This window comes from Paenibacillus pedocola (genome assembly GCF_031599675.1).
Classification (GTDB): Bacteria; Bacillota; Bacilli; order Paenibacillales; family Paenibacillaceae; genus Paenibacillus_AQ; species Paenibacillus_AQ pedocola.
Map to the genome: position 1 here is coordinate 5,849,117 of NZ_CP134223.1, position 115,343 is coordinate 5,964,459.

87 protein-coding genes and 1 riboswitch (2 of these 88 running past the window's edge) are annotated in these 115,343 nt (G+C 48.5%); of the genes, 26 read left to right on the plus strand and 61 right to left on the minus strand.

Going from position 1 to position 115,343, the window contains the following annotated elements; all coding sequences use genetic code 11:
• The 18 genes from QU597_RS26080 to QU597_RS26165 all read right to left on the minus strand — a co-directional run.
• On the minus strand, positions 1-84 hold the 5' end (the start) of the coding sequence (locus QU597_RS26080) for an ABC transporter ATP-binding protein (protein WP_310830410.1). The gene continues 636 nt to the left of window position 1, outside the view; 84 of the gene's 720 nt are visible here — the first part of the coding sequence; its start codon is at positions 82-84; its stop codon lies off the left edge, out of view.
• Positions 85-95: 11 nt separating this feature from the next.
• Positions 96-1,817 (minus strand): alkaline phosphatase, encoded by a 1,722-nt coding sequence (locus tag QU597_RS26085; RefSeq protein ID WP_310830411.1) that lies wholly within the window; start codon positions 1,815-1,817, stop codon positions 96-98.
• 229 nt (positions 1,818-2,046) lie between these two features.
• The gene (gene ligA, locus QU597_RS26090; RefSeq protein ID WP_310830412.1) at positions 2,047-4,059 is read right to left on the minus strand and encodes an NAD-dependent DNA ligase LigA; all 2,013 of its coding nucleotides are present in this window, start codon (positions 4,057-4,059) and stop codon (positions 2,047-2,049) included.
• Between the two features lie 160 nt (positions 4,060-4,219).
• On the minus strand, positions 4,220-6,580 hold the full coding sequence (pcrA, locus tag QU597_RS26095) for a DNA helicase PcrA (RefSeq protein ID WP_310830413.1): 2,361 nt from the start codon (positions 6,578-6,580) through the stop codon (positions 4,220-4,222).
• A gap of 293 nt (positions 6,581-6,873) precedes the next feature.
• On the minus strand, positions 6,874-7,584 hold the full coding sequence (pcrB, locus tag QU597_RS26100) for a heptaprenylglyceryl phosphate synthase (protein WP_310833414.1): 711 nt from the start codon (positions 7,582-7,584) through the stop codon (positions 6,874-6,876).
• Between the two features lie 202 nt (positions 7,585-7,786).
• Positions 7,787-8,653, minus strand: a complete 867-nt coding sequence (locus QU597_RS26105) for a phosphatidylinositol-specific phospholipase C/glycerophosphodiester phosphodiesterase family protein (protein ID WP_310830414.1) — start codon at positions 8,651-8,653, stop codon at positions 7,787-7,789.
• A 96-nt stretch (positions 8,654-8,749) separates the two neighbouring features.
• On the minus strand, positions 8,750-10,150 hold the full coding sequence (locus tag QU597_RS26110; RefSeq protein ID WP_310830415.1) for an undecaprenyl-phosphate glucose phosphotransferase: 1,401 nt from the start codon (positions 10,148-10,150) through the stop codon (positions 8,750-8,752).
• On the minus strand, positions 10,147-11,100 hold the full coding sequence (locus QU597_RS26115) for a glycosyltransferase family 2 protein (protein ID WP_310830416.1): 954 nt from the start codon (positions 11,098-11,100) through the stop codon (positions 10,147-10,149). The genes QU597_RS26110 and QU597_RS26115 overlap by 4 nt, the downstream gene beginning before the upstream one ends.
• A gap of 153 nt (positions 11,101-11,253) precedes the next feature.
• Positions 11,254-12,117 carry a dTDP-4-dehydrorhamnose reductase gene (gene rfbD / locus QU597_RS26120; RefSeq protein WP_310833415.1) on the minus strand — a complete coding sequence of 288 codons (864 nt, stop codon included), beginning with the start codon at positions 12,115-12,117 and terminating at the stop codon, positions 11,254-11,256.
• A gap of 8 nt (positions 12,118-12,125) precedes the next feature.
• Complete coding sequence (gene rfbB / locus QU597_RS26125) at positions 12,126-13,148, minus strand: dTDP-glucose 4,6-dehydratase (protein WP_310830417.1); 1,023 nt, start codon at positions 13,146-13,148, stop codon at positions 12,126-12,128.
• Positions 13,149-13,294: 146 nt separating this feature from the next.
• Positions 13,295-14,275, minus strand: a complete 981-nt coding sequence (locus QU597_RS26130) for a glycosyltransferase family 2 protein (protein WP_310830418.1) — start codon at positions 14,273-14,275, stop codon at positions 13,295-13,297.
• Between the two features lie 186 nt (positions 14,276-14,461).
• Entirely contained in the window at positions 14,462-15,379 is a 918-nt protein-coding gene (locus QU597_RS26135) for a glycosyltransferase family 2 protein (RefSeq protein ID WP_310830419.1), read from the minus strand.
• Positions 15,380-15,547: 168 nt separating this feature from the next.
• On the minus strand, positions 15,548-18,940 hold the full coding sequence (locus QU597_RS26140; RefSeq protein ID WP_310830420.1) for an acyltransferase family protein: 3,393 nt from the start codon (positions 18,938-18,940) through the stop codon (positions 15,548-15,550).
• Positions 18,941-18,952: 12 nt separating this feature from the next.
• Complete coding sequence (locus tag QU597_RS26145; RefSeq protein WP_310830421.1) at positions 18,953-19,999, minus strand: glycosyltransferase family 2 protein; 1,047 nt, start codon at positions 19,997-19,999, stop codon at positions 18,953-18,955.
• Positions 19,989-21,002: a glycosyltransferase family 2 protein gene (locus tag QU597_RS26150; protein WP_310830422.1), complete on the minus strand. Its 1,014-nt coding sequence runs from the start codon at positions 21,000-21,002 to the stop codon at positions 19,989-19,991. Before QU597_RS26150 ends, QU597_RS26145 begins: the two co-directional genes overlap by 11 nt.
• A 17-nt stretch (positions 21,003-21,019) precedes the next feature.
• Entirely contained in the window at positions 21,020-23,092 is a 2,073-nt protein-coding gene (locus QU597_RS26155) for a methyltransferase (protein WP_310830423.1), read from the minus strand.
• A 51-nt stretch (positions 23,093-23,143) separates the two neighbouring features.
• Positions 23,144-24,487: an ABC transporter ATP-binding protein gene (locus QU597_RS26160; RefSeq protein WP_310830424.1), complete on the minus strand. Its 1,344-nt coding sequence runs from the start codon at positions 24,485-24,487 to the stop codon at positions 23,144-23,146.
• A complete protein-coding gene (locus QU597_RS26165; RefSeq protein WP_310830425.1) occupies positions 24,477-25,274 on the minus strand; it encodes an ABC transporter permease in 798 nt (265 codons plus the stop codon). Before QU597_RS26165 ends, QU597_RS26160 begins: the two co-directional genes overlap by 11 nt.
• 331 nt (positions 25,275-25,605) lie before the next feature.
• Between QU597_RS26165 and QU597_RS26170 the strand changes: the two genes are divergently transcribed.
• Both QU597_RS26170 and QU597_RS26175 read left to right on the plus strand, forming a co-directional pair.
• Positions 25,606-28,062: an O-antigen ligase family protein gene (locus tag QU597_RS26170; protein ID WP_310830426.1), complete on the plus strand. Its 2,457-nt coding sequence runs from the start codon at positions 25,606-25,608 to the stop codon at positions 28,060-28,062.
• Between the two features lie 132 nt (positions 28,063-28,194).
• Positions 28,195-30,003, plus strand: coding sequence for an LTA synthase family protein (locus QU597_RS26175; protein WP_310830427.1), 1,809 nt, complete (start codon positions 28,195-28,197; stop codon positions 30,001-30,003).
• A gap of 112 nt (positions 30,004-30,115) precedes the next feature.
• Here QU597_RS26175 and galU read toward each other — a convergent pair whose 3' ends face one another.
• Positions 30,116-31,006, minus strand: coding sequence for a UTP--glucose-1-phosphate uridylyltransferase GalU (gene galU, locus QU597_RS26180; RefSeq protein ID WP_310830428.1), 891 nt, complete (start codon positions 31,004-31,006; stop codon positions 30,116-30,118).
• A gap of 453 nt (positions 31,007-31,459) precedes the next feature.
• Positions 31,460-33,979 (minus strand): U32 family peptidase, encoded by a 2,520-nt coding sequence (locus QU597_RS26185; protein WP_310830429.1) that lies wholly within the window; start codon positions 33,977-33,979, stop codon positions 31,460-31,462.
• Between the two features lie 264 nt (positions 33,980-34,243).
• Between QU597_RS26185 and rfbA the strand changes: the two genes are divergently transcribed.
• Both rfbA and rfbC read left to right on the plus strand, forming a co-directional pair.
• Positions 34,244-35,122 carry a glucose-1-phosphate thymidylyltransferase RfbA gene (gene rfbA / locus QU597_RS26190; protein ID WP_310830430.1) on the plus strand — a complete coding sequence of 293 codons (879 nt, stop codon included), beginning with the start codon at positions 34,244-34,246 and terminating at the stop codon, positions 35,120-35,122.
• A gap of 20 nt (positions 35,123-35,142) precedes the next feature.
• Positions 35,143-35,697: a dTDP-4-dehydrorhamnose 3,5-epimerase gene (gene rfbC / locus QU597_RS26195; RefSeq protein WP_310833416.1), complete on the plus strand. Its 555-nt coding sequence runs from the start codon at positions 35,143-35,145 to the stop codon at positions 35,695-35,697.
• A 455-nt stretch (positions 35,698-36,152) separates the two neighbouring features.
• On the opposite strand, the gene QU597_RS26200 is transcribed toward rfbC, so the two are convergent.
• Complete coding sequence (locus tag QU597_RS26200; RefSeq protein ID WP_310830431.1) at positions 36,153-36,362, minus strand: hypothetical protein; 210 nt, start codon at positions 36,360-36,362, stop codon at positions 36,153-36,155.
• 398 nt (positions 36,363-36,760) lie between these two features.
• On the opposite strand from QU597_RS26200, the gene QU597_RS26205 reads away from it, so the two are divergent.
• Positions 36,761-38,392, plus strand: coding sequence for a nitrite/sulfite reductase (locus tag QU597_RS26205; RefSeq protein ID WP_310830432.1), 1,632 nt, complete (start codon positions 36,761-36,763; stop codon positions 38,390-38,392).
• Between the two features lie 475 nt (positions 38,393-38,867).
• On the opposite strand, the gene uvrA is transcribed toward QU597_RS26205, so the two are convergent.
• Together uvrA and uvrB are read right to left on the minus strand one after the other, a co-directional pair.
• Positions 38,868-41,741, minus strand: a complete 2,874-nt coding sequence (gene uvrA / locus QU597_RS26210; protein ID WP_310830433.1) for an excinuclease ABC subunit UvrA — start codon at positions 41,739-41,741, stop codon at positions 38,868-38,870.
• A gap of 365 nt (positions 41,742-42,106) precedes the next feature.
• Complete coding sequence (gene uvrB, locus QU597_RS26215; RefSeq protein ID WP_310830434.1) at positions 42,107-44,098, minus strand: excinuclease ABC subunit UvrB; 1,992 nt, start codon at positions 44,096-44,098, stop codon at positions 42,107-42,109.
• A 180-nt stretch (positions 44,099-44,278) separates the two neighbouring features.
• On the opposite strand from uvrB, the gene QU597_RS26220 reads away from it, so the two are divergent.
• On the plus strand, positions 44,279-45,061 hold the full coding sequence (locus tag QU597_RS26220) for a flagellar motor protein (RefSeq protein ID WP_310830435.1): 783 nt from the start codon (positions 44,279-44,281) through the stop codon (positions 45,059-45,061).
• Positions 45,058-45,942, plus strand: a complete 885-nt coding sequence (locus QU597_RS26225) for a flagellar motor protein MotB (protein WP_310830436.1) — start codon at positions 45,058-45,060, stop codon at positions 45,940-45,942. Before QU597_RS26220 ends, QU597_RS26225 begins: the two co-directional genes overlap by 4 nt.
• Before the next feature lie 153 nt (positions 45,943-46,095).
• On the opposite strand, the gene gcvH is transcribed toward QU597_RS26225, so the two are convergent.
• Complete coding sequence (gene gcvH / locus QU597_RS26230) at positions 46,096-46,488, minus strand: glycine cleavage system protein GcvH (protein WP_310830437.1); 393 nt, start codon at positions 46,486-46,488, stop codon at positions 46,096-46,098.
• 234 nt (positions 46,489-46,722) lie between these two features.
• Positions 46,723-46,819, plus strand: a riboswitch (glycine riboswitch).
• A gap of 249 nt (positions 46,820-47,068) precedes the next feature.
• Here gcvH and gcvT point away from each other — a divergent pair.
• The 3 genes from gcvT to gcvPB are packed head-to-tail and all read left to right on the plus strand — an operon-like array spanning position 47,069 to position 50,999.
• Entirely contained in the window at positions 47,069-48,193 is a 1,125-nt protein-coding gene (gene gcvT, locus QU597_RS26235; RefSeq protein WP_310830438.1) for a glycine cleavage system aminomethyltransferase GcvT, read from the plus strand.
• Positions 48,190-49,542, plus strand: a complete 1,353-nt coding sequence (gene gcvPA, locus QU597_RS26240) for an aminomethyl-transferring glycine dehydrogenase subunit GcvPA (protein WP_310830439.1) — start codon at positions 48,190-48,192, stop codon at positions 49,540-49,542. The genes gcvT and gcvPA overlap by 4 nt, the downstream gene beginning before the upstream one ends.
• The gene (gene gcvPB, locus QU597_RS26245) at positions 49,539-50,999 is read left to right on the plus strand and encodes an aminomethyl-transferring glycine dehydrogenase subunit GcvPB (RefSeq protein ID WP_310830440.1); all 1,461 of its coding nucleotides are present in this window, start codon (positions 49,539-49,541) and stop codon (positions 50,997-50,999) included. The genes gcvPA and gcvPB overlap by 4 nt, the downstream gene beginning before the upstream one ends.
• Positions 51,000-51,124: 125 nt before the next feature.
• On the opposite strand, the gene QU597_RS26250 is transcribed toward gcvPB, so the two are convergent.
• Positions 51,125-51,427, minus strand: a complete 303-nt coding sequence (locus tag QU597_RS26250; protein WP_310830441.1) for a helix-turn-helix transcriptional regulator — start codon at positions 51,425-51,427, stop codon at positions 51,125-51,127.
• A complete protein-coding gene (locus QU597_RS26255) occupies positions 51,382-51,930 on the minus strand; it encodes a hypothetical protein (RefSeq protein ID WP_310830442.1) in 549 nt (182 codons plus the stop codon). The genes QU597_RS26250 and QU597_RS26255 overlap by 46 nt, the downstream gene beginning before the upstream one ends.
• Before the next feature lie 305 nt (positions 51,931-52,235).
• Here QU597_RS26255 and QU597_RS26260 point away from each other — a divergent pair, with 305 nt between their 5' ends.
• From QU597_RS26260 to QU597_RS26305, 10 genes are all read left to right on the plus strand, one after another.
• Complete coding sequence (locus tag QU597_RS26260) at positions 52,236-52,712, plus strand: DUF5085 family protein (protein WP_310830443.1); 477 nt, start codon at positions 52,236-52,238, stop codon at positions 52,710-52,712.
• A gap of 39 nt (positions 52,713-52,751) precedes the next feature.
• Positions 52,752-52,973: a hypothetical protein gene (locus QU597_RS26265; protein ID WP_310830444.1), complete on the plus strand. Its 222-nt coding sequence runs from the start codon at positions 52,752-52,754 to the stop codon at positions 52,971-52,973.
• 25 nt (positions 52,974-52,998) lie between these two features.
• Positions 52,999-53,217: a hypothetical protein gene (locus QU597_RS26270; protein ID WP_310830445.1), complete on the plus strand. Its 219-nt coding sequence runs from the start codon at positions 52,999-53,001 to the stop codon at positions 53,215-53,217.
• A gap of 92 nt (positions 53,218-53,309) precedes the next feature.
• A complete protein-coding gene (locus QU597_RS26275) occupies positions 53,310-53,675 on the plus strand; it encodes a hypothetical protein (RefSeq protein ID WP_310830446.1) in 366 nt (121 codons plus the stop codon).
• A 59-nt stretch (positions 53,676-53,734) separates the two neighbouring features.
• Entirely contained in the window at positions 53,735-55,948 is a 2,214-nt protein-coding gene (locus tag QU597_RS26280) for a peptidase domain-containing ABC transporter (RefSeq protein WP_370656284.1), read from the plus strand.
• A gap of 4 nt (positions 55,949-55,952) precedes the next feature.
• A complete protein-coding gene (locus QU597_RS26285) occupies positions 55,953-57,611 on the plus strand; it encodes a beta-barrel domain-containing protein (RefSeq protein WP_310830448.1) in 1,659 nt (552 codons plus the stop codon).
• 16 nt (positions 57,612-57,627) lie between these two features.
• Positions 57,628-58,911, plus strand: coding sequence for a TolC family protein (locus tag QU597_RS26290; RefSeq protein WP_310830449.1), 1,284 nt, complete (start codon positions 57,628-57,630; stop codon positions 58,909-58,911).
• Between the two features lie 430 nt (positions 58,912-59,341).
• A complete protein-coding gene (locus QU597_RS26295) occupies positions 59,342-60,358 on the plus strand; it encodes an ABC transporter ATP-binding protein (RefSeq protein ID WP_310830451.1) in 1,017 nt (338 codons plus the stop codon).
• A gap of 18 nt (positions 60,359-60,376) precedes the next feature.
• On the plus strand, positions 60,377-61,183 hold the full coding sequence (locus tag QU597_RS26300) for an ABC transporter permease (RefSeq protein ID WP_310830453.1): 807 nt from the start codon (positions 60,377-60,379) through the stop codon (positions 61,181-61,183).
• Positions 61,184-61,203: 20 nt separating this feature from the next.
• The gene (locus QU597_RS26305; protein ID WP_310830455.1) at positions 61,204-62,001 is read left to right on the plus strand and encodes an ABC transporter permease; all 798 of its coding nucleotides are present in this window, start codon (positions 61,204-61,206) and stop codon (positions 61,999-62,001) included.
• Between the two features lie 136 nt (positions 62,002-62,137).
• Here the strand turns inward: QU597_RS26305 and QU597_RS26310 are convergent, their stop codons facing one another.
• From QU597_RS26310 to QU597_RS26330, 5 genes are all read right to left on the minus strand, one after another.
• Entirely contained in the window at positions 62,138-65,143 is a 3,006-nt protein-coding gene (locus tag QU597_RS26310) for an efflux RND transporter permease subunit (RefSeq protein WP_310830456.1), read from the minus strand.
• 286 nt (positions 65,144-65,429) lie between these two features.
• Entirely contained in the window at positions 65,430-65,756 is a 327-nt protein-coding gene (locus tag QU597_RS26315; RefSeq protein ID WP_236334840.1) for an L-rhamnose mutarotase, read from the minus strand.
• 310 nt (positions 65,757-66,066) lie between these two features.
• Entirely contained in the window at positions 66,067-67,227 is a 1,161-nt protein-coding gene (locus QU597_RS26320) for an ABC transporter permease (protein WP_310830457.1), read from the minus strand.
• A complete protein-coding gene (locus tag QU597_RS26325) occupies positions 67,220-68,389 on the minus strand; it encodes an ABC transporter permease (RefSeq protein WP_310830458.1) in 1,170 nt (389 codons plus the stop codon). Before QU597_RS26325 ends, QU597_RS26320 begins: the two co-directional genes overlap by 8 nt.
• Before the next feature lie 18 nt (positions 68,390-68,407).
• Entirely contained in the window at positions 68,408-69,343 is a 936-nt protein-coding gene (locus QU597_RS26330; protein ID WP_310830459.1) for an ABC transporter ATP-binding protein, read from the minus strand.
• Positions 69,344-69,525: 182 nt separating this feature from the next.
• Here QU597_RS26330 and QU597_RS26335 point away from each other — a divergent pair, with 182 nt between their 5' ends.
• Both QU597_RS26335 and QU597_RS26340 read left to right on the plus strand, forming a co-directional pair.
• Entirely contained in the window at positions 69,526-70,701 is a 1,176-nt protein-coding gene (locus tag QU597_RS26335; protein WP_310830460.1) for a sensor histidine kinase, read from the plus strand.
• Positions 70,702-70,729: 28 nt separating this feature from the next.
• Complete coding sequence (locus QU597_RS26340) at positions 70,730-71,386, plus strand: response regulator transcription factor (RefSeq protein WP_310830461.1); 657 nt, start codon at positions 70,730-70,732, stop codon at positions 71,384-71,386.
• An 81-nt stretch (positions 71,387-71,467) separates the two neighbouring features.
• On the opposite strand, the gene QU597_RS26345 is transcribed toward QU597_RS26340, so the two are convergent.
• The 5 genes from QU597_RS26345 to ftsE form a co-directional block, all read right to left on the minus strand.
• Entirely contained in the window at positions 71,468-72,811 is a 1,344-nt protein-coding gene (locus QU597_RS26345) for a PDZ domain-containing protein (RefSeq protein WP_370656215.1), read from the minus strand.
• A gap of 179 nt (positions 72,812-72,990) precedes the next feature.
• The gene (locus tag QU597_RS26350) at positions 72,991-74,457 is read right to left on the minus strand and encodes a S41 family peptidase (RefSeq protein ID WP_310830462.1); all 1,467 of its coding nucleotides are present in this window, start codon (positions 74,455-74,457) and stop codon (positions 72,991-72,993) included.
• 114 nt (positions 74,458-74,571) lie between these two features.
• Positions 74,572-75,861 (minus strand): murein hydrolase activator EnvC family protein, encoded by a 1,290-nt coding sequence (locus tag QU597_RS26355; RefSeq protein WP_310830463.1) that lies wholly within the window; start codon positions 75,859-75,861, stop codon positions 74,572-74,574.
• Between the two features lie 57 nt (positions 75,862-75,918).
• Positions 75,919-76,833, minus strand: coding sequence for a permease-like cell division protein FtsX (ftsX, locus tag QU597_RS26360; protein WP_310830465.1), 915 nt, complete (start codon positions 76,831-76,833; stop codon positions 75,919-75,921).
• Entirely contained in the window at positions 76,823-77,509 is a 687-nt protein-coding gene (gene ftsE, locus QU597_RS26365; protein WP_054942228.1) for a cell division ATP-binding protein FtsE, read from the minus strand. Before ftsE ends, ftsX begins: the two co-directional genes overlap by 11 nt.
• A 345-nt stretch (positions 77,510-77,854) precedes the next feature.
• Here ftsE and QU597_RS26370 point away from each other — a divergent pair, with 345 nt between their 5' ends.
• The gene (locus QU597_RS26370) at positions 77,855-79,285 is read left to right on the plus strand and encodes a VanW family protein (protein WP_310830466.1); all 1,431 of its coding nucleotides are present in this window, start codon (positions 77,855-77,857) and stop codon (positions 79,283-79,285) included.
• Between the two features lie 209 nt (positions 79,286-79,494).
• On the plus strand, positions 79,495-79,902 hold the full coding sequence (locus tag QU597_RS26375) for a CBS domain-containing protein (protein ID WP_310830467.1): 408 nt from the start codon (positions 79,495-79,497) through the stop codon (positions 79,900-79,902).
• A gap of 60 nt (positions 79,903-79,962) precedes the next feature.
• On the opposite strand, the gene QU597_RS26380 is transcribed toward QU597_RS26375, so the two are convergent.
• The 8 genes from QU597_RS26380 to QU597_RS26415 all read right to left on the minus strand — a co-directional run bounded on the left by QU597_RS26380 (position 79,963) and on the right by QU597_RS26415 (position 88,488).
• Complete coding sequence (locus tag QU597_RS26380; RefSeq protein WP_310830469.1) at positions 79,963-80,565, minus strand: DL-endopeptidase inhibitor IseA family protein; 603 nt, start codon at positions 80,563-80,565, stop codon at positions 79,963-79,965.
• Positions 80,566-80,793: 228 nt separating this feature from the next.
• Positions 80,794-81,420: a type 4a pilus biogenesis protein PilO gene (locus QU597_RS26385; protein ID WP_310830471.1), complete on the minus strand. Its 627-nt coding sequence runs from the start codon at positions 81,418-81,420 to the stop codon at positions 80,794-80,796.
• The gene (gene pilM / locus QU597_RS26390) at positions 81,404-83,014 is read right to left on the minus strand and encodes a pilus assembly protein PilM (RefSeq protein WP_310830472.1); all 1,611 of its coding nucleotides are present in this window, start codon (positions 83,012-83,014) and stop codon (positions 81,404-81,406) included. Before pilM ends, QU597_RS26385 begins: the two co-directional genes overlap by 17 nt.
• Before the next feature lie 15 nt (positions 83,015-83,029).
• Positions 83,030-83,779 (minus strand): prepilin peptidase, encoded by a 750-nt coding sequence (locus QU597_RS26395; RefSeq protein WP_310830473.1) that lies wholly within the window; start codon positions 83,777-83,779, stop codon positions 83,030-83,032.
• Between the two features lie 76 nt (positions 83,780-83,855).
• Positions 83,856-84,329, minus strand: a complete 474-nt coding sequence (locus QU597_RS26400) for a prepilin-type N-terminal cleavage/methylation domain-containing protein (RefSeq protein ID WP_310830474.1) — start codon at positions 84,327-84,329, stop codon at positions 83,856-83,858.
• Positions 84,330-84,522: 193 nt separating this feature from the next.
• Positions 84,523-85,728, minus strand: a complete 1,206-nt coding sequence (locus QU597_RS26405; protein WP_310830475.1) for a type II secretion system F family protein — start codon at positions 85,726-85,728, stop codon at positions 84,523-84,525.
• Complete coding sequence (locus QU597_RS26410) at positions 85,728-86,777, minus strand: type IV pilus twitching motility protein PilT (protein ID WP_310830476.1); 1,050 nt, start codon at positions 86,775-86,777, stop codon at positions 85,728-85,730. Before QU597_RS26410 ends, QU597_RS26405 begins: the two co-directional genes overlap by 1 nt.
• Positions 86,778-86,823: 46 nt before the next feature.
• Positions 86,824-88,488 (minus strand): GspE/PulE family protein, encoded by a 1,665-nt coding sequence (locus QU597_RS26415; RefSeq protein WP_310830477.1) that lies wholly within the window; start codon positions 88,486-88,488, stop codon positions 86,824-86,826.
• A 352-nt stretch (positions 88,489-88,840) separates the two neighbouring features.
• On the opposite strand from QU597_RS26415, the gene QU597_RS26420 reads away from it, so the two are divergent.
• The gene (locus tag QU597_RS26420) at positions 88,841-93,379 is read left to right on the plus strand and encodes a collagen-binding domain-containing protein (RefSeq protein WP_310830478.1); all 4,539 of its coding nucleotides are present in this window, start codon (positions 88,841-88,843) and stop codon (positions 93,377-93,379) included.
• A gap of 122 nt (positions 93,380-93,501) precedes the next feature.
• On the opposite strand, the gene QU597_RS26425 is transcribed toward QU597_RS26420, so the two are convergent.
• From QU597_RS26425 to QU597_RS26435, 3 genes are read right to left on the minus strand one after another with little or no spacing between them, the layout of a single operon-like run.
• The gene (locus QU597_RS26425) at positions 93,502-95,280 is read right to left on the minus strand and encodes a hypothetical protein (RefSeq protein ID WP_310830479.1); all 1,779 of its coding nucleotides are present in this window, start codon (positions 95,278-95,280) and stop codon (positions 93,502-93,504) included.
• 14 nt (positions 95,281-95,294) lie between these two features.
• Positions 95,295-95,828, minus strand: coding sequence for a prepilin-type N-terminal cleavage/methylation domain-containing protein (locus QU597_RS26430; protein WP_310830480.1), 534 nt, complete (start codon positions 95,826-95,828; stop codon positions 95,295-95,297).
• On the minus strand, positions 95,812-96,438 hold the full coding sequence (locus QU597_RS26435; protein ID WP_310830481.1) for a prepilin-type N-terminal cleavage/methylation domain-containing protein: 627 nt from the start codon (positions 96,436-96,438) through the stop codon (positions 95,812-95,814). The genes QU597_RS26430 and QU597_RS26435 overlap by 17 nt, the downstream gene beginning before the upstream one ends.
• A gap of 196 nt (positions 96,439-96,634) precedes the next feature.
• Here QU597_RS26435 and QU597_RS26440 point away from each other — a divergent pair, with 196 nt between their 5' ends.
• On the plus strand, positions 96,635-97,420 hold the full coding sequence (locus tag QU597_RS26440) for an alpha/beta hydrolase (protein WP_310830482.1): 786 nt from the start codon (positions 96,635-96,637) through the stop codon (positions 97,418-97,420).
• 100 nt (positions 97,421-97,520) lie between these two features.
• Here QU597_RS26440 and argH read toward each other — a convergent pair whose 3' ends face one another.
• The 14 genes from argH to fliT all read right to left on the minus strand — a co-directional run.
• A complete protein-coding gene (gene argH, locus QU597_RS26445; protein WP_310830483.1) occupies positions 97,521-98,936 on the minus strand; it encodes an argininosuccinate lyase in 1,416 nt (471 codons plus the stop codon).
• 119 nt (positions 98,937-99,055) lie between these two features.
• Positions 99,056-100,291 (minus strand): argininosuccinate synthase, encoded by a 1,236-nt coding sequence (locus QU597_RS26450; RefSeq protein ID WP_054942246.1) that lies wholly within the window; start codon positions 100,289-100,291, stop codon positions 99,056-99,058.
• A gap of 716 nt (positions 100,292-101,007) precedes the next feature.
• Complete coding sequence (gene argF / locus QU597_RS26455) at positions 101,008-101,976, minus strand: ornithine carbamoyltransferase (protein ID WP_310830484.1); 969 nt, start codon at positions 101,974-101,976, stop codon at positions 101,008-101,010.
• Positions 101,973-103,259: an aspartate aminotransferase family protein gene (locus tag QU597_RS26460; protein WP_310830485.1), complete on the minus strand. Its 1,287-nt coding sequence runs from the start codon at positions 103,257-103,259 to the stop codon at positions 101,973-101,975. Before QU597_RS26460 ends, argF begins: the two co-directional genes overlap by 4 nt.
• A gap of 99 nt (positions 103,260-103,358) precedes the next feature.
• Positions 103,359-104,162 carry an acetylglutamate kinase gene (argB, locus tag QU597_RS26465; RefSeq protein ID WP_310830486.1) on the minus strand — a complete coding sequence of 268 codons (804 nt, stop codon included), beginning with the start codon at positions 104,160-104,162 and terminating at the stop codon, positions 103,359-103,361.
• A gap of 40 nt (positions 104,163-104,202) precedes the next feature.
• Positions 104,203-105,435: a bifunctional ornithine acetyltransferase/N-acetylglutamate synthase gene (argJ, locus tag QU597_RS26470; RefSeq protein ID WP_310830487.1), complete on the minus strand. Its 1,233-nt coding sequence runs from the start codon at positions 105,433-105,435 to the stop codon at positions 104,203-104,205.
• Between the two features lie 21 nt (positions 105,436-105,456).
• Positions 105,457-106,506, minus strand: coding sequence for an N-acetyl-gamma-glutamyl-phosphate reductase (gene argC / locus QU597_RS26475; RefSeq protein ID WP_310830488.1), 1,050 nt, complete (start codon positions 106,504-106,506; stop codon positions 105,457-105,459).
• A 158-nt stretch (positions 106,507-106,664) separates the two neighbouring features.
• A complete protein-coding gene (locus QU597_RS26480) occupies positions 106,665-107,549 on the minus strand; it encodes a YitT family protein (protein WP_310830490.1) in 885 nt (294 codons plus the stop codon).
• A gap of 98 nt (positions 107,550-107,647) precedes the next feature.
• Positions 107,648-108,782, minus strand: a protein-coding gene (prfB, locus tag QU597_RS26485; RefSeq protein ID WP_370656216.1) for a peptide chain release factor 2 whose coding sequence is annotated in 2 segments (ribosomal slippage) — positions 107,648-108,688 and positions 108,690-108,782 — 1,134 coding nt in all. Because the reading frame shifts where the segments join, the coding sequence is not laid out codon by codon here.
• A gap of 402 nt (positions 108,783-109,184) precedes the next feature.
• A complete protein-coding gene (secA, locus tag QU597_RS26490) occupies positions 109,185-111,692 on the minus strand; it encodes a preprotein translocase subunit SecA (RefSeq protein WP_310830492.1) in 2,508 nt (835 codons plus the stop codon).
• Positions 111,693-111,987: 295 nt separating this feature from the next.
• On the minus strand, positions 111,988-112,539 hold the full coding sequence (gene hpf / locus QU597_RS26495; RefSeq protein WP_236334898.1) for a ribosome hibernation-promoting factor, HPF/YfiA family: 552 nt from the start codon (positions 112,537-112,539) through the stop codon (positions 111,988-111,990).
• Positions 112,540-112,794: 255 nt separating this feature from the next.
• A complete protein-coding gene (locus QU597_RS26500) occupies positions 112,795-114,219 on the minus strand; it encodes an S-layer homology domain-containing protein (RefSeq protein WP_310830493.1) in 1,425 nt (474 codons plus the stop codon).
• 497 nt (positions 114,220-114,716) lie between these two features.
• Positions 114,717-114,914, minus strand: a complete 198-nt coding sequence (locus QU597_RS26505; RefSeq protein ID WP_019915069.1) for a cold shock domain-containing protein — start codon at positions 114,912-114,914, stop codon at positions 114,717-114,719.
• Positions 114,915-115,140: 226 nt separating this feature from the next.
• Positions 115,141-115,343 carry the 3' portion of a flagellar protein FliT gene (gene fliT, locus QU597_RS26510; RefSeq protein ID WP_310830494.1) on the minus strand. The gene runs 133 nt beyond the window's last position, so only the last 203 of its 336 coding nucleotides appear in the window; its start codon lies beyond the right edge, outside the window; it ends in the stop codon at positions 115,141-115,143.

Below are 115,343 nucleotides of genomic sequence, written 5' to 3' on the forward strand. Positions count from 1 at the left end.
AACTGTCCACTCTGGTATATCCAGGATCCGTACAACTCTTCCGTCGACCTTAAATTGTTTCTTCAAATCTCGAATTTGGAGCAACCAGGCCACTCCTATCTCAGTATGATCCGTTCGGACAAAGCATCCCAGGTTAAGGTTGTGCCCTTCAGCTGACTGAATGCGTTAAGCGGGAGATACAGCACGCCATTATCAACATCAACTGTATAAGCTGCTGTTTTGCCGTTGAATTTGGCTGTTTTGTCCGTCAGGTTAACCTCAATGGTATTCTTCGCAAGACTCAGCTTCGCAGTAGCTGTATCCCCTTTATAAGTTCCTCCAAGCGCTTTGGCCAGTGCCCCGGCCGGATAGAGCACCTCGTTGTCGCGGCTGATTTTAAACTTCGGATACAAATATTTGGACTGCAGCTCTGCTGAGCTCTTCTCCAAATTCAGACCCAGGATGCCTGCGCCCGCTTTTGCAATTTGCGTGTTGTCCACCTGGCCCTTCACCTTGTCTGCGATTGGACCATACGCCCAGATTCCGACATCCACTGCGGAGTGCCCATGACCGGACCAGCCTACCAGGAGTCGCTTGGAAATCACCGCATTATATGCGCCTTCACGTTTATAAGAGGAACCGTCGCCATTCATGATCTGGGTAACTTCCTCATCGGAAAGATCCGTAATCCATGTATTCGCCGTTACGATACTGCGGATCTCTTCCGGTGTCTGGGCTGCCTCAAGACTTGCTGCCAGGCTTTCGGAGGAGTGCTTTTGCTTGTTCCACAAATCGATGTTGATTTCGTAGATATTGTCGCGGGAAAGGGACAGGCCACCTGTTTCATGGTCTGCTGTAACTACCACGGAGGTGTTACCGTTTTTCTTCGCGAATTCAATCGCCGTCTTAAATGCGGCATCAAAGTCTAGTGTCTCTTGAACAAGTGTAGGAAGATCATTAGCATGACCGGCATGGTCAATACGTCCGCCTTCAATCATCATGACAAAGCCGTCTTTATCCGTAGACAAAATATTCAGCGCTTTGGAGGTCATTGCCGCCAGACTCGGAATTTCCGCCGTACGATCCGGAACATAGGCAACATGCGAGTTGCCGAACAGGCCCAGAACCTTGGAGTTTTTGGAGGTGAGCGCATTTAGAGCCGAAGTATTCTCTACCACAGTGTATCCTTTGGCTTTAAAGTCAGGGAGGATGTTCTTGTCTGTACGTTTGCCCTTCTCATCCTTGGTTACAAAAAACTGCTTGCCGCCGCCCATTAAGACATCTACGCCGCTCTCCAGATACTGCGAGGCAATCGCTGATTCATTATCGCGGCTGCGGACATGGGAAGCGTAAACGGCTGGTGTGGCATGGGTAATACGAGCGGTGGTCACAAGCCCGGTTGCCTTGCCGCTGCTCTCGGCAGCTTCAATAATGGAGGCAAACGGTTTGGATACATCCTCGTTGGACACACTGATCCCCGCATTATATGTTTTATGACCTGTAGCAAATGCAGTACCAGCTGAAGCGGAGTCCGTGACGATACCCGAAACGACTTTCCCGCCATCCTCTCCACGGTCTGCATATGTAGTTGCTTGTCCTACATAATATGGATCGATGTTTAGATGATTGACACCCTTAGTGTATTGCTGAAAATATCTTGCCGCAGAAACTTGTGCCGGACCCATACCGTCGCCAATCAGAACGATGAGGTTTTGAGACTGGGCTTTGGCCGTTACCCCTGCTTTAGTTGTACTTTGTGCTGCTCCCGCAAGGGTTGCCCCCGAAACTACAGCTACAGCCAATCCTCCAAAAACGATGCCCTTCATAAGCTTCTTCATTGTGTACCCCTTCCTGATTATATTGATTCTTACCCAGCTTACCTTGGAAAGGTTAACGAACTGTCAAAATAAGTAATGAGTTGTATTAAATTATCAGTTGTTCATATATTACTGCTAGAACTAGAAGGAAAATTCATCACGTAAAAAAAGCCCTGTAATCTTTCGCCTTAAAGCGAATAGATCACAGGACTCTGTTCTTGCATTTGTATGTTCCCTGATACCAGCGTGCTTACATCTCAAGCAGCCTGATCAGTTCTTCTTCATCTTCAATAACTTGAATACCGAGCTGCTGTGCCTTGGCCAGCTTGCTGCCCGCCTTTTCCCCGGCAATGACCAGGTCCGTCTTTTTGGAGACACTTCCGGATACCTTGGCCCCCAGGGCCTCCAGACGCTCCGCTGCTTCCTCCCGGGTCAGCTTCTGCAGCGAACCGGTTAAGACGACCGTTTTGCCGCTGAAGAAGGAATTGGTATTGACCTGACGCGGGGCTTCAGGAGCCTTGGCCTCTACGCCCAGGTTGAGCATACGGTTGATGCTGGTGGCAACAAACGGATCCGCGAAGAAGCTTACGATGCTCTCCGCCACAATTCCGCCGATATCTGGCAGACCCGCCAGCTCCTCTGCTGTTGCGTTCATTACCGCTTCCAGACTGCGGTAGTGCTCAGCCAGCATTCTTGTAGTCGCTTTGCCGGTATTCGGGATGCCCAGAGCAAACAGGAATGAAGCGAGATCACGGCCCTTGCTCTCCTCCAGCGCTTTGATCAGATTATCCGCCTTCTTCTCCCCAAAGCGGTCCAGCTTCACCAGCTGCTCAAAGGTCAATTCATATAAATCCGCCGGCTCACGCACACCCAGTTCTTCATGCAGCTGGCCGGCAGTTTTCTCGCTGAATGTCTCAATATCCATCGCATCGCGGGAAGCAAAATGGGTAATCCGGCTGATAATCTGCGGTTTACAGTCAAGCTTGTTATTGCAGAACAGATGCGCTCCGCGCATTTCCAGCGGGAACCCGCAGGCAGGACAGTTATCCGGGAAGATGATCTCCCCGCCGTCGCTTTCTTCAGTTACCTTGCCGAGAATTTCCGGAATGACATCATTGGAGCGGCGGATGAAGACCCGTGTCCCCAGCGCAAACTTAAGGTTCTTGCGTTCAATATCTCCTACATTGTTAAGTGTACAGTTCTGGACGGTAACACCAGCCAGCTCGACTGCCTCTACACGGGCAAGCGGAGTGACTTTGCCGGTACGGCCTACATTCCAGCTGACCGATTCCAAAATGGTTGTCGTTTCTTCCGCCTCGAACTTGTAAGCCACTGCCCAGCGCGGGAACTTATCCGTGTAACCCAGCGCTTCCCGAATCCGGAAGTCGGTCACCTTGATGACCGCACCGTCGATCAGATAATCAAGACCGGAACGGCTCGCTTCAATCTCGGCCAGCTGCTCGGTAACCTCATCGAAATTATCGAAATAGGTAAGATAAGGATTAACCTTAAAACGGTTGTTCCGCAGAAAAGCCATCATCTCCTGATGATCAGCAAACTGCACACCCTCGGCATACCCCACATTATAAAAGAAAGCATTCAGCCTGCGGTCTGCGGTGGTCTTCGGGTTCAGGTTGCGCAGTGCACCTGCTGCTCCGTTGCGGGCATTCTTCAGCGGCTCGGCTGCCCGTGTGTTGTAATCAGCCAGTACGGACAGATTCATGATTCCTTCACCTTGGACTTCAATCAGGCCCTCCTTGAAGGGAATCGTGAGCGGAACCGATTTGATGGTCTTCACTTGGGCGAGAATCCCTTCACCCGTCACCCCGTTGCCTCTAGTCGCAGCCTGTACAAGCGCACCGTCACGATAGGTCAGGTTGAGGGTCAAACCATCGAATTTGAGTTCCACCGCATAACAAGGCTCCGGCAGCGGCGTTTCAGGATTCTTTGTATTATAATCATTCACCAGCTTCAGCACCCGGGTATTCCAGCTCCGCAGCTGCTCGATATTCTGCGCTTTATCCAGGCTCCATAAAGGCGCAAGATGCCGGTGGGGAGTAAATCCCTTCAGCAGCTCGCCTCCAACACGCTGGGTCGGAGAATCAGGGAGCACAATGCCACTCTCCGCTTCAAGCTGAACCAGCTTATCATAGAGCACATCATATTCCTTGTCGCTAATCTGCGGCGCATCCAAGGTGTAATAGTGGTAATTGTACTGATTCAGCTCTGCTACGAGCTCTTCCATGGTATGCATAACGTCCATCCGGGCGCATCCCTCCGTCATAAGGATAATATCTACAAGATGAACTTAAGAATGAATTAGCGGAGTTAGCTCACATTCTTAAGTTCACATTCTATAGCATGTGAATGACACATCTACTACTCTTTATATTCTAAAAATGCATTCGCTATCCCTGGCCGGATTATTCGACTTTGGTAATCGGGGCAAACCCCGCCAGCAGCCGCTTGACGCCGACCGGTGCCGGAAAGGCGATCTGCAGCTCCGTATCGTTGCCGCTGCCCTTGACGGACACAATGGTGCCAGTGCCCCATTTGCCGTGGGCAACCTTGTCTCCCGCCTTGTAGTCACCGGGCGCCGCGGCCGCCCCGCCCGTAGCGCGCTGCGCGCCTGCTCCGGTCGTCACCGTCACGCGTCCTGCGCCAGGCACTGCGGACGCGGTACTGCCGCCTAGGCTGGTGCTCTGCCCGCCAGCCGGCGCTGTGCCGGCACCGCCTGTAGCGCGGCTGCCGAAGTTCCCCCGGCCGCCGCCGCCGAAGCCGCGGCCGCCATAGGCACCGCCAACCTCCGCGCCGCCGCGCCGGAAGCGGTCCGATTCCTTAACCGTATCTTCCTTCAGCTCCTCCGGAATCTCTTCCAGGAAGCGGGACGGCGCATTGGCGGTCGTCCGTCCGAACAGCGTGCGCATTCTTGCACAGCTGAGGAACAGCTGCTTCTCCGCACGTGTAATCCCTACATAGGCCAGCCGCCGTTCCTCTTCCAATTCATCATTGTCCTGGAAAGCACGGCTGTGCGGGAACACCCCTTCTTCCATCCCGATGATGAAGACTGTCGGGAACTCCAGACCCTTCGCGCTGTGCATCGTCATCAGCACCACGGCATCGCTGCGTTCCTCATCATCATTCACACTATCGATATCTGCAATCAGCGCCAGATCAGTAAGGAAGGAGACCAGCGACTTGTCTTCATTATTTTTCTCAAATTCCATCGTTACCGACAGGAACTCATCGATGTTCTCCAGGCGGGAACGGGATTCGAGCGTATTCTCATTTTGCAGCTCCAGCCGGTATTGCGACAGTTCCAGAATCTTCTCGGTCAGCTCGGTCACCGACAGGAATTCCACCATCCGGTGCAGCGCTTCGATCATATCATAAAACTCCACCAGTGCATTCCGCGTCCGGCCGGCAAAGCCGAGATCGTCCACCGTCTGCAGTACCCGGAATATCGAAACACCGCGTTCTGCCGCCGCTACAGCAAGCTTGCCGATTGTCGTATCTCCCAGACCGCGCTTAGGCACATTGATAATCCGTGCTAAGCTGATATCATCATCAGGATTGGACAAGAGACGCAGATAAGCCAGGAGGTCTTTGATTTCTTTACGGTCATAGAACTTAATCCCGCCGACAATCTGATACGGTATATCTGATTTAATCAGAATTTCTTCTATTACACGGGACTGGGCATTGGTACGGTACAGAATTGCATGATTCTGATAGGCCTGCCCCTGCTTAACATTCTTGCTGATTTCACCCGTAACAAAATATCCCTCATCATGCTCGGAATCCCCGCGGAATACCTTGATCTTCGCGCCTTCGTCCGAATCTGTCCACAGTTTCTTCGGCTTGCGGCCGGTGTTCAGCGCTATAACGCCATTGGCAGCGTTCAGAATATTAGAGGTCGAGCGGTAGTTCTGCTCCAACAGAATGGTTTTGGCTTCCGGATAATCCTCTTCAAAGTTTAGAATGTTGGTAATATCCGCTCCGCGCCAGCGGTAGATGGACTGGTCGCTGTCGCCGACCACACAAATCCGGTGATGGCTGTCCGCAAGCATGCGGCAGAGCATGTACTGCGCCCGGTTCGTATCCTGATACTCATCGACATGAATGTACTTGAATTTCTTCTGGTAGAAATCAAGCACCTCAGGCACTTCCTTGAATAATTGAATGGTCTTCATAATCAAGTCGTCGAAATCCAGCGAGTTGTTGCTTCTCAGCCGCTGCTGGTACTTGGTATACACCTTAGCGACAAGTCCTTCAAAATAATCGCCGATCTTCTGCTCATACTGGGCCGGAGTGATCAGTTCGTTCTTGTTCGTACTGATTACCGCCTGCACGGCTTTGGGTTCAAACTTCTTGGTGTCGATATTCAGATCCTTCATGCAGTTGCGGATAACCGACAATTGGTCCGTAGAATCGAGAATGGAAAAATTGGAGGTGAACCCGATCCGTTCAATATCCTTGCGCAGAATACGCACACACATCGAGTGGAAGGTGGATACCCAGATATCCCGCCCCTCCGGGCCGACCAGCTTGGAGACACGCTCCTGCATTTCACGGGCTGCTTTATTCGTAAAGGTTATTGCCAGGATCGCCCAAGGCGGCGCTTTGCGGTTCGCAATCAGCCAGGCGATACGGTGGGTAAGCACGCGTGTCTTGCCGCTGCCCGCTCCGGCCATAATCAAGAGAGGTCCTTCAGTGGTTTCTACAGCCTGGCGCTGTGGAGGATTCAGCCGGCTTACGGCGTCCTGTATGTTAATAAGTTGCATGTGTAACATGCTCCTTTCCAATATAAGCTTGATATAAACTGAACTATATAGATTGAACTTATGATTTTTCTATTTGAGGGATTAGCCGTGACTACAGAGAATGTTTGGGCTTCCGGCCGCTGTTAGGGTTGGATTTCCTTGAATTTAACTGCTTATAGCAGTAGAAATCCAAACCTAAAGGCGGACGCTACCGCTCCTCCAGCTCCAAAATTCCCCTCCGCCACTTTCCCCTTAATGTATATTTTCAAGTTCAATCTATTTAGTAACTTTCTATTTAACACTGATTATACGGGCTACTCCAATTGAATCTTCGGTGTCTGCTTAACTGCCTGCACGGTGAGCAGCGCCCGCTGCACATCCCGGTAGATAATATTGCCTACAACAACGGTATCGCAAAGGGCAGCCGCCTGCTTCGCCTCAGCCTCGCTGGTAATTCCGCCTCCGTAAAAGAGCTGACTGTTCTCCACCGTCTCCCTAACTTCCCGCACCGTCTCCATATTGCCGAACCTCCCGCTGTATTCGAGGTAAACGACCGGCAACTGCATCAGCTTGTCCGCGATCTGCGCATACGCCGCAGCCCCACGCGCACTTAAGCGGCTGTCTGCGCCCGTAAGACGGGCTACAGATGAGTCCTCATTCAAGACAATGTACCCTTCTGTCAGCAGCAACTCCCACGGGATCAGGCTGCCAAAACGCTCTATCGCTTTGCGGTGGTGACCGAGAATCCAGTCCGTTTCAGAAGTATTCAGTACCATAGGAATCATATATAAATCAAATCCCGGCACGGCCGCTTCCAGATCTGAAACCTCCAGTGCACAAGGAAGCTCATACTGCCGCACTCTGGCGAGCAGCCGGGTGGTATTCTCATAAGTAACGCCCGTGGATCCGCCTATGAGAATGGCATCGGTACCGGAACGGCAAACCGCGTCCAGCTCCTGATCACCGAGCTCACGGTCCGGGTCCAGCTTGAATACATGCCGCCACGGCTGTATTAATTGCCGCATTTCATTCATCCATCGTCCATCCTCACCAATTTATCTAGACATCCCCTGCGTTACACAGAGCATCGCCACAGGTTATTCATGCCAAGCCAAAAAACACTCCCGCCAACGCAAAAACCGTAACTCTAGTCTATGCCAGCATAAAGGGGAGTGTCAATTTAAAGCAGGGAAAAATACGAACATTTTTTCGCGTTTTTAGGATCGTTTAGCGTAATCCCCGAATCCCGACCAAGTCATCCTCCGAGATAAAATCGGTATAAAATCCGTCCACACCCATCCGGGACAGCTTCGTAATCTCCTGCTCATCGTTGAGCGTATGCACATATACGCGGGCTCCGGCCCGTTTCAGCTTCCGAACAAAGCTCTTGGAGGCTCTGGTAACCGGCATCGTAATCTCCACCCCCGTATCCTTAACGAAAGCAAGCACCTGCTCATCACTATCCTGGGATTGATACAGAGTATAAATCACCTCTGGAAAAGCATATACCTTATTTACTACGTCCAGCATGTCACGGCTGTAAATTTGCGGAACAATCCGCTCCAGCAGCGAAGGATCTTTGCGCTCAGCAGCTTCAACAATAAGTCTAAACTGTCTGGTTACCAGCTCGGGGTCATGCTCCTTCGTATCCGTCACAATATAAGCATCCGGGTAAGCAATCATCAGATCCATAATCTTGTCAATGTCGAGTGGAGAATACAGTTCAAGGATAGGAGTATCCATAACCTCATTGTAACTAAGTACCGTTCCTTGTTTGGCTGCAGGAAGCACATCAAGCTGACCCAGCAGCTTACTCATATTGCCTGTCCACTCATGACGGGCAATCAGCTTATTGTCTGTTGTAAGCAGTAAATCCGTTTCAAACAGCCGGCTTCCCTGCTCATAGTTGGCAACAAAAGCATCGAGAGTATTCGTATACGTATGACCGTTAATCCCGCCCATCGCATGGGCAATGATCCGGTATGCTATAAATCCGGTTGCCGGTTCTTCTTCCTTGGGCCATAGGGTAATCACGAGTAAAAGTATAAGTGCAGCAACCATGATGACTGACGCTGTTAGCTTTCTTTTATCCATAATAGAGGGTTTCCTTTGCCGGGTTTAGTATGGAAAAAGCAAAAACGGCTGTAGCCTTATAGAAGGATGGCAACCGTTTCTATGGAAGATATAAAATTAATAGGCATTTTTGAAGCCGTTGCGGATCGTTCTGACAATAATCCGGATATCAAACAGCAGCGACCAGTTTTCGATATAGAAAATATCATGCTTGATCCGCTCTTCAATCGAGGTATCGCCGCGCAGGCCGTTGCTCTGTGCCCAGCCGGTAATCCCCGGGCGTACATGATGCTTCACCATATATTTCGGGATCTCACCGCGGAACTGTTCTACATAAAACGGACGCTCGGGCCGCGGACCAACCACACTCATCTGCCCCAGCAGCACATTAATGAACTGCGGCAGCTCATCCAGACTGGTCCGGCGGATAAAGGTGCCAAACCGGGTACGGCGGGGATCTTCCTTCGTACTCCAGCCTGTATCCTCTTCACCATCCGTCTGCATCTTCATCGAACGAAATTTGTACATCATAAAGTTGCGCCGGTTGAGTCCTACCCGCTCCTGCTTGAAGATAACCGGCCCAGGCGAAGTAATCCGTACACCCAGTGCTACAATAAGCATTACAGGAGACATCATAACTATGGCAAACAGTGAGAACACAATATCAAATGCCCGCTTGGCCAGCTTATTACCAGTCATATCCAGCGGAATATCCCGCACATTGATCATCGGCATTCCGGCAAAATTGTCAAAGTACGGACGGGCCGGCAGGTAGTCGAAGAAATCGGGAATAATCAGCGTCCGCACACCCGCTTTCTCGCAGGCGGCAATAATTGCCGGATATTTGGAGTGGGCATCCAGCGGAAGTGCCAGAATCACCTCGTCCACAGGCAGCATCTCAAGCATTCCGGGAAGCTCATCGACCGTACCCAGAATCGGCTTAAAGCGCTGTTCTTCGATCCCGTCCCATTTTTGGTAGTCATCCAGGAATCCGATCGTCTCATATCCCAGCTCCGGGTATTGCACGAGATTATTATAGAATCTTTTACCCAAAGTGCCGGCCCCGATAATCAGGACAAACTGGCGGTTGTAGCCTTTTTCCCGCAGCGATTTCAGCATTGACTTCAGCACATAACGGTACAGCATAATGGATAAAATATTGAAGCCCATATAAATGGCCAAATATTGACGGGAAACGTCGATTTCCTTCAGGAAGAACATTACGCCAAGCAGGATGAAGATAGCCATCACATGCACTTGAAAAATTTTGAGGAATTCGTCGACAAAACGCTTCTTGCGCTTCGGCAGATATAGAGACAGCACAATCCCGATCAACACAGCAATCACGGCGTACATTATGCTCCAATAAGCATACGATTCTACCGGGAGCGTATTGTAGGACTCCAGCAAACCGCTCTTAAACTTCAGCCACCACGCTGCCAGAAAAGACAGCTGAATCACCAGAAAGTCGGTAACCATATACAGCTGGGTTAAAAACTTCTGATTACGGCGGATCATAATCTCACCTCAGCCTTCGATTCAATCTGTGGTCCGGCTTCTCCGGAAACCGTTAAGCTCTGTGCCGGAGAAGGGACCCCACGCGGGATAATCAGCGCATTACGCAGCAGCGACAACATAAATTTCACACCTACTCCGGCATATACCGTTCCATTAATTATACTGTTGTATTGCCTGCTATAATGCTTGCGGTGAAATAATATCATCGCTCTATGAAACTCATACACGATCTTAAACGGCCTGCGCCGCGCACTGCCGCCCTTCAGATGAATGATCGATGTCTGCGGATAGTAGTAGATTCCCCAGCCGGCTTCTTTAATCCGGTAGCACCAGTCCAAATCTTCACCATACATAAAAAACTCTTCATCCAGCCCGCCCACCTGGTCAATCGTCTTCCGCCGGAGCAGCATGAACGCCCCGACTAAACAATCAACGGGGTATGCCTGATCGGGATCTAAGTAGCCTAACTGATACCCATTGAATTTGGGGTTGTCAGGAAACAGCTTGCTGAAGCCAAAAGCATAATAGAACGATGCGGAAGGCGTGGGGAATCCTCTCTTGCAGGCCTTATCCAGCGAACCATCCGGCAAAATTACCTTACAGCCCGAAGCCCCGAGATCCGGACGGCTATCCATGAAGGAAACCATAGTCTCCAGCGTATCCCGGCGGATCACCGTATCGGAATTAAGCAGCAGCACATAACGTCCGGAGGCAGCCTCCATCCCCTGGTTATTGCCGCGGGCGAATCCGACATTCTCTGAATTGGCGATCAGCAGCACATCGGGAAATTCTGCGCTGATTTTCTCTACCGAATCATCATGCGAATGATTGTCTATCAAAATGATCTCATAGGAATAGTTCGTATCCGATTCATAAACCGACCTTATGCAGTCAAGCGTCAGGCGGCATGTGTTGTAATTGAGGATTAATATACTAACATCTACATTCACTGCACTACGCTCCTGACAAATATAGTAATCTATCGACAATTATTATAGCACAAAAACCTCCCTGATAGGCAGAGGCTGTTAGGGAGGTTTTTACAGTTATGATTTTGTAATTCCAAAAGAATGAGGGGAAGTATTGGGGGTAGGATGACAGTTCTACTCCTTAAGCTCCAGCAAAAAGTCTCTAAGCCCTTCCCGCCATGGCCGGATATCCTGGAACCCGTTCGTACGGATGGATAAATGCTCCATCACAGAGTAACGGGGACGCGGCGCCGGACGCGGAAATTGTTCTGTAGCACAAGGTTCAAGCTTCGCCGTAAACTTAAGTCCAAGAAGCTCTTCAGCTTCCGCGAAGATTGCTTGTGTAAACTCATACCATGTGCAGAACTCACTGTTAGAGGCGTGGTACACACCATACTTTTCAGTCTGGATCAGTTCCAGCAGGAAGTTAGCCAAATCTACTGTATAGGTTGGAGAGCCTGTTTGGTCATTCACCACTTGCAGCAGCGGCTTTTCCTGCCCCAGCTTCAGCATTGTTTTCACGAAGTTGTTACCATACTTACCATATACCCAAGAGGTGCGGACAATGAAAAACTTAGAAGAAAGGGACTGCACCAGAATTTCTCCAGCCCGTTTCGACTTGCCGTAAATGCTCTTAGGATCGGTATTATCATATTCATGATAAGGCTGGGTGCCCATGCCATCAAAAACATAATCCGTACTAATGTACACCAGCTTAGCTCCTGCTCTTTCCGCAGCAAGGGCCACATTCCGGCTTCCGGTAGCATTGATCACATAAGCTGCATCAATATCAGTCTCCGCCGCGTCCACAGCAGTATGGGCAGCGCAATGAATGACTGCATCCGGACGGAAGCCGGAGATGATCTCTATGCACTGATCCAAATCCGTAATGTCCATTTCCTGACGGTCGCAGCCAAGCACCTCATGTCCCTGCTTTTGCAACAGCAGCACCAGGTCCTGCCCCAGCTGACCGGCTGAACCTGTAACAAGTACTCTCATGTTAGACATTACAGCGAATCCCCCAAGCGGCTGCCGTATTGAAGCGCGGCATACTTCTGGTATTCTCCGGACTGGATACGGGTCCACCATTCCTTGTTATTCAGGTACCACTGAATCGTTTCTTTAATCCCTGTTTCAAACGTATGCTTCGGCTTCCAGCCCAGTTCGTTCGTGATCTTGGTTGGATCAATGCCGTAGCGGCGGTCATGACCAGGACGGTCCTGCACATAGGTAATCAGTGAATCTGGTTTACCCAGCTCCTGGAGCACTGTGTTCACAATATGCACGTTGGTGCGCTCGTTATTGCCGCCAATGTTATAGACTTCGCCGTTTACCCCTTCATGAATAACCAGATCAATTGCACTGCAGTGGTCTTCAACATACAGCCAGTCACGAATATTCATTCCATCGCCATACACCGGCAGCGCCTGATCCGCCAGCGCACGCGAGATCATCAGCGGAATCAGCTTCTCCGGGAATTGATACGGGCCATAGTTATTGGAGCAGCGCGTAATATTAACCGGCAAGCCAAAGGTTTCATGGTAAGCACGTACCAGCAAATCCCCGCCCGCTTTGCTCGCAGAATAAGGGCTGTTCGGAGTTAACGGCGTTTCTTCAGTAAAGAGACCTGTCGCACCCAGCGTTCCGTATACTTCATCCGTAGAAACCTGGACGAACTTCGTCACGCTGTATTTTTTCGCTGCATCCAAAAGCACCTGCGTACCCAGCACATTCGTCTTCACAAACACATCCGGCTCCAAAATACTCCGGTCCACATGCGATTCCGCCGCGAAATTGACCACTACGTTAACGCCCTGGCTGAACAGCGCATCCATCGCCTGCACATCCGTAATGTCTGCTTTGGCAAATGTATAATTCGGGTTACCTTCTACAGACTTCAAGTTCTCCAGGTTCCCCGCATACGTCAGCGCGTCCACGTTGACGATCTTGTACTCCGGATGCTGCTGCAGCATGTATATTACGAAGTTGCTGCCGATAAAGCCGGCCCCGCCGGTAACGAGCAGTTTCATTTGTTTAGCCCACCTTTTGTTTTAAATTCAAACCCATATCTGATTCCTCTATACTATGCCGAGTTCTTTGGTTGGGGAATAGTATTCGTCTACCTTAGCTAAACCATATCTTGATAGAGTATCTTTATATATAATAACTTATTGTCTTAAAGCAATATCAGTTCACTTTCTACTGTACTATCTGATACCACTTCCTCAATAGTATATAGAGGCCGATGCTTTACCTCATTATATATTTTACCTACATATTCACCTATCACACCTAAAGCTAACAACTGAACACTTCCGATAAACCACAATGAAGCCATAATAGAGGTCCAACCAGATACCGTAGCATTAAAGAGTTTGGAAAAGACTACATACAAGCCGACTATAACACTAAAGAGGACACCAACAATTCCGATAATTGTAACTAAACGAATAGGCCTAGTACTAAAAGATGTAATTCCATCCCATGCAAAAGCTAGCATTTTTTTTAAAGGGTACTTTGATTCTCCGGCAATCCGCTCTTTACGATCATATTCAACAGAAGTTGACTGGAATCCAATCAATGGAACTATCCCTCTTAAAAAAAGATTAGTTTCTTTATATTGGTTGAGCAAATCAAGCACTTTTTTACTTAATAATCTATAATCTGCGTGATTAAAAACAACAGGGACTCCCATTTTATTCATAAGTTTATAGAACGATTCTGCGCTCCAACGCTTAAACCATGTGTCTGTTGCCCGACTCTTACGGACGCCATAAACCACTTCATACCCTTCATGATACTTTATTATAAAGTCACGCACTGCCCAAATATCATCCTGCAGATCTGCATCCATAGAAATCACACAATCTGCATGATCTTTTGCATACATTAATCCTGATAAAAGTGCTTTTTGATGTCCGGCATTTTTTGCAAGCTTCAATCCAAAAATCATATGGTTATTATTATGGCTACTTTTTATAACATCCCATGTTTTATCTTTACTTCCATCATCAATAAATAAAATCCGACTACTGACTGAAATTAATTTCTCCTCAACTAAGCTATTCAATACTATACTCAACTGTTCGATAGTATATGGTAGAGCCTCTTCCTCGTTGTAGCAAGGTACCGTAATATATAAAGTTGGTAATGACATTTAAAATTCCCTCCGGATTACAATTATATCCCAATTTACACAATCAGCCCCAAAACAAATGTGTGTTTTCTCCTCTTGATTGCATGAATGTTTAGGGACAAGAATTAAAATAGTCTTGAAATTGACTGGTTTTAACTTGAAACCCCTCCTGAGATTGATCATTAATACTTGTAAATTCCTCAAATCTTAAACATAGTCAATTAATATGAGGAATTTAAATAATTGATTTTCCAAAAACGAATGACGATAAAGCTTTGATCTTTGAAGAAAGTGAAATTTATCTTTCATCGACTTTCGATCCTGGATAAACAGTTCCAATTGGTCGAATTTTTCAGCATCTAATAGATCCGCATAATGCCTATAAAACTCCATTGCTTGTTTTTTCAAAAGTTTATGACCTGAATGCTTTCGAAAGCTCCTCCATTTATCTCGCAACTTATGCAGAATAGTTCGATGACCACCAATAACGTTATTGTTATGCTGTCTATAGTATATCGTTGGCCGCTCGTCATAATATACTTTTCCAAATGCAGCTACACATAGATAGACCCACCAATCATGCATTTGAAGATTTTTAGGATTAGGCGTTTTTGATATAACTAAGTCTCTCGCTGTCTTATTAATAACCATGGTTGCACCTACAGCTATATTTTGAATTAAGGCATTATAGAAGTGTGGAGGCTTTTGCAGAGGAGCTGGCCATACTTTAATCGGGTTAAGATGTTCATCCGCTAACATTGTGGGTGAGAAACACATCCCTGCCGTATCACATAATTGCAAAACACGTACTGCTCTTTCAATCTTATCATGCATCCAAACATCATCTTGGTCACAGAAGCAAAAATATGACGCATCTAAGTCAACTAAATGTAGCAACTCAATAAAGCTTTGTACAACCCCTATATTACTACCTTTAATGAAGCGAATCTTGTCAGAATACATTTCCGCATATTTTTGAATAATAGGTACTGTGTTATCGCTTGAACCATCATCACGAATAAGGATGACTATATTATAGTAGGTTTGATGTAATATACTTTGTAGTTGTTCTTCAATGTATCTCTCACCATTAAATGTTGACATAAGAACTTGAACTTTATCCATTTGTCACCTACTTTTAAAGAATAGTAGAAGACTACCACTATCAGTTTGAAGAAATCTGCTGTGATGGTTTCTCAATAACATAACCAATGGTTTCCTCAAAAAAACGCCCATTCCATCTCCTTGAAATGGGCGTTGCCTACAGCAAAGTACAAACAACATTACTTCTGGTTAATTACTTTCAATTGAATTGATTAAAACAGAAAGTTCCCTAGTATCGCTGTTAATATTCAAATCAGCCGGAATCATCGTTTTAGCTGCCTTAAGAGTAACTTTAACCAATTTATCGACAGGAACTGTAATAGTAAATTTAAAATTCCCTTCTCTTACTAATTGTCTTTCCATTTCCACTCCATCAATCAGAACCGCAATTTCGTTTGACTCTACATAATTTGTCATGTAGCCATTAATGATAAGTGTACCTGATTGTCCCGTTAATAAATCCACACTCGCTTCTTTTCCCATCCATGTGCCAGTTCCATTTCTCTCTGGAGCATACCACCCCGTTTGATTAGCTCCTGTAGCCAATGTGTTTCCAAGCGTTTTATTAGTTAACTCGTAACTTTCATATTGGCCTGTGATTAATTTGATACTGTTCAGATCAATTGACTCTCCCTTGAGATCAAATATCAGTGTCCCAGGAAGTTTATCATTAGTAAATGCTTCTTCGCTTTTGACGTTAAATTGAAAAATATCGTTCGTAGATAAAGTATGCTGATCATTTAAAGTGATATTTCTCTCTTCACTTCCATTCATTCTCCCCTCAATGATATGTTGTTTCTGTTTACCACTGTAGATCACTAGGGCTTCATTACTTGTAATATCATTAGATTGAGCATTTTCATTTACTTTTCCAAATACGATATATCGTTCAACTCTGGAGTCAAGTTCGATTTCCTTTAAGTAGTATAAAGGAGGAGCATCAATAGTTGAAAAAGGCAACTCTTTTGTGAAGTGAACATTTTTTCCTAATTGTATCTTTGTATATTCATCCCAAAATGAATCGTGGATAGCCAAACTCATCTCCCATTGGAATATTGAAGGAGCATAAATCACCGCACCATCTTCAATATTATGGAATGCATCACTTTTAATAAATGAGTTTATATAGACTAATCTTTGTTCCAAATAATTTTGATGTTTAGTTATTATATTACTTTGAAAATTACTAAAAACGCATGCCAGAGCAATAATACTAGAACCTATAACTAATACAACTCTCTTATTCTTCTGAGAGGGTATTCTATGCAACAACCAAGTAAAAAACAAACAAAACAACAAAATACATGCAAATAATGAGAAGTATGAAGCGTTGACAGTAAGAAACGTACTTGTTTTTACTGCATTTTGATACAAAGGAGTCACTGCCAACAACGTACTCGGTAAAAATACATAAGCGGCAATTATACACATTAATGCAATCATTTTTTTAGAGGATAAACTTTCCTTGGAATCCTTCAACAACTTATAGAACACATAGAAAGATAATAGCCCCAAGATAATATTCTCAAGTGTAAATACCTGAGCAATCATATTTATTAATTTGTTATCGAAATGCTGATTACCATATAAACTAAATAATATATACCGATATTTAGCACTAAGGAATAATGTACCTGGTATAGCACTGAGACTTAAAACTAGGATAGCATATATACAGTCACGTATAGAAAAGCTAGCAATGTCAACAGTTGCACCTTGGTATCCTGCACCAAAAAGACTTCGCCAAATCAGATAAAATATTAAGTAAGCTAAAGTAGAGATGGCAATTGGTAGTACTTTGAAGAAGACCTTTTTCAATTTTTTCTCTTTACTGAGTGCTATTAACAAATATAAAGGAAAGAATATAATAAAGAGTTCGTAAGTAAAGAGACATAAAATGTATCCAATTGTACTAAAAATCACATGCTTAGCTTGTTTTTCCTCAATGTATATATAAAAGCTTCTCAATGATAAGAATAAAATGGTAATACTTAACCCATAAAATGTTGTATATGCATTCGGCATGGTTGGTTCCCAGGAAAAAGTTAAACTTACAAAATAAACAAAGCAAACCAACCCGCTCAGGATATTAGATTTTCTTATTTTGTTACACAGTAATACAAAAGACCAGACATTCGAGAGTAGTATCAATAAACTTAGTACACGAAAAACAAACACATTTTTAATCGAAAACATTATCAAAGCTACTACGTTCCCCAAAAAGTAAGCCCTACCTTGGCCTAGTGCAACATTCGAAATATACTCATAGATCGATCCTATACCTTTCTGGGAACTTATAAGTATTAAAAGCTCATCATTAACATTTATCCATGGTCTCATAAAGTAGCTCATCTTATATCCAATAATCACTAATATAAAAATATATAGTAGTGGTTTTTGCTTTAAATAAGGTATAACGACTGATATTTTATTATTTAGTGCTGTCTTCATCTTTCCCCCCTGAGCGGTAAGTGGTTTAAAGCAGAAGTCTAATAACAAGGAAATTTGCGCTTGAAATACCGTCTTTCTCCCAAGGATTAATGTGGATGATATTTTGTTTTTTTGTAATATAGCATCAGCAACCAAGCAGAATATAATGGTAAACACAAGAAGAAACAGTTCGTAATTGGGGTTTTTTCCAGGGATAAGTTGTTGGACTTGGGAGCGGTCAACGATATTAAGCATATAAAGAAGCCCAAAACAGATTCTAAAAGCCAAAAAGTGAAAGAGAGCAATCGTTAACGTTGTTTCACCCAATTTTGTGAATATTCTTTTTACTATATTTATGTTTATAAGTAGATAACTTATTATAATTGTAACTGCGATTCCATTAAAAGCCGAAATCAGATTAATTATAGGATTCCCAAAACTTCTACTAGGATAGTCTGTACCTCCCCAATTTATATTAGCAAAGTAATATAAGGGGTAAAGAAGTATTACTAATGCAGCTATTAGAATATCACTATTAATTCTCAAGTTTGTCTTGAATTTAGTTTCATTTAAAAGAAACCCGCACATAAAATAAAACTGAGCTATCAACACTAGATCGAACAATGTTCTTTGGAAAACAATACCATGTCTTACATACCAGTATCCAATAATAAAAAGTAGTATTGATGCAACAAATACTGCACTCTTTCTTTTATGAAAAACATCATATAAAGCTTTATGGAGTACTGAGCTCAAGAATAAAACAATAAAAAACCAGGATACTCCCGCTAAATCCGAAGTTATATTTAGAGCAAACAAGTTATAAATACTTCGTGTAAATTCCTCCGTACTCATCGGTTCGCTATAAAGCACCAACCCTAGTCCTAACAAATTCATTACCCATCTAAATAAGAAGAAAAGAATATTAATACAATATATCGGAATAATCAGTCTCAAAAACCTGTCTCTCGTAAAAGAGTAAAAGCCTTGGTTATTTAAATTAGTCGTTAATCCGGAGATAAAAAAAAAGGCAGGCATGTGGAATAAATATACGTATTTAACTAGAAATCCATTCTCATGCCCAATAACTACAAAGAGTATAATCAATCCCTTGAAAATATCTATCCAATCAATTCTTTTATTTACTTCCAAATGAGTACCCACCTATTTAAGCCCCTTCTTAACAATTTGCGCATTTACTTTTTCCGCTAAATTTACAAACTCAAAAAAAATAGAAGTGACTAAATAAAGCTTTCTTTTGAGCAACATTACACTTAACCGCTTAAATATTCTGTGCTTGCGATTATCCATTAACCCATTATCCACAACATATCTGTTTTGAAAAAAATCGCTAAAGCTACTATTAACTTTCCCCATAAATTCTTTCATCATAAAATATCTTCTAAAGAAGCTTTGATTCCTGATTGGATAAAGAGCAACCCCCAGAATTTGATGAATATATAAAGAACCTTTAATCTGTCTTTGGATATGAATCGGCAGTTCAGCAGCACGCTCTATTGCAATATTTGTTGTATCGATAATAACAAAACGTTTATTACTAAATTTCGAGTTTTGTATAGAGCCAGGACGCTGTACGTATTTATACATAGGTTTTTTCACTATTACATAACGATTAGCACGAGCCAGAATTAAAGGAGTAACTGCTACATCTTCATTGTTAAGACCTGTGGGATAGTCCAACCCCTCAAACAAACTTCTATGAATAATCTTATTCCAAGATGCAGCCACCAAAGGAGTGTCCATAATCTGAAAGAAGGCACTCCCTCTATTAGGGTTATAACAACAACTTATTACACTCGATCCGTCTACTTCATACTCGCAATTAATATCACAAACTCCTAACTGTGCACCAGTTTGTTTCATTTCATTTAGGATTTCGTTATACATATCCGGTTCTACGTAGTCATCTGAATCTAAGAATATTATGTATTCTCCTTCAGCATGATTGAGACCATAGTTTTTCGCATCAGACAATCCGCCATTGGTCTTATAAAAATATCGAACTTTATCTGGAAAATCCTCACAATATTTCAGAGCAATTTCTTCAGACTGATCTGGAGAACCATCATTTACAATAAGTATCTCCGAATTTCCAGGGAGTGCAGCCAGTGCGGAATCTAAACATCGTTTAAGATATCTCTCAGTATTATAAACAGGTATAATGACTGAAAGTGTTTTATTATAATCCAAATCTGATTCGCTCCCTTTCTCTTCTTTCAAGCACCTTTTGTTTAACTTCTTCTTTTAATGTGTAATGATTTAATGCATAATCCTGCACTCTGCATATTTCAGCAAACTCCAAATCTTTATGAATACTTAGAGTTACACTTTTCTCTTGCATTCTATGGTAATTTAACGATTCATCCAGATAGGCTACTTTACCCAATTCGAAAATCCTCATATAGGCATACCAATCTCCAGCTAATTTATAACCTTTAGATTCTTCTAGTATCTCATGGTAATCTCCATTTCTAAATACAACACTTGAGGCGTTGGCTATGGTGTTATTAATACATAGGGTAGTGGAAATCTCATCCGTTCCACTCAGAATATAACTTTTATCCCATTTACCGGTCTTATAAATATCTATCCAAGGTCGTAGATCTTTCATTAAGACTTGGTTATGCTCGTTCATTGTCAAAGACTCACAATAAGAAATTACTACATCCTCATCTTCAAACCCTTCCATCACGCTTTCCAGAAATCTGGGATGACAACTATCATCGGCCTCTGCAATCCATACATAATCCCCTGTAACATTTTTAAAACCGTACTGCCATTGAGCGAATACATTGCCGCTATTTTTTTCATTTATAACAAATTTGATATTTTGGGGATAACCCAATTTTTTCAAGTGGGTTTCTATTACTTCCACACTATTATCTCGAGAACAATCATCGATTATGATTAACTCATGAATTGGATAGGTTTGAAGCAACACCGAATCAATTCGTTCAACTATATATTCAGCATAATTATAGTTAGGAATTACCACTGAAACTTTTTTTGCATTTTCTTTTAGAACGTTTGATTTGTACGAATTTCCATAAATATCGATTAACCCTTCGCCAGTATACTCACGAAAAAAGTTACGTTTAACAAAATAACTCATACTTTTTTTCCTTTTATAAGGCACAGGCAACCAAATATAGATTCGCTTTGCTATCTTTCTAACCCCTTGTTTAATGTTCAAAATCATTACTCCTCAAATTAACTATTTTTTTTAAAATAGCTTTTCCAAGCTTTTCGTACTAACATATAGTTTTGCTGGATACCATTTTTATATAACTCTAGTTCGTCATTTCTATCTTGCAACAAGAACGTCTTATTACTGTATTCACTGATTATTGTATTCAGTCGAGCTATTTCACTTTCATAATCACTACATATCTGTTGCAAACGAGAATCCTCCTCGTTTTTACGTCTACCCATTTCCTTCTCGTAGTCTTCAACAATTGATTTGATTTGAACGTCCTTATTGATTAACTCATTTGAGTGTTCTTTATGAATTGTTTCTATTGCCTTTTCATAGTCTTCAACAATTGATTTAATTTGATCGTTTTTATTATTCAACTCATTCGAATGTTCCTTATGAATTCTTTCTATTTCTTTTTCATAATCATTACTAATTTTATCTATTTGGTCAGCATATGAATCTTCAATGCTTCTAGTATCATTAAAATGACTTCGTTTCTCCAGATATTCAACAATATGCATATCAAGAATTTGTTGCATTTTCATTTCATTAAATCCATTAAAATAATTGATTTTTTTCTCATCTATACTATATCTTGAGAAAAGCTCTTTCATGGGGATTATCGTTTCAATAAAACTGTTAAAACGATATAAACTAGTTATTGCCCTAAATAAAATAAACTCTGTTGGTACAACTTCAAACTTCCATTCCTGATCAAAAAAATAAAAGGCCTCTTCTTTTATAAAGCAATTCGAAAAAATTAAATCGATATAGCCTTCCATGAAAAAACTAAAAGAACTATTATCATCGACTTTGTTTGTTGAACATGTCAAAAGCATTTCCCAAAATTGATCAATTACTTCAATAGCTTCTTCCTTTTTTCTACTTTTAAACAATTCAAGAATTCTATCTTCAACAGTTTCATAGGGCATAAAATCACTCACTAATCGGTTATGAAGCAAGACTTCTTTGACCATGGGCATTCCTAATTTATTTAGCTGAAGATTATTATGCTCAATCCCCTCTAAATGCTTTAACGCCTTTTCATCACAAAATTTCTCTACTGTTTTATTATCAACTATTCTTGTATGAACTCTCAAATGTTCATACCTGTCATTGTTGAAAGTAACAAAAGAAACCTTTGAATCTTTGTCATCGTTAAAAGTCGCTTCAACAAAAAAAGAATTCGCCATTATAGGGAACGAATTGTTATCAACAATAGCATCAATCGCACTATGTTCACTTAAATAAAGATTTTCATTTCCAGCATAAAATGGTCTGTATCTCTTCGAGTTTTTGATAGTGGGCAAATAATCATCCGAAAATATAACCTGTGGAAGTTTATAATCTGGTAACGGATAATAAAACTGATTGCTCTTAAACCCCGAAGAAACTAGTAGCGTTTCAAGTTCATTTCGCCCAAAGGTTCTTACACCCATTGATGAAGGATATCCATTGATCCCATCATATCGTATATTAGTGTGATCCTCTTTAGCACCACACCAATATTTAAGCCCTAATCTATTCTCTATAGCTATTAAAAGTTTGCCATTTGGAGCAAGAAACTTACTGATTTTCTTCAAAAATTCGGTATACGGTTGTTCTCCGTGAGTAAATGACTCAGCATATTCCAACACACCAATTAAAGTAATATAATCATATTTATGTGGCAGCTCAATATCGTTTAAATTCCCCACGATTATCTCTAAATTATCTCTATTATAATTTCTAATCGCAATTGCTTCTGCTCTTCGTTTAGATAATTCTATCGCTGTCACATGACTTGCGCTATCACAGAGTGTACCCGTAATAGCCCCCATCCCTGCACCAATCTCCAATATCCTTGATCCTTGTTTAAAGGGATACCAATTGACAATATTTTTTCTAATATGAGATAAATGATAAATAATTGGCCAGCGTGTATCCTTTTGGAAAATGTTTTCTAGTATTGTTTCGTCACCTTGTGACTCTTTTAGATAATTAATAATTTCGTCTTCAATTTCTCCATCACTATAATTGTCTTTTCCATTATAGAACTCTAAATTCAATAATTTAGAATATGTTTGAAACTCGTCTCCAGCACTCATAATACTCACCCCATTACAAATTAAACTTAGTTATCTAATATCTAAAGCAGCTTAAATCAATTGTTCAATTTTCATTCCAAGATCTACAATACCAAACCCTAAAGAATCATGATGAAACTTCAAGTGTATAAGATCATATCTTCTATCCAACGGTGGGGCCTCTAATCCCGGAACATCTTCAGCTATTCCTAATGAAATAAAATAATCCCCTTCTACAAGTTGAGGAATAAAGGCAAACTGAACACAGCAAAAATTAGCCTCGTTTTGTGAAGAGACGTCAATCGAATCATCTCTAGAGTTATTTCCATAAACAGTAACCCCATCTACCGTCTTAATAGTTAACCCGTATATTGGAGAAGTCACATTATCATTGAACTTTACTTTCATGATTATTTGAAGTAATTCCGTCGAACTACAATCGACTGGATCTACCATGTCATTTGATAATACTAAATAATCTATAATTTCAGCTCTTTTATCTCCCCATCTAAATTCATTTTGGTTATAACTCCTTCTGTTTTCACAGTTTGGATCTAGATTCTCACTCGTAATAAATTCAATTGTTTCTTGAGAATATTTGTTTTGTATTTCCGCATCTAATTCTCTACTTTGAATTCTCGCATCTGGAGTTTCAACCGTATCATTCAGCTTTTTTTGTTTACCATAGATTAAATCTAAGTAAGTATTAACAACCTCTTTTGGAAGTCCCTCTTGAATTAATTCTCCTTGATTAATCAAATACGCATAGTCACAATGTCTTATTAGCAACTCGGTTGCATGTGTAACAAAGAGGATAGTTTTCCCTCGTTCCTGAAACTCCTTAAACTTACGAAAACACTTACTTTGAAAACGCACATCCCCTACAGCCAAAGCTTCATCAACAATAAGTATATCAGGATCTGTATGAACTGCAGTAGCGAATGCTAATCTAAGGAACATGCCACTTGAGTAGGTCTTAACCGGTTGATCAATAAAGTGACCTATTTCTGCAAACTGTTCTATATCACTAAATCTATCATTAATCTCTTCTTTAGTTAAACCTAATATTGTCGCATTCATATACACATTCTCTCTTCCGGTGAATTCCGGATTAAAACCAGAACCTAATTCCAATAACGCTGCAATTCTACCATTAACTTCAATTTTACCGCTAGTAGCCTTTAAAATACCTGTAATTATTTGTAGCAAAGTGCTTTTCCCGGAACCATTTTGCCCTATTAATCCAATAGTCTTCCCTTTTGGAATATTTATACTAATATTATTCAAGGCATTAACTTCATTAACTTTCTTCCAGTTTTTAAATAACGAAGAAACCATTCTATCAGCAGGACTATTGTATAAATAATACTTTTTACTTATATTTTTTATTTCTATTGCATTATTCTCAGATAACATCTGCAAAGGCTCCTTTCAACTTTGTAAAAAAGTAATACCCGCCAACAAAAACCACAAGTGATATAGAGGTCATATTGGCCCATTGCATCCAGTTTGGTATTTCGCCCCATAATACAACTTCTCTCATCTGCTGTATCACTATTCCAAGAGGATTAAAATTATAGATACCTTTCAAATATTCCGGAACATTTTCTACTGAATAAAAAACAGGCGATAGGAAAAGTACAATTTGAAGAATTAGAGTAACAATATAATTTGTGTCCTTAAAAAAGACGCCTAACGCAGCTAAAAACCAAGCCAGTCCCATTGACAATAAAATGATTGGGAATAAAACAACTGGAATTAGAAGAATAGTCCAAGATAAGGCTTGTCCCAAAAAAATGTTCATTATCATCAGTACAATTAAACTTATAAGCCCATTAAATAAAGCTGTTAACATTAAAACAACAACCAGTATTTCAAGCGGAAAAATTATTTTTTTCACATAATTAACATTCGATTGGATAATCGTAGCTGACCGACTCAAAACTTCTGAAAATAAGTTATATACAATCATCCCGGTAAAAAGTGTTAATCCAAAAATAAACGTACTTTCATTTTCTGTGTTTCCCCATTTAGACTTAAATATCTCACCGAATACAATAGTATAGATAATCAGCATAATTAAGGGATTAAGAACTGCCCAAATCTTTCCCAAGAAAGAACCTCTATATTTAACCAATATATCCCTTTTTGTCAGTTGCATTATTAAATTTTTATTTTTTAAAATTGATGAAAAAACAGACATTACTTTCTCTCTCCTTAATTTATAGATGAAATAGACTTTAGATAGATTCTATGTATTGACATAGCATTCTTAATATGTTGTAACTTAACTTCTCATCCTGCATCCTTCAGCATCCTTAACTTTATCATTAATAAATCGATATGTAGTACATGTATGATTATATATTAGAATAATTACCTCCAAACATCGACTTCCATCTTTACACACAAGTTCCTCTTTCTGGATTTATTATAATTTTGTGCACTTTTTATAAAAAGTGAATTAATACTGCCTCTTAGTATAGTCTTTATGCTAAAATATTGTCGTACCTACAGGAAAAGGAGATTAGAACGTGTCGAAACCAGTATACGGTAAAAATGCAGCTCAGTCGAGAAATGTTGAAAAAATATCCAGCCCGGTGTGGGCATTGGTTGCTGTTTTTATCCTGTTTTTGATCTGGACACCGTTCCAGGTGGGATTGTTTAACGGACAGCAGCTGGACTTTGAAAAGCCAATTTATGTATCCTCCCTGCTTAGCGGCCTCATGCTGCTGGTCTGGATGGGCTTGTACTTCACAAAGTTCAAGCTGGAGGAGCAGCGTGACCTGGTTGTTGTTGCATCACTACTGCTCCCTATCACTTATGCCTTGTCGCTCTTTGGTGCGGCTTCGCACTATATGGCGATGAATCTGCTGTTGATTCAGAGCATGTATATAGCAATATTCATTATAGCGTTATATCTGCTCAAGCAAAAGCAACTAAATGTTGTCATTCAAAATGCAATTCTTGCGGTTTCTTATTTTATTGTCGCTTTTGGGCTGATTAACTGGCTTGGCGGGGCGAAATTTGCTGGTGCTCTGGTTGGCTGGTTCTCTAACACCGTGCGTAACAGCAAATATTTAGATGCCGTAATGACAGACTCTAATGGTCTGCGTCTGACTTCTGTTTTCCAATATGCGAATACATATGCCGCCTTCCTGATGGCATTTCTGTTTGTAGCCGTCTTCGCTCTGATCCGCTCCAAAAAGTGGTACGGAACGTTGACGCACGGTTTTATGCTGGTGCCGATTATCGTATCGCTGCTGCTGACCTTGTCCCGTGGCGGACTTGTCATGCTGCCAGTGGTATTTATTCTATTGCTGATTCTGCTTAAGCCCGCTCAGCAGATTCTCTGGATAATTCATCTGGCACTTGCCGGCATTGCCGCTCTGGCGGTCACTAACCCGCTGACTACTCTCGGTACAGAGCTCAATACGGCCTTCACCTCTGGTGCTGCTGTTAAAGGCTGGGCTTACCTGATTGTCGCTTCTATTGTAGTAGCAGGACTTGGATGGGCGGTACAGCGGTTTGTAGCCCCCTGGCTGGAGCAGAAGCTCGGCGTTTGGAGCTCCCGCAAGCTTGCCGGACTGTGGCTTCCGCTCGGTTCACTAGTCCTTGTAGGTATTGTTGCCTTCCTGCTGATTGGGACAAGCGTGCGCAGTATCCTGCCAGCCAACATCGAAACCCGACTGGAGAACATCAACTTTAAGCAGCATAGTGTACTGGAACGCTTCACTTTTTATAAAGATGCCTTAAAGGTTGTTAAGGATTATCCGATTCTCGGCGCCGGCGGCGGCGGCTGGGCATCACTATATGAGCACTATCAGAATAACCCTTACACAAGCCGCCAGGCGCATAACTTCTTCCTGCAGTATTTGATTGAGGTTGGGATTGTCGGTTTTATCGTGTTTATTGGCTTTATCGGATATATTTTCTATAAGTACATCCGCGGTTACCTGAAACGTGATAAGGATGACTTTGCGAATGGTTACTTCTTCTATATTATTGCGTTATCCATTCTGGTACACAGCTTGCTGGATTTCAACCTAAGTTATGCTTTTATGGGCATTCTGGTCTTCCTCAGCCTTGCCGGTATGGGTGTAGCGATGGACAGCAGACCCTTGCGCCGGAACTGGAATAAATCAAGCCTGCGGATTGGCTACTTCGCCATCCTTGCAGCAGGCACTCTGTTCCTTCTGTTCCTGACCATCGGCTACCTCGGATCGAGCAACGCCGCAATGAAGGCTAAGAACCTCATCGGGGTGAGCCAGTCCTATGAAGAAATCAAAACTCCTCTGATAGAAGCGTTGAAAGACCGTCCTTTCCATCCGGAATCGGCGCTTTACCTTTCCTCTATAGACCAGCAGGTATTTAATCAGACGAAGGATGAGCAATACCTTGAGGAAGCCTATAGTGTTGTATCCCGCGCGCTTGAGGACGAACCGTATAATAAAGAGCTGTTGAAGCAATTGGTAGGTTACTATGATCTAAAGGGTCAAGGTGATCTCAGCTATACCGTTTACCGCGATAATGCAGATAAGTTCAATTGGGATATCGAATGGTATGACGCTCTGATCAGCCGTTCCTTTACCCTTGCATACGCCGCCTATGATCAGAAGGATGATACCAAGAAGCAGGAATATCTCGCAGAAGGCCTTCAGGCTTACAAGCATGTAGTTGATGGTGTTGAACATCTGAAGACTCTGCCTCCAGAACAGCTGCAGGGACGTCCGTTCTCCGTTACACCTAGCATCGCACTGAATGCAGGCAAACTCCAGCTGATGTCAGGTGATAACGAAGTTGCGGCAGCTACCCTGAAAACCGGCCTAAGCGAAGATTATAAAGACGCCACTAACCGCGAGATTGCCCGGTGGTATCTAGCTGCACTGAAACGTAGCGGAGGCCAGGATCAAGCTGTATACGATCTGCTAATTGCAGCTGATGCTGCGGAAGCTACACAGATTGATGCGATTGCCGCACAGCAGTTCTAAGGATCATATTAGCCTTGCCCTTTCGGCTCTATTAAAGAGTCGAAAGGGCTTTTTTACCGGCAGGAGCTTTAAGGCTACTTTCAGATAACTATCGTATGCTGTGGTCTCAACTTACGATCGGAGTGAATTTATTTGAGACCTTTATTCTCTTCAAAACGATTTTTATCTACAATTCTCATCTTATTTATAAGCGGATTTGTATTGAATTTTTTCATGCAGCTATCCACAGTTAACTTAAATATCTTACAGAGCATTTGCTGGGTTATCCATTTCCCTTGGATTTATTTAATCGGAAGTGTTTTTTTCTTTTTATTATTACTGATTTCTTTAGCACTCATGCCAATTACATATTTCGGTCCGGCAATATTTTTTTTATTTTCCATAGTTTGTGGCTTTATAAATTATAAAAAATTAAACATAGTCGGAGAACCATTGTATCCATGGGATTTCTTGTTAATAAAGAATGCAAATGAAATGCTGCAAATTTCTGAGGGGATTGTTTCTCCAATTGAACTAATAACTGTTGTAACAATAGCATTGGGGTTAATATGGGGAGTTAGCAAGATACCAAAAGTCAGGACTTCACTTCCTATCCGACTCTTATTAATCTTAATACCAGGCTCACTAATTACTGGGTTTATTATTGTCGTTGTAGGAAATCAACATTTATTAGCGTCGATCAAATACCAAAACGTGTACTGGAATCAAAAATCTAATTACACTCAGAATGGTTTTGTTTTTGCATTCACAGCTAACCTAAAACAGAACATGATAGACAAACCTGCCGGATACAGTCTAGAAGCAATTGAGAAAATAGCCGCAAAATATAGTGCTGACCCAGAGGATACAGCTTTGGATGTACCGGTTGAACAGCCTAACATTTTGTATGTTATGAGCGAATCTTTTTTTGATCCTACGCGACTATCTAACTACTCCTTCAGTTCTGATCCGCTAAAATTTATACATGATGAACAAAATTCAACGCCATCCGGGTATATACTTACTCCTGAGTTTGGCGGAAATACAGTTAATGTAGAATTTGAAGCACTTACGGGAATGTCTATGTATTTTCTTAAAGATGGATCTATTCCATATCAACAAAAACTGGTTAAGATGAGCTCAGTTCCTTCTATAGCCAGTATACTTAAGGAGAGAGGTTATCGGACATTAGCAATTCATCCGTTTGATGAAACCTTCTATAATCGTAATAGTGTTTACCCAATCCTCGGATTTGATCAGTTCATCAGTGATGACGATATGAAAAATACTGAAAGAATTACTTCGAGTGCATATATTTCAGATCTTTCCGCCGTAAAAGAAGCTGTAAGTGAACTCCAAGCTTCCACCGCTCCAACCTTCTTACATCTGGTCACAATGCAGAATCATCTCCCTGTTGTTAACGGAAGGAACGGAACCAGCAGCATTACAGTCACCGGTCCTGACTCTTCAGAAGATGCACAATTGGGAGCATATACACAAGATGTTAAAATGAGCGACGAAGCCCTAGCTTATCTACAGGAAGAATTAAGGACTATTAAAAACCCGACAATTGTTATTTTTTGGGGTGATCATCTTCCAGGTTTAGCCTCAGCTATTTATGCAAACTCAGGCTGGGATGAAAACTACAGACTGGAGCATGAGACAACCTTATTAATATTAGCCAATTATGATATCGGTAAAGAAGCATTAGGCACTTTAAGTCCTGTCTATCTCGGCCCGACAGTCTTTAAGTTGGCAAATCAGCCCCTTCCTCCTTACTACAAAATGCTGAGCGAAATACAGTCTCTACTACCTGGATTAAGTAAAGGGGTTCTATTAGATTCGACTGGGATTGTTACTAGTCTGACTGCTGCTCAACAGGAACTTTTGGATGATTACCTACTAGTTGAGTATGACATTCTTGAAGGTGATAACTATTCACAGGACCTATTATTTTATTGAATCTAACTTTATGTAACCAAAAAAAGCAGAGTAGTAATTCTCATAATGGAGAAGTCGCTACTCTGCTTTCTTCTTATAATTTCGTATTATTTTTTCATTTCAGATACTAACTCTACAGCCTGGCCGTCTTCCCGGCCTCACTGTTAATTATCTCTTTAAGATAATCCAGCAGACCTTCCTTAAGCTCCTCATGCTGCAGTGCATAATGAATGGTTGTCTGGATAAAGCCCATTTTCTCGCCGACATCATGGCGTTTGCCTTCGAAATCATAAGCGATAATCCGTTCCACTTCGCTAAGCCGTGCGATTGCATCTGTGAGCTGGATTTCTCCGCCTACCCCTACCTGTTGCTCGCCGAGCATATCAAATATACGCGGGGTTAAGATATATCGTCCCAGTATGGCTAGGTTGGACGGTGCATCCTCACGTTTTGGCTTTTCTACCAGCCGGTTGGCTTTGTAGACACGGTCCGCCAGGGCAGTGCCATCCACCAGACCGTACCTGGATACCTCTTCCCAAGGCACTGGCTGAACACCCACGATGGAGGATTTATATTGGTCATAGACCTCAATCATCTGTTTGAGGCACGGCTTGTCTGATTCGACGATATCGTCACCCAGCAGAACCGCAAAGGGTTCATTGCCGATAAATTTGCGGGCACACCAGATAGCATGTCCCAGGCCGCGTGGTTCCTTTTGCCGGATGTAGTGAATGTCGGCCATCTCAGAGGATTTGCGTACAGACTCGAGCAGCTCCCACTTCTGTTTCTCCGCAAGGTTGAACTCCAGCTCAAATGAGTTATCAAAATGATCTTCAATCGCGCGTTTACCTTTCCCGGTTACGATGATAATATCCTCGATTCCCGAGGCAACGGCTTCTTCGACAATATATTGAATCGTCGGTTTGTCTACAATTGGCAGCATTTCTTTGGGCATCGCCTTAGTTGCGGGCAGAAAGCGGGTACCCAACCCAGCCGCGGGGATAATAGCCTTACGTATCTTCATGATATAGCTCCTTCTGTCTGCTTTTGTTCTTTGCACCCTAGCTTCCGTAGAAACTTGGCATAATTACATTTATTATAGCAGTTCAGGAAGTCTTTTGGCAGTAATATTGTTATATATTAGGATCTGTTACTCTTTATACAAAAAGAGCCAGGGTGCCTTCAGGCGCAGCTAATATGCCCCTGAGTCACCCTGACTCTATATAATAATTAGTACTTTATAGATTAAACTTGTGATTTTCTATTTTGGATTGGCTGTGGCTACAGAGAATGTTTGGACTTCCAGCCGCTGTTGTCTGCAGATTTCTTGATATATACCGTTTCACGGTGGAAATCCGCAGACAAAGGCGGACGCTTCCGCTCTTCCAGTTCCAAAATCCCCCTCCACCACTTCTCCTTATTTATTATTTTCAAGTTCAATCTATAGAAGTTAAATATTCCGCCATGCTGCCGGACTTTACTTGGCATTCACCAGTTGTCCGCGTGTGACCCCAAGCTGGTTAGTGGCCTTGAGGCTCTTCCAGACTTGAGTGCCGGAGATTTCACCGCGCAGCGCACGGGTGTAGAGGCTGATGACCTCGGCCACCTGCTCCGGTGTTTCTTCCAGAAACTCTACCCGGAAAGAATTTACGCCCAGCTCACGGAAATTGTTCAGGTATTCCGCACCGGACTGTTCCACGGCATTATAAACAGTGTTGCGGCAGCCTTCGTCTACACGGACAGGATGGGACATACCAATCCGGTCCTGCAGGGAAGCACGGTGCTCTTCACAAGGGCGTCCGCAGTTCGTGTAGTCGGTGCCTTCGCTCATGAAGGTGCAGTACACACAATGCTCGGTATGGAACATTGGAAGATGCTGATGAATCACAACCTCCATGCGTGAGGTATCGCTGTGTTCGAGCAGATCAACCATTTGCTGAATATTCAGATCATAGGACGGCGTCACTGTATCTAAGCCGGCGTTCAGGAATAGCTCCACCGCCTTATGGTTGGCGATATTCAGCGAGAAGTCGCCGATCAGGCGCGGATGCACGGCATCCGGCTGCTCCATACGGCGCTTGAGATAGTAATACAGCGCGCCTGTATTACGTACCAGCACCGCATCCGGCTCCAGGCGCAGGATGTTGGCGTGGTAGCCGTTCTCGCCCGGCATATGGATGCGCGGCGTGGCCAACGCAATACTGGCCCCCGCAGCCCGCACAGCGTCCACCGCTGCCGGGAACTGCTTGATGAACTCGAAGTCGGCGTAAATGCTTCTTACGCCGGCTTCGAGCGCAGCCTGCACCTGCGGCAGGCTGCGGCACAGCGCGGTGAGCTCCGCCTCACCGCGCGGGCCTGCGGCGCCCCTGCGAAAGGCGTCGCCGTAAACCTCTACCGCCCGTTTCACGTAGACGGGCGGTTTCGGGCGCTCGCCGGCAAGCAGCTCCACCGCCTGGCGGCGGATGCTGTTCAGCTCGCGCATAGGCACGATCACGTCGCCTTCCAGCTGCGACTCCAATGCCTCAAGCTGGAACACGGTCCCGCCCAGGCGGCCGAATTGTTCTTCCAGCAGGGCGGCATCCATCGGACGCTTCTGCGCGGTTTCCAGCAGCAGCTCCGAATCCACGCGGACCGTAACGTTCTTCTGAACGTCGGTCCACCAGGTGGCCAGCGGTTCGCCGACGCGGCCCTCTACCTTTACCTGAACCGGGAAGACGCGGTACGGCTTCTCGGTTTCGTAAGACTGGCGCAGCGCCTTATCGAGCGCCGGGTCATTGGTCTTCCAGATGCGGTCGCCGACATGCAGGCGGCGCAGATCAACGTCATTACGCCCCGGCACGATGTCGATGATCCAGCCTTCACCGGCTTCGCCTTCTAGCTTCACGCCTTTGCGGCGCAGATCATAGACACGGCCGCCTTCTTCCTTCTTCGTCGGATCACCGGCATCGAACACAATACCGTCTCCGCGCTTGAGCGGAGCATGAATGCGGCAGACTACACCGTCACGCAGAATTTGCTCGACCGTCCCCATGTACACACCACGGCTTTTTGGAAAAGTTCCATCTACCAGCTTCTTATTATTCGTCCCTTCCAGGAAGCCATGCGTGAAGCCGCGGGAGAAGCTCTGCTGCAGCTCACGGATATCTTCCTTGGAGGTAGGAGACCAGTTCCCGTCAAAATAACGGTCAATCGCTTTACGGTATTTGCTCACTACGTTAGCCACATACTCCGGGCTTTTGAGCCGGCCTTCAATTTTGAAGGAGGTTACGCCCGCTTCGATCAGCTCCGGCATCAGGTCAATTGCGGCCAGATCCTTAGGAGACAGCAGGTAAGTCACATCCCCCATCGGTTTCACTTCTCCGTCCACCATCAGGTCATACGGCAACCGGCAGGCTTGGGCACATTCGCCGCGGTTCGCAGAACGTCCGCCCCACATTTCAGAAGTCAGGCATTGCCCTGAATAAGATACACACAGCGCACCGTGCACGAACACCTCCATCGGCAGGCGGGCCTGATCCCCGATGGTACGGATTTGCTTCAGATTATTTTCCCGGCCGAGCACTACGCGCTCCATTCCCCAGGGCTTCGTAAACTCCACCGCTTCCGGCGAAGTAATTGTCATTTGCGTTGAGCCGTGGATCGGGAAATCCGGAGAAATCTCGCGGATCATTTTGACCAGACCCAAGTCCTGCACAATCACCGCATCCACACCCGCATCCACACAGGCATCGATCAGCTCCTTGGCATCTGCCAACTCATTTTCAAACACCAGTATATTAAACGTCAGAAAGCCCTTCACTCCATAACTGTGGAGAAATGCCATAATTTCCGGCAGCTCGTCCATACGGAAGTTGTTGGCTCTCGCCCGCGCATTAAACTTCTCTACGCCAAAAAAGACAGCATCTGCCCCGTTCGCCACTGCTGCACGCATACAATCCCAGTCACCGGCCGGAGCCAGCAGCTCCACGTCTTCTCTGCGTATTCCTTGCTCGTTCATTTATATCCTCCCAAACCGCTATTTAGCGGGTCTTTTCCAAATCTTTAACTTATTAATTGTATCAAATATCACACTTATCCGCCACCAAAATAGAAACACCTGGATTTATTTTTTACTCCGAGACATCTTAGCGTATACATGTATTCTTGCCCTGATAGACAAATCAAGAACATAAAGCGTAAAATATAATTTGAAAAGAATGAATACGAAAAAGATTACACTAGTCCCAAAATTTACATGCAGCAAGGAGAGTCGAAAACGGTTATGAAAGGCATAATTCTTGCGGGAGGAAGCGGCACCCGCCTTTATCCTCTCACAATGGTGACCAGCAAACAGTTATTGCCGGTCTATGACAAGCCCATGATTTACTATCCTCTGTCCACGCTGATGCTGGCAGGCATCAAAGAAATTCTAATAATCTCTACTGCTGAGGATACACCCCGTTTTGAAAATTTGCTCGGCGATGGCTCCCAATTCGGAATTTCGCTGCAATACATTATTCAACCAAGTCCAGACGGACTTGCGCAAGCTTTTATTTTGGGTGAATCGTTTATTGGGGAAGATTCTGTAGCTATGATTCTTGGAGACAACATTTACTACGGCAACGGCATGACCAAGATCCTTAAACAAGCTGCCGGAAAAGAACACGGCGCAACAGTTTTTGGTTACCATGTGCCCGATCCCGAACGCTTCGGTGTGGTGGAATTTGACGAAGACGGCAAAGTTCTCAGTGTCGAAGAAAAGCCGGAGAACCCTAAATCCAATTATGCGGTTACTGGCCTGTATTTCTATGACAATCGCGTGGTTTCTTTAGCTAAGGAAGTGAAGCCGTCACAGCGTGGGGAATTAGAAATCACGTCAATTAATGAAGCCTATTTGAAATTGGGAGAACTGGATGTCGCCCTGCTCGGACGCGGTTTCACATGGTTGGATACTGGAACACACCAAAGTCTGGTCGACGCAACTAATTTCGTCAGAACAATTGAAGACCATCAAGGCATTAAAATTTCAGCCCCTGAAGAAATTGCTTATATCAATGGCTGGATTACAAAAGAACACCTGCTGGAATGCGGACATAAACTGAGTAAGACCGGATACGGTCAATATTTGATTAAGGTAGCTTACGGCAAAATCCAATTTTAATAACTGAAAGAGTGAATATGATGAATTTTACCAAAACTAATCTGGAAGGCGTCCTCGTTGTTGAACCGGCAGTCTTCGGAGATCACCGAGGCTGGTTTATGGAAACCTACAACGAAGCAAAGTTTCAGGACCAAAGTCTTGGCTATAAGTTCGTTCAGGACAATCAGTCCTATTCGGCCGTTAAGGGAACTTTGCGCGGACTGCATTTCCAATTAAATCCAAAAGCTCAAACCAAGCTCGTCCGCTGCACACGTGGATCCATTTATGATGTGGCGGTAGATATCCGTCAAGGCAGCCCATCTTACGGCAAGTGGTTCGGTATTGAACTAACCGCTGAGAATAAAAAGCAACTACTCATTCCTAAAGGCTTCGCCCACGGTTTCATAACGCTGACTGAGGACGTGGAAGTTCAATACAAATGCGATGAGCTGTACTCACCAGAATGCGATGGCGGTATTTTGTGGAATGATCCTGACATCGGTATTGAATGGCCTATTAATGTTACTCCCGTGCTGTCTGCCAAAGATGAGAAAGCCCCTCTACTTAAAGATGTCTCACATAATTTCTTTTATTAAAAGGTAATATGTTATATTGACCGCGGCGGATTATTCAAGACGACCCCCATCTTCTCAACAGACAGTTTCAGCACAAATAACGACCAAGGTCGCAAGCGGCCATGGTCGTTATTTGCAATATGTTACTTTTCTTACACGCCCATCAAAACGATTGAAGCACCTTTGCAGCAGCGCCTGTTGAACTCGTGTTAGATTGGCATCGTTCAGAGTCAGAAGGAGCTTGTAAATCAAGGAATTACAAAAAAAAAAAACGAATATTGCAGAAATGAAGTTTTTGCTCATTTTCGGTAATTAATTCATCCACCGAATTATCTGGAAGCATTCCCTAAGTTTTTAAGACCCTTCAACACTTTCCTCTTCTAGTCAGATTTTCAAGATCTTTTTATCTTGGTATAGTGGGCCTCAAATCGTTCAGTTGTTCTCAGCTTAGGTCAAAGGTAAATGTTCATTCCCGGTCAGCTTAACCAGTTCATGATCATCGCATAGTCGGAAACGGCAAATACCAGCAGGCTCACTACACCGAAGGCAATGGCAAATTTGTTCTTCTGGGGAGCACGGAGCAGCCGAAAGACGCCGATCAAGATCAGGATGGTGAACATAATCATAAAAAGATCGAAGGTATGAAATTTAGACGGTTCTTGCACAGCAGCTTCTGCAAGCAGCATGGCATTACCTCCTCAAAAGTGTTGTCAAGCAAGTTCCTCTAATCCATATCTCCCTCTATGTTATCGCTACCATTTGCCTGGCGCAATAGGAAATCCACAAAAAATCGGTAAATGTCACAAGAAATATTTTTCACAGCTGGTTTCTGCCCTCAAAATATGATTAACCTCGTTGACGAATGAAAAAAACAAAGCACACTCGATTTGAAGTCTCGTTGTAGTGTAATTGAACTATCAGCAGGATCTAAGCAAGCTATAAAGAATCGTTATATCGTTTGCTACAACTCTCACAGCCTGTTCTTAGCGTGTTATGTTACCATCGAGCATAATATCTCAGGAATACTACCGGAATTCATGCAATATCACTGAAGGGGATATCCTGGCAGAGAGGAAGTTATACGATGGCTTACGAACCGGTTTGGAGTGCTGATCCAGAAAAGCTGAGCAAATTTGAATTTGTTAAATTGCAGAAAGACGGGCTGGACATCATCCGCACTATTATTGAAAAGTATGCCCTGGAGGGGTTTGATTCTATCCCGGCCGAAGAGCTTGATCTTTTTAAGTGGGCAGGGGTTTATCAGCAAAAGCCGCGAGACGGCCATTTCATGATGCGTGTCCGCATCAATACCGGCATTATGACCTCGGATCAGGCGAGAGCCATTGCCGAAATCGCCCGATTGTACGGGCGGGGGCTGATTGATGTAACCACCCGGCAGGCCGTCCAGTTTCACTGGCTGACGGTTGAGAACTTCCCGGACATTTTCCGGAGGCTGGAAGCTGCTTCGCTCTATTCCTATGAAGCCTGCGGGGATTGTCCGCGGACCATCGTGGGTAATCCGCTGGCGGGAATCGACAAGGACGAGCTGTTCGATACGACCGCGATCGTGGAGCAGCTGAATGATTTCTTCATGCTGAACCGGGATTTCTCCAACCTGCCGCGTAAATTCAAGTTGTCCGTCTCCGCCAATTACTATAACAATGGACAAGCTGAGATCAACGATCTGTCATATACCCCGGCTGTCAAAATCATAGACGGAAAAGAAACCGCCGGTTTCCATGTGATGGTGGGCGGAGGGCTCTCCGCAAAGCCGCATCTTGCGCAAAAGCTCGATGTATTCGTCAAACCGGAAGAAGCGCTTAAGGTCGCAGCCGGTGTTGTGACGCTGTTCCGTGATTACGGCTACCGTGAAAAACGCCATCATTCCCGGCTGAAGTTTCTCGTCGCTGATTGGGGTGCTGAGAAATTCAAGGAAAAGCTGTTTGAGATTATTGGCGAGTTGCCTTCACGCGGCGAAGACAAAACGCTCGGCTGGCAGGCCGCTTATTTCGACGGTGTACATCCGCAGCGCCAGACAGGACTGAGCTATGTCGGGCTGAACGTTCCGGTTGGACGGCTGAACAGCGATGAGCTTATTCAACTAGCAGATTTGGCTGACTCCTATGGTGAAAGTAAAATCCGTACAACCATGTCACAAAACATCATTCTCAGCGGCATCCCGGATGACAAGCTCCCCGAGCTTCTACAGGCACCCGTGCTACAGAGATTGTCCCCGGAGGCCAAAAATTTCATCAGCCGCACCGTATCCTGCACCGGCAATGAATTTTGCAATCTGGCACTCGTGGAAACGAAAGAGCGCGCTGTGAGTGTAGCTGAATATCTTGATGAGCGGCTGCAGCTGAAAGAGAAGCTGCGGATTCATTTCATCGGCTGTCCGAACGGCTGCGGTCAAAAGCATGTTGCCGATATCGGCCTGCAGGGCTCACTGATCAAAACACCGGAAGGTATGGTGGATGCCTTCGACATCGCGATCGGAGGAACCCTAGGCACTGGCGATCAAGGGCCGGCTGCCCAGTTTACCCGCCCGTTAAAAGGCCGGGTAAAGGGGGAACGGGTGGGTCCCGTCCTGGAGCAGCTGATAACTTATTACAGCGAGCAGCGGAGTGAGACGGAGAACTTCCATTCCTTTGTTGAACGTGTTGGCATTCCCGTAATTCAGGAGCAGTTCACTGCGATTTTGGCCGCTGAGGGTTGAAGTAAGCTGAGTTAAGTTAGAACACTTTAAATAACTCTTATTGGTTCCTGCAAGTTCGACCGTGCATATTAGGACTTGCATGTAGGACCGTAATTGTTGGACTAAACATATTGAAATGTACACAAATACAAGCATAAAAAGCACGCCGCATGCGGGATGACCGCGTGCGGCGTGCTTTTTTGGGATGGCTGGTTTCTATTAAAGGGAATTTCTCCACCTATTTTGGCCTAATCTGGTTCTAGACCGAAGTAGCGGGAAAAAGTCCAACTAGATCTTCTTATACACAGATATCTAAGGAAGTTTGAGTGATTTAGATGGAGCTTTTCCACCTAAACCCTCTAAAACCGCGGAAATGAGCAATTTAGTTTGCTTTATTCCAACTACTCACCCTTCGGCTGGTCAAGATACCTTCACCGTAGAACTTATAATGTTGAGTTGTACTTAACCATTGGCCATACAGTAACAGTATCAGTTACTATACAGTTTCCGTCGTTTGCAGCTCCATGGCCTCTGTCCGCTCTGTATCGCGGATCAGGATGGGCTTCAAATATCTGCCGGTGTAGGACTCTTCGACGGTAATCAGCTTCTCCGGGGTTCCGGTTGCCAGTACAGTTCCGCCGCCGCTGCCGCCTTCAGGTCCCATATCAATGATGTAATCTGCGGTTTTGATCACGTCGAGATTATGTTCAATGACCAGGACCGATTCACCGGAGTCCACGAGACGATGCAGTACCTCCAGCAGACGGCCGATGTCGTCGACATGCAGCCCTGTGGTCGGTTCATCGAGGATATAAAGCGTCTTACCCGTGCTGCGGCGGTATAGCTCGGAAGCCAGCTTCACGCGCTGGGCTTCACCGCCGGATAATGTCGTTCCAGGCTGGCCGATATTGATATACCCAAGACCCACATCCAGCAGTGTCTGCATTTTGCGGTGGATACGCGGAATGTTCTTGAAGAACTCGGTGGCATCCTCTACGGTCATCTCAAGCACATCAGCGATGCTCTTACCTTTATATTTAACTTCCAGGGTCTCCCGGTTATAGCGTTTGCCTTTGCACACTTCACAAGGAACATAGACATCCGGCAGGAAATGCATTTCAATCTTAATGATTCCGTCTCCACGGCAAGCCTCACAGCGCCCGCCCTTCACGTTGAAGCTGAACCGGCCCTTTTGGAAACCGCGTACCTTGGCCTCATTGGTTTTGGAGAATAGATCACGGATATCGTCGAACACGCCGGTATAGGTTGCCGGGTTCGAGCGCGGAGTACGGCCAATCGGTGACTGGTCAATCTCAATGACCTTATCCAGGTTTTCCAGGCCGCGGATTTCCTTGTGCAGACCGGGACGGACCTTTACCGCTCTATTCAACTGCCGGGCTAGACTCTTATAGAGAATCTCGTTGACCAGGGAGGATTTGCCTGAACCGGATACGCCGGTCACGGCCGTAAAGACACCCAGCGGGATCTTCACATTGACATTCTTCAGGTTGTTCTCCTTGGCTCCGCGGATCTCGATCCAGCGGTCATCGGTCGGCCGCCGCTTGGAGGTAACCGGAATGAACTTGCGTCCGCTCAAATATTCCCCGGTCAAGGAGTTCGGATCATTCATAATCTCCTGCGGTGTGCCTTGGGCAATCACGTTCCCGCCATGAATCCCTGCACCCGGGCCTATATCAATAATATAGTCAGCAGCCATCATCGTATCCTCATCATGTTCAACCACGATCAGGGTATTGCCGAGATCGCGCATATGCGCCAGTGTGGAGATCAGCCGGTCATTGTCCCGTTGATGCAAGCCGATACTGGGCTCGTCCAAGATGTACAGAACGCCCATTAGACTGGACCCAATCTGGGTAGCAAGCCTAATCCGCTGGGCTTCTCCGCCTGACAGTGATCCCGCCGCACGGCTGAGCGTCAGATAATTCAGACCCACATTGACCAGGAAGCCAAGCCGGCTGCTGATCTCTTTGAGGATGAGATGGGCAATTGCCGTCTCTTTCTCATTCAGTACAAGACCCTCAAAAAATTCTTGGCAGTCGCCAATAGAAAGATCCGTCACATCGGCCACATTGCGCTCATTGATCGTAACAGCGAGAATTTCCTTCTTCAGGCGTTTGCCCTTGCAGACATGACAAGGCTTGGCACTCATGAAGCCTTCGATAAATTCACGGATTCCCTCAGAAGCCGTGTCCCGGTAGCGCCGTTCCAGATTAGGAATAATTCCTTCAAAGGCAACCAGCGCATCCTTCTTCTGGCCAAAGTCGTTCTCATACCGGAAGCGGATCTTCTCGCTGCCCGTTCCGTGCAGCAGCTTATTCATCTGTTCAGGTGTCAGCGTGCTTACCGGAACATTCTGCGGAATCTTAAAATGCTCGCAGACCGACTTGAGAAACTGCGGATAATAATTAGAGGTGCTGCCGGTCCAGGCCAGAAAAGCACCTTCTTCGATCGATTTCTCCGGGTCAGGAATCAGCAGGTCCGGATCGACAACCATATTCATCCCCAGACCATCACATTCCGGGCAGGCCCCGAAAGGACTGTTGAAGGAGAACATCCGCGGGGCCAGCTCCTCAATACTGAAGCCGCACACCGGGCAGGCAAAATTCGAACTGAACAGCAGCTCCTCCTGGCCGATAATATCCACCAGAATTTGACCGCCGGACAGCTTGAGTGCGGTTTCGAGGGAGTCGGTCAACCGGGTCTGTACATCGTCCTTAATGACGATACGGTCTACTACAACTTCTATGGTGTGCTTTTTATTTTTCTCGAGCTCAATCTCTTCCGTAACTTCACGCAGCTCTCCATCGACACGCACACGAACGAAGCCCTGCTTCGAGATGTCGCTGAACAGGCCTTTATGCTCGCCTTTGCGTCCGGAAATGACCGGTGCCAGAATCTGCAGCCGGGTCTTCTCGGGAAACTGCATAATCCGGTCAACCATCTGTTCCACGGTCTGCGATGTAATTTCAATCCCGTGATCCGGGCAATGAGGATGTCCGATCCGGGCAAACAACAGGCGCAGATAATCGTAAATCTCCGTTACCGTTCCTACCGTCGAGCGCGGGTTACGGCTGGTAGTCTTCTGGTCAATCGAAATGGCCGGGGACAAGCCATCGATGGAATCAACATCGGGCTTCTCCATCTGACCCAGGAACTGGCGGGCATAAGCCGAGAGGGATTCTACATATCGACGCTGTCCCTCGGCATAGATCGTATCGAACGCAAGCGATGATTTGCCGGAGCCGCTAAGTCCCGTCAGCACAACGAAGCGGTCCCGCGGAATCGTTACGTCAATGTTCTTGAGATTGTGCGCCCTCGCGCCTTTGATTACTATGTTTTCGTTCGCCAACGGTAAAACCTCCTAATTGAAATACTTAAAGAAATTTTTATAAAAAATTTTCGATCCCTCCCAAACCCTCCCTTCCAAGGGAGGGCCTGGGGGGCTGCGCCCTCTGGACACCCGCAAGGGTTGGGGAAAGAGTGTGGTGGGATGGACTTAGTTACCTTGGTGCCAGGAGCGCTTATCCCTACGGGACCGCTGGTATGCAGACGCTCCGGAGGGCTGTCCCTACGGGAGGCGCTAACTGACCACTGCGGCTATCCCTTCGGGATGCGCTAACCGACAACAGCCTATCCCTTTGGGAGGTGTAGACACTTTATCTAAAAAGAACGGCCTGGGAAGCGCCGTTCCGGTTCGTACTTGGAAGTATTGCTTTATTCGGCCCGCAGCTCCAGCAACGCGTCACGCAGCTCGGCGGCGCGTTCGAATTGCAGGTTCTTGGCGGCGTCCTTCATCTCAGCTTCCAGACGCTGCATCAGGCTTTGTTTGTCTTTCTTGTTCATCTTGCCGCCCACGCCGGTGAGATATTCTGCTTTGGACTCGGCCACCTTGGTGGCTTCGATGATTTCGCGTATCTTCTTATTAATGGTCGTCGGAGTGATGCCATGCTTCTCATTATAGGCAATTTGAATCGCCCGGCGGCGTTCGGTCTCGCTGATCGCCTTCTCCATGGAGTCCGTGATGCGGTCGCCGTACATAATAACACGGCCTTCCGAGTTACGGGCTGCACGGCCGATGGTCTGGATCAGTGAACGCTCTGAACGGAGGAAGCCCTCCTTATCGGCATCCAGAATCGCAACTAAGGATACCTCCGGCAAATCCAACCCTTCTCTTAACAAGTTAATACCCACCAGGACGTGGAACGTACCGAGGCGGAGATCGCGCAGAATCGCCATCCGCTCAAGCGTCTTAATGTCGGAGTGCATGTAGCGGACCTTGATGCCGATTTCCTTGAAGTAATCAGTCAGATCCTCTGACATTTTCTTCGTCAGTGTAGTCACCAGCACCCGTTCGTCCCGCTCTACGCGTTCACGGATCTCGCTGATCAGATCATCGATCTGCCCTTCTGTCGGGCGCACCTCGATAATCGGATCCAGCAGACCGGTAGGCCGGATGATCTGCTGCACCATCGTGTCGCAGTGTTCCATTTCGTAAGGGCCCGGTGTTGCTGAGACATAGACGATCTGCTTTACTTTGTCTTCGAATTCCTCGAACTGCAGCGGCCGGTTGTCCAGCGCGGACGGCAGGCGGAAGCCATGCTCCACCAGCACAGTCTTGCGCGCCCGGTCACCGTTGTACATGGCCCGGATCTGCGGCAGTGTGACATGGGATTCATCAATGACAATCAGCATGTCATCCGGGAAATAGTCCATCAGGGTGTACGGGGTCGCTCCCGGTTCCCGGAAGGTCAGCGGTCCGGAATAGTTCTCAATCCCGGAGCAGAAGCCGACCTCCTTCATCATTTCGATATCATAGCGGGTCCGCTGCTCCAGACGCTGGGCTTCCAGCAGCTTGCCTGCTTCGCGGAGCACCGCCAGCCGTTCCTCCAGCTCGCGTTCAATATTGACCAGCGCAACCCGCATTGTCTCCTCTTGGGTAACAAAGTGAGAGGCTGGAAATATCGCTATATGATCGCGTTCCCCGATAAGCTCTCCGGTCAAGACATCAATCTCGGTAATCCGCTCAATCTCATCACCGAACAGCTCGACCCGGATGGCATGTTCTCCCTGTGATGCAGGGAAAATCTCAATAACATCTCCGCGCACACGGAACGTGCCGCGTACGAAATTGATGTCATTGCGCTGATACTGGATATCCACGAGCCGGCTGAGAATCTGATTGCGCGGCTTCTCCATGCCTACACGCAATGAGAGCAGAAGACTTCCATATTCCTGCGGCGAACCGAGACCGTAAATACAGGATACGCTCGCCACAATAATAACGTCGCGCCGTTCAAACAAGGAGCTGGTTGCGGAGTGCCGCAGCTTATCTATCTCTTCATTAATGCTGGAATCTTTCTCGATGTAGGTGTCGGAGGAGGGAATGTAGGCTTCCGGCTGGTAGTAATCGTAGTAGCTGACGAAGTAGTCGACGGAATTGCTCGGAAAAAACTCCTTAAACTCGCTTGCCAGCTGTGCAGCCAGCGTCTTGTTGTGTGCGATAACCAATGTGGGCCGGTTTAGCTTAGATATCACTTGTGCAATGGTAAAGGTCTTCCCTGTACCGGTTGCTCCCAGCAGCGTCTGGTGCTTCTTGCCCTGCCGGATGCCGTTCAATAATTCCTCTATGGCATGAGGCTGATCGCCCTGGGGTGTATACTCGGACTCCAGTTTAAAAGTCTTCGTACTGACGACAATGTCGCTCATTTGCCCGTCTCCCCTCTATCGTCTAAAATATAGTAATATATTATAATTGTGGTCTGATTGTCCTGATCCCATACGATACAAAAAAATATGGAAGATAAGAATACCTGTTCCCGTTTATTATACAGTGTTGCCTACCTTGATGCAAACCATAATATATTGAAAACTAAGGAGACTGATCCTATGGATATCACCTCAATCATCGGCCTCCTGGCTGGACTGGCCGCACTCGTCGGCGGTTTCTTCTGGGAAGGGGGCAACCTGTCCGGTCTGCTGCAGCTCAACGCCGCCGTCATTGTATTCGGAGGAACGCTTGCCGCTGTTCTCATCAGCTTTCCCGCCTCCAAACTGCGCTCCATACCGTCTGCGCTGCGTATCGCTTTTGGCAGACAGCCGGATACCAACTATGTCAAAGCGGAAGAGTTAGTATCTATGGCTGCCATTACACGGCGGGGCGGAGTGCTCGCACTGGAGGAGCAGGCTGAGGAGCATCCCGATCCCTTTACCCGTGAAGGGCTGCTGCTCATTGTCGACGGAACAGATCCGGATCAGGTCCGCCAGATTCTGGAGCTGGATATGGATGCCAAAGAGCTGAAATACGAAAGCTATGCCAAAATCTTCGAGGCGGCTGGAGGCTATGCTCCGACGATGGGCATCATCGGCACAGTCATGGGACTTATTCACGTACTCAGCAATCTTTCCGACCCGTCCAATCTGGGTTCATCCATAGCCGTCGCATTTACAGCAACCTTATATGGTGTAGCGAGTGCTAATTTAATATTTTTACCCATCGCCTCCAAAATCAAATCCCGCAGCCAAACGGAGCTGAACAGCATGGAAATGCTTCTCGTCGGTATCCTTGCCCTGCAGAACGGGGATCATCCTCAGCTCGTGCGCAAGAAGCTGAGCTCTTTTGTGGCGGATTCAGCAGCGGATAAAGACAGCCCTTCAAGAGGCCTGCTATGAGGCAGAGAAACCGGCGCAGCCGCAGGGGAAGCGCGCATGAACCCAGGGACCGCTGGATGATTACCTATGCGGATCTGATTACGCTGCTGCTTATTTTTTTCGTCATCATGTACGCTATGAGCAGCCTGGATACGGAAAAATATAAAATCGTCACCGGGTCGCTCTCCGAGACCTTTAAGACCGGGAACCCTGTACTTGAAGGCGGTAGCGGACTGCTGGACGGCGAAAACGGAAGTCAGAACAGCAGCCCCGCGAACGGGCAGGAAGAAGATAGCGGCAGCGGAAATGGCGAGAGCGCCAGAAACAGCGAAGGATCGGAATCAGGAGGCACAGGTGCTGGCACCGGAGCCTCCGGGGAGAGCCAGAATGTGCAGCCGTCGGCGCGGGAGCTGGCTTTTCGCGAGCAGGAAGCTAAGCTGGCTGCCCTGATGGGGGTTATCACTAAATATGTCGATGACAATAATCTTGACGGCCAGATCTTTGTCGCGGACAAGCCGCAGGGCATAGCCATTACGCTGAGCGACCGCTTTCTGTTCGATGTCGGCAGAGCTGAACTGAAGCCGCCTGCGCTTCCGGCCTTACGCCAGCTCTCCGGATTATTCCGCGGCATCGGGGCTTCCATCAGTATCGAAGGGCATACGGATAATACTCCGGTATCTGCCGGATCGCGGTACAGTGACAACTGGGAGCTGTCGGGTGCCCGCGCCCTTTCGGTGCTGCGCTTTTTCCTGGACAGTGAGCGGCTGAGTCCCGCTACCTTCCAGTATGCAGGATATGCCGACACCAGACCTGCTTACGATAATTCGACTACAGAGGGCCGCCAGAAGAACCGCCGGGTAGAGCTGATTGTCCTGCGCCAGCTGCAAGAGGAGGAGCAGTAACATTTTTCAGCCCGCAGAAACGCAAAAAGACAGACCCCGCACATAGTATTTAATCATGTGTGAAATCCGTCCTGTAGATAACGGGTGCCTGCCCCCTTCCGGAAAAGGAGCGGGCAGCCTTTTTTTGTCTGAAAAATTTTATAAATCCAAGTGTTATTCCCCGACCAGTTCGCGGTAAGCAGCCGCATCCAGCAGTCCGGAAACAGCCTCATCATACTCACCGTCAAGCTCCAGTTCAAAAATCCACCCGCCGCTGTATGGCTCGTCATTAATCAGTTCCGGGCTGGCCTCCAGCGCATCGTTGATTTTGGTCACCTTTCCCGAGACCGGTGAATATAATTCGGAAACCGTCTTCACAGACTCAATGCTGCCTACACTGTCGCCGGCAGAAATAGCTGAACCCACTTCCGGAAACTCCACAAATACGATATCACCGAGCAAATGCTGGGCATGATCCGTAATCCCGACCCGTACTACGCGTCCTTCACCCTGCTGCGCCCATTCGTGCTCTTCGCTGTATCGCAGGTTGTCTAACACTTCACTCATTTCAAGCCGCCTCATTTCCGAATTTGGTGTTGTAAATTTAGTTATAGACTAAGTTATCGTCCTCCGCAATGTCAATATTACTGACAGGAAATTTAAATTTGTCATCTTTTTGACGTTTTTTTGTTGACAGCGCGCCTTGATACCCGGTTTAATGGAGACAGCAGACATTCATGGCGCTTGTTCGCGCCACTTCAGATGTTGAAATTTCAGGATAGAAAAACATATGGTTTGCGAATGATGGCATAGGGAGAGACTGTCTCACGAAGACAGCGCCGAAGGAGTAAGCCCCGAAGCGGGTGAATCTCTCAGGCAAAAGGACCTTTGCCGGACGCATCTCTGGAGAGCATCAGGCCCTGCACCTGCAGCGTACTGATCACCAACGGGGAAACCTGCCGGATGAAATGCTGTGCAGGGTAACTCTCAGGTACAAAGGACAGAGCGGAAGGCTATTTATGCGCGCAGCGCGTATTTGGCCTCCGCTCTGTCCTTTTTTTATTGTCTACAGAACCGGGCACCGCAACCTTCCGGGAGCGGAATGGCCGCTTTTGCTTGCATGTAATTAGACCAAGGGAGTGAGCACATGGATGATTTGAAAAGAACGCCTTTTTACGACCTTTATTCTGCTTATGCAGAGGCAAGATGTATTGATTTCGGCGGCTGGGAGCTGCCGGTGCAGTTCACCGGAATCGTCAAGGAGCACGAAGCCGTCCGCCAGCAGGCCGGATTGTTCGATGTATCGCACATGGGGGAATTCTTGGTCTCCGGCAGCGGCTCGGAAGCTTTCCTGCAGCAAATGACGACCAATGATGTCAGCCGCCTCACGGACGGCGCGGCGCAGTATACCCTGCTGCTCTACCCTAACGGCGGAGTTGTGGATGATCTCCTGGTCTACCGCCTCGGCGAAGAACGCTACATGCTCGTCGTCAATGCCTCCAACATCGACAAAGACTTCCAGTGGCTGCAGGAGCATCTCACTGCTGAATTCAGCGGAGTCAGCCTGAAGAATGTCTCGGACGAAACTCTGCTGCTGGCATTGCAGGGCCCGCTGGCTGAGATCATCCTCAGCGAAGTTACTTCGGCACCGGTCACTGAGCTGAAGCCATTTCACTTCATCGAGCACGCCATGGTCTGCGGTGTAGAGGTGCTCCTCTCCCGTACCGGTTACACCGGCGAGGACGGCTTCGAGCTGTATGCCCCGCAGGATACAGCAGCCGCCTTATGGAACGGCCTGCTGGCAGCCGGAAGCAAACACGGACTTACGCCCGCCGGCCTCGGCGCGCGCGACACACTCCGCTTCGAAGCGAAGCTGCCGCTGTACGGCCAGGAGCTATCGGCGGACATCACCCCGCTGGAAGCGGGCGTGCAGTTCTTCGTCAAGCTGGATAAAGCCGGCTTTATCGGCAAGGAAGCGCTGGTGAAGCAGAAGGAAGCCGGCCTGCCCCGCCGCCTCGTGGGACTGGAAATGATCGACCGGGGTATCCCCCGCTCCCATTACCCCGTCTACGCGGATGGCGTGAAGATCGGCGAAGTGACCACCGGAACCCAGTCCCCGACACTCAAACGCAATCTCGGACTTGCGCTGCTGGATGCAGCCTACAGTGAAATCGGCACAGAAGTTTACGTGGAGATCCGCGGCAAGCAGCTGAAGGCTGCTGTCGTCAAAGCGCCGTTCTACAAAAAGAGCCAAGGAGTGAAGCCGCAATGAAACACCGTTATCTGCCCATGACTGAACAAGACCGCCAAGAGATGATGGAAGCGGTCGGAATTCAGTCCATGGAGGAATTGTTCTCCGATATTCCGCAGGCTGTCCGTTATCAGGGCACGATGCCGATGTCGGAAGCTCTGGATGAATACGCTCTGCTCCGCCATATGAAAGAATTGGCCGACAAAAATGCCAATTTCGATACCCATGCCAGCTTCCTCGGCGCCGGGCTCTATGACCACCATATCCCGGTTGTCATCAATCATGTTATTTCCCGTTCGGAATTCTATACAGCTTATACCCCATATCAGCCGGAGATCAGCCAGGGCGAGCTACAGGCGATCTTCGAATTTCAATCCTACATCTGTGAGCTGACAGGCATGAAAGTAGCCAATGCCAGTATGTATGACGGCGCTACTGCTTTCTCGGAAGCGGCTGTCCTGGCTGCCGGTGCTACGAAACGCAAGAAACTGATTGTTTCCCGCACGGTTCACCCGGAGGCACGCCAAGTGCTGCACACTTCGGCCGGCGCCTGGGGTCTGGAAGTCGTGGAAATTGACTATAAAGACGGCGTAACCGATCAGGCGAAGCTGGCTGAAGCCATCGACGCTGATACTGCAGCAGTATTGGTGCAGTCCCCGAACTTCTTCGGGGCGATCGAGGACCTCGGGGCCATCGAACCGCTGATCCATGCGGTAAAAGGCCTGTTCGTGGTTAGTGCCAACCCGCTGGCGCTGGGCGTTCTGGAAACGCCGGGTAAGCTCGGGGCCGACATCGTGGTCGGTGACGCGCAGCCGCTCGGCATTCCCGCTTCACTCGGCGGTCCAACCTGCGGCTTCTTCGCTGTAGCGGAGCCGCTGATGCGCCGCATGCCGGGCCGGATCGTCGGCCAGACGGTGGACCGTAACGGTAAGCGCGGCTTCGTCCTGACCCTTCAGGCCCGCGAGCAGCATATCCGCCGCGAAAAAGCGACCTCGAACATCTGCTCCAACCAGGCACTGCTGGCGTTGTGCGCTTCCGTATACTTGTCCGTAATGGGCAAAGAAGGCATGCGCGAGGTTGGCGGCCTGAATATCCGCAAAAGCCATTATGCTGCAGGCAAGCTAGGAGAATTGAATGGTGCAGCCCCTGCGTTCACCGCGCCGTTCTTCAATGAATTCGTCCTGAAGCTTCCGGAAGGAAGCAGCGTCAGTGAGATTAACTCGAAGCTGATTCAAGCAGGCTTTATCGGCGGTTATGATCTGGGCCGTGATTATCCGGAGCTTGCCGGACATATGCTGATTGCCGTCACCGAGAAACGAAGCAAGTCTGAAATCGACCAATTCGCTAAGCTATTGGAGGGCTGTATATGAAACCGGAACAAAGTCTGATCTTTGAGCTTAGCCGTCCCGGCCGCTCAGCCTATTCCCTGCCGGTATGCGATGTTCCCGAGGATGAAGCGATTGAGTCGCTTATCCCGGCCGGATTGCTGCGCAGCCAGCCAGTTGTACTGCCGGAAGTATCCGAAGTGGATGTCATCCGCCACTACACTGCCCTTTCCCGCCGCAACTTCGGCGTCGACAACGGCTTCTACCCGCTCGGCTCCTGTACGATGAAATATAATCCGAAGATCAATGAAGATGTCGCCCGCTTCCCAGGTCTGGCCAAGATTCACCCTTACCAGCCGGAAGAAAGCATTCAAGGCGCACTTGAACTGATGTATACCCTGCAAAAGGATCTGGCCGCACTCACAGGTATGGATGCTGTGTCCCTCCAGCCCGCCGCCGGAGCCCATGGAGAATGGACCGGCCTAATGATGATCCGCGCTTACCATGAGAGCCGCGGCGAGAAGCGCACCAAAGTCATCGTGCCGGACTCCTCGCACGGCACTAACCCGGCCAGTGCTGCAGCTGCCGGATTGGAAACCGTAACTATTCCTTCAAATAGCAAAGGAATGGTTGATCTTGAAGCCCTGAAAGCAGCCGTCGGCAGCGATACCGCTGCGCTGATGCTGACCAACCCGAGTACGCTCGGGCTGTTCGAGACGCAGATTGTCGAGATCGCCGAGATTGTTCACGAAGCAGGCGGCCTGCTGTATTACGATGGTGCAAACTCCAATGCGATCATGGGCATCACCCGCCCGGGCGATATGGGCTTCGACGTCGTGCATTTGAATCTGCACAAGACCATGAGCACCCCGCACGGCGGCGGCGGCCCGGGAGCAGGACCTGTCGGCGTAAAAGCGAAGCTGATTCCGTTCCTGCCGCAGCCAACTGTAGTCCAGAACGAAGACAGCAGCTTCTCGCTGAACTACGGCGGACCGGAATCGATTGGCCGGGTCAAAGCTTTTTACGGCAACTTTGGTATCCTCGTCCGTGCTTATGCCTATATCCGCACCTACGGACCGGACGGCCTGCGTGTGGTTTCCGAGAACGCTGTGCTGAACGCCAACTATATGATGCACCGGCTGGCGCCGTATTTTGAAATCCCGTACCCGGGTGTCTGCAAGCATGAATTTGTCATGTCCGGCCGGAATCTCAAGCAATACGGCGTGCGTACACTTGATGTAGCGAAACGCCTGCTCGACTTCGGCTACCACCCGCCGACCGTCTACTTCCCGCTGACCGTTGAAGAATGTATGATGATCGAACCAACCGAAACGGAGAGCAAAGAAACGCTCGACGGCTTCATTGAAACGATGATTAGAATCGTCAAGGAAGCCCAGGAAACGCCGGAGATCGTGATCAACGCCCCGCACACTACGGAGATCAGCCGTCTGGATGAGACCCAGGCTGCGCGGAAGCCGGTATTGAACTGTTCCTGCGGCTAATTTATAAATAAGCCATACACAAAGAAGCGGCTAATCCTGAAGTCCTGATAGACTTCGCGGATAGCCGCTTTTTGCAATCTATATGATTTCGAGCGGAAGCTCTTTCCCTTAACTCTAACCATTCATTAATGTATTAGTTTTTTGGTAAATTGCCAGCGGTCATTTACATTCATTTTGAAATAAATACTCTTAACCACATTGCGTACAGAACCTTCGCTAATGCCAAGTTCACTGGAGATATGCAGCGCGCTTTTTTCCGACAGCCACAGTGAAGCAACGTCTTTCTCCCTCGCAGTCAGCTTGTATTCGCCAAAAATCATATCCAATCTGTATTTCTGCAAGTCTATATTTTGGTTCATCCATTTATCCGTAACATTCTCCGCTAATTGCTGTACGAACGGGATGGCAAACTCGATCTGCTGCTCCACGCCAAAGGAGATATCCACATAGCCCTGTATGCTACCATCCACGAATAAAGGCGCGCATACACAATTCCATTTTTCAAAGGCTGGATCGGTATGTTCTTCCCCCTAACTATACTCATACAGTTCATTTCCATGGAGAGTGAGACTGCATTAAGCCCAGACACAGACTTACCGAGGTTCACGCCCGGGCATAATCCGGCTTGCAGCATCTCTGCCTCCAGTTTATCCGAGGAGCATATTAAATCCAGCACGCAGCCTTCTGCGTTCGCCAGAAATACAATATAGGGGATGGGGATGTATTCGCTGATTTTCTTCATCTCCGCCCGGATGGACTGAATCATCGCTTCGTTGTAAATTGCTTTACGGTCTTCTACTTCAATGCTGCTAAAAGTATCCTGTGGCTGGGTACCCGGCAAGTAGAGGGTTTTGCGAAAAAGAGCGGCATGTGCCTCATGCAGATCGACCGGTGAGCACCAAATTTTTGTTTTAGGAATGGTTGTTGTCAAAAAAAGCACGCCTCCTGAAAAAAACCATCGTAAATGACATTACTTCACATTAATTCCTAACCATACATGTAAAGATAATAGAATTTCGACAAAAAGTTTGTGATAAAATTCACTAAATTACAATTTGCGTGATACACACTCTTGAAGCTAATTATCTTTGTCTCTTTCAAAGGCCATAATATAACATATTTCCTCTTTTGAGTAAATATACAATAAAGGATATTTATGTAATATCTCAAGCCAGTTATGCTCATCATGTTGCTTTTAGAAAGAATACCATAACCGGCACTTGAGGGGAGAATCCTATGGGGAATATCGCAGTAGGCCAAGAATTACGGCTGGACAATGTACTTTCAATGAGAACGAAAATAAAGCAAGAAGATATACAGCAGGCATTAATACAGATCGGGCAGTATCTAGAAAGAATGAATATTCAAAAACAAGGTCCAATTGTTACAGCAACTTTTGGAGTAGAACAAATATCTATAGGAACTATAGTTGATATAGAAATATTGGTTCCTACTAATAAACGTTTTCAACCTGAAAAACCGTATATCTTTAAAGATAAATTTCATCTTGTAAATGCTGTCTGTGCAAGACATACTGGCAATCCTGCATTATTAGAAAATACATATCGTGACGTATTGTCTTTTATCGCTTCCAATGACTTACAACAGATTACTGCAGGCTACAGCGTGAATGTAAATGAGTTGGATCCGTCTCAATCCCCAGAAGATTTAATTATAGATGTATTTATAGGAATTAACCCTTCAGTTCTTTAGTCAGGCTTAACATTCATGCTCATGAAGGGAGGTGAAGAAATGGAACTCGGAATGAATACTAGATTTGAACTTTTATCCTATGATGAAATGCTGGATATTGTAGGCGGAAAAAGCTGGGATAATGTTTGTTATGGAATCCTAGGAATGGTAACTATCGTCGCAGCAGTAACTACTGCACCTGTATCCTTGCCTTTAGCAGCAATGGCAGTTGGCGGCTCAATAGTATCAGGATACCTAACGGGTACAGGATTGCGCCCGTAATTAAATCTAAAGGAGTGAACGATTAATGCTTGCATACTCTTCTGGCTTTACTGAACTAACCTATGAAAACAGTTTAGATATAAATGGCGGATCTAAAGTGAATTGGGGCAATATTGGTGCTGGAATCTTTGGTATGGTCACCATTATGTCTGCAGTAGCTGCCGCACCTGTTGCTGTACCGGCTGCAATTGTTTACATTGCCGGCACTGTGGCTTCCGGATATCTTGTAGGATCCTCTTTCTAAAATTTATAAGAGACATTCATCCATTTATGTAAAATGGAGAATGTCTCTTATATTCGTACTTTTCACATGAAGAAAGGCGGCGGGGAATTACATTGAAGCAAAAATTCGAGAAAATGATTCCTTTCATAATTAAAACGGATATTTTTTTAGGCATCCTCATTTTAGTTCTTACCTTTATGGGGAAATCCGAAATTTTGAACCCGCAATGGTTTGCGGTTAATTTCTTTATTTTTATAGGTGGTCTTTATATTTATTCGAAAACCAAAAATAAAATTTTCTATTGCGTATTTATCTACGCTTTGATTTTTTCTTTAATGATTTTAATCGATATGATGCTCCCCGGAGGAATCATCTCCGAAAACAATACTGCAGGAGATCACGCCATAAGTGGAGGACTTATTGTATTAGGCATTGGGGGGTTTTTCGCAACTTATTATTACCTGAATAAAAAAAAGTAGCTTCAGTTAACTTCAAAACAATCAAACTATCAAAAAAAGTAAATTAGGTGGGATTCATCCTGTTTAAAAAATTCTACTGTTATAAACAACTGGACGCTACAGACTGCGGTGCAGCATGTCTTGCCACTATTTCCAAACAATATGGGCTCAAATACCCAAGTACGAAAATACGCGAAGTTGCTGGAACCGACAAGATGGGTACCAATGCTTATGGGATTGTAAAAGCTGCCGAGAAATTAGGATTTACAGCAAAAGCCGTAAAAGGAAATCAAGAGGCCTTCTTCGATAACTTCCCTCTCCCTGCCGTAGCCCATGTCATAATAGATCAATCATTCCTTCATTATGTTGTCATTCATAAAATTTCAAAAAAAGAAGTCATCATCGCCGATCCTAGTAAAGGTATTGTGAAATTTACACCGGAGCAATTTTTTCAAATATGGACCGGTATACTGATCCTGATGGTGCCCACACCCCAATTTAAAAAAGGTGACCTGACCAAGGGCCTGTTTGCCCGGTTTTTCGGGCTGTTGATTCCGCAAAAGCGCATGCTGCTCGGAATTTTTTTGACATCCATATTGTATACTGTGCTGGGTATTCTTTCAGCATTCTACTTTCAATTCTTAATCGATGAGATCCTTCCCTTTGGCCTAAAAAAGACTCTTAATATCATCTCAGCCGGGGTGATAATTCTATATATCTTTAAAATTCTGCTTAATTCGTTCCGTAGTCACATCCTTCTTACCCTGAGCCAGAAGCTGGATATCTCACTGATTCTCGGCTATTACCATCATGTCTTGAAGCTGCCGATGAATTTCTTCGGTACCCGTAAGACTGGCGAAATTATCTCCAGGCTGATGGATGCTTCCAAAGTGCGTGATGCAATCTCCAGTGCCACCTTAACCTTAATGATCGACATTATTATGGTTATCGCCGGCGGGTTCATCCTCTATTCGCAAAGTTCCCTGCTCTTTGGGGTAACCCTGCTGATGATTCCTTTTTATTTGGCCCTGGTGTGGGGCTTCCACAAACCGTTCGACCGGTTAAACCGAGAGCAGATGGAGAAAAACGCCCAACTCACTTCCTATCTGGTGGAATCCATTGATGGGATAGAAACAGTCAAAGCATACAATGCGGAAAGAAATGTCGGGTTCGAAACGGAACAGAAATTCATTTCCTTCTTAAAATCGGTATTCAGCTTTGGAATTTTCAATAATGTCCAAGGCTCCCTTAAGGGATTTGTCCAATTAATCGGCGGTGTCGTCATTCTCTGGGTTGGCGCAAGCCAAGTCATAGCAGGCCACATGTCCATGGGACAGCTTATTACATATAATTCCCTATTGGCATACTTTCTGGACCCTATACAAAATCTCATTAACCTGCAGCCTACTCTGCAAACAGCCGTGGTGGCTGCTGACAGACTGGGAGAGATTCTAGATCTGGAAGCGGAAAAACACGAAGACGAGGATCAAAAGCTTCAACCTGCTTCCTTAAAGGGTGATATTGAATTCAGCAATGTCAGCTTCCGCTACGGCACACGTTCCATGGTCCTTCAAGATATCAATCTTCATCTTCAAGAAGGCGAAAAAATCGCTTTTGTCGGCGAAAGCGGATCCGGTAAAACGACTCTGATTAAGCTAATCATGCAGTTTTATCAACATGAAGCTGGTGAAATTTTAATTAATAACATCAATATCAAGGATATTCATCTTGACAGCCTGAGACAGAGGATTTCTTATATCTCTCAGGATACTTTTTTCTTCAGCGGGACGATCCGTGACAACCTCTGCCTTGGAATGGAACATGACACCGGGCTGGAACAGATTATCCAGGCCTGCCAGACTGCCCAGGCGCATGATTTCATCAATCAGCTGCCGCTCCGCTACAACACAATGCTTGAGGAGAATGCGGCTAATATATCCGGAGGACAGAAGCAGCGGCTGGCTATTGCCAGAGCAATTTTAAAACACCCTGATATCCTCATCATGGATGAAGCTACAAGTAATCTGGACTCCACCACGGAAAAAGCGGTATCTGAGACGATTAATGCCTTTGAAAATATGACGACCATTATCATTGCCCACCGGTTGAGCACGATTATGCGCTGTGACCGAATTTATGTAATGGAGCATGGACGGATCACCGAACACGGAACGCATGGGGATTTGTTGAATAATCGTGGAAAATACTACGGGTTGTGGAAAGATCAGCTGCCTGGAATCGATAGCAAACAAGAACAGCAGATCCATTATGCAGTAGGAATAGGTGAGGTATAAGCAGATGAGCGGAATCATTCACGATCTCTCGGAAATGTCAGACAGCAGGGAAATCATGGAGTCCAAGACCAACCCTGTGATTTCCATCTTTATATTCATTGTACTTATCCTACTGGCAGCCGCTTTCACCTGGTCCTTCTTCGGACAGATGGATGTAGTTGCCAAAGCATCAGCCATTGTCAGACCCAACGAAAAGGTCAGCACGATTCAACCCGCGCAAACCGGCAAAGTCGAACATATCTATATCCGTGAAGGCATGACGGTTCAGCGCGGTGAGAAGCTCCTGAGCTTTGAACATAAGGACTTAGATGTGGAATTGGCCCAGCAGCATGATCAGCTGAGCAAGCTAACCCGTAAAATCGAGTATCTGCAGCGTTATAAGCAAAGCATACATGATCTGCACAATCTATTCTCTGCGGGCAAGACCGAAGAGGCGTATTACCGTGATATGGTGGAGCAGTTTCTTCTGGACTATAACGTTCAGCAACAGAGCTTTGAAGCGACAAATGATCAGCTTGCAGCGGCTGTTCATGAGAACAGCGGCTCCCGGGAAACACTATCCGCCACCCTTCATGCCAGCGAGACAAAATCACTGCTGGATAAACAGGAGCTGGAAAGAAAAGAGAACCTGCTTAATACCGAGTTGACTAATGAAAAGTTGCTTGAGCAGTCTATCCGGACCGGACGCAATCTGCTGCCCGTCTCCGACTCTAAGCGGACAGAACAATATAATACATATTTAATCAAATATAAGCAGTTGTCAAACCTTGCCGCAGAAAAAAAAGTCGACTATGACCGCTCCGCAAGTCTGGGTGAACGTCTGATGTCTAAATCACAAATAGATACAGCGCAACAGCAGTATCAGGCAGCTCAGCTGCAGACCAGCCAATACCAGCAGGAGTCCTTGCTAGGGACGCAAAGTAACATTACCAGTTACGCTCAAGAGTTAAAAGAATTACAGGTTAGCCTGGATTTGTTGAATGAAGGCAAGGATACGCCTTCATCCGAACGGGAGGCGATTAAATTGCAGGAACAGCAGTTATCCGGCAAGCAGGAGGATTTGAACAAACAGCAGGCACTTAATCTGGCGACTGAAAAAACGGCTTTGGAGAAACTTAAGCTGGACCGGATCGTGCAGATCCATGCCTCGATTGAAGCAGAGCAGAAGAATCTGACTGCCCTGCAGGAGAATGTGAAGCAGCTTGAACTCGGTCAGGAGAAGACAGTTCTCACTGCTCCGATAGCAGGTATCGTCAATATTTTGAAAGATACCACCATTGGAGATATGGTACAAGCCGGGGAATCCCTACTTACAATTATCCCTACCAATGAATCGAAATACAAGATGAGCCTTGCCGTCCCCAACGCCGAAGCCGGAAAGATATCTGTAGGCGACAAGGTGGACTTAAGCTTTACAGCCTTCCCGAAACAAAGCTTCGGCTCCCTTCGGGGAACAATTACTTCTATTAGTACAGATTCAATTGTTCAGCAGGACGGTCTAAGCTATTACCTGGCAGAAGCCACTATTCCCAATAGCCCGCTCACTAACCGCCGGGGAGAACGCGGAGAGCTGCGTATCGGGATGACGGCCAACGCTTCTGTGATTACCGATTCTAAAAAAATCATTGATTTCATTCTTGAGAAGATTAATCTTAAGGATTAGAGGAGAACTGCTGCGTATGATTAAGAAGACACTGCTATTTATATTGGTTTGCTTAATTGTGATTGCATCGGGTCCCCGGGCAGTCTTTGCCGAATCTGCCGGGGCTGCCACCGTCAAGACTCTTTCTTTAGACGAAGCCATTAAGCTTGCGCTGGATCATTATTCCGATCTCAAACTTTCCAATTGGAAAGCGGCCGAGAACGACGCCCAGCTGTCTTATATTACCGCCGTGAAGAAAAAGCTGGAGGATAAGAACGTCACTGCAGCAAGCAGCCTACTTTCTGTCTCTTTTAATGATTTTTTGAAGAGTATTCCAAATTATGATCAACTAAGCGATGAGGATAAGGCTGGCGTTCAACAATCGATCACCCTGCAAATCATGATTAACACTTCCATTAATCAATGGATACAGGCACAAACCGTCAGCCAGAACAGCTACAACCAGGAGCTAAAGAACAGCCAGCTTATAGAATACAGCGATCAGCTGCGCTCCCTTGAGAGTAACCAGACACTCAGCAGGTTAGAAATACAGAAATCAGAGGCGTTAGTCCGTTATGACACCATCCAGAAGTATTACCAGCTCTGCTCTTCACAAATGAATATTGAGTATCAGCAAAAGGACAAGCAATATTGGGACACGCAGGCGGATGATGCGCTTGCCCTATATAATGCCGGACTTCTCCCTAAAAAGGATTTGGAGGCCGCCCAAGTTAAGGCGCAGCAGCAGGAAACAGCAATTGAACGTGACTCGGGCAGTCTGAAGGCACAAAAGGAGCTTTTTAAGCAGGAGCTCGGGTTGTCTGCGTTCAGCGAGATTATTTTCTCCCCTCCTTCTCTGCCTGCAATTCCAAAGCCGGGAAGCTTCAGTACCGTTATCGGGATTGAGAATAATCTGGAGCTAAAAGAACAGGATGCCAAAGTGAAGCTGGCCGAGGATAATTATGATGCCGTTCTACCCTCTGATACTGAGCTCAAAAATTACTATCACGTTCTCTGGTCCAGCCAGCTGGCACAGAGAACTATCCTCCAGCAGCAGCTGGAATTGAAACTCGCGGACTACAAAAAAGAAGCCAATGACCTCTGCCAGAGGAGCATCCAATTAATCGAAGACTATAGCCGGTATGAGCAGGCTCTGCAGGATATCCGTACCTTAAACAGCAAGGGTCTGGCTTCACTCGCTGAAGTGGACAAGACTGTTCAGCAGCTCAATCAATCCAACCAGCAAATGGACAGCCTGAAGTACGAATACCTGATTTTTCTGGAGAAGATGAATTTGGCGGTAAAAGGTGTGGTTATATGAAGCATCTCTCTTTAGCAAACAACTTTTATCAGGAGTTTATACGATGAAAATCCAGTTATACGAAAAAATTCTAGGTTTGCTGTTAGCTCTTCAGATCATCCAGCTCAGCTATATAGCTGTTACAGAGCACAAATTGAACCGCCCCGCCTTGTATTCAGGTCTTTTTATTATTATCTTCTTCATCTACATGTATTTCATTAAAAAAAAGCAGCGCTAGACCGAACTATTGCGTCTCTCCAATACACTCGGCGGCTATCCCGGTCTGGATTAAGGACCGCTGGAGAGCCGTTTTTTTTCGCAGCATCCGCTAGGGTCCAATATTATTTTTCAGTTATCGATTTAATCTGATAGTTTTCGACATTAGCCTAATGCTATATTTATTGAACATGTCTTTTGAGAGATGACAATCCAGGATGAAGGAGGATTATCCTTGAGTATTATTGAAGCCAGAGGACTGTCGAAGTCCTTTCTGCAGGCGGTGAAGGAACCGGGGCTAAAAGGTGCGCTCAAGCATCTGCTTGTGCCTAGGAACATTACCAAGGTCGCGGTGCAGCCGCTGGACCTGAGCATTGAAGCCGGCGAGACGGTCGCCTATGTGGGGCCGAACGGTGCCGGCAAGTCCACCACGATCAAGATGCTGAGCGGAATACTGATGCCCTCTGCAGGCAGTATTACTGTAAACGGTATCAATCCGTATAAAAAAAGAATGGAGAACGCCGCCCAGATCGGTGCCGTCTTCGGCCAGCGCACCCAGCTGTGGTGGGATATCCCGATTGTGGAGTCATTTTCGCTGCTGAAGGATATCTACCAGATCCCCGATCACGTGTACCGGGCAAATCTCGACCAGTTTATTGAACTGCTGGGTATGAGTGAATTTATTCACTTATCCGCCCGCAAGCTCTCCCTGGGGCAACGTATGCGTGCGGATCTGGCCGCCGCCCTCTTACATAACCCGCCCATTGTCTATCTGGATGAACCGACGATCGGCCTGGATGTCTCCGTGAAGCAGAAGATCCGCGAATTCATCAAAAAGATCAATCAGGAACAGCAGACTACCGTGATGCTGACCACCCATGATCTAGGCGACATCGAAGACCTGTGCAAACGGCTCATTATCATCGATCACGGCTCGATCATTTATGACGGCAGCCTGAGTGAGGTGAAATCGCGTTTTGCCAAAAGCCGGGTGATTTTCTTTCAGGTGGGCTCCCCGATGCCGGAGCTTTACGAACAGCTGGCACAGACCGAGGGAATGAAGCTGGAGCTGCAAAGTGAGCAGGAGTTCTCCGTCTCTTTTGACCGGTATGAATATACTGCCAGCGATGTGGTCAGCCGGGTAATGCGGCATGGGGAGGTCATTGACTTCCGGATGGAGGATGCCAACATCGAACAGGTCATCAAAGCCGTGTATGACGGAAATCTGGACCTGAATCAAAGCGGCCAATAAGGAGGTATAGCCACAGTCATGTCTGCCATCCATTTGAAGAAGTATAGAAGCATTGCCAACCGTTCCCTGCAAAATGTACTGGCGTACCGCACCTCTTACGTCATCGGTTTCCTGGCGAATACCGTGAATCTGCTGGCGATCTACTTTTTATGGCAGGGGATTTACAGCGGCCGGGCAGAGGTCGGAGGCTATAGCTGGGATCAGATGAAAACCTATCTGCTGGTCACTTTTCTGGCCAATTCCGTGCTCTCCTGGTACTCCGAAACGGCCATCTCCGGTAAAATCCTCGACGGGAGCGTTGCCGTGGACCTGCTGAAGCCGATTGATTTCCAGACCGCCCGCTTCTCAGAAACACTTGGGGCCAGCCTGCTCGAAGGCGGAATGAGCGCCATCCTGCTGATTCTGTTTGCTTCCTTTCTGTCCGGGATCACTCTTCCGCATTCGCTGCTCGTATATGTGCTGTTTGCCTTAAGCCTGCTTGGGGCGATTCTGGTGAAATTCGGCGTTGTGTATCTGGCAGCATTGCTGTGCTTCTGGTCTACCGGCTCGATGGGCATCGTCTGGACCCGGATTGCGGTCACTAATCTTTTGTCGGGGGCGCTTGTGCCGCTGGCCTTTTTTCCGGACTGGCTGGAGCGGCTGGCATTATGGCTGCCGTTTCAGAGTATCATTCATACGCCAACGATGATTTTTCTGCAGCAGGCCGGTACCATGGAAAGTCTGAAGCTGATCGCACTGCAGGCCTTCTGGGGGATTGCGCTCTGGATCGCCGGCAAATGCATGTGGAACTGGGCGGTCCGCCAGGTGACGATTCATGGAGGCTAAGACGAAAGGAGTGAAGGCCGGTGCGGGTGTCACGGATGTTCTATCTGTACAGAAGGCTGTACGTGCAGCAGCTCAAAGCCATTCTCGAATATAATAAAGATTTCTACATCTTAATGTGCTCAGCGGCGCTAACACAGGTGCTGGGTTTTGTCTTCCTCTGGGTGATCTATGACCGGATTCCCGACATCAACGGCTGGCAGTTCTGGGAAGTAACGTTTATGTATGCAATGATTTTTGTGACCGAGGGAGTGGGCTCGTTATTTTTTGAAGGCACCTGGCGGATGGGCAGACTGGTAAATATGGGTGAGCTGGACCGCTATCTGCTGCGGCCGGTACCTGTAGTGCTGCAGGTCTTTTGTACAGGTATCGGAATCAACGGCCTTGGGAACCTGCTCATCGGCGGAGTGATTATCTGGCAATCGCTGGTTCACGGGCATATCCACTGGACCCTGGGCAAAATCATCATCACCCTCCTGCTCCTCCTTACAGCGGTGATTATCCGGGTATCGATCAATCTGGCTGCCAACTCGGCCGCCTTCTGGATCAGGAACGCCGGCAATGCCTTTCCGCTGATGGTGCATAATCTGGCTGATCTGGCCAAATATCCGCTCACGCTGTTCCCGCAGGCCATTCGCGTGTTCGTCTCGACTGTACTCCCCTATGCCTTCATTAGCTTCTACCCGGCAACCTATATTTTCGGCAAAAGCGAATGGTCCGGCTGGTGGATGCTCGCTCCTGTCGCGGCACTGGGCAGCGCAGCGGCTGCGTATGGCATCTTCCGCTTCGGACTTTCCCGTTATGAGAGTACAGGAAACTAGACGGCTAGTGGCAATCACTGAACGTAACAGAACTTATACAGGGAGGAATAGCAAGCAAACAACCAAGAGCAGTGCGGACATTCCGCACTGCTCTTCGAGTTATTGCGATATTTAGGAGTTACTGCACAGGCCTTGCCTAAGCGGCAGCTCCGGATTTGACAGCCTGCTTGCGTTCCTTGGCAGATTTGCGGAAATACAGCAGCTCATAAATGGCTGGTACAACCAGCAGCGTGAGCAAGGTTGCTGCGGTTAATCCGCCGATGACTACAATCGCCAGACTCTGCGAGACGATGCTTCCCTGCTCGGACTGACCGAACAGGAGCGGCAGCATGGCGCAGACCGTGGCAATGGCCGTCATCAGAATAGGACGCATCCGTGTGCCGGTTGCTTCCAGAATAGCTGCGCGGATCGGCATATGCTCCTCGTTCTGCTTAATCCGGTCAATCAGTACCACCGCATTCGTGACTACGATCCCTATGAGCATCAGCGCACCGAACAAGGCGGTGAAGTCAGGAGTAACGCCTGAAATAATCAGCGCTATGATGGCACCGATGGCCGCAAGCGGCAGTGAGAACATGATAGCCAGCGGTGCACGCAGTGTCTTAAAGGTCAGCACCATAATCAGATACACCAAACCGATGGAGATCAGCGCGGTCATTCCAAGATCGCTGAAGTCTCCGGCCTGATCGGCTGAAGCGCCTCCGGCAAACAAGCTTACCCCATCCGGCAGCGTAATGCTGTCCGTCTGTTTTTTGATATCGGCTCCGATCGCCGACACTTTCTTCGGATCAACCTCTGCAGTAATGCGCACATAAGGCTTGCCGTCCTTATGATAGAGCATGGCCGGCTGATCTGTGACTTCCAGAGAAGCTACATCAGAGAGCTGCTTCGGACCGCCGGAGGTCATAATGGTGATCTTTTGGAGATCCTCCTGCGACTGTGGTTTCAATACCGGCTCCAATAAGACGGCCGCCGGAGAACCATCGAGCTCCATCTGACCCAGCGGAACCGGGTTAAGCATTGCGCTCAGCTGCATGGAGATTTCCTGGGCGTTGGCTACTGCGGGATCAACCTTGAAGGCAAATACCGGTTTGGTATCCTCCATATTACTGCTGACCTTTTCCACGCCTTCTATACTTTCTATTTTGGACGCCGCCTCTTTCGCAACCTTATTAATTACGGCGAGATCATCACCGACGATATCCACATATTCACTCGTTGAAGTAGAGCCCATCATGCTGGCCTCATTCGCCGTCAGTGTTGCCCCGGCATAGCTGTCCTGCAGACCACGGATATGGTCAAGGAAAGCTTGAGCATCAGCATCTTCCTTCATCATTACAGTATAGTCCACCTGAGTCAGCGAGGTTACACTGCCCCATCTGGCCGAATCCGCGCTGTTCCCGGATTGCATGATTACCGTCTCCGCCTGCGGCTGGCCCATCATTTCCTGCTCCAGCTGTTTGCCCTTCTCCAGCACTTCCGTTACCGGCACATCGTTGGGATAGACGAGCTGAACGGTTACCATACTGGCATCCGAAGCATTAAGCGCACCCTTAGGCATATTGATGTAAGCGGCAATCGAACCGACAAGCAGTACGAGACCCAGCGTCAGCGTAATCCACTTGCGGTGAAGATTCCATTCTAAGAAACGGCTGAACCACTTGGCAGGCTCATGCTCCTTCATCGACGAACCTCGCAGCAGCCATGAGCTCAGAAGTGGCACCACGGTCAGCGCGACTACCAGCGAAGTGAGCAAGGAATAGGTTACCGTTAAGGCAAACGGCAGCAGGAAGGCCTGCAGGCCGCCGCGCAGCAGTCCCATCGGCAGGAAGACCGCGACCGTGGCAAGCGTCGAACTGGTAATCGCTCTGGCTACCTCACGGGTTGCACTGACCACCAGATCCTTCGAAAGGGGCTCCTTCTGCAGCCTCCGGTAAATATTCTCGATTACCACTATACTGTCATCGACCAGACGTCCGACCGCAACGGCCACCCCGCCCAGTGTGACAATGTTCAAAGTAATCCCGGAAACATTAAGCAGATACAGCGTCACGGCCAGAGACAGCGGAATCGAGACAGCCGTAATCAGCGTAGCCCGGATATTGCGCAGGAACAGCAGAATGACGACCGTTGCGAACAAAGCGCCGAGCAGAACCTCACGCATCATACTGTTAACCGAGGTGACCACCATATCGGAGGTGCTGAAGATCACGGAGAGCTCAGCATTTTTTACACTTTTATTTATACTGTCTGCAGTGTCACGTACCTTCTCACCTACATCAACCGCATTGGCACCCGCTTCTTTGGTGACTACGGCGAACAGCACATCCTTACCGTTCGAGCGGCTCACGCTCTCCTGGTCTACTTTTGCTTCCACGGCAGCAATATCCTGCAGGGTCACGCCGGCAGCTACAGGAAGCTTCTTGAGTGTATCGATGCTGTCAATCGAGGACACAACGTTCACATTACCCGTCTGGCCGCCAATGGTCTGCTCACCGATGGATGCCGACACGCTGCGGCCTTGAAGCAGTCCCAGCACCTGGGCGGTAGACACTCCCTTGGCTGCCATCGCCTGCGGATCAAGCTTCACATTGACCTGCGGGCTGGTTTTGCCGTAGAGCGCTACACTGGCTACCCCGTCTATCTTCTGCAGCTCTGGAATGATCGTATTCTCGGCGATCGCCAGATTATCCTTAGTGAGCCCCTCCTCGAAAGACAGGGTCGCCTGGCTGACAGGAATCATCGAGGTGTTAAGCTGAACGATGAAGGGGTCCATGACTCCCTCCGGGAAATGCAATGCGCCGACGGCTTTTTCAACCTCCTGCGCCGCTTCCTTCATATTGGTCTTTCCGTCAAAATAAATGTCCACCTGGGCATACCCGTCACCGGAAGTAGACATCTGCTCGGTTTTGCCCTTCACCGCTGAGGTTGCCGCCTCAATCGGCTTCGTCACATTACTCTCCATGGCATGAGCATCCTGGCCCGGTCCCAGTACGGTAACTGTCACCTGCGGATTATCAGCCTCCGGCATAAATTCCATCGGCAATGAAGTATAACTCAGCATTCCCACCACAAGCGCCATGACGACCAGAAGACCCACAGCCCCCTTATTGCCGAATGACCATTTTGTTAACCACGTCATTTTCTAAATCCCCTTCCACCCCAGTATTTTAGCTTAGCTTCTTATGTCTGTATCCGTTATGTATGAACTGCCGCTTTCTTGCTTTAGTGTAGTGTCTTTTGAGTAATGTCAAAACCGCCTGGCGGAGGGTTTCGTACTCCGTCTTAGGTCGGGGTTCTTCCCCCTCCCGGGACAGAGGTAAGCAAAATTCTAGGTGTCCTTATAAAAGAAAAGAAGAGCCCCGGTACAGGCTCCTCCTCGTAAAGCATCTATTCGTTTAACACGATTGATTATACCGAAGTGTCTCCTACTCCAGATAAAATACCTCTCGAAGCGGCTCCATCGGCGTTTCTTCATTGAAATCAAATGACCCTTCCACCATCTTAGAGGTTATCGCGTTCCACCGGTTGCAGGCCTCGCTCTGGGCTATGTAGGCAAAGGCTGCTTCCTTGTCGTCACATTCAAAGCAGTAGAAAAATTGATTGCCGTTCTGAAAAATCGAATAATTAGTAATACCCGCCTTACTGTGTTCTTCCAGAATCTCCGGCCAAGGATTCAAATGCATCTGCACGTACTCCTCCAGACACTCTTCCTTTACCCGCCAGGTCCAAGCCAGCTTATTGCTGTTCTCCATCTCATAACCTCCCAAGAGTTTTGTGAGCATAGACTTCATTGATTTACTTCGTACAAAACTTGCCTCGTAAGCATCTGCTTTGTGTGGTGAGCCTGCACCCGGTTGACTTCATCTATGTATTCGCGCTTTGATATACCGTGGCGTAAATCATCCATCTTGGCGGCCCTCTCTTATGATACCGTTTACATTGTAGCATTAGCAACTATTTTGCAGAATAAAAAAAGCAAACCTGCTGCTCCCGGTCACTTTCGACCAGGAGCAGCAGGCTCCGCTAATCACAATGACTATGATCCTGAACGCGGCTGACTGCTTAAGCGCTGATACCTGCCTCATTAGGCCGGAGAGTCGCGGATCCGAAAGCCAGCAGAATTGCCGCCATCAGGCCGAGTACCGCAAAGGGAAGCCAGAGCTCATTCCAGCCGCCGCCGGTGGCAGCAATGTCCACCGCCTGGATAGCCCACTTCTGCGGAGTGAAATTGGCCGCCTTCTGCATATATTCCGGCATGATGGTGAGCGGCCAGAAGCATCCGCCCAGCATACAGGTCGGCGTAAGAATGAGTGCGTTCAGCATCCCCGCATTACGGGGATTGCGGATCAGGCCGGCTACGGTACCGGCGATACCCATCGATACAAGCATAAACGCAGCCAGCACCAGGAAGTACAGGTACATCGGTATTTCATAGTCATAGCGCAGCACCCATTTGCCCAACGACAGCACAACGGCAATCTGAATGATTCCCACCAGAAAGCTGCCGAGAAAGTTGCCCAGGGCAATTTCATAAGCACGGACCGGAGCGCTGTACATTCGCATCATTGTCCGGCCTCTGCGGTCATCCATAATTAAGTTGACTGTACTGGTTACCAGGTTCATCAGGAACATCAGCGTCAAGCCCGTTATGATTCCAAGTGTCTGCCGGGGATACAGATTATAATCGGTCCGTATACTTCCTACGTTATGCTGCTCCGCCTGCTGCAGAATCGCGGTAAACTGCGCCTCAGGCTCACCCGCACCGGCGGCCCCCTTCACCGTCCCTGCCGTCACCAGCATTTCGCCGGCGATAGCAGCAGCTTTCATTTTGATCAGAACCGAATCCTCCGATGCTTTCAGCTCGTAGACGGTCAGCTGCGGCTGAGTGCCGTTCAGTAATTCGGTTGTGTAGTCAGCCGGAATCAGGAGTCCGGCCACTCCTTTCTGCCCGATTACACTTTCCTTCATCTTCTCCTCATCACTGCTCTCCACCAGTTTGTAATCCCCGGTTTTCTCCAGTTCGGCCAGCAGATGTTTTCCTCCGGCGCCTGTATCCCTATTGGTATACAGTAAGGTTGTATCAGAGCCCTCAGCTACACCTCCGGTAATCGAAATAATTCCTGCAACCACGATGCTCGGCAGCAAAATATACATAAGCATCCCTCTGCGGGTGCCGATAGTCCGTTTAACCATATTCCAGCCGATCGTCAAAATGTTATTCATGGTAACCCACCTTTCGGTATGTGAACAGAGCCGCGCTGAACAAAACGAGGCAAATAACCGACATTACGAGCAAATTCGGTAAAATCTGCCCTAACCCGGAATGCAGCATCATCCGGATCATGGCCTGCTGCTCCCAGTGGTTTATTGTAAAGGCACCCACGCTGTTCACCCATGCATCCGGAAGCGGCGCCATCCCCCCGCTGAGAAAGGTCATAACTACCGTAACAATGTTGATGATATTAATAGCGCTTGTTCTTGTTTTGCTGAACATGCAGATGAGAATGGAGAATGTCATCGAGGCAATAATCATCAGCAGGCAGAACAGCATCAGCAGGCCCGGGCGGTTGCCCCAATAGACACCGAACAGCACATCGGTAAAGAAAATAATTGCTGCACACTGCAGCACCGTCACAACACCGACTCCCAGCATTTTGCCGATGAACAGCTGTGAGCCTTTTACCGGCATGGAGTTGATGCGGAAGAGGGTGTGGCTGTCTTTCTCGCTGAACAGAGAGTGGCTAACTGTAAATCCGCTGTACAGGAGAAACATCAGCAGCATGGAAGCCGCATAGAACTGGGAGGCGTTGTAGGTTTTCCCGCCATTGTTAAGGTCCCCAAGTTTCACCGCAGACTGTTCAGCCGCCATCGGCAAAGCTGCCGTGATCGCTGCCGGACCAAGCGTCATTGCTGCCGCCTGCTTGTAATTGATAGCGCTGAGGAAGTTGTCAAACACTGTGCCTGCAACGGTGTTGTCACTATGGTTTTTGCCGAGAATGAACTCCAGCTCCGCCTTTTTGCCGCTTTGAACTTCGCTGTCAAAACCCTGCGGCACAATGACTGCGTATCCGTATTTGCCCGTGCGGAGCCCGCTTTCCGCCTCCTGCCGGGTCCCGACTTCCACAGGAATAATGTAATCCTTAACCTCATCCGATTTCACAAAATCCTCAAGCATTGCCGATTTCCCGGCATCCGCAGCCGAGGAATACACTATAGCCGTCTTTACCGGATCCACCGATTCCGAGCCGTCTACGCCCACAACCCCGGAGAGTGAAGCCCCCAGCAGAAAAATCAGCACCAGCGGCAGCAAAAGCATATTCAACAGCAACGTGCGTGAACGCAACTGCCGGCGCAGCTCATACGTCATAATCGTCCAAATATTCATTTCCGCTTCTCCCCTTCCTCAGTCCCGCAGGGTCCGTCCGGTCAGACTGAGGAACAGCGTCTCCAGATCCGGCTCTTCAATGTGCAGGGAGACAATGACCCCCTCATGCTTGGCAAAAATAAACAGAATGTCCTGCAGCTCACTTTGCGAAGACGGCAGATAGAGCTCTACCGCATCCTGCACTACCTCAACACGATTGATCCGCGGATGCTTGCCCAGTTCATTAATCAGCGCCGGTGTAATATTCAGAGCGTTCACGACAATTTTCTCCTCATGGGCGACCCGTTCACGCAGTTCCTTCTCCGTGCCGCAGGCAATGATATGCCCCTTATCCATAATGGCCACCCGGTCGCAAATTGCCGCAACCTCCTCCATGTAATGACTGGTATAAATAATCGTAGAACCAAGCTTATTCAAGGCTTTGACTGAATCCAGGATATGATTACGCGACTGCGGGTCAATGCCGACGGTCGGCTCATCCATAATGATCAGCTTCGGGCGGTGCATGATCGCACAAGCGATGTTTAACCGCCGCTTCATCCCGCCCGAGAAGGTGGACGGCTTCTCCTTGGCCCGGTCACTCAGGCCGGTAAAAGCAAGCGCCTCTTCCGTCCGTTCCTTAAGCAGACTGCCCCGCAGCCCGTAAAGCTTGCCGAAGAATCGCACATTTTCCGCTGCCGTCAATGTTTCATACAAAGCCAGCTCCTGGGGGACCAGGCCAATTCTTTTTTTGACCTCTATCGGCTGATCTTTGACTGACAGTCCGTCTATCCGGATTTCACCCGAATCATACTTGAGCAGGCCGCATATCATGCTGATCGTTGTGCTTTTTCCCGCGCCGTTTGGCCCCAGAAGCCCGAATATTTCTCCTTCTTGAATATTGATATTCACGTGGTCTACCGTCAGCTTCTGATCATACCGTTTCACCACATCACTGAGTACCGCAAGAGTCATCCGCACATCTCTCCTGTTCTTATCGCTTCTATAGTTCAATTGTAGCGCATCCGGGACGCATCCGAAGGTACGTAAAGTCATTTGCTTAGGTGACTAAAGTCATCTCCTGAACCGGGAGAGGAATATGCTAAGATGAAAGTAGCCTCCGCCAGTCTTATATTTCAATACAAAGGATGAACCACTTGACCAGAGAACTGAAGCTAATCCGTTACGGTCTTATTGTTGTTCCGGCTTTAATTTCTGTATATACATACGACTACTCCGATTATGGATTATTCACCTTCTATCTCCTGGTGCAGCTGCTGCTGGCAACGATCGGTGTCAGGCTGCCTAAATCACTGCCTGTTCTGGCCGTTTCCCTTGAACTGCTGTACAGCGCCTGGATGTGCCAAACGTATGGCATGCTGATGATTTTCCCGGCGATTTCTGCGATGCTCTGTTATTCCCGGTTTCAGCCGAAGCGGGTTCCCGTGCTGCTCGCCTTGCTTCATCTGGCTGCCTTGAATGTGGCCTTCAGCTCCGCAGCACCGTACGAACGGGCCTACATGAATCTCACTTTTCTGCTTGCAGCTGCACTGAACGAGCTGCTGCGCAGGACAGGACGCGGCCGTGAAGACACCCTGTTTCTATATGACGAGCTGCGCAAAAAACACTTCGAACTGGACGAGGCCCGTAACCGGCTGCTGGAGTTCACCGCACAGGTTGAGAAGGCAGCTACCGCCGAGGAACGGATCCGGATCGCCCGCCAGCTGCATGATGATATCGGCCACCGCCTGATCCGGGTCAAAATGATGGTCGAAGCCGCGATCCATACCCTGCCGGCTGCTCCGGAGACAGGGATGAACATGATGGGCCAGATCCGCGACCAGCTCGCCGCCAGCATGGATGATATGCGTGCCGCGATCAGGCAGGTGAACCATTCTCCGCAGCTTGAGGGCGCTTATGCGTTGGATCAGCTGCTGGAGGAGACCGGCCGTGATACCGGCATTAAGACATCTTATCAGGTGCATGGCTATCCTTTTCCGCTATATCCCAGCATTCAGGTCGTACTCTATAAAAATGCCCGGGAGTCACTTACCAATGCCTTGAGGCATGGAAAAGCGACCGCCGTATGGATCTCCATGTTCTACAGTGAGCATGAGGTTGTCATGGAGGTCAGCAACAACGGGACACTGCCTGAAGAAGATCAGCTCCGCAGGCTCCGGCCCGGCGGCGGCGGGATGGGACTGGAAGGTATGCATGAGCGTACCCGCCTGATTGGCGGGACACTGGAGCTGCGCCTGGAAACGCCATTCACCGTAATTACCCGGCTGCCGGTTTACCGGCAGGGGGACTATAAGCAGCCTCATATTCCATAACAAATCCAATCCAAGGAGCGCAAAATTAATGATAAAAGTAGTGATTGTGGACGACGATTCTTTTATCCGCGAGAGTCTGAAGGTACTGGTCGGACTGGATGCTGAGATTGAAGTCGTGGGCAGTGCGGGCGATGGACAGGAAGCACTCGCACTGCTCCATGAACTGCCTCAGGCCGATGTCGTGCTGATGGATATACGGATGCCGAACTGTGATGGCGTCGAAGGAACCCGCCGCATCAAAACATCCTATCCGCAGATATCCGTACTGATGCTGACTACCTTTGACGATGATGAGTATATTATCGAAGCGCTGCGCAACGGGGCCAGCGGCTATCTGCTGAAGAACATCCCGCCGGACCGGATTATTCAGGGCATCAAAACCGTCCATGAAGGCAACATGCTGATCCACCCCGACATCGCCCGGAAAATGGCCGGATTTCTGCAGCCGGCTTCACGGCCGGAGGCAGCGGAGCAGCCCCAGCTTGACGCTTACGGTCTGACCAAAGCTGAATTGGCCGTAGTATCATCCATTGCAGAAGGCCTGACCAATAAAGAGATTGCCGGAAAGCTGTTCCTTAGCGAGGGAACGGTTAAAAACTACATCACCGATATTCTTAGCAAGCTCGGCCTGCGTGACCGGACACAGATCGCTATTTTTTATCTGAAAAGCCGGCGGGAGAAGTAAATACCATATAAAAAAGGCCAGCTTCCTGCATGTACCGCAGAAGCTGGCCTTTAGCTATAGATATGGAGTTGTTGCCCTGTGTCAGCCCTCTGCCGGTTCCTGCTTAGTCAGGTCCGGCTGGCTTGGCTGGGATGGTGCCGAATTGGCCCGCTGCAGCCCGCCTGCCGAAAGCGTTCTGCGGCGTGTACGGGTTCCCGTCTTCATCCCGATAATCCCAAAGATACTGGACGGCTTCGCCTCAGCAGTTACCGCTTCATCCGGCTCCGGCACAAGGATCATGCCGAGCTGGTGGTGGTCCCCGTCATAAATCGGCCGCTGCAGGTATTTGCTCTCGCCCTCACGGTTCTGCACCTCCAGCTTGCAGTACGCCGGGTTCATGCGCAGCGCTTCATGCAGCTGCGCCGCATCGGTCAACAGGACACCGTTGACTTTCAGCAGCACTTCACCCGGCAGGATGCCCAGCTCCTGCGCCGGGCTGCCCGGCAGTACGGCCAGCACCTTGCGGCCGACGGGCGGATGCACGAAGCTGGGACTGGTACTGCGCTCCTCCAGAGCGCTGTACCAGCTTAAGCCTTCGTGCAGGAGAAGCGCGAGCAGCGCCGCGACCAGCGTCAGCGGGCTCCACCAGGCGGCCAGCAGGCTGACGCCCAGCAACAGGGTGCTGTACGCCAGCAGCCGTCCTGCCGTGCGGGCAGCCTTGCGCCCGGGCAGCAGGCTCTGGGTCATCTCGCTAAAGCCGATGATGACCGGCAAAGACACCAGGCCAAGCCCGCCGCCCAGCAGCGGCTGCCATGGCAGATCGCTGATTCCCGTTCCGGAGGGAATCAGCAGGAACAGCGGCAGCGGCCAGAAGGCCTCAAGCTGGTAGCCGCCGACGACCTTGCCGCGCTTGCCTGCCAGGAAAAGCGGGGTCGCCAGCCGCGCGCCCTGCCAGCGCGCGAGCAGCGCTTCCGCGAGATGAAGCAGCGCGGCCAGCACAAGCAGCGCCGGGATGTCCATCTCCCGCAGCGCCGTTACCAGCCTGCCGGCTGTTCCGTCCTGCAGCGCATCTGGAAAGAAGGAGAAGATAAACTGCATAATCCCTAACAAGCCTATGGAGTAAGCGAAGCATAAATAACGCACACGGAATAACATCAGGATCAGACTGACGATCCAGATACAAATTACAGCATCAGGCGGGAGAGAGATCCCCAAGGCTACAGCAGCCAGTGAAACCAGCAGCCCCATCATAAGTCCGCTCCAGATCGTCCGCCAGGTTTCCGCGCCCCAGCTGTGCTGCTTCACATGAATCAGTTTGCGTTCCAGCGCGACCTGTCTGCGGTAGTAAAGGGCAATAAATATAAGTGCAATATAGTAATAAGGCTGTATCAGCAGATGTATGACCGCTGTGCCCAAGCTTGTAAGCAGTTCTAGCATATCATTCAAACCGTCGTCACACTCCTTTTACTCACTCACAACACAGACCGAAATAATTCTACTAAGAAGAAACGGCTTCGCCGTCCGATTAGGGACGGTATCCGTTTCTGCGAAAAATAGAAGGAGAATTTATAGCGTAAAACATATAAATTAATATATTTAAAAAAAGAAGGCTGAATTCAGCCTTCTTACTTTTTCGACGCCGCTTCCTTAATTTCCTTCCGCACCTCTTCGATTCCCTTGTTGCGCTGGTTGTCATTGGCCGGGTCCTGAATGACCTTGATCAGGGCCAGCTCGAGTGATTCTGCCGTCTTGGCATCGATAATGCCTGTTGCCTGCAGCTTCGATGCACTCTGGAATTTCTTCACCGCATTCTTTGTCCCGGCATCGAAGTATCCGTCTTTGCGGCCCGGTTTGTAGCCCAGACCGTCCAGCATGGTTTGCGCGCTCTTCACATCCGAGCTGTTCATGTTATATTGCAGGGTCACACTCTTGTTAATCGGTGCAACCGAGAAGTAATCCGGCTGCGCTACAGCGATATCCGGCTTGATACCCTTACCGTGAATCCAGGTACCGTCCGGTGTCAGCCACTTGGCAATGGTAATCTTGAGCAGGCTGCCATCCCCAAGTTCTTTCTCAAAGCTTGTCTGCACCGTGCCCTTGCCGAACGAATTCTCGCCGATCAGCTTGGCTCCGGCCGATTGCTGCAGAGCCCCGGCCAGAATCTCCGATGCGCTTGCGCTGCCTTTGTTCATCAGAACAACGACCGGATAATCTTTACTTGAGCCATTCGATTTAATAACTTCGAGCGCTTTGCCCTTTTCGTCTATCTTAACGATTGCCTTGCCGTTAGGGACGAACAGCTCCGCCATCTCAACGACCCGCTGTAATACACCGCCGGGATCATTGCGGACATCAATGACGAGTCCCTTCATGCCCTTCTTCTCCAGGTTAGCCAGCTCTTCCTTAAACCGCTCGGCGGTGTTCATGGAGAACTGGGTCACTTCGATTACGCCGACTCCGTCCTTTTCCATGGTGGCATAGACGGTTTCCAGCTTCACATCATCGCGGGTAATCACGAACTCCAGCGGCTCCGCAGAACCTGTACGCTGAACCTTGAGGGTAGCCTTGCTGCCCTTAGGCCCCCGGATCTTGGCCACTGCATCATTCAGCTCAAGCCCGTCCAGGGATTCGCCGTTCACCGACAGAATAATATCCTTAGCCTGTATCCCGGCCTTTTCAGCCGGCGCTCCCTTGATCGGCGAGACAACGACGACCTTGCCGTTATCCGAGGATACCTCCGCACCGATTCCTGAGAAGGAACCTTCAATACTCTCTTCGAATTTCTCGGCGGTTTCTTTGCCCATATAATTGGAATAAGGGTCGCCCAGTGCTTCCATCATACCGTTGACAGCACCGTCGATCAGCTTGTCCCGGTCTACAGCCTCGTAATAGTTCGATTCGATCAGGCTCAGCGCGGTACCCAGCTTCTGGGATTCCTTCTCCTGTAAGCCGCTGGTCTGCAAAACCGCAGCCACGCCTTCACCGGCAGCTTGTCCGAAGACTTGCGCATAGCCGGTAACGCCCAGGGTCAGGAGACTGCCGCATAACAACGCAGCGACGATCATAAAGGCCGCCGTGCTTTTCTTTAACATGATGTTACCACCGTCCCTTCATGTAGAGCTCGTGTATCCCGTAGCCGTCCGGAAAGGACGGTATCTCTTCCAGTATATGCCGCAGCGTGTATTAATATTTATTAGGCCTAAAATTTAGAGATACGGCATCGGATCAACGGTTTTACCGTCAATCCGCACCTCGAAATGAAGATGCGGGCCTGTAGAACGCCCGGTCGATCCCGATTCGGCGATGACCTGGCCTCTGTCTACCTTCTCGCCGGCTTTGACTTTAATCCCGCCTTCACGGATATGGCCGTACAGTGTCCATACACCGCCGCCGTGGTCGATAATCACGCAGTATCCGTAGCCGCTCCACCATTCGGCGACCAGTACGGTGCCGGAATCAGCGGCATGAATGTCTGTCCCCTGCGGAACCGCAAAGTCTACGCCGGTATGCATTTTGCCGACCTCACCGGTTACCGGATGTGTCCGGTAACCGTACCCCGAGGAAATCCGCGCCGAGCCTACCGGGAGCAGAAACGGTCCGTTACCTCCGGCATAGTCCGACGAGGAACTAGAACTGCTGACGCTTCTGGAGGCTTTGGCTTTAGCTGCGGCGGCTGCTCTGCGCGCCGCTTCCGCCTTGGCTGCAGCTGCTTTGCGTGCCGCTTCCTCCGCCTTTATTTTGTCCTTCTGCTCTTCAAGCGCCGAACGTTCGCTGGCCAGCTGCACCAGCTTGGCGTTCTGCTCTTCAGTAACTTCATCAGCTTCCTGGATCTCTTCATCATAATAAGCGATAAGCTCCTGCTTCTCGGCTTCCTTCTCCTTAAGCACCGTGCGCTGGGATTCCAGATCCGTATAAAGCTGCTTAGCCTGGGCGTATTGCCCCTCGAGCTCCTGCTTCTTCGCGATCACCGTCTGCTTGTCCAGCTTATGCTGCACCAGCAGATCCTGATCCTGGTCTACAATCATCTTCAGCGAGTCGGCCCGGTCCAGGAAATCCGAGAAGCTCGTTGAAGACAGCAGTACGTCAAGATATGAAACTGCCCCATCTGTATACATCAGCCGGACACGGGATTCCAGCAGCTTCTCGCGCGAAGCAACACGCGCCTCTGCTTCATCCAGCTCGGCCGCCGTCACATTCAGCGACTGCTCTGTGCTGGCGATTTTGCCGGAGATGGTCGTCATCTCGCCTTTGACCTGGGCAATCTGATCCAGCACATACTGGAGATTCAGCGTTGTTTTGTTCTTATAGTGCTGGGCTACCTGATTACGGGAAGCAGCCTGATCCTGTGCTGCCTTGGCGGCCTGCACCTCTTGCTGCAGCTTCTTCAGCTGCTGATCTATTTCAGAAACCGTTGTCTTCTTGGCATATCCGTCAGAGGGCCCTAATAAAGTGACAGCCAGCAGTGCTACGGCTAATCCGGCGGCAATCTTCTTCAACTCGCACTCCCCATCCTTTTACTCATTTATTTAAAGTTCCTTTTACAGTGAACAGTCCTATACTCTCAGGAATTTGCGGATTGACACGGTACTTCCCCAGACGCCGATCAGTACGCCCAGACCGACCAGCAGCCCGCAGAGCAGCACCCAGATATCTTCAAACGGGATCAGCTGCAGTCCAAGCATCGGATCTCCCTGTACGGAATTCGTAAGACTGCTGTATCCAATGTACAGTACTCCAGAGGTCACGAGTGAACCAATCAGCCCGATGAGCGCTCCTTCAATAAAGAACGGCCAGCGGATAAAATAATTCGTCGCCCCCACCAGCTTCATGATGCCGATCTCCTTGCGGCGGGCGAGAATAGTTACCCGAATCGTATTGGAGATCAGGAACATCGACATCAGGGCCAGACCTGCTACAAAAATAAAGCCTATATTGCGCACAGCGCGCGTAATCTTAAACAGCGTCTCTACGGAGCCTTTGCCGTAGTTTACTTTATATATCGGCTGCTCTTCATGCGTTTTGTTTAGTGCTTCTATCTTATCTGCTACAAACGGAACCGTGGTAGGTTCAATGACCTCTACCAGCAGCTTGTCCGGCAGCGGATTATTATCTTCGTCAAAGCCTTCCAGCAGCTCGGCGGCATCCGGTCCCATATCCTCACGGAATTCCTTAAGGCCCTGCTCTTTGGACACGAACTCTACCTTGCTGACTTCCGGCATACTGCCGATTTCATTCTGCAGCGTTTCACGCATCTTCTCGTCGGTATTCAGCGTCAGATGCACATTGATCTGCACCTGGCTGTCCGCCTTGTCAGCGATAGAATTAACATTAAGCACAAGCAGTATAAAGACACCAAGCACGAATAAGGAGACGACAATAGATGTGATGGAAGCCACCGACATCCAGCCGTTGCGGAATACGTTTTTGAAGCCTTCCCGCACATGCCGCAAGAAGGTTTTAAAACTCATAACCATATTCCCCTCTCACTTGGTCTCTGACAATATTACCATTCTCGATCGCCAGCACCCGTTTGCGCATTTTGTTGACAATATCCCTGTTGTGGGTAGCCATCACAATCGTTGTGCCGCGAAAATTAATCTCGTCAAGGAGCTGCATAATTCCCCAGGAAGTCTCGGGGTCCAGATTGCCGGTAGGCTCGTCCGCAATAATGACGGAAGGGTTATTGACAATCGCCCGGGCAATGGCAATCCGCTGCTGTTCCCCGCCTGAGAGCTGGGAGGGCTCGCGGTTCGCTTTGCTGCGCAGGCCGACTAATTCGAGCACTTCAGGGACACGTTTCCTGATAACCTTCTTCGGCGCTTCGATAACCTCCATCGCAAACGCAACATTCTCGTAGGCCGTCAGCTTCGGCAGCAGCCGGAAATCCTGGAACACTACGCCGATATTACGCCGGACGTACGGGATTTTGCGCGGTTTGAGCTTACCTATGTTGAATCCGCCTACCGAGATCTGTCCCTTCGTCGGAGTCTCTTCTCTATAAATTAATTTCATGAACGTTGATTTCCCTGCGCCGGATGGTCCGACGACATACACGAACTCATTGCGGTCGATCTTGACGGATATCCCCTGAAGCGCGTGGGTTCCGTTGGGGTAGGTCTTCCAGACATCCTGCATTTCGATCAAAATTATCACTTCCCGATTCTGACATATTCCGCCGGTTCTTCAGTTTCGACATCAAACCGCGGAAGCTTCCATAAACTGCACAAATTACCGCAGGCGTATCTATTGTAACAAATCTGTAACTGCTTGAGTACCCGAAAGTTTTACAGGCATCGCACATATATATAAATTACCGGCTCTTGTCCGGCTGTCTCAGAACAGTATTACATTCGCTCCATTGTTGAGAAAATCCTGCCCGCCGGCACTTCTGCTTCTATATATCTGCTTCAAAAAGGGATCATTGTAGGCCCACTTTATCCGGCGCGCTGCATGGCAGCGCAAATCCGCCGCCCTGAAGGAGTTTTTCAGATGAAAAAAAAACACGCCGCCCTCATCACCGTAATCGGGCTACTTCTGGCCGGATCCCTTCTGGCCGGGGGACTTCATATATATGGAAATCAGCAGACGGTCCCCAAGGGCACCCGGATCGCCGGCTGGGATATCAGCGGAATGGATATATCCGAAGTCCGCAGCGGACTAGCCGCGAGGCTGAATGCCCTGGAGGCGGTCCCGCTGATTCTCAGGGCGGAGGGAAATACCGAGATGACCGTCACCTTGGAGCAGGCCGGAACCACTTATGAAGCAGAGGCATTTCTCCGGGGGCTAAAAGAGTTAACAGACGGAGGACTGCTCCATCGTGTCCAAGCCCGGCGGAGCTTTGCCAGCTCTTGGGGCCTCGGCATTCATCTGGAGATTAAGCAGCTGCAGAGCAGCTTAAGTCCGGCTTGGGAACGGGAATCGTTCGGCGTTCCGGCAGATGCGACCCGCCATATTACCGGAGATGATCAAATCATCTACACCCCGGAAACGACCTCATATAAGGTCGACTGGCATGGACTGGAGCTCGCCCTGCGGGCAGCCCTTCCTGCCCGGCTCAGCAGCACAGAGTTCCTGACGGGTAAGCGCATTACCCTTGAAGTGCCATTAACCGTTCAAGAGCCGGCTGTAACACTGAAGGCTTTGAAGGACCAGGGAATTGAGCGTAAGATTTCGCAATTCAGCACCTCTCTCGGCTTAAGCGGTCCAGGCCGTACCTTCAACGTGGAGGCCGCAGCGAAAGCGGTCAACGGCACGATGCTGCCGCCGGGGGCTGTCTTCGACTACGGCAAAGCGATTGAAAAAGCCCAGGCGGAATCCGGCTTCCGCGAAGCGCCGGTTATTGTGAACGGGAAGCTGCAGCCCGGCACCGGCGGGGGAATCTGCCAGGTCTCCAGCACGCTCTACAATGCGGCCCTCCGCTCCGGCCTGGAGATTGTGGAACGCCGCAATCACTCCCTGCCGGTCAGCTATCTGCCCAAAGGCCAGGATGCGACCTTTTCCCAAGGGTATATCAATTTCCGTTTCCGCAATAATACCGGTAAATATCTAATTATTAAGGCGGCGGTCCAGGGCCGGACGCTAACTGTAAAGCTGTTCGGCACCTTCCCGAGAAATGTCTACTATTCCGTTCAATCCCAAACGGTTGAGGTGCTGCAGCCCGCAGCTAAATATGTAGCGGATTCCTCTTTGCCCCGCGGCGGTACCCGTGTTCTGCAGAGCGGAAAGCCAGGGTATATCGTCGAAACCTATATCACCCGTTTCGTTGACGGCAAAGCCGTAGAGAAGAAGAAGCTCTCCCGCGATGTGTATCCTGCCCAGAAGCAGGTGATCGCCATCAACCGCGGCGGCATGAGCAATGCGGCCCGGCCGGAATCCCTGAAGAAGCCGCTGGTGGAAGACGGCGTGAGCAGCAGTGAATAGAAAAATTACGGACAGCGGAAAATAACCGCTATTCAGAGCGCACAGCAAAAAGACGGTTCAGAATACGTTCTGACCGTCTTTTTGTGTAGCTTTATAACACTGCTGAAATTACGCCGATTATTTTACACAGTCATTACTTTGGTAATTATTGGAGTTTACGCAGGCGCGTTACACTGGGGGAAGACCTCCAGAAGAAAGGATGAAGAAATATGAGCACCGTATTAACCTCTGAATTGTCCGCCGTGCTACGCAGCGCCCCGTCCGTTCCGGCTTCGCTCACCTGCCGTGAAACGATGCGCGTCATGTTCCAGCATCCGGAATCAAAATGCATCGTTGTCTGCAATGAAGGGAACGAGCCAGTGGGCATACTGATGTGTGAACGTTTCTTTTTAAGAGCTACCGGGCGCATGGGTACGGACCACTTTTACCGGGAATCGATAACCAAGCTGATGAACCGCAAGCCCCTGATTGCCGATCTATCCACCCCTGCCGCCTCTGTACTGGCTGAAGCCATGAACCGCCCCGACATGATGAAAAATGATTGCATCATTATTACCTCGCAAGGCAAGCTCGCCGGTGTCATTTACCCTTCAGACATGCTTTGCTCCCGGCAGTAAGGCATGTTCCCCCAGCCCGGCGTTATCCTCCGCTATAACCAGCTGTATCTACTACCTGCCTTAGAATAAGGTATCCGGTGACATATCGATTCTCCAGTAGCCGTTCACTTTTTTCAATTTGACGACTACCATTTCATTCGCCCCCTGGCCGTCAGGCTGTGGCACACTCAATTCGAATACCGCGGTGGTTGCCGTTTTGGAGACCATAATGGCTGTAGCCTTATCATATTGAAGCGCGTTGCCCACATCGGCATTCACCTGCGCCATTCTTCCCTTATACTCCAGGAATTGTGTCTGTACATAAAAGGCGGCGGCATTGTGCGTGTAGGCTCTTTTTATGTAATTCATCAGTTGCTGCTTGGTGCCAAGATCGCTGGAAAGGAACCGGTAATTCATACCGTTGTATACGAATGTTTCCGGATTGTATACATTGCCGCTCCCGCTGGCGTAGGTATACAATTTTTTGGCGTGAACGACGAGCGGAATAATGCTTTTCACCGTCAGATTGTTAATCGTGGCCGGGCCCTCTTTACCCGGTACAGAAACCGCTACCGTCTTTATGGCCGTGCTCCCGGTGTCCGGCACCGCTGCCATTGCCCCGCTCCCTGCCGACACCAGCCCCAGTGCCAGAGCCAACGAACCTATCATCCACTTCTTGTTCATTCTCAATTCCTCCTTGTTGTTCTGCTTCACCAAGTAGATCACAGTTACTTCCATTACAATGACCGTTACTTTATACTTTACGGCGGCTTGTAAGCTAAAATACCCAATTCATATAGGAGTGAAAACGGATTTATGGGGGATGGGAACAAAAAAACTCCGCCTTCATTTGATAAGAAGGCGCAGCTGGGATCCGTTGCATATTTCACTAACAGGTTCTAGGTTATTTTGTTACTTAATGGCAACTTGTGCCTCTGTCTTCGGGGAATCCGGCGCATCCTCATAATAAGCTGTGAAAGAGATATTAGCTGTAATAATGCTTCCGGACTCCCCATTTGCAGCCGAATCCTCCGACTGCTGGAAGCTAAAAGAATCCACATTGATGATACGCGGCATAAGCTGCAGCGCAGTCAACCAGTTCCGGATACTGGTATACTCCCCTTCCACGATTGCTGTCATTTTCAGCTGCTTGACCGTAGGAAAAGCGATATCGGCCGAGCCCGTCATTTCCTGAATGGGATTGTTCTCACCAATGGCGAAGCCGATATCCTTAAGCCTTGCATTCGTATAACTGCCGATCGTCCGCAGATCAAGTATAAGCTGTTCGCTGGCGTCGCCGCGCGGAAGCTGTGCCAGCAGAGCTTCTTGTTCCTGATTGGCTTCAGATGAACTCTTCAACTCGTCAATCTTCGTTTTCAACAGCCCGTTTTGCTGTTCTAGCTGTCCAATCTGCAGATCCTGATCCTCAATCTGGCGGTTAACCGGCTTTACCCCAAACATGAAGAAGGCGAACAGCAGCAGAAACAGCACAAGTACCCCGAGTACTATGGGTGAACGATATTTATTGATCTGTTCCATTCTCTGCAGCTCCCCCTTCATTATTCTGTGTAGCTGTCCCCTGGTTATCTTCTTTCAGGTTTACCTTATAAATGGCGGTGTAGGCTCCGGCCAGTGAAGCAGCAGACCCTGAATCGGCTTCACCTTCGGACAATTTCTCGATGGATGCATCCACAGTAAAGGACATCTTCCGCAGCTTAACCAGATATTCGGAAGCCTGCTCCATTCCCGGAACGCTCACGGTCAGATCAATCGAGGTGAGATAGGTATAATTGATATTCCGCAGAGCACTGCCTTGCGGCAATCCTTCCGCCAGTTCATTTAACACAGATACGATGTTTAATTTATACTTCATAATCTCATCTATTGCTGCCTTGCGGTCCAGTTTGGCGGACCCTCCGTTATTAAGCTGGGTTAACTCGCGTTGCAGCATGGCACTCCGGTCCTGAAGTCCCTGCAGCTGCTGCTGCTGGTCACTTAATTCGCCCTTCCCTGAAGCAAAATAAATGCCGATCCCCAGTGAACCCAGCAGCCAAAGTCCTACGAGCGCGATTACCACGTAAGGGAACAACACAGCCTCCCTATCTTCGCGGGGCAAGAGATCAATATGGCGGATACGATGGCCGAAAGCGGCTCCAGTAGCGACACGGTAGTTGTTCAGCTCCGGGTCCTGCCCTGTATCAGCTTCCAGCTGATCCAGATTGACCGGGATAATCTCCTGTTCGGACAGGGACTGACGCAGTTCTGTGTGAAGCTGTCTGCGTATGCCCGGCGTCCCTGTAATCAGCACATTGCTGATACGGGTGCTCCCATCATGCAAGCTGTATTGATAGAAATTCAGCATCCGGGATATCTCGGCAGTGATCTCGACCATTTGCTCAGGTGACAGCACTTCCTCAGGCATTTCCAAAGAGGCCGCCGCTTCCGCGACATACGCAGTCATCTCAGGACCCTTAGGTGCTTCCACTCTGTTCTGATGTAAATCTGCTACGTTAATCGTCCGGCTAAATACGGGGTTACCGTCCCGGTACATATAAATGTCCAGCATGGACTGCTCCAGATGGATCAGCATCGTCTCGTTAAACAGTTCTCCCTGGCTGGCAGTAATGGTACGGGCAAGGGCAGTGGCAGATATTTCAACACTTAAGACCCGCAGTCCTGCAGCTTCCAATACATCAATGTAGTCCTGAATGGACTGCCGGGGTGCGGCAAAAACGAGCAGCTGACTCTGTTCCTCGTCTACCCCTGTTGTCACATAATCATAAACGGGATTCTCAAAAGGCAGATGAAGGCCGGTTTCGACCTCCAGCTTCACGAGTTGTTCCAGCTCTTTTTCGTTCGTGCTCGGAATGCTCATCTTGCGGATAATGATTTGTGCCGGCGGGATGGCTAAGGATACCCTCGCCCCCCTCAGTCCTTGCTGCTTCACCCAAGGCTTGAGGGCACCAAGCAGTGCCTCGCTGTCTGCGACCCGGTTCTCCACGATCATTCCGGAAGGCAGGGCAAGCGTCCCTTTTTTGCGGACCTCCCAGGTCTTATTTTTCTTTAAGCTGATGTAGCGAACCGCAGATTCTTCAATCGAAATCCCAATCGCCTGTTGACCTAGTACAAGCATGCGATGATAACCCTCCTAACCGATAAACGTGAGATAGAAACCAATGATGTCCGGGCCATACAGCAATGCAACCAGTGTGCCGAACGCCAAAAAAGGTCCGAATGGCATATGTTGTTTTTTTTGAACAAGACCTGCAAGCTGCAAGCCTCCGCCAACTGCCGCACCAAACGCACAGGCAATAAGAAAGGCCACAATGACATTCGGCCAGCCGAGAATCCAGCCCAGCAGCGCGAACAGCTTGACATCCCCCATTCCCATACCGCCAAACAGCGCAAGCAGCAAAAGAACGCCGCCTCCGCTCAGCGCACCAAGCAGATGAACCCAGAGCGGCTCCTCCGCCATAAAGGGAACCAGTACCAGAAAGAGCGGCAGGAAAAACAGCAGCACCTTATTCGGAATCAGCATGTACTTCAGATCTGAGACCGTAATAATAACCGACAAGCTGGCCAGCAGCAGCCCCACCAGCCCTTTCAGCGTAAGCCCCAGCTCCAGATACATCCAGAGGAACAGGAGTCCCGTCGCCGCTTCACCCATCGGATATAACAGGGAAACTTTCACGCCGCAGTGATGGCACTTCCCGCCGGACAGCACATAGCTGAAGACCGGGAACAGATCACGCACACCCAGCCTTGTATTACATTTCGGACAGCGTGACGGTGGATGCAGCAGCGACTCTCCCGCCGGTACCCGCAGTGCCACCACATTAAAAAACGAACCAAGTACCAGTCCGAGCAACGTGATATAAATGGCGATGAATATAGTCATGGTAGTGTAGGGTCCCTTTCAGGGATTTTAAAAAAGGAATCGGAATGGTTCCGATTCCTTAGAAATATTACTATAGTTAATTAGTTCTTTTAGTCTTTAGTATCTCTTCTTCAGAAAATTGCTTTGCCTCTGAATCAGTATCTAAAGTAGCTGTTCTGAGATCAACTGCAGCAGTATCAGCTAAAGTACCATCAGCACTAAAAGTAACTTTACTAGCATTAGCCAATGCCTCTTTTGTACTTGGAAGAACAATACCGGGTTCTAAATAACCCTGTGACTTTAAAGTTTCAACAGTTATTGAATAAGCTGCTGTACTTGTAAAAACACCTTCCTTTTCAGCTATTGTGTACATCCTTGCAGCTTCGTACACTTGTCTTGCTGTTGCCAAATCCGAGTCTTCTTTTGTATTGTTAATAATTCCGCTAATCATTGGAATCGCAATAACCGCGATAATCCCCAGAATAATGATAACCGCCAAGAGCTCAATCAGTGTAAACCCCTTCTGGTTCTCTTCCTTGCTCAATCTTTTTTTAATAGCTTGTGCCAACATTTCAATTTCCCCCTTGAATTTAGTAGTGTTGTAGTGCCGATAGAAAACTTATTCTACAATTTCTAGTCTTCCTTGCTGCCTTGCCCTGATATAGAAACAAATCCCCCATCATCCAGCACACGTGAAAGTTTCTTGGACTCCACACCGCCTTCCCGGCGTCACCCCTCTCAATATATACAAGGAACCGCAAGGCTCACATATTACCGTACAGACTGAACATCGGCAGCATAATACTTGCCACTATAACCCCAACTACACCGGCCAAAAAGGCAATCAGCAGCGGCTCGAGCAGTGATTTCAGGCGGTCAACCGTATTCTCTACATCCATCTCATAGAAATCGGCGACCTTAGACAGCATGGTATCCAGAGCGCCCGTTTCTTCTCCGATGGCGATCATCTGGGTAACAAGCGGCGGGAAGACCCATGCCTTCTTTAGCGGCTCAGACAGCGGTTTACCCTGCCGCAAGGAATCGCCTGCACTGCGGATAAACTTCCCGATCACTTTATTGCCCGCCACCTCCTCCACAATCGCCAGCGATTGTAAGATAGGGACGGAGCTGGCATATAGCGAAGCGAAGGTACGGGTAAACTGGGCGATAGAGCCTTTCTGGTTCAGCTTCCCGAACACCGGCAGCTTCAGCTTGGCATAATCAATTGCATAGGCGCCTTTCTCCGTCCGCTTGGCTACCTGGTACGCCGCGATCACCAGCAGCACTCCGAGGATCCAGAAATACCACTGCCCCTGAATGCTTTTGCTAAGTGCCAGTACCATCTTCGTAATGGCCGGCAGCTCCGCATTCATCGACTCGAACATAGTGACGAACTGCGGGACGATGGCCCATAGCAGGTAGACTACCGCTCCGATAGCCATCACTCCGACGGTGATCGGATAGGTCAGCGCGGACTTGATTTTTTCGGTCGTTGTATGCTGCTTCTCAAAGAACATTGCCAGACGCTCCAGCGTGCCTTCCATATTCCCAGACTCTTCGCCTGCGCGGATCATGCTGACAAACAGCGGCGGGAAAATTTTCTTATGGTCTTGCACAGCCTGAGAAAAGGCTATTCCGCGCATTAGACTGGAGCCGACATCCTGCAGTGCTTTACGGAGCGGTTTGCTCTCGGTCTGTTCTGCCAAAATCCGGGTTGCGTCCACAATCGAGACCCCCGCACGCATAAGGGTGGCGAACTGGCGGCAGTAGATGATGAAATGAATCGTCTTGACTGGATTCCCGATATAAAGCTCCATTTGCATGATTGAGGTCTTGCGTTCTACCAGCAAAAATACGGTCAGACCGCGCTTGCGAAGCTCTTCCATCGCCGCAGGCTTGTCCGATGCGGTCAACTTACCCTTGATCTGTCTGCCCGATGAGGTCTTGACCTGATATTCAAACAATGCCATCAGCTGCCCACCTCATTCATGTAGGCTTTGGCTGCATCCGGTTGAACCAGCCCTTGGGCCAGATATTCACGGATGCTCATCTCGAGTGTATGCATGCCAAGCGCCCGGCCCGTCTGCATGACATTTTTAATCTGGTGTGTCTTCTCTGTCCGGATCAGATTGGCGACAGCTGGCGTATTGACCAGAATTTCTGTTGCGCACAGGCGGCCGCGTCCTCCAGCCCGGGGGAATAGCCGCTGGCTAATGACCGCAAGCAGGACTGAGGCCAGCTGCGAGCGAATCTGCCCCTGCTGATGGCCCGGAAAAGCATCGATGATCCGGTCAATCGTCTGCGGTGCATCCGTGGTGTGCAGCGTAGCCAATACCAGATGCCCTGTTTCCGCTGCCGTAATGGCGGCCGATATCGTCTCCAAATCGCGCATCTCCCCGACAAGAATCACATCAGGGTCCTGCCGCAGGGCAGCACGCAGCCCGCTTGAGAAGCTGTCCGTATCACTGCCAACTTCCCGCTGGTCGACCAGACATGTACCGTGCCCGTGCAGGAACTCGATCGGATCTTCAAGCGTAACGATATGCTTGCTCTCCGATTGATTAATGGAGTGGATCATGGCTGCCAGTGTGGAAGATTTACCGCTACCCGTCGGGCCTGTCACCAGGATCAAGCCCTGGGGCTTCCTGGCCAGAGATGCCAGCAGCGGCGGCATGCTGAGCTGTTGTAATGAAGGAATGTCTGCCGGTATGGACCGTGCAGCGATGCTGATGCCGCTGCGCTGGCGGAAGACGTTCACCCGGTACCTGACTCCATTCTCCAGCGGAAAGGAAAAATCAGCCTCCCCTGCAGCGGCAAGGGTCTTACTGTGACGTTCGCCCATCAGCAATTCGGCCATCGCGGCCGATTCCTCAGGGTTGACGGCCTCTCCTTCAATCCGGTGAAGCGCTCCGTCAATCCTCATGACCGGCGGAGAACCTACGGAAATATGCAAATCGGAAGCTTTGGAGGAATAGGCCATATGGAGCAGCTCTATTATGTCTCTTGTGAATGTCGTCATCGGCTTCTTCCTCCCTCGAAATCAGTCCATCTTCTTAATGGTTTTGTTAGTGTGACACCGTCTCGCGCAGAACCTCCTGAAGGGTAGTCATGCCTTGCGTAACCTTAAGGAATCCGTCCTCCATCAGTTGTACCAGCCCGCTTGTCCGGGCAGCGGATTTCATTTCTTCGACTGTTGCCATATTCGTGATCAGTTCCCGCAGATGATCATTAATCGTCAGTACCTCATGAATGGCAATACGTCCGCGGTAGCCCGTGGTATTGCAGCTGCCGCAGCCGCGGCCGCGATGCAGTCGTTCAGTCGGCAGACCGTGCTTACGGAGGACAATCGCTTCCTGTTCCGAGGGTTTGTATGTTTCTTTGCAGTCGCTGCAGATCTTGCGGACCAGACGCTGGGCGACTACGCCAATTAGTGAAGAAGCGATAAGATAAGGTTCAATTCCCATATCCCGAAGTCTTGAAATTGTACTGACTGCATCATTGGTATGCAGCGTTGACAGCACTAAGTGCCCGGTAAGTGAAGCTCTCACTGCAATCTCGGCGGTTTCTGTATCCCGGATTTCCCCTACCATCACGATATTCGGGTCCTGACGCAGGATGGAACGGAGTCCCGCTGCAAAAGTCAGTCCCACCGCAGGATTCACATGAACCTGATTGACCCCTTCGAGCTGATATTCCACCGGATCTTCGACCGTGATAATATTGGAACTCTCCACGTTAAGCTGGTTCAGTGCAGAATACAGTGTAGTGGTCTTCCCGCTTCCGGTTGGCCCTGTAATCAGCAGAATGCCGTAAGGTTTGGCGATCATGTCCCTGAACGCAGCATAATTAGGCTCGCTGAAACCGAGGCTGTCCACCGATTTGATACCTGTGCTTAGGTCGAGCAGCCGGAGTACAATTTTCTCCCCGTGCATCGTGGGCAGAGAGGACACGCGGATGTCGACCATCTTGTAGTCGAATTGCATCTTAATCCGGCCGTCCTGAGGAAGCCGCCGCTCGGCAATGTTGAGCTTGGCCATAATCTTCAACCTGGCTGTAATAAAGCCTTGCATTTGTTTAGGAATGACACGCTCCGTCCGCAACGTTCCGTCGATCCGGTAACGGATCGTAAGATTATTCTCGCCCGGATCGACATGAATATCGGATGCCCGCAGCGCAACAGCCTGCTGAATCATCTGATTAACGAGCCGGACAATCGGCGAGTCCTCGTCCGTAATCTCCGTCTCTTCAATCTCTTCCTGGGTAGGAAGTTCTACCATCATCTGGCTCATTGAATCGCGCATGCCGTAATGCCGGGCTATCGCCCGCTGGAGTTCGTCCCGGGTAGAAATAGCCGGTTCAATCTTGAACCCGGTGCTCATCCGCAGATCCTCAATGGCAAAATAGTCCAGCGGATCGGCCATGGCAACCATCAGCTTCCCGCCCTCTTTCATAAATGGCAGTACCTGATAGCGCTTGGCCATACTCTCCGGAATAATCTGCGTGATTGCCGGATCAATCTGATATTTAAACAAGCTGACATGCGGAATGCCCAGCTGGAATTCCAATACTTCGATTAACTGCTGTTCGGTGATATAGCCCTGCGAGATTAAGAGGTCTCCGAGCTTGCGTTTGGTCTTGCGCTGTTCACCCAGAGCCTCATGCAGCTGTTCCTGCGAGATAATACCGTTCTCTACCAGCAGGTCCCCGAGTCGCTTTTTTATGATTGCCAACGTACGCTCATCCTCACTTCGTAGAGTTTATATTTATATATCGGATATAAGAAGAAGAGATTTAGGTTATGCACTACAATTCTGCCAAGAATAGACCGATATCATTATGTATTCCAGTGCAATTTTAAATAATAAAAATATTGGAAATCTATGAAATTCTAGTTCCAAATACTTAAAAATTAGGGTAATTTTTCATAGATATTTATTGCCTATACATGTAAATTGTCCTAGAATGATATATAGCATATAACTGTTTTATTTACAATTAAGATTTCCAATTTCCGACTGAATTCGATACAAATATTAATAATTACACCAATTTATTCAATATATTTTCAGGGGGAATCGTCAAATGAAATTGTTAAGGCGCAAAAAATGGATTCTGATTTCTGGAATCTCGCTGTCGATTCTTATCATTGCCGCATTTATTCAAGGTTTCCTTGTATCTGTTAATGCTACCAATACTAATTACACGATTCGTATCCTGGAGATTACCGATCCGAACAGTGCCAGCCTCAAGCTTAGTGACAGCGATCCCTTCCCCTTTAGTGAGTTAGATGACCTGCAGAATGTATCCAATGTTAAAATTGATACCATTACCATGAAGCGGTTCGTATCCCTGCGTGAGAATTGGGACGGCAAATACGATGCCATTTATATCGGTAAAGGTGATTACAGCACAACGTTGATTAACAGCAACGGAAACAGCAGTACAACGGTTAGGCAAGAAGCCCATAAAACCTTAAGCATTGAGAATGATATTACCCTCCTTAAAGCGAAGGAAATAACCGACTATTACATTAATAAGGGCCTCTATGTATTTTTGCGGGAGGAGACATTCACCGCCCAAGCTACAGCTGCGGCCAAACAGGGGAATTTATTCGCTACCTTTAATCCTTACCGCACCACTGCTAAATCAAATATTGTTTTTCTTAACAACAAGGCAGCTCTGGACAATTTCACAGCAAAAATCAAAGATGCCTCTTCTCCCTATCTGACCGGCCTGACCCAGCGTCCGAGACTTGCGATAACCAACAAGGCAGATATTATCAGCTACCGTAATACGCCAAGCCATGCCTACGTTTCAGGCGATACACTAAGCTTCGATGTTAAGTTAGACAATATTATCAACTTAACTCAGCGTCCCGTCCGGGTCCGCTTATTTATGAACGTAGACTCTTCACTGCCCATGAAGGAGAACAATGTCGTTGCTACTGAAATTATGAGTTCCTCGTCGGGAACAATCAGCTACAAGCTTCCGCAGACCTATTCAGGTCCTTTGTACTGGAAAATGGAAATTACCGATACCCTGAGCGATTTGAAAGATTTCGACTCCGGCGTCATACTCTACAAAGGCATCAAGCCAGTAATTAAGGTGCTGCAGGTAATGCCAGCTGGCTTGACAGACAGTAATTTGAAAAGCACTGTATACAAAAACATGGACTCCTCCTATTTGACCGGCACGAACAGCAAGGATTTCGAAATCCAGATCACACCAATAGATATGAGAGCCTTCAACACATATATTGCCAACCATATCAGCGCAACCGATCCTACCTCCGGATTAAACGGAGTCTACGATATGATCGTATTCGGCTTCCAGGACATGTACGACCGTGTCAGCACACCAATGCTATCCAAAGCTGCTGCAGATGCGGTAAAGGCCTTTGCCGAACAAACGAAGCAAAGTCTGATGCTCACTCATGACACCATTTTCCGTGAAGTCGATGCGAATCCGGCTACACCGGCATTGGACCCCTATCTGGAAAGCACCACGAGCGGAGTCCAGAACCTGAACTATTGGAGTTCATATTTCCATGACATGGTTGGCCAGGCACAGCCGCGGACCTATCTGGGCGGTAGTGCAGTCAATCCTTCTACGAAGGTAGTGTCGGTAAACGAAGGTCTTTTGACGCAGTATCCCTTCGATCTCGACAAAATTGACCTGACTTCAAGTACGGGACGCTACACGGTTGCCACTACCCATGACCAGTTCTTCCCGCTGAACCTGGAGCGGGCTGATGTCATTCCTTGGTACAACATTTCCGGATCCGGCCGGGATACCGATGACAGCTATAACCACTTCTACACGTACTCTGTCGGCAACATTACTTTTTCCGGCACAGGCCATACCAACAAAAACTTCCCCCAGTGGGAACAGATGCTGTTCGTCAATACAATGTACCGTGCGTTTACCGGAGCTAACCACGCTCCTGAGATTACAGTTGCTATGCCCGTGGATAAGAGTATCAAGCCTTCGTACCAGGACAAACTCGTTGTTAGTTATACAGTCAATGATTGGGATCTTAAGGATAAAGATCTCCTCACTGGCATTAAGTTTAAGGTTAATAACGAATACTTGTCTGATTATGAAATGGCCGAGAAGACAGTGCAGTCCGGGGAGACCATAACACAAACCTTTAACAACCCGCTTCCCGAAGGAGGCGCCCTTCAGATTGAAATTACGGCTAAGGACAGCCAAGGAGCCCTCTCTACCAGAACGGTGAACGTAACCGTAGAAAAGGTAGGTTCGAATCTAACTCTTAGCCGGACTGTGTCTTCGAGTGCAGTGGAACGAGGAGATACTGCTAACCCTCTTATCCTTACTTATACCGTTACACCGAACTCGATCCCTGCTTATACCGTTCAGAATGGAGAACAGACGATTAGTAATCTGACAATTTCAAATATCGAGTATTCGGAGCGATTCCCGGCAAATCTTGAATTTATGGATCCTCTGCCAGCCGGGACTTCCAAGAGCGGCAATCTTACATCCGGGTATACACTGACGAGAAGCCTTGGTGAAATTAAGTATCATTTGTCTGCGGATGGTAAAACTTTCGAGCCAGACACCGGTCAAACCATTAATTTCAGCCTTAACGCTGTCGCAGGTGAGAAGAAATCCTATTTGCTGGAGAATGCAAAATTGAGTTTTGAAGAGATACATGCTACTTCAGAGATTTACAGATCAGTAAATAGTATTAGCAGTGAATTTAATGCGTTCTTGTTTGGCGACATCAAGCTGAAGAGTACCAGTACAGACGGGAATCTGGCAGCAGCCGGAAATGCGGAGTTTACCAGCTATAGTCTTAACGGGCACGGTACCCGAACCCTGGTAGTCGGAGGAAACTTTATATTCAATGGCGGAAATGGCGCCAAAATTCATGGCAACGTCGTTTATGGGGGAACGTCGACAGTTACTGTGAATAATTCTGTTGAAGGTTCGGTAACCAAAGGAACTCCTATCGATTTCACAGAAACCCAGCGGCTTATGCTGCTAGAGTCCAGCAGTCTTGATTCACTGGCCGCTAAGGTTGTTGATGACCAATCTCTAGACTTCACCGGCACGGATAGTAACCGGAATGTTTTTGATGTTACTACGGATACTCTGAAAAATGTCAAGATAGAGGCTCCGGAAAGCTCGACGGTTATTATCAATGTACATGGAGAATCCGTTTCAATGCACGGCGGCTTTACCTTAAAAAATGTCAAAAGCAATCATGTGCTTCTAAACTTCCCTGAAGCGAAGTCACTTACTATTGGCGGGATAAGAGTAGATGCTACAATTCTTGCACCTTTAGCCAGCGTACAGTTCGACAACGGTCAAATATCCGGTACTCTTATTGCTAAAAAGCTTTACACCGATAACGGCGGATCTTTAAGACTGGATGTATTCACCGGAACGCTTCCAGAGGTCGTAAATGATACTCACCCCGACCGGCCAAAGCAGACAATCTACTTTAACCCGGCAAGTTTTGAAGCTATCGTAAAAGTAACCTCTCTCTCCCTTCAAGGAGCACGGATCAATATGAACACCGAGCTCGGGATGAAATCTATGGTTACTGTCCTGCCGGACGATGCGAGCAATAAGGAAGTCTCCTGGGTTTCTCTGAACCCGGATATTGCTACAGTTACCGATGAAGGTGTAGTTAGAGGCATTAAGGCGGGAACTGCTTCGATTCAAATTACGGCGAGAGACAGCAGTGGAGTTACAACTTCGGCAATAGTAGAAGTCGTTTCTCCCGATCTGAATATTTTAGGGCCAACCAAGGCTTATGTAGGTGATCATCCAGCATTTGAGGCGCTGTATGATACGGCTGACACAATTGAGGGTTACGAATGGTCAATTAAACGGGACAGTAATTCGGCAGGAGCTACTCTCAGTATACCTTCGGGTTCGCTTAACGAACATGTTACTATGACGGCTACCCGGTCCGGTCAGGCTACACTCGTGGCGACTGTAAAGACTAACAAGTTTAAAGATGGAGCTGCCAGCAAAGAACTAACAGTAACCTTCACCAATCCGGTAAGCCAGATCACCATCGACGGAGTATCCCAGGTAAATGTCGGGCAGAAAATCCCGTTACAGGTAAGAGTGGTTCTACCGGATAATGCTGATCCCGCTGTTTATACCTGGAGCCTGGAAGGCGCCGGTGGCACCTACGCACAAATTATTCCTGGCAGCACCACCAGCAGCATAGAGTTAAAAGGACTGCAGATTACCGAGAAGGACAAACCTGTTATTGTGAAGGTCACTACACCGGGCCCTGTTCCGGGACAGCCTGTCACAGCAACTGCTCTAATTACTGTGGGGGCAAGATTAACCAATTTAAGTCTGCCTCCAACGATCGACATTGGAGTGGGGAGCGAGAATTCTCATGACCTGTTTAACATCAGGGATCTCACCTTATTCCCTGTAAGCATGACGCTGGCCGATATCGTAGGCAAGCTGGAGTGGACCAGCAGCAATCCTGCTGTAGTTAGTGTAACAGGGAACGGCGTAATTACCGGTATCATTAAAGGTTCGGCAACGGTCACTGCCACCTATAAGGATAATCCTGCAATTAAAGCTTCGGTTCAGGTCAATGTGATTAATGAGGACCGCTACTAAAACCGTTGTAAAGCTAAAATAATGTCTCTTTCCCCTCAGGATGGTAATCAAAAAGAACCCCCGGGCAATACCAGCGTGACTTCACTGGTACCCCGAGGGTTCTTTTGGTTTGATGATCTTTTCTAATCCAGCTTCACGCCTTCAACTCGGATATTGACTGTATTAACACGGGGTAGCCCTGCCTGCTGGTCGTTAAAAATCTGATCATTGTAGGTAGCTTTGAAGCGGGTCAAGCTGTTATTAGCGGTAATCGTGATATCTCCAGTACCTTCTGACGCACTGCCTCGCACAGCATTGATCGTCAGATCTCCTTTGGCGAAGAATCCGCCGCTTAGCGAAAAGATTGAACCTACACCGTACAGCTTCGCGTCGGAATCCGTATAGAAAAACGCATCCAGCGGGGCAGGTTCATTATTGGTGAAGGCTGCCAGCCGGTTAATCAGAATTCTGCCTTGGGATATGAGCACCAGCTCTTTGTTATTCAATCCTTTGATCGAGGCGTCTTCGACAATGGTCGTGTAATCCTCTGCCGAGTCTAGCGAAGAAGCCCGGAGGGCAAAGATCGTCGAGTCGAAATCCACCTTCCCGCGGATTTCCACTTTTCCTGTAACAAGAATATTTGCCCGCACTTGAATCGGCGTAGCATTCCCATAGTTATTGATAATTAAATCTCCGTCAATGATATACCAGTTGCGGGGTGAGGTTGAGTTTTTAGCGCTTTGTGTATAATTAATTCCACTTAGCTCGGTACCATCCAACGTCAAATTGCCTTTATAGATTACGGATTTGCTCGGCTGAGTCAACTGCTGCACTGCAGTATTGTAATCCGTCAGATTCTTCTTGCCTTGTTCCGAAGTGTCTGTTGGGTCAGGCTTGGAAGGAAGCACCGGATGATCAAATATAGATTGATAATTAGTGCCCAGATAATTAACCAGATTGCCGGATGCCAGGTTCTCAGAAATCTTCTTTCTATCCGCTCCGGCCCCTACCGCCTCAGCAATTTTATCGATAAAGGAGTACTCCACATTCACCTCAACGAAGCTGCGGTGACTCTTAATTTTCACGTCCTGCTGGGGGATTTTGCCGGTCATCGAGGTGGAGGAAGTAAGTTTATCGGCAGTAACCGGTTGTTTGCCCTGTTCCTGATAGACAAGCTTATTCAGTGATTGAATATGGGCTTCGCCCGAGAGCTCAAAGGGTTTAGATACAAAGGAGTGGTCTCTAGTTTTATATTTATATAGAGCGGTGTCACTAATGGTCAGTGTATTGCCGGCATATATATTGCCCTGAATATAAGGCGAACCGTTAATAGTTAAATTATTCTCTGAACCCAGGGTATACTTTAAAAAATCCGGAAAAGTATCGATTACCACCGTCTGCGAAAGCGTCCGGGTTACACCGTTTACATCCGCCTCAGCAGTCAGAGTCAGTCTGTAACTGACCGATTGCCCTGCCTGGGCGGGTCCGCTTTTTACAGAATTGACCTTAACAATTTTGCCTACTGCAGTTACACCCTCTGTCTGAAGCAGGTCGGTACTAACCAGCAGTCCATTCGATCCGCCTGCCTGTAAACTCTGCAGAAAACTCGCAATCTTGTCATCCAGCTCATTTTGGCTTAGGTCCACACTCTTACCAACCTCTTTATTAAGGCTTGCAGTAATATAGGCTATCGCTTCATCGAGGGTCTTCTCCGCCAGGTGCAGGCTCTGAACATCGTTCTTCCGTGTCTCCGTTCGCTGTGCCCCCCCGACTGCTGCGCTAAGCACACTAAGCCCAAGGATGGTAAGCAGCAAAACAATAAACATCACCAGCACCAGAGCGGATCCCTGCTCTTCCCTGAAGCGCCGCGCTGCTGCTCCTGGTCTTATATTAATGATATGACGCTGTGACGGTTCAGACATCTGCCAGCCACCTCCTAAAATCCGAATTTGCTTTCAAGTTCCATAGTGTAAGCTCTGCCGTCATACATCTGGGCCAGTTTTAGCTTGATTTTAATAAGTCCGGTATCGCAGGAAAAGCCAGACTGGCAGGTCCTTCCATCAGCAGAGGTTGAAGAAATGACCGAACCCGTTAGACTAGAGTCAATGGAAGTCCGTGGGTCATTCGGATCAGGTACGGCCGTAATTGCCCCAATAATAAGGCTGCCTCCAGAAAAGGCGATCATCTCATCGGCAGCTGACCCTTTTTTCAGCGTAATCCCGTTTATGTTGGTGGTATTTATTACACTTTCAGGAGCATAGGTATATAGTTCATTAATAATTGTAGACATAATAATATCGGCTTCATCCCGCAAAGCGTTCTCAATCGTTATTTTGTGATAACTGCGGAAGCCAAACATGGTTACCATTGAAATAATGCCGACTATCATGGAAAAGAGTGTTAAGGCTGCGATCATCTCGATTAAGGTAAAACCATGCTCCGACTTCAACCGCTCAGCGAATTTTTTCATCTGTAATATAACCCTCCACCACTGTACTGGCAGTATGGCCGTTAGGGCCGCCAGGTCCTGTTACCGTTACCTCTACGGGAATTAAATACGGTGCCATCTCTTGTTTGCGGATATCCACCGCCCCTTCCGTATTTCCGCCGGTCCTGCCATTCTTCATTTTCTGATGCAGATTAGCCTGATAAGTAATATCCACCTGATAGCTGACATTATTGATTACCGGATTAAGCACATTGGCAAGTGTATTCACGTCGGTTATTATGCCATCATAGACGGCACAGCTTACCGAAGTCTCCGTAAGAGGAACACAGCCGGATGCCTTAATACTGGAGTGTCCTGCAACTGCAGGCTGCGTCCCTTTTGCCGGTGTGCCTTGGAAATACACGCTCATCGTCTCAAAGTCCTGCTTCTCCATATAAAAAAGCGCGTTCCGCGCCAAATTGACCATAATTGTCTTATTCTGGTTCGATTTCGAGTAGGACAGCGCCCGGGTAAAATAAGAGGTTAGCACAAGGGATACAATCGAGAGAATGACAATAGCCGCCAGCACCTCAATCAGGGTAAACCCCTTTTCTGTACCCCCTGTTGTATTCCGTTTATCTTTCAATACCATCCGGTTCGCTCCTTATCCTGTTCTGCCTGTCATAAGTCCTATTCTTTGCACCGTTCTGAATCTTTCTACCTATTCCCATTATATTCTTTCATTTGTTGCCCCAGCAATCCTATTAGACATAATTATTCTAGAGATTTCTACTATGTATATCGGTTTTGCACTGTGCTATCATTTGTGCTAAAAGGAGGATGTATCCATGGCTTTAATAGAATGCAAATTTTATTCCGAAGTGCTCGGATTAAGCACCTCAATGACGGTTATTCTGCCGCAGCAGACGACTACGCAAATTGGTCTCAGCAATGTCAAAAGGGGAGATCTTCACCCGACACTCTACCTGCTGCACGGTTTATCGGATGATGACTCCATCTGGCTGCGCCGGACCTCGATTGAACGGTATGTGGCAGAGCTGGGTATCGCCGTGGTCATGCCGCAGGTGCACCGCAGCTTTTATACAGATATGGCAGGCGGGGGCAATTACTGGACCTTTATCAGTGAGGAGCTGCCGGCGCTCGCACGCTCGTTCTTCCCGCTGTCGCCAAAACGTGAGGATAACTTCGTAGCCGGTCTCTCCATGGGCGGGTATGGAGCGATCAAGCTGGGGCTGCGCAAGCCGGAGACTTTTGCCGCTGCGGCAAGCCTTTCCGGGGCGCTGGACATGGCGCATGATTTCATCAACTGGGAGAATCCATCCCAGAAGAGCCGGGAGTATGAGCTTATTTTCGGGCAAGAGGATATCGACGGCACTCCAAATGATCTGCTGTGGCTGCTCAAGGAAGTAGACCGCTCCAAGGGACCTAAACCGCTTCTCTATCAGTGCTGCGGCACGGAGGATTTCCTGTATGAAAATAATCAGAGCTTCCGCAAAGCCTGCGCCAAGACTTCACTGTCTCTAACCTATGAAGAAGGTCCGGGCGAACATGAGTGGGGCTACTGGGATACCAAAATCCAAGATGTGCTGAAATGGCTGCCGCTAGGTAAATAATCAGGCCGGTGCTGTAAAAAAAGACTGTCCTTCCCGTAACCCGATACGGTGAGGACAGTCTTTGGTTTAGGTCATGTTTGATTAGGATCAGCCTGACTACTTATTCGGCACTCTTGGCATACTGTGTTACCCATTTGCCTGCTTCCAGAAGAGAAGCTTCAGCCCGTTCAATCGCCGCTTTAACCTGGACAGTGGCTGTGCCGCCGTAGACGTTACGGGCGTTCACTACAGCCTCAGGCTGCAGAACAGCATAAATTTGGTCATCGAATAGCGGTGAGAACTGCTTGAATTCATCGAGTGTCAGATCGAGCAGGAATTTGCCTTCGTTGATACAATACAGCACGGTTTTGCCGATCACCTCATGAGCCTGGCGGAAAGGGAGTCCCTTGCCTACCAGGAAGTCAGCGATATCGGTCGCATTGGAGAAGTCAGTATTGACCGCTTCACGCATCCGGGTTTTGTTCACCTTCATGGTTGAGATCATCGGTGCGAACAGCTGCAGCGCACCTGTCAGCGTGGCTACTGTATCAAACATGCCCTCTTTGTCTTCCTGCATATCCTTATTGTAAGCCAGCGGCAGTGATTTAAGCACGGTCAAGAGACCGATCAGGTTGCCGTAGACACGGCCCGTCTTGCCGCGCACCAGTTCCGGTACGTCCGGGTTCTTCTTCTGCGGCATGATGCTGCTGCCGGTACAGAACGCATCGTCAAGCTCTACGAAGCTGAATTCCGTGCTGCTCCACAGCACGAGCTCTTCGCTGAGCCGGGATAGATGAGTCATAATAAGCGCTGCGTTCGCCAGGAATTCAACAATGAAGTCACGGTCGCTGACAGCATCGAGACTATTCTCATACACACTATCAAAACCAAGCTGCTCCGCCACAAAATGACGGTCAATCGGGAACGTCGTTCCGGCAAGGGCCCCTGCGCCCAGCGGAAGCACATTGATCCGCTTGTAGCTGTCCGTCAGGCGCTCCGCATCGCGGCGGAACATGGAAACGTAAGCGAGCAGGTGATGGGCAAACAGGATCGGCTGAGCGCGCTGCAAATGCGTGTAGCCCGGCACAATCGTCTCCACATTGTCTTTAGCCTGTTCAATCAGTGCTTCCTGCAGTTCATGCAAGAGTCCCACGAACTCCACCACCCGGTTGCGAAGATACAAATGCATGTCTGTCGCTACCTGGTCGTTGCGGCTGCGTCCCGTGTGCAGCTTGCCGCCAACCGGACCAACCTCCCCGATCAGATTCTTTTCGATATTCATATGAATATCTTCGTCCGCTACAGAGAACTCAATCTCGCCTGCCCGAACCTTATCCAGCACCTTGTTCAACCCGGCCTTGATGGTTTCGACATCCTCCTGAGGCAGAATACCGCATTTGCCCAGCATCGTCACATGGGCCAGACTGCCCTGCACATCCTCTTCGGCCAGCGCCTTATCAAATCCGATGGATGCCGTATATTCCTCCACCAGCTTGTTTGTTCCTTTGGTAAACCGTCCGCCCCAAAGCTTGCTCACCTGTTATGTCCTCCTCTGATGGACGATAGAAGGGCCGCTCCTGTCCTGACGGAGGAACGGCCTTCTAGTGTCCGCTTATATGATATGCTGCTATAAAACCGCCGAGCGGCTAAAATAATCTACTTATTCGATTCTGCCACACCCGCAGAAACCTTTAGACGCAGTGCATTCAGGCGGATAAAGCCTGTCGCATCACCCTGGTCATACGCCTGGGTCGGATCTGCTTCCATCGTCGCGATGTCCGGATTGTACAGGCTGACCGGAGATTTCACGCCGGCACCGATAATGTTGCCTTTGTACAGCTTCACGCGAACCGTACCGGTTACGTTCTTCTGGCTCTCGTTCACCAGTGCCTGCAGCGCAAGACGCTCAGGAGCGAACCAGAAGCCGTTATATACTAACGTACTGTAACGGGTAATCAGGCTGTCACGCAGGTTCATTACTTCACGGTCCATCGTGATGGATTCCATTTTGCGGTGAGCGGTGAACAGAATGGTTCCGCCTGGAGTCTCGTACACGCCGCGGCTCTTCATGCCGACAAAACGGTTCTCGACCATGTCCACACGTCCGATACCGTGCTTGCCACCCAGCTCATTCAGCTTCTCCATCACCTGCAGCGGAGTCAACGCTTCACCGTTCAGCGCCACACAGTTGCCTTTCAGAAAGTCCAGCTCCAGGTATTCCGCTTCATCCGGAGCATCCTCCGGAGCATTACTGAGCAGGAACATCTCTTTGTTCTCCGGTGCGCTTGGATCAAACCACGGATCTTCCAGCACGCCGCTCTCATAGCTGATGTGCAGCAGATTGCGGTCCATCGAATACGGCTTCGCCGCCGATGCCTGCACCGGAATGCCATTGGCTTCAGCGTAGGCAATCATTTCCGCACGGCCCGGGAACTGGTTGCGGAACTCTTCCAGCCGCCAAGGTGCAATCACCTTGATGCTTGGCGACAATGCCGCCGCATTCAGCTCGAAGCGGACCTGGTCATTCCCTTTGCCGGTTGCGCCATGGGCAATCGCTGTAGCGCCTTCGGCGATGGCAATGTCCACCATACGCTTAGCGATCAGCGGACGGGCAATGCTTGTTCCGAGCAGGTATTGGCCTTCATACAGCGCACCCGACTGGAACATCGGATAGATGAAGTCATTCGCGAACTCGTCGCGCAGATCGTCGATGTAGACCTTCGATGCGCCGGTCGCCAGCGCTTTTTCCTCCAGGCCGTCAAGCTCTTCCTTCTGGCCAATATCGGCGGTGAAGGCAATAATCTCCGCATCATAGGTTTCTTTGAGCCATTTCAGGATGACTGAGGTATCCAGTCCGCCGGAATAGGCGAGTACGATTTTTTCTTTTGCCATGGGGGTGCAACTTCCTTTCGGTGTGGGGGTATAGGATCAACATTGGTAAAAGAGTATAGCTCCGGTGCCCGGACGCAGGCTGCGTGAAGGTTTGGACTTCCGGCCGCTGATATCATTGAATCAATTACTGTGTAGATCGAATCAGAGACTTTTCTATTTTGGGATTAGCTGTGACTCCAGAGAATGTTTGGACTTCCAGCCGCTGTTGTCTTCAGATTTCCTAATTCGAACCGTTTATAGCGGTAGAAATCCGAAGACAAAGGCGGACGCTACCGCTCTTACAGTTCCAAAATTCCCTTCCGCCACTTTTCCCTTAATATTCTTTTTCAAATTCGATCTAAGCAGCTATAGTATGAATTCAATGATAAAGGCGGACGCTGCCGCTCCTCCAGTTCCAAACTTCACTCCGCTGCTTAGCACCGGATCAACAACTTTAAAAGCCATGTTCATCCTATATAGTGATTTATATAGTATTAGACCAGACATCTTAGTTGGAATTACTCCACCTAAATCCAGGTTTGACCGTAATATCTACGTTATAGGTGGAATTTCCCCACTTATTTCCGTCTACATGCCACTTTGGTGATACTTTCCGAAAAATTAAGTGGAGATTATCCAACTAGAATTTCAGTTTAGGTGGATGAGCGGAAATTAAGCGGATAAATTCCAATTAATCATATATTAGTTAGCTAAAAAAGTAGCAGACCTGCCTCAGCTTAGCCCATCAACGCAGCCATCAGCGCTTTTTGCGCATGCAGGCGGTTCTCAGCCTGGTTGAAGATGACCGAGTTCGGGCCGTCGATCACGCCGGTGCTGACCTCTTCCTCCCGGTGGGCCGGCAGACAGTGCAGGAACAGGTAGTCGCTTTTCGCGCCTTTTACCAGTTCTTCATTGACCTGATAGTCCTTGAATGCCGCTTCACGCGCCAGCTGCTCGGCTTCAAAGCCCATGCTCGCCCATACATCTGTGTAGATCACGTCAGCATCCTGTACCGCTTCCTGCGGGCTGCGTGTGATGACGATGTTCGCGCCTGTCTCCTTGCCAATTTCACGCGCCTCGGCAACTACAGCAGGGTCAGGCTCATAGCCTTCCGGTCCGGCAATCGAGACATGCACGCCCAGCTTGGCCCCGCCGATCAGCAGGGAATGCGCCATGTTGTTGCCGTCGCCGATGTAGGCTAGCTTCAGGCCTTTGAGCTTGCCTTTATGCTCATAGACCGTCTGATAGTCGGCCAGCACCTGGCACGGATGCGCCAGATCGCTCAAGCCGTTGATTACGGGAACGGAAGCGAAGCGGGCCAGCTCCTCCACCTTATCATGACCGAAGGTACGGATCATGATGCCGTCGAGATAACGGGACATAACCTGTGCTGTGTCGCCAACCGTTTCTCCGCGTCCAAGCTGGATGTCATTTTTGCTGAGGAACAGCGCATGACCGCCAAGCTGAAACATTCCGACCTCGAAGGATACGCGTGTGCGGGTCGAGGATTTTTCAAAAATCAGTCCAATCGTCTTACCCTTCAGCGGCTGGTAGACCTCACCGTTCTTTTGCTTCTGCTTCAGCTCTATAGCCAGATCAATCAGATACGTGATTTCCTCCGGACTATAGTCGTTCAGCTCCAGCAAATCACGGCCTTTGAGCTGCTGTGCGATAGTCGCCTTATCGCTGTGTACTCCCTGGCTCATGAATGTTCCTCCCCGTTTCCTTTGTTAGCATAAGTATGAATGAGCTGAACAAGAATGTCCACCGCCTGGCGGATCTCATCAACACTCACATATAGATTAGGCAGCAGCCGGATAACGTTCGGTCCGGCCTGTACAAACAACAGTCCCTGCTTCTGTCCAGCCAGTACAATATCCCCTACCGGCTCTGCACACTCGATCCCGATCAAGAGGCCTTTGCCGCGTATTTCCTTTACAAAAGGCGTATCCGCCAGCTGCTCTCTCAGCAGTCCGCGCAGGAACTCGCCCATCTCCTCGGCACGCTGCGGCAGCCCGTCTTCGAGCATTGTCTCGATCGTGGCTTCCATCACCGCTGCAGCCAGCGGCGTGCCGCCGAAGGTGCTGGCGTGGCTGCCCGGGCTGAATGCTTCACGCAGATATCCTTTTCCGAGCATTACACCTGCCGGGAATCCGCTGGCTACCCCTTTGGCCAAGGTGAAGATGTCCGGCTCAATGCCGTAATGCTGATGCGCAAACAGCTTGCCTGTACGGCCCATGCCGGTCTGCACTTCATCCACAATCAACAGCAGGCCGTGCTCTTTGCACAGCTCGACTACAGCATCCAGGAACTCCTGCTGGACTTCCAGCACGCCGCCTTCGGCCAGGATCATCTCCAGCATGATCGCTGCAGTATTATCCGTAATCGCTGCTTTTAATGCCGGCAGATCATGCAGAGGTACGGTCTTGAAGCCCTCAGGAAGCGGCAGGAAGCCTTCTTTAACCTTTTGCTGCCCGGTCGCCGTCAGCGTCGCCAAGGTACGTCCATGGAACGACTGCTCAAACGTAATGATTTCATAGCGGCCCGTTCCCTTCACCTTCTGGTGATAACGGCGCGCCAGTTTGATCGCGGCTTCATTCGCCTCTGCTCCGCTGTTGCAAAAGAATACCTGATCCGCACAGCTGTTGCCCGTAAGCAGCGCAGCTACCCGGTCCTGCCCCGGAATGTGGAACAGGTTCGAGACATGCCACAGTGTATCAATCTGTGCTTTCAGCTTCGCGCCGACCTTCTCGGGAGCGTGGCCCAGACTCGTCACTGCGAGTCCGCACATGAAGTCGAGGTACTTGTTGCCCTGATCATCCCAGACCCAGCTGCCTTTGCCCTTGACCAGACTAAGATCATATCTGGCGTAGGACGGGAATACCGCACTCAGCTTGGCAGGAGCAGCCTCCTGAGCCTCCGGTTGCACTGAACGGTTATCCGCCGCCCCTGTCAAAGAATCCTTTTCCGCTTGCGATAGCTCACTCATTCTTAGTCACTCTCCCACCATGCTGCTTCCGGTAAACCGGCAGCGCTCTAATTTTGGTAATGCCCGCCCTCCGACTTGTCTCCACTCTATCTTAACAAACTACGAACGGATAATTCTCGTGCCCAGCTTCTCCCCGCGCAACACGCGGCTAAGCACCTGAGGCTCCTTGCCGTCTACGATAACAACCTCGGACACGCTGCCCTGGATGCAGTCCATAGCGGCACGCACTTTAGGGATCATTCCGCCGTAAATTTCACCGCTGGCAATTAATTCTTCGATCTCTGTCACTGTCACCGACGGAAGCACGACCTTCTGACCATCAATGGTCCGCATAATTCCCGGAACATCCGTAACCACAATCATGGAAGGCGACTCTACAAAAGAAGCCACCGCCCCTGCCGCCGTATCCGCATTAATATTGTAACGCTGCCCCCCGGCATCTACACCTATAGGTGCAATAACAGGGATGTAGCCAAGTGCGAGAATGCCCTTTACGATCTCCGCTTTAACCTCGGTGACCTCTCCGACCTGTCCTACTTCATCGCTGTTGGCTACGGGCCGCGCTGTAATCAGATTACCGTCAACACCGGACAAGCCGAGAGCCTGCCCGCCACTTCCCTGGATTCTTCGGACAATCGCCTTATTGATGCTTCCCGCGAGCGTCATCTCTACGACATCCAGCACTTCTTCCGTCGTCACCCGCAGACCGTTCACGAAACTGCTCTCAATCCCAAGCTTCGCCAGATTGCCGGAAATCGCCGGCCCCCCGCCGTGCACGATTACAGGCTGAACCCCGCTGCTCTGCAGTTCTCTTAAATCCTCGAAAAAAGAATCAGGCAGCGTAGCCAGCGTACTCCCGCCGCATTTCATTACGAACAGCTTCTCAATCTTTTGATCCGTCATTATCTCGTTACCCTCCTTATGAACTTATGCCGGCCGCCCGTCAGGTTCGGTATGCAGCATTAATACGCACATAATCATAAGTGAGGTCGCAGCCCCAGGCTGTAGCTTTACCGCTGCCGTCAGACAGAGTCACGGTAATCAGCACCGTATCGGTCTTTTGCAAATAGTGAAGAGCCTTCTCTTCATCAAAAGCGACCGGACGCGACTGGCGCAGCACCTCGATCCCGCCGAGCGTAATATCCACCTTCTCCGGCGATACCGGAACCCCGGCGCGTCCCACCGCAGCAATAATCCGTCCCCAGTTGGCATCCGCACCAAAAATCGCCGATTTCACCAGACTTGAGCCGACCACCGTCTTGGCAATTGCGGCTGCAGCTTCATCATGTACTGCTCCGCTGATCTGGACCTCAATCAGTTTCGTCGCCCCTTCACCGTCACGGGCAATCGCCTTCGCCAGATGCTGGCACACATGCGTAAATGCAGCGGCAAAAGCATCCCAGTCCGGATGCAGCCGTGTGAGCTTCTCATTACCGGCCAGCCCGCTGGCCATCGTCACCAGCATATCATTCGTGCTTGTATCTCCATCCACAGTAATCATATTAAAGGTAGTATTGGTAGCCGTTCGCAGCAGACGAAGCAGGTCTTCTCCCTCAATCACAGCATCCGTTGTCATGAAGCCCAGCATCGTTGCCATATTCGGATGAATCATCCCCGAGCCTTTGGCTGCTCCGGCAATCGTCACTTCTTCTCCGCCGACGAGCACTTTGACGCAGCATTCTTTTTTCACCAGATCCGTTGTCAAAATCGCCTGGCAGAACTCCTCTGCGCCCGAAGCACCGCCATCCAGCTTCTCCGGCAGTCCGGCAATTCCGCTGCGTACACGATCCATCTTCAGCAATTCGCCGATCACACCTGTCGAAGCGACAGCAACATCCTGCTCGTTCACACCTAAGGCGCTGGCAGCGGCAGCACGCATCTCATAAGCATCCGCTTCCCCTTGATCACCCGTACAGGCATTGGCATTCCCGCTGTTCACGATTACAGCCTGCAGCGTACCATTCGCCAGACTTTCCCGCGTTACTTTGAGCGGCGCTGCCTGAAATACATTGGTCGTGTACACTGCTGCAGCCGTTGCCGGAACTTCGCACAGAATGGCCGCCAGGTCGTTGCGCTCGGTTTTTTTGAGGCCGCAGTGCAGCCCTCCGGAGGTGAAGCCCTTTGGTGCAGTAATGCTTCCGCCTTCTACGACGGTGTATGCTTTGTTCTCGCTCATTGTATGTTTAACCTCTGACCCTTACGGATACACTGGTGTGTAACCAAGGCCGCGGGTTTCCTCCCATCCCATCATCAAATTCAGGTTCTGAATCGCTTGACCGGCTGCGCCCTTAACGATGTTGTCAATGACGGACACAATGGTTACCCGACCTGTACGGGCATCTGTGGAGAAGCCGATATCGCAATAGTTCGAGCCGCTGACCTCTTTGGTCGCCGGAAGCACTCCAGTCTCACGGATCCGCACAAAAGATCTGCCTGCATAATACTTACGGTATAATTCCACAAAATCCTGCTCGCTATAATCCCCGTTCATCCCCGCATACATCGTGCTCATGATCCCCCGGGTCATCGGCACCAGATGCGTAGTGAACGTCACGGTTACTTTTTCACCAGAAATATCGGTGAGCACCTGTTCAATCTCCGGAATATGCTGATGCTTGTTAACCTTATAGGCTTTGAAGTTCTCATTGACCTCGGCAAAATGAACTCCAAGATTCGCTCCCCGGCCTGATCCTGAAACGCCCGACTTTGCATCAATAATAAGGGTCTCCGGCTTAATCCAGCCTGCTTCAACCGCAGGGATCAGCCCAAGCAGCGTAGCTGTCGGATAACAGCCGGGATTGGAGATGAAATCGGCACCTGCCGCACGTTCACCATACACTTCGCATAAGCCGTAGACCGCCTGCTCCAGATAAGCTTCGGGCGGAGCCGTATGTTTATACCATTGTTCATATTCCGCGCCGTCCTTCAACCGGAAATCACCGGACAGATCGACGACCTTCAGACCTGCTTCCAGCAGCTGCGGCACCAGCTTACCACTAACACCTGACGGCGTTGCTGTGAAAACAACATCCGCTCTGCCGGCGATTTCAGCCGGATCTACACCGTCCAGCTTGCGCTCCACGATCCCCGTCAAATGCGGAAACCCGAGTTCGATAGGCTCTCCCGCGCTTGATGAGGAGATTACGGAGGTAATCTCTATATCCGGATGGTTCTGCAGCAGCCTGATCAGCTCTACGCCCCCATATCCTGTCGATCCAACAATCGCTGCTCTCAGCTTGCCTCCCACTGTCATCCCCGCTTTCTGACTATTTCTTCAATGCATACCGTCCTGCAAATATGTATTATTATACGACCGAATTAATATAAATACAACACGTTGCGTTAACTTTCTTGAAGAGCCTAATTGTAAAAAAAAGAGAAGCGCAAGCCTCTCCTATGGAGATTCTACGCTTCTCTTTTAAACCCTTCACCCAGTACCTCGTGGGCTTCAGTAATAATAACGAACGCACCCGGATCCACGGAACGGACAATTGCTTTTAGCCGGGTAATCTCATTCTGGCCGACTACCACCATCAGCACTGTACGGTTGTCACCCGTATAACCGCCTTGCGCATTCAGCTTCGTCAGCCCGCGGTCCAGATCATTCAGAATCGCCTGCGAGATTTCTTCGGTCTGATCCGAAATAATATATGCCACTTTAGTTACACTAAAGCCCATTTCCAGCGCATTAATTACTCTGCCGGTCACAAACAATCCTATCAGCGCATACATGGCCTGCTCCATCCCCAGCACAAAGGCCGCCAGTGTGATGACCGTACCATCCAGCAGCACTACTGACAGTGAGAAGCTGAAGCCGGTGATTTTCTGAATAATCTGCGCCAAAATCGTCAGTCCGCCAGTCGATCCGCGCCCGCGGAACACCAGTCCCAGCCCCAATCCCACAGCAATCCCCCCATAAATGGAGGCCAGCAGCGGATTGGTCGTCGGAACCGGACCATCCTTGGTCAGATAGATAAAGAGCGGCAGCACAAAGCTGCCCAGCAGGGAGCGCATGCCGTACTGCTTGCCGAGGAAAATAACACCCAAGATGAACAGCGGAATATTCAGTGCCCACTGGGTAAACGCCGGCTCCGCGCTAAACCAGGCCTCTGCAAGTACGGACAAGCCGGACACCCCGCCCGATGCGATCCGGTTCGGCAGAAAGAAGAGATTGAATCCCAGTCCCGTAATCAGCGAGCCGATTAGAATTAACGCTACATCCACCGTATGGCGCAGCGGCCCGTTCAGTGGAATCAGCGGGGGTTTGTTGCGTGAATTAACTTTTTGCATATCTAGCTTCTCCTTAAGATGTAATTGGGGCATCATGGGGCTAATCCATTTCAAAAAAAATCCCTACACCTCCGAAGACGCGTAGGAATACAGTTTGCTTATTCAACTTCAGTCTTAATCTGGCTGCGCAAATATCCGTCAATAAACGGATTCAGATCGCCATCCATTACCGCTCCTGTGTTCCCGGTTTCCACGGAAGTACGGTGATCCTTTACCATGCTATAGGGATGGAACACATAAGAGCGAATCTGGCTGCCCCAGGCAATGTCAGATTGCTCGCCGCGAATCTCATCCAGCTGCTGCTGCTGTTCCTGTATTTTCTTCTCGTACAGCTTAGAACGCAGCATTTTCATCGCCTGTTCCCGGTTCTTGATCTGCGAGCGTTCATTCTGGCAGGTTACCACTACGCCTGACGGCAAGTGGGTAATCCGCACCGCTGAGTCCGTGGTATTAATGTGCTGACCGCCCGCGCCGCTGGCCCGGTATGTATCGATCTTCAGATCCTCTGTACGGATCTCCACATCGACATCATCGGTAATCTCAGGAACCACATCACACGACACGAATGAGGTATGGCGTCTTCCGGAAGAATCGAACGGCGAGATACGCACCAGCCGGTGTACACCTTTTTCAGCCTTCAAATAACCGTAAGCGTTGAAGCCCTTGATCAGCAGCGTGACACTCTTGATGCCCGCTTCGTCGCCCGGCAAGTAGTCGAGCACCTCAACCTTGAAGCCGTTTTTTTCGGCCCAGCGGGTATACATGCGCAGTAGCATTTGTCCCCAGTCCTGGGACTCCGTTCCGCCCGCACCCGGATGCAGCTCCAGAATAGCATTTAGCTTGTCATACGGCTGATTAAGCAGCAATTGGAGCTCAAAGTCATCAACTTTGCCGGCTACAGCGCGGATAGTTCCGGCAACCTCTGCCGCTAGCTCTTCGTCGCCTTCTTCATCTGCTAGCTCTGCCATCATTGCGGCATCATCATACTCCTGCTGCAGCTTCTCAAACTGGTCCACGGAGGATTTCACCGCATTCATTTCACCGATGACACCCTGCGCTTTCTCGGGATCATCCCAGAAGCCGGGCGCAGCCATCTTCTCTTCAAAGTTCGCAATCATCTCAAGCTTAAGGTCTAAGTCAAAGAGACCCCCTAAGGTTGGTTAGTTTCTTGCCTATTTCACGCAGATCCTGCTTTACGTTGGAATCGATCAATGGGATCACTTCACCTTTCATAATAAAATGCTGGGCCGGGCCGCTGGGTTGGAGTTCGTTAACTACTGGTTAATAGAGCGCCGCATGCTGCTTGCTCCTCAATTCTGCACCTGGCGTCTTCCGTAACTGCGGGAATGTTCGGACTTCCGGCCGCTGTTGTCTGCAGATTTCTTTTATTAAACCGCATTGGCGGTTGAAATCCGCAGACAAAGGCGGACGCTGACGCTCCTCCAGTTCCAAACTTCCCCTCCGTTACTCTAGCCTGTGCTTAAATTTAATATCAAATCCACATGCTCTGCTCGAACTCAGCAGAATATCCCAAAACTCCAAAAAAAACGGCCGGGCCGCAAACGGGGTGTCCCCCGGGCCCAGCCGCTTTTTATTGTCATTATAAACCTAAAGAATTAACACAATTCTTATATCTTATGCGTTCTGGCCGTGGCAGTTCTTGTACTTCTTGCCGCTGCCGCACGGGCAAGGGTCGTTGCGGCCGATAGCAGCCTCAACATGCACAGGACGTTTCTCAACCGGCTCAGCGTTGGTGGAGATTTTGTCCTCCTCCACTACCGACTGCCGCTCCTGATTCGTTTCGATGTGCGCCTTCATAATATAAGTAGCGACTTCTTCCTGAATATTGGCAGTCATGGCGTTGAACATCTCAAAGCCCTCAAACTGATATTCACGCAGCGGATCAGTACCACCGTAAGCGCGAAGGTGAATCCCTTGACGGAGCTGATCCATTGCGTCAATATGATCCATCCATTTGCTGTCTACGGAACGAAGCACGATAACCTTCTCGAATTCGCGTACCAGCTCAGAGCCGAGACGCTCTTCGCGTTCGGAATACTTCTGCATCACACGATCGAAAATGTATTCGACGATTTCTTCAACTTCCTTGCCCCAGAGATCGTCACGGGTCAGGGCACCTTCATCCAGCAGCTTGCTGTTCACATAATCAGCAACCTCTTGAAGCTCCCAGTTTTCCGGAATATCATCACTGCAGTGTGCGCGTACCACACGGTCAATGACCGGCTGGATCATTTCTGTTACGACATCTTTGATATTATCGGATTCAAGAATTTCACGGCGCTGTTTGTAGATAATCTCGCGCTGCTGATTCATTACATCATCATATTGCAGTACGACTTTGCGGATATCAAAGTTATTGCCTTCCACCCGCTTCTGGGCAGATTCAACGGCACGGGTAATCATGCGGCTCTCGATCGGCTGATCTTCTTCAAATCCGAGACGGTCCATCATATTGAGAACATTGTCCGCGCCGAAACGCTTCATGAGCTCATCGCCGAGGGACAAATAGAACTGAGTTGAACCCGGGTCGCCCTGGCGTCCCGCACGTCCGCGCAGCTGGTTATCAATCCGGCGGGATTCATGGCGTTCCGTACCAATGATATGCAGACCGCCGAGATCTGTTACACCTTCACCCAGCACAATATCGGTACCGCGGCCAGCCATGTTCGTAGCGATTGTTACGGTTCCCGGTTGTCCGGCATGCGATATAATCTCAGCTTCAGATTCATGATGTTTAGCATTCAGCACTTGGTGTCTTACACCTTTACGCTTCAGCATTTCCGATACGCGTTCGGAATTCTCAATCGATACGGTACCAACCAGCACCGGCTGATTTTTCTTGTGGCGTTCAACGATCTCTGCTACCACCGCGTTAAATTTGCCGTTCTCGCTCTTGTAGACCACGTCAGGCATATCCACACGCTGGTTCGGCTTGTTCGTAGGAACCTGCAGAACTTCAAGACCGTAGATTTTTTTGAATTCTTCTTCTTCCGTCTTCGCAGTACCTGTCATACCGCCAAGCTTGCGGTACATCCGGAAATAGTTCTGGAAGGTGATTGTAGCCAGCGTCATACTCTCGTTCTGTACCTCAATCTCTTCCTTCGCTTCGATCGCCTGGTGCAGCCCGTCGCTGTAACGGCGTCCAGCCATCAACCGGCCCGTAAATTCATCGACGATGACAACCTCATCACCATTCACTACATAGTCTACATCACGGCGCATAATTACATTAGCCTTGAGTGCCTGGACGATATGATGATTAAGTGTCACATGACTATGATCATAAAGGTTCTCAACACCAAAAGCGCGTTCAGCCGTAGCGACGCCTTTCTCTGTCAAAGCCACCGATTTCACTTTAATATCTACTGTATAGTCCTCTTCAGCAGTCAGCTTCTTCACGAAGCGGTCTGCAGCATAATACAGTTCTGTCGATTTCTCGGCTTGTCCGGAAATAATAAGCGGAGTCCGCGCTTCATCGATTAGAATGGAGTCAACTTCATCAATAATACAGAAATATAGCGGGCGCTGAACCATTTGCTCCTTATAGAGCACCATGTTGTCACGCAAGTAGTCAAAGCCGAATTCATTGTTGGTGCCGTACGTAATATCGCAGGCATAGGCTTGTTGTTTATCAGCATGGTCCATGCCGTTCAGGTTCACCCCAACCGTCATGCCCAGGAAGTTATAAATTTGTGCCATTTGCGCACTGTCGCGCTGTGCCAAATAATCATTTACCGTTACGACATGCACACCCTTACCGAGCAATGCATTCAAGTAGACCGGCAATGTCCCTACCAGTGTCTTACCTTCACCTGTTTTCATCTCGGAGATCCGGCCTTCATGCAGCGCCATACCTCCAACTAGCTGTACGTCAAAATGCCGCATGCCCAGCGTCCGTTTGGAAGCTTCGCGTACGGTTGCAAATGCCTCAGGAAGAATTTCCTCGAGGGTCTCGCCTTTTTCGATCCGGGCACGGAATTCTTCGGTCTTAGCCTTGAGCGCTTCATCCGAGAGCGCTACGAAGTCCGGCTCCATCGCATTAATTACTTCGACCGTCTTCATCAGACGTTTGACATCGCGTTCATTGGTGTCACCGAATATTTTCTTTACAAGTCCTAGCATGGTTAACCCCTTTCATGCAACACAGATGGTGGAATCGAGCCCATCCTCACTAATATTGAAAGGGCCATATATTATTTCGATTCCGCTGCTTCATAAATTGTAACAGTTTGTAAGAGAAGCCGCAATACGAGTAGCTGTAACCTTATTTGGCAAAATATAAGAAGCTGAGCTTTCTTCCCCTTTATATACGCACAAGAGCCCTATTCGCTGAAGCGAATAGGGGCTCGGTTAATTGTCTTAGTCATACTGAAGCGAAGAAAACATTCCCAGTATCTACGTTTGAGTATTTACAGGTCTAGTTCTGTTCGATCAGGCCGTACTTCCCATCATTCCGTTTGTAAACAACACTTACTTCAGAAGTGTCAATGTTGGAGAATACAAAGAAATTATGTCCAACCATGTTCATTTGCAGAATCGCTTCCTCGACATCCATAGGCTTCAAGGTGAAGCGCTTGTTCCGCACAACTTCCAAATCATCATAATCCTGTTCCTCTACAGCAACAGCACTTGGGGATCCTTCCACAAACAGGGTCTTCAGACTGCCTTCCTGGCGGAACTTACGATTGAGTTTGGTCTTATGCTTGCGAATTTGACGTTCCAGCTTGTCCACGACAGCATCAATAGAAGCATACATATCGTCGCTGCGATCCTCGGCACGAAGCGTAACACCCGCCAGTGGAATGGTTACTTCCACCGTATGAAGGCCACGAACAACGCCAAGCGTCACAAATCCTTCTGAGGTAGGGGGTGCATCGAAATACTTCTCAAGTCTGCTGAGCTTCTTATCAACATAGTCTCTCAAAGCGTCGGTCACTTCAATTTGTTGACCTCGAATGCTGAATTGCATGGGCACTCCTCCTTTGTTTACGTTCTCATTATACCAAATTGTCAGGCCTAAGTAAAAAGCAATTCATTACAGACTTTACATTTACCTTACATATGTCCAACTTTCTTTTATTTTACAAACAGAAAGTCCGGAAAGGGCAATCCTTTTTCCCTTATCCGGACCTAGTCTGGCTGATAGTATTATTCCTGATACCCTTAAATATAATCAAATCCTGCTTACCGCGTATTCATTCCCTCACAACCGCCATTATAATGGCTACTTGGTATGAATACGCAGAATTTCTACGGGCGACAATGAGCTGCCACTGCCTGTTACAATGTATACTTTATATGCGGTGTTAGCAGTAAGGCCGCTCAGGGTCAGTGTTTGTCTAACGCCTGGCGCAGGAGCTGGAGTAATATTACCCGTCCAAGGTGACGTCAGCAGAACGCCGCTGCTATTTTGACCGGCTGCAACCTGCGCTGCGCTAGGATCGGTAGCATTAGCCGGCAGTACAACATATCTTACTGGGGCAGATGCGCCTCCCGTATGACCGTAAGATACATAGACATCGGCAGTTACAGTACCCATGGAGCCCGGACTAAGCTCTGTAATCGCCGTAGCACCGCTTGGGGCTGTAGTCAAACGCAGAGTTGACACGGCCGACCAGCTTCCTACAGAATCCGAAAGCGCGATATAAGCCGCATACTGGGTGTTAGCCTGCAATCCATAGACGGAGAAAGCTACAGTCGTATTACCGGTTGCTGCTACTTTTCCATAGTTTACTCCTGCAGTTCCTGTGCTGGTCAGGCCGTTCCGGATCTGCAGGGTGCTTGGCACTGCCGTAGTACTGCTATAAGGGGCGACCACATAATATACTGCGCCCGTCACCGACGGTGTCAGATATACGTCTGCCGTAACCGAACCGACATGCCCATAAGTAACATTGCTAACCGATGGTGCAGTGGTTCCTCCACCTCCACCTCCACCGCCGCTTCCTCCACCAGTTGTGCTTGTAGGCGTTGGTGTTGGGGTTGGTGTAGCTGATGGAGTAGGTGTAGGCGTCGCCGGATTACCTGAACCGCTCGGCTTGTTAGCCGCTGAGTTCCCTATAATACCTACCGCCTCAGCTCTTGTCAGTGGTCTCTTAGGCCCGAAGGTTCCATCCGGGTAACCGTTAATGATGTTCTTAGCGGCCGCGGCTGCGACTGCACCTTTAGCCCATGAAGCAATTTGGGCACTGTCCTTGAACGTAAGTGAGGTGTTGCTGGTATTCAAGCTAAGGAGCTTGGCTGTAATTACTGCAGCTTCCTGACGGGTAAGCGGACTGGACGAGCGGAATGTATTGTTCTCATATCCGCCGATGTATCCGGCTTTTACGGCTTTTGCCACTTCACTATAAGCCCAGTTGGAGCTCTTTAGATCTTTGAACGCAATAGATGCTGTTTCCGTGAACCCAAACAGGCGATTCACCAGGGCAACATATTCCCCGCGGGTGATGGGCTTATTCGGTTTTACAGTGCCGTCAGCATACCCTTGCAAATAACCCTTGTTGAGCCAATCCTGCAGTTGGTTTTGTGCCCAGTGCCCTTGAATGTCCTTGGCAGCCGGTGCTGCTGATACACTACCCAAAGCTCCGAACAACATGCTAACCCCAAGCAAACCAGTCATCAAACCGCGCAATGCTTTCTTCATCTTCATTCTGCTGTCCATCCTCCTAATAGTTTGTGAGCATAGCCTGCCGATTAGTATCGTACAAAAGCGACACTGGAAGCGTATGCTTAAAATTGGTGAGCCTCCGCTTTGTAAAAACACTTGTCCAAAACCTGCTTCGGAAGCATACTGTTAGTTCTGTCAGCTTAGGCAGTATGAATAACTCAGGAACGCTTACTTTGAAACCATTATCCGTTGTACATGGGCTTTAGCATCACTATACATCTATCGCTAATTACATCATTTTCAACTATACGCCTAAGCTGCGATTAGTCTGCATCGAGGCAAGAACGTAGGCCCAACATCTTTAATTACCCAGATTTTGCATTACTCTAACATAAATATGGAAATTCATGTTAGCTTTTCGCTTTTCACACCCTTTTCCGTACAACAAAAAAAGACCTTGGGAAAATCCCAAGGTCTGTGCTAGCGTAGTCTCAATTGCTAACCATCTACCATATATGTAGGTCGGCTGCGCCGGATGATTATAATTTGATGACGTTAGCTGCTTGTGGTCCGCGTGCGCCTTCTACGATATCAAACTCAACGGATTGACCTTCGTCCAAAGTCTTGAAACCGTCAGTTTGGATTGCGGAGAAGTGTACAAATACGTCGCCACCGTCGGCAGTTTCGATGAAACCATAACCTTTTTCTGCGTTAAACCATTTAACTTTACCTTCCATTGATTAAACATTCCCTTCGTCATCAGATGAACGTGAGTCTTGCTCACAACTCGACTATACCACCGCTGCTTCTCTATTGTCAATTGGAAAAGTAAATGTTTACTTTCAATAATTTACCATTCGTTAATTTAAAAATAAAGTAGCTTAAACTGTGATCATTTCATCAAAAAAGGAGCAGACGCTTTATAATACCCGTCTGCTCCTGAGATGAAACATCAGGAAATTATTATTTTTTGCGGTCCATTAGGATGCTGTCCCGCGTATAGCCCCCTTCGTAGGCATTGCGCTGGACTTTGGCTAACTCTCTCTGTTGAAGCCACTTAGCCGCCTCACTTTTAAGATGCTGCATTCGTTCAAGAATTGCCGGATCTAGTCTTAGCAACATCTTCAGCTGCTCCTGTTCCTCAATACTGAAGGGCTGGTTGCTAA

Coding starts and splice junctions, on each gene's coding strand:
- QU597_RS26435 (WP_310830481.1), bottom strand. CDS start 96,438: ATGGTATTGAAAGATAAACGGAATACAACAGGGGGTACAGAAAAGGGG.
- rfbC (WP_310833416.1), top strand. CDS start 35,143: ATGAATTTTACCAAAACTAATCTGGAAGGCGTCCTCGTTGTTGAACCG.
- QU597_RS26085 (WP_310830411.1), bottom strand. CDS start 1,817: ATGAAGAAGCTTATGAAGGGCATCGTTTTTGGAGGATTGGCTGTAGCT.
- gcvPB (WP_310830440.1), top strand. CDS start 49,539: ATGAAACCGGAACAAAGTCTGATCTTTGAGCTTAGCCGTCCCGGCCGC.
- argF (WP_310830484.1), bottom strand. CDS start 101,976: ATGAGCCAGGGAGTACACAGCGATAAGGCGACTATCGCACAGCAGCTC.
- argJ (WP_310830487.1), bottom strand. CDS start 105,435: ATGAGCGAGAACAAAGCATACACCGTCGTAGAAGGCGGAAGCATTACT.
- QU597_RS26265 (WP_310830444.1), top strand. CDS start 52,752: ATGGAACTCGGAATGAATACTAGATTTGAACTTTTATCCTATGATGAA.
- QU597_RS26185 (WP_310830429.1), bottom strand. CDS start 33,979: ATGAACGAGCAAGGAATACGCAGAGAAGACGTGGAGCTGCTGGCTCCG.
- rfbB (WP_310830417.1), bottom strand. CDS start 13,148: ATGAAACTGCTCGTTACCGGCGGGGCCGGCTTTATCGGCAGCAACTTC.
- QU597_RS26350 (WP_310830462.1), bottom strand. CDS start 74,457: ATGTTAAAGAAAAGCACGGCGGCCTTTATGATCGTCGCTGCGTTGTTA.
- QU597_RS26420 (WP_310830478.1), top strand. CDS start 88,841: ATGAAATTGTTAAGGCGCAAAAAATGGATTCTGATTTCTGGAATCTCG.
- QU597_RS26270 (WP_310830445.1), top strand. CDS start 52,999: ATGCTTGCATACTCTTCTGGCTTTACTGAACTAACCTATGAAAACAGT.
- QU597_RS26200 (WP_310830431.1), bottom strand. CDS start 36,362: ATGCTGCTTGCAGAAGCTGCTGTGCAAGAACCGTCTAAATTTCATACC.
- QU597_RS26340 (WP_310830461.1), top strand. CDS start 70,730: ATGATAAAAGTAGTGATTGTGGACGACGATTCTTTTATCCGCGAGAGT.
- QU597_RS26500 (WP_310830493.1), bottom strand. CDS start 114,219: ATGAAGATGAAGAAAGCATTGCGCGGTTTGATGACTGGTTTGCTTGGG.
- QU597_RS26225 (WP_310830436.1), top strand. CDS start 45,058: ATGAGGCAGAGAAACCGGCGCAGCCGCAGGGGAAGCGCGCATGAACCC.
- QU597_RS26450 (WP_054942246.1), bottom strand. CDS start 100,291: ATGGCAAAAGAAAAAATCGTACTCGCCTATTCCGGCGGACTGGATACC.
- ligA (WP_310830412.1), bottom strand. CDS start 4,059: ATGGACGTTATGCATACCATGGAAGAGCTCGTAGCAGAGCTGAATCAG.
- QU597_RS26395 (WP_310830473.1), bottom strand. CDS start 83,779: ATGACTATATTCATCGCCATTTATATCACGTTGCTCGGACTGGTACTT.
- gcvT (WP_310830438.1), top strand. CDS start 47,069: ATGGATGATTTGAAAAGAACGCCTTTTTACGACCTTTATTCTGCTTAT.
- QU597_RS26300 (WP_310830453.1), top strand. CDS start 60,377: ATGTCTGCCATCCATTTGAAGAAGTATAGAAGCATTGCCAACCGTTCC.
- gcvH (WP_310830437.1), bottom strand. CDS start 46,488: ATGAGTGAAGTGTTAGACAACCTGCGATACAGCGAAGAGCACGAATGG.
- QU597_RS26400 (WP_310830474.1), bottom strand. CDS start 84,329: ATGTTGGCACAAGCTATTAAAAAAAGATTGAGCAAGGAAGAGAACCAG.
- QU597_RS26320 (WP_310830457.1), bottom strand. CDS start 67,227: ATGAATAACATTTTGACGATCGGCTGGAATATGGTTAAACGGACTATC.
- QU597_RS26285 (WP_310830448.1), top strand. CDS start 55,953: ATGAGCGGAATCATTCACGATCTCTCGGAAATGTCAGACAGCAGGGAA.
- QU597_RS26325 (WP_310830458.1), bottom strand. CDS start 68,389: ATGAATATTTGGACGATTATGACGTATGAGCTGCGCCGGCAGTTGCGT.
- QU597_RS26430 (WP_310830480.1), bottom strand. CDS start 95,828: ATGAAAAAATTCGCTGAGCGGTTGAAGTCGGAGCATGGTTTTACCTTA.
- uvrB (WP_310830434.1), bottom strand. CDS start 44,098: ATGAGCGACATTGTCGTCAGTACGAAGACTTTTAAACTGGAGTCCGAG.
- pilM (WP_310830472.1), bottom strand. CDS start 83,014: ATGCTTGTACTAGGTCAACAGGCGATTGGGATTTCGATTGAAGAATCT.
- QU597_RS26105 (WP_310830414.1), bottom strand. CDS start 8,653: ATGGATAAAAGAAAGCTAACAGCGTCAGTCATCATGGTTGCTGCACTT.
- QU597_RS26310 (WP_310830456.1), bottom strand. CDS start 65,143: ATGACGTGGTTAACAAAATGGTCATTCGGCAATAAGGGGGCTGTGGGT.
- QU597_RS26480 (WP_310830490.1), bottom strand. CDS start 107,549: ATGCAAAAAGTTAATTCACGCAACAAACCCCCGCTGATTCCACTGAAC.
- QU597_RS26385 (WP_310830471.1), bottom strand. CDS start 81,420: ATGGAACAGATCAATAAATATCGTTCACCCATAGTACTCGGGGTACTT.
- pcrA (WP_310830413.1), bottom strand. CDS start 6,580: ATGCAACTTATTAACATACAGGACGCCGTAAGCCGGCTGAATCCTCCA.
- gcvPA (WP_310830439.1), top strand. CDS start 48,190: ATGAAACACCGTTATCTGCCCATGACTGAACAAGACCGCCAAGAGATG.
- ftsX (WP_310830465.1), bottom strand. CDS start 76,833: ATGAGTTTTAAAACCTTCTTGCGGCATGTGCGGGAAGGCTTCAAAAAC.
- QU597_RS26330 (WP_310830459.1), bottom strand. CDS start 69,343: ATGACTCTTGCGGTACTCAGTGATGTGGTGAAACGGTATGATCAGAAG.
- pcrB (WP_310833414.1), bottom strand. CDS start 7,584: ATGCGGCAATTAATACAGCCGTGGCGGCATGTATTCAAGCTGGACCCG.
- QU597_RS26405 (WP_310830475.1), bottom strand. CDS start 85,728: ATGGCATTGTTTGAATATCAGGTCAAGACCTCATCGGGCAGACAGATC.
- QU597_RS26505 (WP_019915069.1), bottom strand. CDS start 114,914: ATGGAAGGTAAAGTTAAATGGTTTAACGCAGAAAAAGGTTATGGTTTC.
- QU597_RS26220 (WP_310830435.1), top strand. CDS start 44,279: ATGGATATCACCTCAATCATCGGCCTCCTGGCTGGACTGGCCGCACTC.
- QU597_RS26460 (WP_310830485.1), bottom strand. CDS start 103,259: ATGAGTGAGCTATCGCAAGCGGAAAAGGATTCTTTGACAGGGGCGGCG.
- rfbD (WP_310833415.1), bottom strand. CDS start 12,117: ATGAGAGTACTTGTTACAGGTTCAGCCGGTCAGCTGGGGCAGGACCTG.
- argB (WP_310830486.1), bottom strand. CDS start 104,162: ATGACGGATCAAAAGATTGAGAAGCTGTTCGTAATGAAATGCGGCGGG.
- QU597_RS26290 (WP_310830449.1), top strand. CDS start 57,628: ATGATTAAGAAGACACTGCTATTTATATTGGTTTGCTTAATTGTGATT.
- rfbA (WP_310830430.1), top strand. CDS start 34,244: ATGAAAGGCATAATTCTTGCGGGAGGAAGCGGCACCCGCCTTTATCCT.
- QU597_RS26380 (WP_310830469.1), bottom strand. CDS start 80,565: ATGAACAAGAAGTGGATGATAGGTTCGTTGGCTCTGGCACTGGGGCTG.
- QU597_RS26425 (WP_310830479.1), bottom strand. CDS start 95,280: ATGTCTGAACCGTCACAGCGTCATATCATTAATATAAGACCAGGAGCA.
- QU597_RS26440 (WP_310830482.1), top strand. CDS start 96,635: ATGGCTTTAATAGAATGCAAATTTTATTCCGAAGTGCTCGGATTAAGC.
- QU597_RS26375 (WP_310830467.1), top strand. CDS start 79,495: ATGAGCACCGTATTAACCTCTGAATTGTCCGCCGTGCTACGCAGCGCC.
- secA (WP_310830492.1), bottom strand. CDS start 111,692: ATGCTAGGACTTGTAAAGAAAATATTCGGTGACACCAATGAACGCGAT.
- QU597_RS26165 (WP_310830425.1), bottom strand. CDS start 25,274: ATGTCTGTTTTTTCATCAATTTTAAAAAATAAAAATTTAATAATGCAA.
- QU597_RS26370 (WP_310830466.1), top strand. CDS start 77,855: ATGAAAAAAAAACACGCCGCCCTCATCACCGTAATCGGGCTACTTCTG.
- QU597_RS26410 (WP_310830476.1), bottom strand. CDS start 86,777: ATGACGACATTCACAAGAGACATAATAGAGCTGCTCCATATGGCCTAT.
- QU597_RS26135 (WP_310830419.1), bottom strand. CDS start 15,379: ATGGATAAAGTTCAAGTTCTTATGTCAACATTTAATGGTGAGAGATAC.
- QU597_RS26130 (WP_310830418.1), bottom strand. CDS start 14,275: ATGTCATTACCAACTTTATATATTACGGTACCTTGCTACAACGAGGAA.
- hpf (WP_236334898.1), bottom strand. CDS start 112,539: ATGCAATTCAGCATTCGAGGTCAACAAATTGAAGTGACCGACGCTTTG.
- QU597_RS26205 (WP_310830432.1), top strand. CDS start 36,761: ATGGCTTACGAACCGGTTTGGAGTGCTGATCCAGAAAAGCTGAGCAAA.
- QU597_RS26155 (WP_310830423.1), bottom strand. CDS start 23,092: ATGAGTGCTGGAGACGAGTTTCAAACATATTCTAAATTATTGAATTTA.
- QU597_RS26260 (WP_310830443.1), top strand. CDS start 52,236: ATGGGGAATATCGCAGTAGGCCAAGAATTACGGCTGGACAATGTACTT.
- galU (WP_310830428.1), bottom strand. CDS start 31,006: ATGAAGATACGTAAGGCTATTATCCCCGCGGCTGGGTTGGGTACCCGC.
- QU597_RS26160 (WP_310830424.1), bottom strand. CDS start 24,487: ATGTTATCTGAGAATAATGCAATAGAAATAAAAAATATAAGTAAAAAG.
- QU597_RS26110 (WP_310830415.1), bottom strand. CDS start 10,150: ATGATCCGCCGTAATCAGAAGTTTTTAACCCAGCTGTATATGGTTACC.
- QU597_RS26315 (WP_236334840.1), bottom strand. CDS start 65,756: ATGGAGAACAGCAATAAGCTGGCTTGGACCTGGCGGGTAAAGGAAGAG.